The 115,343-nt window shown below is 59.2% G+C and carries 86 protein-coding genes and 22 pseudogenes (2 of these 108 running past the window's edge); 45 read left to right on the plus strand and 63 right to left on the minus strand.

Annotated features, from left to right (window positions below):
• Positions 1–630, minus strand: the 5' portion of a protein-coding gene (locus N2602_RS32850; RefSeq protein ID WP_260380709.1) for a formyltransferase family protein. Its footprint begins 168 nt before the window's first position; the window shows 630 of its 798 coding nt (coding positions 1–630); the start codon lies at positions 628–630; its stop codon lies off the left edge, out of view.
• A gap of 374 nt (positions 631–1,004) precedes the next feature.
• Between N2602_RS32850 and N2602_RS32855 the strand changes: the two genes are divergently transcribed.
• The 4 genes and pseudogenes from N2602_RS32855 to N2602_RS32870 form a co-directional block, all read left to right on the plus strand.
• Positions 1,005–2,135, plus strand: coding sequence for an ABC transporter ATP-binding protein (locus tag N2602_RS32855; RefSeq protein ID WP_260380710.1), 1,131 nt, complete (start codon positions 1,005–1,007; stop codon positions 2,133–2,135).
• Positions 2,136–2,137: 2 nt separating this feature from the next.
• The gene (locus N2602_RS32860) at positions 2,138–3,004 is read left to right on the plus strand and encodes an ABC transporter permease (protein ID WP_260380711.1); all 867 of its coding nucleotides are present in this window, start codon (positions 2,138–2,140) and stop codon (positions 3,002–3,004) included.
• 55 nt (positions 3,005–3,059) lie between these two features.
• A complete protein-coding gene (locus tag N2602_RS32865) occupies positions 3,060–3,863 on the plus strand; it encodes an ABC transporter permease (RefSeq protein WP_260380712.1) in 804 nt (267 codons plus the stop codon).
• Between the two features lie 163 nt (positions 3,864–4,026).
• A pseudogene (locus N2602_RS32870) lies at positions 4,027–4,581 on the plus strand (transposase); the annotation flags it as partial.
• An 812-nt stretch (positions 4,582–5,393) separates the two neighbouring features.
• Here N2602_RS32870 and N2602_RS32875 read toward each other — a convergent pair.
• From N2602_RS32875 to N2602_RS32890, 4 genes are all read right to left on the minus strand, one after another.
• A complete protein-coding gene (locus tag N2602_RS32875) occupies positions 5,394–6,149 on the minus strand; it encodes an SDR family NAD(P)-dependent oxidoreductase (RefSeq protein WP_247355695.1) in 756 nt (251 codons plus the stop codon).
• On the minus strand, positions 6,146–7,201 hold the full coding sequence (locus tag N2602_RS32880) for an ABC transporter substrate-binding protein (protein WP_260380713.1): 1,056 nt from the start codon (positions 7,199–7,201) through the stop codon (positions 6,146–6,148). Before N2602_RS32880 ends, N2602_RS32875 begins: the two co-directional genes overlap by 4 nt.
• Positions 7,191–8,714: an MmgE/PrpD family protein gene (locus N2602_RS32885; protein WP_260380714.1), complete on the minus strand. Its 1,524-nt coding sequence runs from the start codon at positions 8,712–8,714 to the stop codon at positions 7,191–7,193. Before N2602_RS32885 ends, N2602_RS32880 begins: the two co-directional genes overlap by 11 nt.
• 98 nt (positions 8,715–8,812) lie before the next feature.
• Entirely contained in the window at positions 8,813–9,538 is a 726-nt protein-coding gene (locus N2602_RS32890; protein ID WP_260380715.1) for a hypothetical protein, read from the minus strand.
• A gap of 872 nt (positions 9,539–10,410) precedes the next feature.
• On the opposite strand from N2602_RS32890, the gene N2602_RS32895 reads away from it, so the two are divergent.
• The 3 genes from N2602_RS32895 to N2602_RS32905 are packed head-to-tail and all read left to right on the plus strand — an operon-like array spanning position 10,411 to position 13,874.
• Complete coding sequence (locus tag N2602_RS32895; protein WP_260380716.1) at positions 10,411–11,763, plus strand: aspartate aminotransferase family protein; 1,353 nt, start codon at positions 10,411–10,413, stop codon at positions 11,761–11,763.
• A 39-nt stretch (positions 11,764–11,802) separates the two neighbouring features.
• The gene (locus N2602_RS32900; protein ID WP_260380717.1) at positions 11,803–12,819 is read left to right on the plus strand and encodes a tripartite tricarboxylate transporter substrate binding protein; all 1,017 of its coding nucleotides are present in this window, start codon (positions 11,803–11,805) and stop codon (positions 12,817–12,819) included.
• An 8-nt stretch (positions 12,820–12,827) separates the two neighbouring features.
• Complete coding sequence (locus N2602_RS32905) at positions 12,828–13,874, plus strand: phosphotriesterase (RefSeq protein WP_260380718.1); 1,047 nt, start codon at positions 12,828–12,830, stop codon at positions 13,872–13,874.
• Positions 13,875–14,452: 578 nt separating this feature from the next.
• Here the strand turns inward: N2602_RS32905 and N2602_RS32910 are convergent.
• The 4 genes from N2602_RS32910 to N2602_RS32925 form a co-directional block, all read right to left on the minus strand.
• Positions 14,453–16,549 carry a 3-hydroxyacyl-CoA dehydrogenase NAD-binding domain-containing protein gene (locus N2602_RS32910; protein WP_260380719.1) on the minus strand — a complete coding sequence of 699 codons (2,097 nt, stop codon included), beginning with the start codon at positions 16,547–16,549 and terminating at the stop codon, positions 14,453–14,455.
• Between the two features lie 446 nt (positions 16,550–16,995).
• On the minus strand, positions 16,996–17,289 hold the full coding sequence (locus N2602_RS32915) for a hypothetical protein (protein ID WP_260380720.1): 294 nt from the start codon (positions 17,287–17,289) through the stop codon (positions 16,996–16,998).
• Positions 17,290–17,903: 614 nt separating this feature from the next.
• Complete coding sequence (locus N2602_RS32920; RefSeq protein ID WP_260380721.1) at positions 17,904–19,133, minus strand: CaiB/BaiF CoA-transferase family protein; 1,230 nt, start codon at positions 19,131–19,133, stop codon at positions 17,904–17,906.
• An 11-nt stretch (positions 19,134–19,144) separates the two neighbouring features.
• Entirely contained in the window at positions 19,145–19,453 is a 309-nt protein-coding gene (locus N2602_RS32925; RefSeq protein ID WP_260380722.1) for a hypothetical protein, read from the minus strand.
• Between the two features lie 1,075 nt (positions 19,454–20,528).
• Here N2602_RS32925 and N2602_RS32930 point away from each other — a divergent pair.
• The gene (locus tag N2602_RS32930; protein WP_260380723.1) at positions 20,529–21,701 is read left to right on the plus strand and encodes a thiolase family protein; all 1,173 of its coding nucleotides are present in this window, start codon (positions 20,529–20,531) and stop codon (positions 21,699–21,701) included.
• A 283-nt stretch (positions 21,702–21,984) separates the two neighbouring features.
• Here the strand turns inward: N2602_RS32930 and N2602_RS32935 are convergent.
• Positions 21,985–24,018: pseudogene (locus N2602_RS32935) on the minus strand (3-hydroxyacyl-CoA dehydrogenase NAD-binding domain-containing protein).
• A gap of 1,193 nt (positions 24,019–25,211) precedes the next feature.
• Here N2602_RS32935 and istA point away from each other — a divergent pair.
• From istA to N2602_RS32955, 4 genes are all read left to right on the plus strand, one after another.
• Entirely contained in the window at positions 25,212–26,114 is a 903-nt protein-coding gene (istA, locus tag N2602_RS32940) for an IS21 family transposase (RefSeq protein ID WP_260380724.1), read from the plus strand.
• Positions 26,041–26,712 (plus strand): Mu transposase domain-containing protein, encoded by a 672-nt coding sequence (locus tag N2602_RS32945; protein ID WP_260380725.1) that lies wholly within the window; start codon positions 26,041–26,043, stop codon positions 26,710–26,712. Before istA ends, N2602_RS32945 begins: the two co-directional genes overlap by 74 nt.
• Entirely contained in the window at positions 26,702–27,199 is a 498-nt protein-coding gene (locus tag N2602_RS32950) for an ATP-binding protein (RefSeq protein WP_260380726.1), read from the plus strand. The genes N2602_RS32945 and N2602_RS32950 overlap by 11 nt, the downstream gene beginning before the upstream one ends.
• A 329-nt stretch (positions 27,200–27,528) precedes the next feature.
• The gene (locus tag N2602_RS32955; protein ID WP_260380727.1) at positions 27,529–27,936 is read left to right on the plus strand and encodes a nuclear transport factor 2 family protein; all 408 of its coding nucleotides are present in this window, start codon (positions 27,529–27,531) and stop codon (positions 27,934–27,936) included.
• Between the two features lie 112 nt (positions 27,937–28,048).
• Here N2602_RS32955 and tnpB (N2602_RS39055) read toward each other — a convergent pair whose 3' ends face one another.
• The 3 genes from tnpB (N2602_RS39055) to N2602_RS32965 all read right to left on the minus strand — a co-directional run bounded on the left by tnpB (N2602_RS39055) (position 28,049) and on the right by N2602_RS32965 (position 31,053).
• Complete coding sequence (tnpB, locus tag N2602_RS39055; protein ID WP_409241857.1) at positions 28,049–28,372, minus strand: IS66 family insertion sequence element accessory protein TnpB; 324 nt, start codon at positions 28,370–28,372, stop codon at positions 28,049–28,051.
• Positions 28,373–28,753: 381 nt separating this feature from the next.
• Positions 28,754–30,013, minus strand: a complete 1,260-nt coding sequence (locus tag N2602_RS32960; RefSeq protein ID WP_260380728.1) for a Glu/Leu/Phe/Val dehydrogenase — start codon at positions 30,011–30,013, stop codon at positions 28,754–28,756.
• Between the two features lie 236 nt (positions 30,014–30,249).
• Positions 30,250–31,053: an enoyl-CoA hydratase gene (locus tag N2602_RS32965; RefSeq protein ID WP_260380729.1), complete on the minus strand. Its 804-nt coding sequence runs from the start codon at positions 31,051–31,053 to the stop codon at positions 30,250–30,252.
• A 612-nt stretch (positions 31,054–31,665) separates the two neighbouring features.
• Here N2602_RS32965 and N2602_RS32970 point away from each other — a divergent pair.
• The gene (locus N2602_RS32970; RefSeq protein WP_260380730.1) at positions 31,666–31,836 is read left to right on the plus strand and encodes a hypothetical protein; all 171 of its coding nucleotides are present in this window, start codon (positions 31,666–31,668) and stop codon (positions 31,834–31,836) included.
• Between the two features lie 219 nt (positions 31,837–32,055).
• Here N2602_RS32970 and N2602_RS32975 read toward each other — a convergent pair whose 3' ends face one another.
• The 3 genes and pseudogenes from N2602_RS32975 to N2602_RS32985 all read right to left on the minus strand — a co-directional run bounded on the left by N2602_RS32975 (position 32,056) and on the right by N2602_RS32985 (position 35,022).
• Complete coding sequence (locus tag N2602_RS32975) at positions 32,056–33,123, minus strand: IS3 family transposase (protein WP_260380731.1); 1,068 nt, start codon at positions 33,121–33,123, stop codon at positions 32,056–32,058.
• Positions 33,090–33,242: pseudogene (locus N2602_RS32980) on the minus strand (transposase); the annotation flags it as partial. The pseudogene N2602_RS32980 and the gene N2602_RS32975, both read right to left, overlap by 34 nt.
• Before the next feature lie 247 nt (positions 33,243–33,489).
• Positions 33,490–35,022 carry a porin gene (locus N2602_RS32985; RefSeq protein ID WP_247293569.1) on the minus strand — a complete coding sequence of 511 codons (1,533 nt, stop codon included), beginning with the start codon at positions 35,020–35,022 and terminating at the stop codon, positions 33,490–33,492.
• A 478-nt stretch (positions 35,023–35,500) separates the two neighbouring features.
• Here N2602_RS32985 and N2602_RS32990 point away from each other — a divergent pair, with 478 nt between their 5' ends.
• Positions 35,501–35,983 carry a MarR family transcriptional regulator gene (locus N2602_RS32990; RefSeq protein WP_311739364.1) on the plus strand — a complete coding sequence of 161 codons (483 nt, stop codon included), beginning with the start codon at positions 35,501–35,503 and terminating at the stop codon, positions 35,981–35,983.
• 295 nt (positions 35,984–36,278) lie between these two features.
• On the opposite strand, the gene N2602_RS32995 is transcribed toward N2602_RS32990, so the two are convergent.
• The 5 genes from N2602_RS32995 to N2602_RS33015 form a co-directional block, all read right to left on the minus strand.
• Entirely contained in the window at positions 36,279–37,349 is a 1,071-nt protein-coding gene (locus tag N2602_RS32995) for a S9 family peptidase (protein WP_260380733.1), read from the minus strand.
• Positions 37,350–37,678: 329 nt separating this feature from the next.
• Entirely contained in the window at positions 37,679–39,457 is a 1,779-nt protein-coding gene (locus N2602_RS33000; RefSeq protein WP_260380734.1) for an ABC transporter permease subunit, read from the minus strand.
• A gap of 22 nt (positions 39,458–39,479) precedes the next feature.
• Positions 39,480–40,625, minus strand: a complete 1,146-nt coding sequence (locus N2602_RS33005) for an ABC transporter ATP-binding protein (protein ID WP_260380735.1) — start codon at positions 40,623–40,625, stop codon at positions 39,480–39,482.
• A gap of 79 nt (positions 40,626–40,704) precedes the next feature.
• Positions 40,705–41,811 carry an ABC transporter substrate-binding protein gene (locus N2602_RS33010; RefSeq protein ID WP_247293560.1) on the minus strand — a complete coding sequence of 369 codons (1,107 nt, stop codon included), beginning with the start codon at positions 41,809–41,811 and terminating at the stop codon, positions 40,705–40,707.
• 160 nt (positions 41,812–41,971) lie between these two features.
• Entirely contained in the window at positions 41,972–42,196 is a 225-nt protein-coding gene (locus tag N2602_RS33015; protein ID WP_260380736.1) for a hypothetical protein, read from the minus strand.
• Positions 42,197–43,323: 1,127 nt separating this feature from the next.
• Here N2602_RS33015 and N2602_RS38830 point away from each other — a divergent pair.
• A complete protein-coding gene (locus N2602_RS38830; RefSeq protein WP_311738707.1) occupies positions 43,324–43,737 on the plus strand; it encodes a hypothetical protein in 414 nt (137 codons plus the stop codon).
• A 443-nt stretch (positions 43,738–44,180) separates the two neighbouring features.
• On the opposite strand, the gene N2602_RS33025 is transcribed toward N2602_RS38830, so the two are convergent.
• The 7 genes and pseudogenes from N2602_RS33025 to N2602_RS33055 form a co-directional block, all read right to left on the minus strand.
• Positions 44,181–45,311, minus strand: a complete 1,131-nt coding sequence (locus N2602_RS33025) for a M20/M25/M40 family metallo-hydrolase (RefSeq protein ID WP_260383766.1) — start codon at positions 45,309–45,311, stop codon at positions 44,181–44,183.
• Between the two features lie 298 nt (positions 45,312–45,609).
• Positions 45,610–45,992, minus strand: a pseudogene (locus N2602_RS33030) (hypothetical protein); the annotation flags it as partial.
• Between the two features lie 38 nt (positions 45,993–46,030).
• On the minus strand, positions 46,031–46,630 hold the full coding sequence (locus tag N2602_RS33035) for a UPF0149 family protein (RefSeq protein WP_260380738.1): 600 nt from the start codon (positions 46,628–46,630) through the stop codon (positions 46,031–46,033).
• Positions 46,631–46,677: 47 nt separating this feature from the next.
• The gene (gene tnpC / locus N2602_RS33040; RefSeq protein ID WP_260380739.1) at positions 46,678–48,228 is read right to left on the minus strand and encodes an IS66 family transposase; all 1,551 of its coding nucleotides are present in this window, start codon (positions 48,226–48,228) and stop codon (positions 46,678–46,680) included.
• Positions 48,229–48,278: 50 nt separating this feature from the next.
• Positions 48,279–48,635 carry an IS66 family insertion sequence element accessory protein TnpB gene (gene tnpB, locus N2602_RS33045; protein ID WP_260380740.1) on the minus strand — a complete coding sequence of 119 codons (357 nt, stop codon included), beginning with the start codon at positions 48,633–48,635 and terminating at the stop codon, positions 48,279–48,281.
• On the minus strand, positions 48,632–49,102 hold the full coding sequence (gene tnpA / locus N2602_RS39060) for an IS66-like element accessory protein TnpA (protein WP_409241858.1): 471 nt from the start codon (positions 49,100–49,102) through the stop codon (positions 48,632–48,634). Before tnpA (N2602_RS39060) ends, tnpB (N2602_RS33045) begins: the two co-directional genes overlap by 4 nt.
• Before the next feature lie 83 nt (positions 49,103–49,185).
• Positions 49,186–50,299, minus strand: a pseudogene (locus N2602_RS33055) (ISNCY family transposase); the annotation flags it as partial.
• A gap of 130 nt (positions 50,300–50,429) precedes the next feature.
• Here N2602_RS33055 and N2602_RS33060 point away from each other — a divergent pair.
• Positions 50,430–50,610: pseudogene (locus tag N2602_RS33060) on the plus strand (IS701 family transposase); the annotation flags it as partial.
• 558 nt (positions 50,611–51,168) lie between these two features.
• Here N2602_RS33060 and N2602_RS33065 read toward each other — a convergent pair.
• The 3 genes and pseudogenes from N2602_RS33065 to N2602_RS33075 all read right to left on the minus strand — a co-directional run.
• The gene (locus N2602_RS33065) at positions 51,169–52,737 is read right to left on the minus strand and encodes an amidase (RefSeq protein ID WP_260380741.1); all 1,569 of its coding nucleotides are present in this window, start codon (positions 52,735–52,737) and stop codon (positions 51,169–51,171) included.
• A gap of 65 nt (positions 52,738–52,802) precedes the next feature.
• The gene (locus N2602_RS33070) at positions 52,803–53,060 is read right to left on the minus strand and encodes a hypothetical protein (protein WP_260380742.1); all 258 of its coding nucleotides are present in this window, start codon (positions 53,058–53,060) and stop codon (positions 52,803–52,805) included.
• A 123-nt stretch (positions 53,061–53,183) separates the two neighbouring features.
• Positions 53,184–53,447 (minus strand): annotated as a pseudogene (locus N2602_RS33075) (hypothetical protein); the annotation flags it as partial.
• 248 nt (positions 53,448–53,695) lie between these two features.
• Here N2602_RS33075 and N2602_RS33080 point away from each other — a divergent pair.
• The 3 genes and pseudogenes from N2602_RS33080 to N2602_RS33090 all read left to right on the plus strand — a co-directional run.
• Positions 53,696–54,037 carry a transposase gene (locus tag N2602_RS33080; RefSeq protein ID WP_260380743.1) on the plus strand — a complete coding sequence of 114 codons (342 nt, stop codon included), beginning with the start codon at positions 53,696–53,698 and terminating at the stop codon, positions 54,035–54,037.
• 128 nt (positions 54,038–54,165) lie between these two features.
• Positions 54,166–54,937, plus strand: a pseudogene (locus tag N2602_RS33085) (IS256 family transposase); the annotation flags it as partial.
• Between the two features lie 463 nt (positions 54,938–55,400).
• Positions 55,401–56,284: pseudogene (locus N2602_RS33090) on the plus strand (IS3 family transposase); the annotation flags it as partial.
• 8 nt (positions 56,285–56,292) lie between these two features.
• Here the strand turns inward: N2602_RS33090 and N2602_RS33095 are convergent.
• Positions 56,293–58,362 carry a recombinase family protein gene (locus tag N2602_RS33095; protein ID WP_260380744.1) on the minus strand — a complete coding sequence of 690 codons (2,070 nt, stop codon included), beginning with the start codon at positions 58,360–58,362 and terminating at the stop codon, positions 56,293–56,295.
• Positions 58,352–58,588: a hypothetical protein gene (locus N2602_RS33100; protein WP_128266810.1), complete on the minus strand. Its 237-nt coding sequence runs from the start codon at positions 58,586–58,588 to the stop codon at positions 58,352–58,354. Before N2602_RS33100 ends, N2602_RS33095 begins: the two co-directional genes overlap by 11 nt.
• A gap of 360 nt (positions 58,589–58,948) precedes the next feature.
• Here N2602_RS33100 and N2602_RS33105 point away from each other — a divergent pair.
• Positions 58,949–59,124: pseudogene (locus tag N2602_RS33105) on the plus strand (IS3 family transposase); the annotation flags it as partial.
• A 124-nt stretch (positions 59,125–59,248) separates the two neighbouring features.
• Here the strand turns inward: N2602_RS33105 and N2602_RS33110 are convergent.
• Together N2602_RS33110 and N2602_RS33115 are read right to left on the minus strand one after the other, a co-directional pair.
• The gene (locus N2602_RS33110) at positions 59,249–60,022 is read right to left on the minus strand and encodes an enoyl-CoA hydratase/isomerase family protein (protein WP_260380745.1); all 774 of its coding nucleotides are present in this window, start codon (positions 60,020–60,022) and stop codon (positions 59,249–59,251) included.
• A gap of 14 nt (positions 60,023–60,036) precedes the next feature.
• Positions 60,037–60,783, minus strand: coding sequence for a FadR/GntR family transcriptional regulator (locus N2602_RS33115; protein WP_260380746.1), 747 nt, complete (start codon positions 60,781–60,783; stop codon positions 60,037–60,039).
• A 126-nt stretch (positions 60,784–60,909) separates the two neighbouring features.
• On the opposite strand from N2602_RS33115, the gene N2602_RS33120 reads away from it, so the two are divergent.
• From N2602_RS33120 to N2602_RS33165, 10 genes and pseudogenes are all read left to right on the plus strand, one after another.
• Positions 60,910–62,031, plus strand: a complete 1,122-nt coding sequence (locus tag N2602_RS33120) for an ABC transporter ATP-binding protein (protein ID WP_260380747.1) — start codon at positions 60,910–60,912, stop codon at positions 62,029–62,031.
• A complete protein-coding gene (locus tag N2602_RS33125; protein WP_260380748.1) occupies positions 62,028–63,083 on the plus strand; it encodes an ABC transporter substrate-binding protein in 1,056 nt (351 codons plus the stop codon). Before N2602_RS33120 ends, N2602_RS33125 begins: the two co-directional genes overlap by 4 nt.
• A 37-nt stretch (positions 63,084–63,120) precedes the next feature.
• Complete coding sequence (locus N2602_RS33130; protein WP_260380749.1) at positions 63,121–63,900, plus strand: enoyl-CoA hydratase/isomerase family protein; 780 nt, start codon at positions 63,121–63,123, stop codon at positions 63,898–63,900.
• A gap of 3 nt (positions 63,901–63,903) precedes the next feature.
• A complete protein-coding gene (locus N2602_RS33135) occupies positions 63,904–66,018 on the plus strand; it encodes an acetate--CoA ligase family protein (RefSeq protein WP_260380750.1) in 2,115 nt (704 codons plus the stop codon).
• Positions 66,015–66,857, plus strand: a complete 843-nt coding sequence (locus tag N2602_RS33140) for an ABC transporter permease (protein ID WP_260380751.1) — start codon at positions 66,015–66,017, stop codon at positions 66,855–66,857. The genes N2602_RS33135 and N2602_RS33140 overlap by 4 nt, the downstream gene beginning before the upstream one ends.
• Positions 66,858–66,912: 55 nt before the next feature.
• Positions 66,913–67,689, plus strand: coding sequence for an ABC transporter permease (locus N2602_RS33145; RefSeq protein WP_260380752.1), 777 nt, complete (start codon positions 66,913–66,915; stop codon positions 67,687–67,689).
• 141 nt (positions 67,690–67,830) lie between these two features.
• Entirely contained in the window at positions 67,831–68,682 is an 852-nt protein-coding gene (locus N2602_RS33150; protein WP_260380753.1) for a CoA ester lyase, read from the plus strand.
• 480 nt (positions 68,683–69,162) lie between these two features.
• Positions 69,163–70,347 carry a M20 family metallopeptidase gene (locus tag N2602_RS33155; RefSeq protein ID WP_260380754.1) on the plus strand — a complete coding sequence of 395 codons (1,185 nt, stop codon included), beginning with the start codon at positions 69,163–69,165 and terminating at the stop codon, positions 70,345–70,347.
• 262 nt (positions 70,348–70,609) lie between these two features.
• A pseudogene (locus N2602_RS33160) lies at positions 70,610–71,076 on the plus strand (transposase); the annotation flags it as partial.
• A gap of 358 nt (positions 71,077–71,434) precedes the next feature.
• Positions 71,435–71,685: pseudogene (locus tag N2602_RS33165) on the plus strand (nodulation protein NodU); the annotation flags it as partial.
• Positions 71,686–72,091: 406 nt separating this feature from the next.
• Here the strand turns inward: N2602_RS33165 and N2602_RS33170 are convergent.
• The 11 genes and pseudogenes from N2602_RS33170 to N2602_RS33215 form a co-directional block, all read right to left on the minus strand.
• On the minus strand, positions 72,092–73,606 hold the full coding sequence (locus N2602_RS33170; RefSeq protein WP_260380755.1) for an ISNCY family transposase: 1,515 nt from the start codon (positions 73,604–73,606) through the stop codon (positions 72,092–72,094).
• Between the two features lie 114 nt (positions 73,607–73,720).
• Positions 73,721–74,411, minus strand: a pseudogene (locus N2602_RS33175) (group II intron reverse transcriptase/maturase); the annotation flags it as partial.
• A 533-nt stretch (positions 74,412–74,944) separates the two neighbouring features.
• Positions 74,945–75,211, minus strand: a pseudogene (locus N2602_RS33180) (transposase); the annotation flags it as partial.
• Between the two features lie 156 nt (positions 75,212–75,367).
• On the minus strand, positions 75,368–75,622 hold the full coding sequence (locus N2602_RS39065) for an SDR family NAD(P)-dependent oxidoreductase (protein ID WP_409241859.1): 255 nt from the start codon (positions 75,620–75,622) through the stop codon (positions 75,368–75,370).
• A gap of 258 nt (positions 75,623–75,880) precedes the next feature.
• On the minus strand, positions 75,881–77,053 hold the full coding sequence (locus N2602_RS33185; protein ID WP_260380756.1) for a M20 aminoacylase family protein: 1,173 nt from the start codon (positions 77,051–77,053) through the stop codon (positions 75,881–75,883).
• 59 nt (positions 77,054–77,112) lie between these two features.
• Entirely contained in the window at positions 77,113–78,099 is a 987-nt protein-coding gene (locus N2602_RS33190; RefSeq protein WP_260380757.1) for an ABC transporter permease, read from the minus strand.
• Positions 78,092–79,099, minus strand: a complete 1,008-nt coding sequence (locus N2602_RS33195; protein ID WP_247355056.1) for an ABC transporter permease — start codon at positions 79,097–79,099, stop codon at positions 78,092–78,094. Before N2602_RS33195 ends, N2602_RS33190 begins: the two co-directional genes overlap by 8 nt.
• An 89-nt stretch (positions 79,100–79,188) precedes the next feature.
• Entirely contained in the window at positions 79,189–80,892 is a 1,704-nt protein-coding gene (locus tag N2602_RS33200; RefSeq protein ID WP_260380758.1) for a peptide ABC transporter substrate-binding protein, read from the minus strand.
• A gap of 138 nt (positions 80,893–81,030) precedes the next feature.
• The gene (locus N2602_RS33205; protein WP_260380759.1) at positions 81,031–82,047 is read right to left on the minus strand and encodes an ABC transporter ATP-binding protein; all 1,017 of its coding nucleotides are present in this window, start codon (positions 82,045–82,047) and stop codon (positions 81,031–81,033) included.
• The gene (locus N2602_RS33210) at positions 82,040–82,999 is read right to left on the minus strand and encodes an ABC transporter ATP-binding protein (RefSeq protein ID WP_260380760.1); all 960 of its coding nucleotides are present in this window, start codon (positions 82,997–82,999) and stop codon (positions 82,040–82,042) included. Before N2602_RS33210 ends, N2602_RS33205 begins: the two co-directional genes overlap by 8 nt.
• A 266-nt stretch (positions 83,000–83,265) precedes the next feature.
• Positions 83,266–83,388 (minus strand): annotated as a pseudogene (locus tag N2602_RS33215) (transposase); the annotation flags it as partial.
• 853 nt (positions 83,389–84,241) lie between these two features.
• Between N2602_RS33215 and N2602_RS33220 the strand changes: the two are divergent.
• Positions 84,242–85,542 (plus strand): annotated as a pseudogene (locus tag N2602_RS33220) (IS5 family transposase); the annotation flags it as partial.
• Positions 85,543–85,697: 155 nt separating this feature from the next.
• Here N2602_RS33220 and N2602_RS33225 read toward each other — a convergent pair.
• From N2602_RS33225 to N2602_RS33235, 4 genes are all read right to left on the minus strand, one after another.
• Positions 85,698–86,546, minus strand: a complete 849-nt coding sequence (locus tag N2602_RS33225; protein ID WP_260380761.1) for an NAD(P)-dependent oxidoreductase — start codon at positions 86,544–86,546, stop codon at positions 85,698–85,700.
• A 732-nt stretch (positions 86,547–87,278) separates the two neighbouring features.
• On the minus strand, positions 87,279–87,533 hold the full coding sequence (locus tag N2602_RS39070; protein ID WP_409241860.1) for an SDR family oxidoreductase: 255 nt from the start codon (positions 87,531–87,533) through the stop codon (positions 87,279–87,281).
• On the minus strand, positions 87,499–88,053 hold the full coding sequence (locus tag N2602_RS39075; protein ID WP_409241861.1) for an SDR family NAD(P)-dependent oxidoreductase: 555 nt from the start codon (positions 88,051–88,053) through the stop codon (positions 87,499–87,501). Before N2602_RS39075 ends, N2602_RS39070 begins: the two co-directional genes overlap by 35 nt.
• A gap of 210 nt (positions 88,054–88,263) precedes the next feature.
• On the minus strand, positions 88,264–89,448 hold the full coding sequence (locus tag N2602_RS33235; RefSeq protein ID WP_260380763.1) for a M20 family metallopeptidase: 1,185 nt from the start codon (positions 89,446–89,448) through the stop codon (positions 88,264–88,266).
• Between the two features lie 312 nt (positions 89,449–89,760).
• Here N2602_RS33235 and N2602_RS33240 point away from each other — a divergent pair, with 312 nt between their 5' ends.
• From N2602_RS33240 to N2602_RS33250, 3 genes are all read left to right on the plus strand, one after another.
• On the plus strand, positions 89,761–90,621 hold the full coding sequence (locus N2602_RS33240) for a site-specific integrase (RefSeq protein WP_260380764.1): 861 nt from the start codon (positions 89,761–89,763) through the stop codon (positions 90,619–90,621).
• Positions 90,622–90,627: 6 nt separating this feature from the next.
• Complete coding sequence (locus N2602_RS33245; protein WP_260383767.1) at positions 90,628–91,809, plus strand: IS91 family transposase; 1,182 nt, start codon at positions 90,628–90,630, stop codon at positions 91,807–91,809.
• 412 nt (positions 91,810–92,221) lie between these two features.
• Positions 92,222–93,161 (plus strand): IS630 family transposase gene (locus N2602_RS33250; protein ID WP_409241862.1). Its coding sequence is split into 2 segments (ribosomal slippage): positions 92,222–92,557 and positions 92,559–93,161, totalling 939 coding nucleotides; the frame shifts between segments, so codons are not numbered across the junction.
• A 482-nt stretch (positions 93,162–93,643) separates the two neighbouring features.
• On the opposite strand, the gene N2602_RS33255 is transcribed toward N2602_RS33250, so the two are convergent.
• Entirely contained in the window at positions 93,644–94,813 is a 1,170-nt protein-coding gene (locus tag N2602_RS33255; protein WP_260380766.1) for a Xaa-Pro peptidase family protein, read from the minus strand.
• 714 nt (positions 94,814–95,527) lie between these two features.
• On the opposite strand from N2602_RS33255, the gene N2602_RS39080 reads away from it, so the two are divergent.
• The 7 genes and pseudogenes from N2602_RS39080 (at position 95,528) to N2602_RS33285 (ending at position 99,407) form a co-directional block, all read left to right on the plus strand.
• A complete protein-coding gene (locus N2602_RS39080; RefSeq protein WP_409241863.1) occupies positions 95,528–95,659 on the plus strand; it encodes a twin-arginine translocation signal domain-containing protein in 132 nt (43 codons plus the stop codon).
• 47 nt (positions 95,660–95,706) lie between these two features.
• Positions 95,707–97,265: pseudogene (locus N2602_RS33260) on the plus strand (ISL3 family transposase).
• Positions 97,266–97,542: 277 nt separating this feature from the next.
• A pseudogene (locus N2602_RS33265) lies at positions 97,543–97,924 on the plus strand (transposase); the annotation flags it as partial.
• A gap of 74 nt (positions 97,925–97,998) precedes the next feature.
• A protein-coding gene (locus N2602_RS33270; protein WP_260380767.1) for an IS5 family transposase occupies positions 97,999–98,762 on the plus strand; the annotation gives its coding sequence in 2 pieces (ribosomal slippage) (positions 97,999–98,310 and positions 98,313–98,762; 762 coding nt in all).
• Positions 98,763–98,812: 50 nt separating this feature from the next.
• Positions 98,813–99,121: a hypothetical protein gene (locus N2602_RS33275; protein ID WP_260380768.1), complete on the plus strand. Its 309-nt coding sequence runs from the start codon at positions 98,813–98,815 to the stop codon at positions 99,119–99,121.
• The gene (locus N2602_RS33280; RefSeq protein WP_260380769.1) at positions 99,118–99,267 is read left to right on the plus strand and encodes a transposase; all 150 of its coding nucleotides are present in this window, start codon (positions 99,118–99,120) and stop codon (positions 99,265–99,267) included. The genes N2602_RS33275 and N2602_RS33280 overlap by 4 nt, the downstream gene beginning before the upstream one ends.
• On the plus strand, positions 99,225–99,407 hold the full coding sequence (locus N2602_RS33285; protein ID WP_260383836.1) for a hypothetical protein: 183 nt from the start codon (positions 99,225–99,227) through the stop codon (positions 99,405–99,407). Before N2602_RS33280 ends, N2602_RS33285 begins: the two co-directional genes overlap by 43 nt.
• Before the next feature lie 89 nt (positions 99,408–99,496).
• On the opposite strand, the pseudogene N2602_RS33290 reads toward N2602_RS33285, so the two are convergent.
• The 6 genes and pseudogenes from N2602_RS33290 to N2602_RS39085 form a co-directional block, all read right to left on the minus strand.
• Positions 99,497–100,682: pseudogene (locus N2602_RS33290) on the minus strand (IS3 family transposase).
• A 346-nt stretch (positions 100,683–101,028) separates the two neighbouring features.
• Positions 101,029–102,798 (minus strand): ABC transporter ATP-binding protein, encoded by a 1,770-nt coding sequence (locus N2602_RS33295; protein ID WP_247355064.1) that lies wholly within the window; start codon positions 102,796–102,798, stop codon positions 101,029–101,031.
• Positions 102,798–103,718 carry an ABC transporter permease gene (locus N2602_RS33300; protein ID WP_260380770.1) on the minus strand — a complete coding sequence of 307 codons (921 nt, stop codon included), beginning with the start codon at positions 103,716–103,718 and terminating at the stop codon, positions 102,798–102,800. Before N2602_RS33300 ends, N2602_RS33295 begins: the two co-directional genes overlap by 1 nt.
• On the minus strand, positions 103,715–104,695 hold the full coding sequence (locus N2602_RS33305) for an ABC transporter permease (RefSeq protein WP_260380771.1): 981 nt from the start codon (positions 104,693–104,695) through the stop codon (positions 103,715–103,717). Before N2602_RS33305 ends, N2602_RS33300 begins: the two co-directional genes overlap by 4 nt.
• Entirely contained in the window at positions 104,692–106,308 is a 1,617-nt protein-coding gene (locus tag N2602_RS33310; RefSeq protein ID WP_260380772.1) for an ABC transporter substrate-binding protein, read from the minus strand. Before N2602_RS33310 ends, N2602_RS33305 begins: the two co-directional genes overlap by 4 nt.
• Before the next feature lie 244 nt (positions 106,309–106,552).
• Entirely contained in the window at positions 106,553–107,002 is a 450-nt protein-coding gene (locus N2602_RS39085; RefSeq protein WP_409241864.1) for a hypothetical protein, read from the minus strand.
• On the opposite strand from N2602_RS39085, the pseudogene N2602_RS33320 reads away from it, so the two are divergent.
• Positions 106,904–107,283: pseudogene (locus N2602_RS33320) on the plus strand (ISNCY family transposase); the annotation flags it as partial. The gene N2602_RS39085 and the pseudogene N2602_RS33320 sit on opposite strands and share 99 nt — an antisense overlap.
• Before the next feature lie 27 nt (positions 107,284–107,310).
• On the opposite strand, the gene N2602_RS33325 reads toward N2602_RS33320, so the two are convergent.
• The 4 genes from N2602_RS33325 to tnpA (N2602_RS33340) form a co-directional block, all read right to left on the minus strand.
• Positions 107,311–107,550, minus strand: coding sequence for a hypothetical protein (locus N2602_RS33325; RefSeq protein WP_260380773.1), 240 nt, complete (start codon positions 107,548–107,550; stop codon positions 107,311–107,313).
• Positions 107,547–109,196, minus strand: a complete 1,650-nt coding sequence (gene tnpC / locus N2602_RS33330) for an IS66 family transposase (protein WP_260380774.1) — start codon at positions 109,194–109,196, stop codon at positions 107,547–107,549. Before tnpC (N2602_RS33330) ends, N2602_RS33325 begins: the two co-directional genes overlap by 4 nt.
• Positions 109,197–109,259: 63 nt before the next feature.
• A complete protein-coding gene (gene tnpB, locus N2602_RS33335; protein ID WP_260380775.1) occupies positions 109,260–109,613 on the minus strand; it encodes an IS66 family insertion sequence element accessory protein TnpB in 354 nt (117 codons plus the stop codon).
• Positions 109,610–110,032, minus strand: coding sequence for an IS66-like element accessory protein TnpA (gene tnpA / locus N2602_RS33340; RefSeq protein ID WP_260380776.1), 423 nt, complete (start codon positions 110,030–110,032; stop codon positions 109,610–109,612). The genes tnpB (N2602_RS33335) and tnpA (N2602_RS33340) overlap by 4 nt, the downstream gene beginning before the upstream one ends.
• Before the next feature lie 70 nt (positions 110,033–110,102).
• On the opposite strand from tnpA (N2602_RS33340), the pseudogene N2602_RS33345 reads away from it, so the two are divergent.
• The 3 genes and pseudogenes from N2602_RS33345 to N2602_RS33355 form a co-directional block, all read left to right on the plus strand.
• Positions 110,103–110,512: pseudogene (locus N2602_RS33345) on the plus strand (ISNCY family transposase); the annotation flags it as partial.
• A gap of 213 nt (positions 110,513–110,725) precedes the next feature.
• Positions 110,726–110,878: pseudogene (locus N2602_RS33350) on the plus strand (transposase); the annotation flags it as partial.
• On the plus strand, positions 110,845–111,912 hold the full coding sequence (locus N2602_RS33355) for an IS3 family transposase (protein WP_260380731.1): 1,068 nt from the start codon (positions 110,845–110,847) through the stop codon (positions 111,910–111,912). The pseudogene N2602_RS33350 and the gene N2602_RS33355, both read left to right, overlap by 34 nt.
• A gap of 563 nt (positions 111,913–112,475) precedes the next feature.
• Here N2602_RS33355 and N2602_RS33360 read toward each other — a convergent pair.
• A complete protein-coding gene (locus N2602_RS33360) occupies positions 112,476–113,852 on the minus strand; it encodes an amidohydrolase family protein (RefSeq protein WP_247355071.1) in 1,377 nt (458 codons plus the stop codon).
• A 333-nt stretch (positions 113,853–114,185) separates the two neighbouring features.
• On the minus strand, positions 114,186–115,343 hold the 3' portion of the coding sequence (locus tag N2602_RS33365; protein WP_260380777.1) for a CapA family protein. The gene runs 132 nt beyond the window's last position; the window shows 1,158 of its 1,290 coding nt (coding positions 133–1,290); its start codon lies off the right edge, out of view; it ends in the stop codon at positions 114,186–114,188.

A 115,343-nucleotide genomic window follows, 5' to 3' on the forward strand; every position in this document is an offset into this window, starting at 1 on the left:
CATCATGCGCTTGGAATAGAAGCGCGGCTCGCGCTTACCCTCAGCTATTAACGCGGCCTGAGATTGACTTGTAACGGATCCATCTAGTAGGCGCAGCCAGACCTCACAGAAAAGCGCGTATGCATAATGTTGGGCTCTGGTTTCTAGAGAGAGAGCAGTCTCTGACGGCATCACGGGGAACTGTAACTCACCGATAATATCGCCCCTATCAGCCAGCTCGGAAAGGTAATGAACGGTCACTCCGAAGCTCTTGTCGTTATTGAGTATGGCATGCGTCCGCGTAAAACTGCCGCGATACTGGGGTAATGGAGCCGGATGGAGATTAATTCCTCCTTGAACAAAACGCGCAAGAGTATGAGCGGAGAAGATCTTGGGCCAAATCACGCTAACAAGAAAGCTTCCGTGGCAGGAAATGTCGTCGATTGACTCGAAATAGGGTATTCCATATCGGTCTGCGACTTCCCAAAGCTCTTCGGCGGTTTCGGCGCTCCACCACGTTTTCTCGTTTCGGTTTGCACCGAGAATTGCCGAGACTGCACCTTTTCCGCAGGTTTCAATGATAAACAAAATGCAACGGGTTGCGAGTCCCCTGGTGCCAACAAATACCACCCCCTTTTCTATAATGGACATTCCGGACCTCATCTCCTGCTGAACAGCGATGATTGGGCAATCCCGTAGTCAGCACGCCGGCCGACGTCGCAAGATGCATCACAAACTTCCTCCTCTTCGGGAAGCTTGCAACCGTATGATCAACTTAGTTCGCATCATCCGACGAGACCATAAACTACCATCTCTAGCAGCTTGAAAAGCCTCGATGGCAGGGGCACACTCGTTCTCTCAACACATTGTCCCAGCGAGCGCGGTTGCGATCCGTGCGGTTGCCGGCGAGCGTGAAACCCCATTTTGAATGATACACCAAACGACAAAAACGCAGACCTAGCCTGCTGGACTCAGTCTGTCACGGTTCCAAGTGCTGTCCGGCATCACTCAAGATCGTCAGGTAGATGTTGAGCAGCGTGTACTCCCGGGTCTCCAGCCAAGTGCCCATCGATAGCGGGACGATTACGTTTCGCGGCATCACCAAGCGATTCGGCTCGGTCGTTGCCGTTGATGGGATCAACTTGGAGATTCGGGCTGGCGAGTTCCTCTCGCTTCTAGGCCCATCCGGTTCGGGTAAGACCACATTGTTGATGATGATGGCCGGATTCGAGACGCCAACGTCTGGTTCTATCACCGTGGGCGGGCGAGACATCACGCACGTCGCGCCTAATCAGCGCGCAATCGGTATGGTGTTCCAGCACTACGCCCTTTTTCCGCACATGACCGTCGCCCAGAACGTTGCCTTTCCACTCAGAATGCGCGGCGTGCTCAAAAAGGAAATTGGCCCCCGCGTCGAGCGCGCGCTCGCGCTCGTACGCCTGCAACACTATGATGCCCGGATGCCAAGCCAGCTCTCCGGCGGTCAGCAGCAGCGCGTCGCGGTGGCGCGCGCGCTGGTAGTTGAGCCACCGGTGTTGCTGATGGACGAACCGCTCAGCGCGCTCGACAAGAAGCTGCGCGAGGAAGTGCAGATCGAGATCAAGAAGCTACATGAGAGGCTCGGGATCACGATCATCTACGTGACCCATGACCAGGAAGAGGCGCTGGCGATGTCCGATCGCATTGCCGTGATGGACAAAGGTAAAATCCAACAGGTCGGTAGCCCAACAGCGCTCTACCATGCCCCCAACAGCGGCTTCGTCGCCGACTTCATAGGCAAGATGAACTTCCTCAACGGTTACGTGCAGGCGATCGAGGGAGCTCGACTGTATGTCCTTGTCGCTGGCCACATCCTCGGAATCCCGCGATCGCAGCTCGCGCCCGGAACAGCGCTTGTTACGGGGCAGCCAATTCGGATCGCCGCGCGTCCCGAAAGCATCGCTGTTACCGAGATCTCTGCCGGCTCGATTTGCGGCGAAATCGAGACGTCCGTCTTCCTAGGCTCGCAGCGCAAGCTGATTGTGCGAACCGATGACGGAACGCAGCTTCAAATTCTGACACCGTCTGACTCTCGCGCCTACAATGAGCCGAGGCACGGCCTGGTTCATTTCACAATCGATGCGGCAGCCGTCCGCCTGTTTCCGCGCGAGGTCTGAGCATGGAGTTCTCAGCCAATACCTCGTCGGACAAATCGCACGCCTGGCAGCTTTCGCGTGGCCTGTCGCTCGGTTTCGCTTTGCCGCTTGTTTTGCTGCTCGGTTTCGCTTTCCTCCTGCCCATCGGCAAACTGCTTCTGGGCAGCGTCTTCGCGCCGAGGGCCACGGCCGAGCACTATCTTAGGATCGCGCAGGAGCCGATCTTTTTGCGCATCCTTCTGCGAACGGTCCGGACTGCGGCGGTCGTGACGATCTCTGCCGTCATGCTCGGCTATCCGGTTGCAATCGTGATGGCGCGTCTGCAGGGACTCGCCGCCATGCTGGTCGGGGCCTGCGTTCTGGTGCCGCTCTGGACGAGCGTGCTGGTGCGTTCTTATGCCTGGATCGTGCTACTGCAGCGCCACGGGATCGTCAACAGTGCGCTCAAGAGTTGGGGGCTGATCGACCAGCCCCTCCGGCTGATCTACACTGAGGGCGCTGTCATCATAGCGATGACGCATGTGCTCCTACCCTACATGATCCTACCGACCTTCTCTTCAATTAAGTCCATCCCGCCGGAGCTCGATCGCGCTGCGCGCAATCTCGGTGCCAGTTCTTGGAGGAGCTTTGTTTCCGTCACACTCCCCCTCAGCTTGCCCGGACTCTATGCGGGCGCGATCATGGTATTCATTCTCTCGCTCGGCCTCTACATCACTCCGGCCTTGGTGGGCGGTCCGCAAAACCTGACCATCGCCACACTGATTGGCCAGCAGACGACCGATATGCTGAACTGGCCCTTCGCCGGAGCTCTTACCGGCCTGCTGCTGGCGGTCACGCTCGCGCTCGTCGGGGCGTTCAAGCGATTCCTGCGTTTCGGAAAGGGCTCCTGATATGCCGCTCACAGCCTCTACATTCTCCACGTATGGTGGGTCCGCCCGCACGAGGATGGGACGGATACGGTCCCTGCCGTTCGGACGGTGTCTTCTCAATCTTTTCGTTGCTCTCGTCTTGGCTTTCCTGCTGCTGCCCACTCTGCTCGTCGTACCGATGTCACTCGGCGAAGCTTCCTACATCCAATTCCCGCCAAAAGGCCTGACGCTAAAATGGTATCAGATCTATTTTGGCGACGGGGACTGGATGAACGCAACATGGTTCAGCCTGCGCATCGCACTGGCTACGACAGCGGCGGCAACCATTTTCGGGATGCTGGCGTCAATTGCCATCGTGCGTGGCAAGCTGCCGGGCGCACAGGCGATCCATGCGCTGACACTCGCACCGCTCATCGTCCCGCATATCGCGCTCGCGGTCGCACTGTATCTCGTGTTCGCGCCCCTCGGCCTCACCGGCAATTTCGTCGGGTTTGCCATTGCCCATACGATGTTGTCGGTGCCCTATATCCTGCTGACCGCGACGGCGGCGCTCCAGCGCATGGATCCCGCCCTCGAACTAGCGGCGCTCAACTGCGGCGCTTCGCGAGCCCAGAGCCTCGCCCATGTCGTAATGCCCAATATTGCTCCGGGCGTTGCGGCTGGCGCAGTCTTCGCCTTCCTCGCCTCTTTCGACGAAGCGACTGTCGCCTTCTTCATCTCGGGCATCGAAGGCAAGACGCTCACGCGGAAGCTTTTCGAGGACATCGACTACAACCTGACACCGGTCATTGCAGCCGCATCGACTGTCATGGTCGTCCTGTCGCTCGTTTTGATGGCCGGTGCCGAGTGGCTGCGCGCACGCAGTACGGCCTCGACGTAGAGTGCAACAAGCCCGACCCGCTCCACGGCGAATTGTACATCGCCAGAGGAGGTCCGCATGACCGGCAGAAAGCGATTTCAGGCGCGTTGACTGATCTGACATTACAATTTGCTTTTTGTTGAAAATTCTGAATCCATGGGTGACCATGATTCTGGATCTGATGATTGGTGCCGCGTCGGCTAAAGGGACGCTGACGCTGTGGGCTTCGTCGTCGCGAGAAACCAAGCAACGCATCCGTCTGGTGTTTACGCAGGACGCTCGCGGCGTCGGCGGGCACTTCTCGACGGACTGTTTGGCAACAAACAGCGCAAGACGGGTTGGATGCGGGCGGAAGTGGCCGACGATACAGGGCCGCGGCGCCAAGGGGTCGGGCGCTGTGGGATGCCGACGCGTTACGCGACATTGTGCGTGAGTTACGCGCTGGAAACGCTCGGCGATGAGAGCGCGATTCTGGTCATTGATGATCGGCTTCTTGAAACAGGGCAAGGCCTCGTGCGGGGTCGCACGCCAGTACACTGGCTCGGCGGGCAAGATCACCAACTGCCGAATCGGAGTATTCGCCGCCATGTGCGCGGCATGGCCATGCCTTCGCGCGCTGTGTGGATGGAGGAACCCGCTCGCCTCAAAAGCCGCGGATGTACCAAGCGATGTGGACTTTGCGACGAAGCCCAAGATCAGGCGTCGCATGATTGCTCGCGCGATTGCCGCCCTTTACCCGCCTCCGCAGCAGGGTTTCAATCTCGCCCGCCCATACAGGCTGTCCGTCGCGACGAAGGAGAACGGCATCTTGCGGAGGGACAGGCGGCGCGCCAGGCCTTCTTGGGAAGGCTCTGTGCGATCGCGGAGGCGCTGCCGGCGACAGGCTGCTGCTCGTCCAAGGAACGAAACATGTGTGTGATTGGAAGCAATGCCCAGAACATAGCCATCGAGATCGGCCAAGTGAAGATAGCCTCAGTCGTGTCAGCGTGGGCCCATTGCTGAACGACCTTTATCCCACCTGTGCGCAAAATCGTCGCGGCGTTTCGAACCATATGGCGGCCGATCGAGGGCCTGCGTTAACAACGGCACGAACGTGTGCCGCGAAGGAGCACGATGTTCGCGAGGGCTAAGAACCATCGAAAGCCTTTCGCGCTAACTTGAGAGATTTCTCGACCCCATGCTGCCAACCCTGCACGCCTCTTTCAGAGCTGGCACTGGTAATTTAAAGGCTTTGACATAGTGGCAGCGCCTGATGACGCGTTTGGCGGCGCGGTCTCCGGCTTCGTAATACCATGCGCCTATTGCTGCTGCCCCAGGGAGGACCGCGCGACGCCGCCTTTGCGCAGAAACCGACGATAAAATCGCTGGCTTATCGTGCGTTCGAACTCTCCCCTGCGAACTCCACTACATTGTAGAGTCAACGCCTTTATGGCCCGGGCCACAGAAGCGACGCCTGGCCGTTCCAAACAGGTGTGCCCTGTTCATCCGCTCTTCCTACTCCGATCGTCAAAGGGGCGCTCCTTCATTGGTACCCGAATGCCGACCGGCTCTTTAGCCCGGCTTGCCTCCGCCGACGCGCAGATAGGCGCCGGAGACGTAACTAGCCTGATCGGATAGAAGCCATGCGATCGCCTCTCCGATCTCCTCGGGCTCAGCGACGCGGCCGATTGGAATCTCGGCTGCGGCAGCTTCGAGCACGGCGGCACCGGGCATCTCAGTGCGGGTCGCGCCGGGACTCACCGTGTTGACGCGGATGCCTTCGCCCGCGAGCTCCTGGGATAGACCGAGGGTGAGGCAGTTCAGCGCGGCCTTCGAGACCGCATAGTGGATCTCGACATTGGGAGCGCCGCTTGTGGACAGCCCAGACGAGACGTTGACGATGGCGCCGCCCTGTCCGCCGCTCTGCAACGACATGCGCGGGATTGCTTCGCGGATGCAGGCCATCGCGCCGAAGAGGTTGACGTCGAAGACCCGCCGGACGACGGCATCGGGAACGTCGACGTAACGTCCGCGCATGCCTACGAGGCCCGCGCAGTTCACTAGTCCGCGCAGCCTCCCCAGCTCGGCGTCGCAGCGAGCGAACAGTTCTACGACGGCGCCTACATCGGTGACGTCTGCTTTGATAGCGGTCGCCCGTCCGCCTGACGCAACGATCCCTGCAACGAGGGCATGAGCCGCGTCGTCGGCAGCGACATAGTTCACCGCGACCGCCCAGCCGCGCTGCGCAAGCAAACGAGAGGCGGCCGCGCCGATCCCCCTGCTGCCTCCGGTCACGATAGCAACCGCGCGGCCTGCGTCCCCTGTCATTTGCTGAGCAGATCCATCACGCGGCGGGAGATCATCTCCTGATTATCGGCGATCCACTTCGCGTCCAATTCGATGGTTTTGCTCCAATTCTCCGGGTTGGTCGGCATCGAGCCCCACTCCGCCTCGCTAAGATATTCACGGACTGCGGCGCTGGGAGTTGCAACTCCGACGTCCTCAGTGAATGCCGCATGTTCCTTGGGGTTGTGCAGAAAGAAATTGAGAAAGCGATAGGCGGCATCGCGGTTGGGCGTATCGCGCACGATGCCCCAATACGTAATATTCTGAATCGACTGCTCATAGGAAAGCCGCAGCGGCACGCCTTGCGCGATAGATGGCACGACGCGGCTGACCCAAAGCAAGCCCATCACTGCGTCACCATCGCGCAACGCAGCCTGGCTCTGCTCGCCCGTGCTCCACCAAACAGAGACATGTGGTTTAATCTCCTCCAGCTTGCGGAGGGCACGCTCGACGTCCAGTGGGAACAACTGTTTCTGTGGAACACCGTCGGCGAGGAGGGCGACGATCAGCAACCACGGATGGGCTGAGGGCGTGCTCGGCAGGGTTCGCGGACCTGGAAAGGTCTTCAGATCCCAGAAATCGAACCAATTCGTTGGCTCCTTCCCCTTGAACTGCGTCGTGTTCCAGGTCAGCACCCCCGCTCCGATGCTTCGCAACACGCCATGTGGAGTGCAGGTGTTGGGCAGTTGGGTCTCCTTGGCGATGGGTATCCGGGCGCAATCGATCGGCTCGAGCAGTTCCTGATAGCGACTAATCAAATCCTCTGGAAAGGCGGTCACCACATCCCATTCGATGCTTCGGGCCTGCCGCATGGCCGCGAGGCGGGCCCACTGCGACCCCAGGCTTGCGCCGACTGGCGCGATGCGGATTGCGGTTCGGATCGTGAAAGGCTGATAGAAGTGTCGCTCCAGAGCTCGCTCAAAGGTCCCGCCGCTGGTGACAACGACCAAAGGCCGCTGCTGCTCTTGGCAGCCGACGCCAAACACCATCAACGGCGCCGAGAAGATTGCCGCAAGCCTCAGCCTACCGTTCATCGGACCGCCCCTGTTTAGCGCGGTTGCTCTCGCGCCGGCTAGGCTGTGCCAGCGCGGCAATCTCACGCGCGCTTGTTGTCTCGATATCTAACACAGCATCGAGAAGCCGTTGCGACTGAGGGCCGCCAAGACTTGGCTCCACCAACACATGGAACTTGCGCGCGATCTCATCAGGCCCGAAAGGCGGCCCCCCCGGCGCTCCCCCCGGAATCTCTGCATAGCCTTCGCGAACGGATCCATCGGTCAGCATAACCTTCAACCTGAACGGCAGCAGCGACCGCCCGAAGAAAGCGTCGTCCGCACCCGACAGGAGCGAAAGAGAAACCTTCGCCGCCAGACCCCGCGCTTGCGGCTCTTCAAGCGCGCTTTCGACCAGACCCCCGGCAGAGGACCGCCCCAGCAGCTCGAGCGCGATCAGCAGGGGAAGATGAAACTGCGCTTCGATGATTGTATCCGGCCACTTCCCGGCGAAGTCGCGCACGATTTCCCCAAAGGTTGCGACCTCGATGCGAGCAACTTTTGCCGGTTCAATCGGCTGTTCGGCGGCCAGTGTGCGAAGGACATCCAGCGCCGGATGCACCCAGCGACAGCAGCCGTAGGGCTTGCAGCCGACCTGCATCAGTCGGAACTCGGAGCCCAGCGCTCGAGTCATTTCAACGTTATCATACTGGTCCGATCCCGCCATACGCCAGAAGCCGGTCTCGCCATCGAAGATGTCGCGGCTTCCGGCAAAGCCGCGCGCGGCGAGCGACCCGGCCGTGACCGCACCTATCGTTGCCCAACTGTAATTGTTCTTCAGCCACGGCATCGGGCGGCCGTGAAACTTCCGCAGGAAGGGCACCGGCGCGTGCTGGGCCGTGAGGCCGAAGACATCGCGTGTTGCTGCGGGCGACAGACGATGAAGGCGCGCGACCGCGCTGGCTGCACCATAGATCTGCCAAGTGGCAAGGCCGAGAACAGCGGCGGCGCGCTCCGGCGAAGGCCGGATTGCAGTCCCCAATCGCAAGGACATCTCGTAACCTGCGATGATTGCCACCAGCAGTTCGCTGCCAGGCCGATCGAGCTCTTCGGCCACCGCGATCGCACCAGGGATCACCGACGTTCCCGGATGGCCCAATCTGACTAGGGAATCGTCGAAGCTCAGCAGTGTCGCCGCGTAGGCGTTGACGGCGGCCGCCTGCGGAGCAGGCAGACGCGTCGATCGGCCGAGCACCGCTGCCGTAGGCCTGCCCCCATTGCTTTCTTGATACTCGAGGAAGCTGGCCGCTATGCCCGTCTGGCTGCCAGCGATGGCGCAGGCGACATTGTCCGCAACAAGCCATTTCGCCCGCGCTATGACGTCTGGGGGCAGGTCCTCGTATCTGATCCTTGATACATAGTCTGCGACCTGTGCCGTCACACAGCTTCCCGTTACAGGCTTCGCACCGGGATCGGACGCGTCATCCAGGAGACCAATCGCCCTCACCCGTCCAGAAGTCGGGATTTCGGTCGATAGATGATGCTGCTGTATCAAGGGCAGTCTCCATGCTGATCCAAGGTTGCTTCCTTGGCGGGGATAGCATCGGCACGCTCGCAGCCCCTAGAACGCTGCTCCTCTGGGGCTGGACAAGGTTAGTTAACATGCTGGGCGCGAAGCGGCGGCGATACGCCTGATGCCCATTTGTCGTGACCATCGATTAAGCTTCTCATCTCCTCACCGGTGCTCCAGAAAAGCCAATCGTCGTCCACAATATCCTCCGCTACAAGCCGCAGGACTGACCCACTAGGTTCAGCGTGCGGTACATCGTAGACGCGTTTGTCTATCGACCAGCGCCCGGCAAGTCCGCACCGAAAGTCAGGAGCCCACATCGCGAGGGTCACACCCACCATTATTCTCGTCATAATCTTCGTTATGCCTTGCCCCCTGAAATCGGATCGCACCCAAAGGTCTCCGTGAAGAGCCACCTTTCCGGTGATCCGCCATGCGCTTGGTGCCTTGCAGATGCAGCGATCCTGCGGATGTGCATGTTTGGCTGGGTCTGCATAAAAGAACTTGAGGGATTGGAGATGTTCGGCAAGGTTGCTCTGCGACAGGTCATATAGGCGCGCTGCCGCAACAAGAACCACTTCATTATTCTTATCTACCCCCACCAGCCAGTATCCCTCGCCTGCTTTGATCGGCGAGCGGTCCGGCCGAAAAATTGGGTATGTCTTTCCTTTCGTTGGAGTAGCCTCTGTTATCGAGACATACTCATGAAAGTCGAATCCAACCGAAAGATTGATGCCCTTTTGAATGGCTGCCTCGTCGTAGGAGTGAATGAACCGTGAGACGTGCAAGGAGTTGACCAAGCCTTTCATCGCTATACGTGTCTCCTGTCCGCGTGTGCCGTGCGGTAGGTGACAATAGCTGATTGGGGGGCGTCGGGAGACTACCTACTCTGGGGGGACGAAGTTTGGATCGGCGTGCTAGCCTCTCGAACACAGGCCGCAGCATCTCTTCGAGCCGCCGCACAGTGCGTAAAAATGGGTTCGGCGGATGCAGCCCCCCACTCCCAACATCAGATCTGCCAGAACACACCCTGGCACCATCTCACACTCTGCCATCGGGCCGTTGACAGGGTCTTTCGCACTGCTCACTGCTAAGATGCATTAGACGATGCTCTAAGAGTGCATGCTGAAGAACAGCAGCGCCGTTCTCCACGAATGAACGAGCGAGCATCCTTCGGCCGGCAGGATCGATTTGCATAGTGTGGTTCACTACGCCCACGTGCTATTTTCAGAAAGAACTGACGAAGCGCAGCTGCTCCATTTGGAGGATCCACCTCGATTCGTTCCGCTAGTTCAGTCTCTGGAGTTGTTGACACTCGAGCGCCAAACCCGGCACTACTGCAACATCGGAGCCGCATCCCGTTCGATAAGGTAGTACCAAGATAGATGTGGCTCATTTCGAGAATTTCGGTGCTTCAGCAGACCCGCCCTTTGACACTCCAACCGTTCCCGGCATTCTCGAGAGGAAATTGGCAAGGAGAGGCAAGGACCGGGTTCCCTCTCCACAAGAGAGTTGGCGAGCCACAAAACAACAGATCCTTGTCCTTCCCTGAGTGCATGAAAGCATCGCACTGAAGCGATCAGCTGCATAATTTCGGCCCTGTAGAACCTACATTAGAAGAATTCGACTTAGTGGGCCGAATAGAATTACAAAGCTCCTGACGGCCCGAAGAGGAACAGCGATGAATGTTGTCGAGACCCAGAGCGCCAATTCGGCCTTCGATGAGGCGCTTCGCTGTGCCATCGGCGCCTATGTGGCGCGCAATCCCAACAGCGCGAAGCAGCATGCGTCCGCGTGCGAGGCCATGCCCGGCGGTAACACCCGCACTGTGTTGTTCCATGAGCCGTTCCCCTTGACGATCCGTTGCGGGAAGGGCTGCGAAGTGTCGGATGTCGACGGCCATCGCTATTTCGATTTTATGGGCGAGTACACGGCAGGCCTTGCCGGGCATTCCAATGCGATTATCGGCGAGGCAGTCAAGCAGGCGCTTGACAACGGACTGAGCCTATCGGGCCACACGCGCGTCGAAGCGGAGTTTGCTGCGATCATTGCAAAGCGCTTTCCGGCGATGGAGTTGCTGCGTTTCACCAATTCGGGCACTGAGGCAACGCTGCTAGCGTTGACGCTCGCGCGCGTCGCGACCGGTAAAAGGAAAGTGATGGCTTTTGATGGCGCTTATCATGGCTCGGTGTTTACTTTTAAAGCGGCGGTTAATCAGGTCAACGTACCCTTCGATTGGCTGCTTGCGCCCTACAACGATGCTGCCGCGGCGGCAAAGCTGATCGCGCAGCATGCCGACGACATTGCCGCTGTGATCGTTGAACCGATGCAGGGCTCTGGCGGCTGCATTCCTGCCGAGCGAGATTTCCTCTTGACGCTACGCAAGGAGACCGAGAAAGTCGGTGCGCTTCTTGTGTGCGATGAAGTGATGACCTCGCGTCTCGCGCCGGGCGGTCTGCAGACCCGCTACAGCATTCGTCCAGACCTGATGACGCTTGGCAAGTATGTGGCAGGCGGTCTGTCATTCGGCGCCTTCGGCGGCCGCGCCGATTTGATGCAGCGTTTCGATCCGCGTAAGGCGGGTGCGCTTGCCCATGCCGGCACCTTCAACAACAACGTACTTACCATGTCCGCCGGCCTTGCAATGATGACGAAAGTCGCCACGCAGCAGGCATTGGATCGCGTCAATGCGCGCGGCGAAGCGCTGCGTACCCGGCTCGAGTCGCTATGCCGGGAGCATCATGCCCCCCTGTGTGTCACCGGGGTCGGTTCGCTGTTCACCATCCATAGTGTCGCGGGACCGGTGAGATCGATTGCCGATACCATCGCGCAAGATCAGCGCATCAAGGAACTGATGTTCTTCGATCTTCTCGAGCAGGGAATCTATCTTGCCCGGCGCGGCATGGCGGCGCTTTCGTTCGAAATTGATGATACCGCCTGCGAAAGATTTACCGCCGCCTTCGACCAATTTCTCAGGCGGCGGAAACTGCTATTTGCGGCAGACAGGACCAGCCTACGTTCCGCACGCAGCTGATCCGCGTCTCGAGGGAGCGTAGCAATTTCTGGAAGAACAATGCGCTCGGAACGCACATTCAGGGGCATGTCCAATCCAAGCCGCCGCGCCGTACTCGCCGCTAGCGCTACAGCGCTGTCGTTGCCGTTCATTGGCCGGGCGTCCGGTCAAGCACAATGGCCAACGCGGGTAGTCAAGGTGGTCGTGCCGTTCGCAGCGGGCGGTACAACCGATATCCTCGGCCGTCTGATGGCGCAAAGGTTATCTGAGGAATACGGCCAGCAGTTCATCGTCGAGAACAAGGCAGGAGCCGGGGGCAATCTCGGCGCCGATTACGTCACGAAGGCTGATCCGGATGGCTACACTCTCGTGATCGGTACGCCCGGTCCGCACGTCATCAACCAGTATATGTATAAGAACCAGCCGTTCGACGGTGCAAAGGACCTTGCGCCCGTCGTGGTGATTGCGCGCGTGCCTAACCTGATCTCGGTCAATCTCGATGTAAAGGCGAATACGCTGCAGGAGCTTATCGCGCTCGCGAAGGCGGACCCGGGCAAGCTTTCTTACGCGTCGCCGGGCACCGGCGGCACTGGCCACGTGGCGACCGAGCTTTTGAAGTCGATGGCCGGCATCGATTTACTACACGTGCCGTATCGCGGCAGCGCACCGGCGCTGACTGACGTGATCGGAGGCCGGGTCGAGATCTCGCTCGACAATCTTCCTGCGGCTCTGCCGTATGTGGAGGCTGGTAAGCTCCGCGCACTTGCCGTCACCACCGCAAAGCGCTGGCCGGAATTGCCAAACGTGCCGACTGTCGCCGAAGCCGGGGTTCCGGGTTATGAGGCCTCCTCCTGGTTCACGATCGCAGCTCCTGTTAAGACGCGTGCAGACATCGTCGCCAAGCTAAACAGGAGCGCGAATACCTATCTGGCCGACAAGGACATGGCACAGAAAATGCGAAAGCTCGGCGCCGATCCGGTCGGCGGCTCACCAGAAGAGATGGCGACGTTGATCGCCGATGAGAACGTTAAATGGAAGAAGGCGATCGAGTTCGCTGGACTCAAGCCGGAGCAGTGAGGCTACCAATGTCGAAGCTCGACAGACTTGCCCTAAAAGGACAGGCGCAAACGGTGCTAGGGATTGTCGACCCTGCCGCCCTTGGACCCACTTTGATGCACGAGCACGTCATCTGCGATATCACGCCGCCCAAATATGTCGCGGCAGGCGTCGAAGACGTCGAGATCGAGCTCTGCAATTGTTGGCAAATCAATTACGGGCAAAAGCGATCCGGCCTCAAAACCAAGCTCAATCAGCAAGATATTGCAGCAAACGAAATCCGCGAGATGGTTGCGGCAGGCGGACGTACAATTGTCGAGCTCACCTCAGGCGGTTTGAAACCGGATCCGCGCGGACTGGCGGATATCTCCCGGGCCAGCGGAGCTCACATTGTAATGGGCTGCGGTCATTATGTTCACGACTTCCAGGACCAGCGGAATCACGCGCGAGGGGTTGAGGATTTCGCGTCTGAGATGATCTCGCAGGTTCTGGAAGGTGCGTGGGGAACTGACGTGCGCGCCGGAATCATCGGCGAGATCGGTTGTCAATTGCCGTGGACGAACCTTGAGCGGCGCGTGATGCAGGGCGCGATCCTTGCGCAGCGGGAAACCGGTGCTACGATCAATGTGCACCCTGGTCGTCATGAAGACCAGCCACAAGAGGTGGCGGAATTCTTCTTGAAGCAGGACGCTCCCATGGATCGCATGGTGATGAGCCACATTGACCGGACGATCTTCGACGAGGATCGATTGCTGCGCCTTGCCGATACGGGCTGCGTCATCGAGTTCGACCTTTTTGGCATGGAGCAGTCCTACTACAGTCACGCGGATATCGACATGCCGAACGATGCTGTACGCCTGCGCCTGATGCGGGCATTGATCAAGCGCGGGCATCTCGAGCAGATCGTTATCAGTCACGACATCTGCCACCGCACGCGTCTAATGCGTTTCGGCGGGCACGGCTATCAACACATTTTCGCCAATGTGATCCCGATGATGCGTCGCCGCGGCTATAGCGAGACGGAGATCGACACGATCATCGTCCGGACACCGAAGCGGCTTTTGACCTTCGTCTGACCAATTCTCGGACCTCGTCACCGCAGTTCCGGAATGAATGGTAGCATCTAAGTGCCTTCGCTGGTCGCCGATGTGGACTAGTGGCCTGCGGGACCTGTAGGGGCTTCCCTTCCGGGCAAATTGTGCCGTGGGCCGGTGATGGAGACCGACCTCGATGGCTAACTCCCTTCCCTGGACCGTTGCCCTTTCATTCTTGGGCCCGTGAAAGATGCGAGTATGGGTTGTCGCAGCGGTTCGTCGTGGCGCCTCAACAGCGGTCGAAATGATCAATGAGTGGCGGAGCCCGCCAGGCGCCTGCGAACCGGGAGCGTAGAACGACAGCCTACGCAGGGCGACTGGCATGACTTGCCCCGATAGCTCCCGAGTTTACGTCGTACTCCATATTCCGACTGACTAGTGACTAGGGCCCGAAGGTGACCGAAAATGATGAAATCGGTCTCGATGGGACTGGTGTGCTGTCGGTGATCGCGCGATCAGCAATCGCGGTCGGTTTTTGCCTTGGGGATGTTATTAGAGCCTCCATATTCTCGCTTCGCCTCCCTGACGTGTCCCGATAGACATTGATGGAAAATGCATCATCACGCCGCTTTCGACGCTGCCGCCAGCGAGGCGAACGTCTTGCCCTCTGCCGCGAGCTTCTCAAGCAGCGGTGCTGGCTCAAGGTTTGGGTCGTTGGTCTCCTTGGCGTAGACGGCGAGGCGCTTAGCGATGTGCTTGAGGCCGACGGTATCGGCCCAGTACATCGGCCCGCCGCGGTAGATCGGCCAGCCATAGCCGTAGAGCCAGACCACGTCGATGTCGGACGGGCGGGCCGCGATGCCCTCTTCGAGGATCTTCGCGCCCTCGTTGATCATCGGGTACATCATGCGCTCGAGGATCTCGTCATCCCTGACGATTCGCTTCTCGCGGCCGAGACGCATCAACGTCTCCTCGATCAGCTTCTCGACTTCAGGATCAGGCAGCGGCGCGCGCGAGCCGGCTTCATATTTGTAGTAGCCCTTGCCGGTCTTCTGGCCGAAGCGGCCTGCTTCGCACAACGCGTCCGCGATCTCCGACCTAACGCCTCGATCCTTACGCGAGCGCCAGCTGACGTCGAGGCCGGCGAGATCGCTCATCGCGAAAGGCCCCATGGGCATGCCAAATTTTGTGACAACGGCGTCGATCTGCTGCGGCAGCGCGCCTTCGAACAGGAGCTTCTCAGCCTGCTTGCTGCGCTGGGCCAGCATGCGGTTGCCCACAAAACCGTGGCAGACGCCGACCACAGCCGGCACCTTCGAGATCTTGCGAGCGATGGACACGGCCGTGACGAGTGCGTCCGGCGCGGTCTTGTTCGCGCGCACGATCTCGCACAGCTTCATGACGTTGGCCGGCGAGAAGAAGTGCATGCCGAGCACGTCCTGCGGACGCTTGGTCGACTTCGCGATCTCATCGATGTTCAGGAGGGAAGTGTTGGAAGCGAGCACCGCGCCAAGCTTGGCATATTGATCGAGCTTGCCGAACACTTCCTTCTTCACCGCCATGGTCTCGAACACGGCCTCGATGACGAGGTCGGCATCGCCGACATTCTCGATGCCAACGACACCATTGATCAGCGCCATGCGCTTGGCGGGCGCATCCATCGGGATGCCGCCGCGAGCGGCAGTCGCCTCCCAGTTCTTCTGCATGACGCCGAGGCCGCGCTTGAGCTGCTCCTCGCCAGTCTCGATCAGGGTGACGGGAATGCCGGCATTGGCAAAAGACATCGCTATGCCGCCGCCCATGGTGCCGGCGCCCAGAATGGCGACGCGGTTCACGGGCCGCGGCTTGGTGCCTTCAGGTACGCCCGCGATCTTGTTGGCCTCGCGCTCGGCGAAAAAGGCGTAGCGCTGCGCCTTGGACTGGTCGCTAGCGACGAGCTTGAGAAAGCCCTCGCGCTCCTTCTTCAGACCTTCGTCGAACGGCAGGTCGATGGCGTAGCCGACGGCATCAGCCGCCGCGAACGGCGCCTCCAGGCCGCGCGCCTTCTTGGTCATCGCAGCGACCGCATTGGTGAAGATCGAGCGGTCAGCCTTGGCCGCCGCGATCTTGGAATCGTCGTCGCGCAGGCGGCGCAGCGGACGCTTCTCGGCCAGCAGCTTGCGCACGAAGGCCTCGCCGCCGGAGGCCGGGCCTTCCACGATCTCCTCGATCAGACCGCTCTTAAGCGCTTCCGCAGCACCAATGGGATCGCCGCCGACGATCATCTTGACCGCGAGCTCGGGACCGACCGCGCGCGGCAGGCGCTGGGTGCCGCCGGCACCCGGTAGCAGGCCGAGCTTCACCTCGGGCAGGCCAAGCCTGGCTTCCTTCACGGCCACGCGGAAATGACAGGCGAGCGCGACCTCGAGGCCGCCTCCGAGCGCGGTGCCGTGGATCGCGGCGACGACGGGCTTAGGTGAATTCTCGATCTCGGCGAGCACGTCGTTGACTGCGGGCGGCTTCCGCGGCTTGCCGAATTCGGTGATGTCGGCGCCAGCAATGAAGGTGCGCCCGGCGCAGGTCAGCACGATGCCCTTGATCGCCAGATCGGCAATCGCGGCCTTGACACACTCTAGGATACCACCGCGGACCGCGGCACTCAGCGCATTGACCGGAGGGCTATTGACAGTGACGATCCCGACTTCGTCATGACGCTCAAGCTTGACCACTTCACTCACGCTGCACTCCTGGGTTAAGCATCAAACATTTACTGGGTAGCGAACCAGTCGGTTAGCCAATCTGCTGAGTCGCCCTTCACAGCATCGATCGAAGCAACTTCATCTCGCAGATCCAGCAGAATAGCGGGGTATCGATATCGATTAATGCAATGGCTCACAGAAGCACGCGTAAATACTGCGCAATCCGCTCTACGAAGCCGAGTTTGATCATCAGACCATCCGTGCTGGTCGCCCCGCTCAATGCGGCCTGCGTCCTTTCTAACAAGAGCCCCTCCTCTCTCAAGGCGGACGCGGCAGCCTATCCAATTCTGGAATACTCGCCCATTATCTAACCCTCGTTGCAGGCTAGTCATACTGGCACGTAGACATTCACCAGCGCTGAGCGTCAGCGATAAGGATTGCTCTGGCGAATCCGTGATTACGGATCACGCTGTTGATCACTGGAGCTAAAGGATATCCAATGGCGATAGCAGATTTTGAGCTCTTGCAAGATCGAGATACTTTTGCTTCGTTAGCGTGGTAAAGGCGCAGCGCAGAACAAGGATTGGTCCGCACTGCGCGGCTGCGCCCGCGTCCAATTGCATTGCCTGCTTCCACTGGGCGAGTAGGATTGGCCAGCTCGCGCTGCTGTCGACATGGGCGAGAGTCGGCATGTATCGTCGTGGTGCGGCGAATGCTGCCGAAGACAACGCCGCCAACGGCGCGAAGCCGATAGAGGCAGTCGTCACTTTCCCGAGCACGGTGTGTCTCCATTATTCCTACGGTGACTGCTGCTTGACCTTCTTTGCTCCTTCCACAATCGCAGTGGCCAGATCGCTTATATCGCTCTCGCGCATGGGAGTTGAGAGTGCCCCTGAAACGGTTTGGCGTCAGTAGATAGCCGCACTCTAAGGCTGCAAACTCAATTCGCTCGATGGCTTGCTCCTGCGAAGACCACCGAAAAGAGCTTCGGCCGTCGCTGATCGGTGTCGTCTTCGTGCACTGGCGACATCGGGCGACTGCAGTGCGCCCCCTACTAGAGCCTAGCCAGGCAGTCAGCTATCCCAGCGCACGACGAGCATGCCACTTACATACGCAAGTTTCTTCGCACTTTCTGTCCGCAGAATACGCGGCTTCGCACGCCAAGATTCGTCAAGGTGTAGAAGCCGTTTCGACGAAAACCTGCGGGAGGCGGAAAGAGGACAAGCCTTCTGAGCGACTGTTGGCGTTCAAAGAACTCAGGCACTTTTTGGCCGATTCAGCTCGAGTCATGCACCGATTTGCACGAATGCGATACTTTCAAGCTGCAATTGGCAGAGTATGAACTATGGCCGTCCCATAAACTGCGGTTGCAAGATACGACAATCATTTCAGGCTAAATTGCCCCGATCTGCTTCAGCTGTGCGATTTTTGTCTCATCATAGGCAAGCTTGTTGGCCAATACCTCTTGCGTATGCTCGCCGAGCAGTGGCGGGGCACGGTATTCGGTGATCGGTGTTTCCGAGAAGGTCAATGCGTTGCGGATCAAGGACAGCTCAGGTGCGAACTTGTGCTTGACGGTCACCCGCATGCCCCGCTCGACTACGTGCGGATCGGCGAACATCTGGTCAAAATCATTGACCGGCCCGCAGGGCACGCCGGCCTTCTCAAACTTGTCCAACCAATGCGCGAGGGTGTTTTTCAGCAGAAGATCGGCAAAGATCGCCATGATTTCCTTGCCGTTTGCGACTCGATCGTTGTTCTTGACGAATTTCGGGTTGGTAGCGAGTTCGGGTGCCTCAAGAGCAGCGCAGGCGCGGGCGAACTGACCGTCGTTGCCGACCACCAGCATCAGCTCACCGTCTGCACAGCGAAACACGCCCAGAGGCAGGCTACCATTTCCCCAGGTGCCGCGCCGGGGCGGGCTCTTCCCGTTAACGAGGTAGATCTGAAGATAGTGGCTGAGTGAGGCGATCACGGTGTCGAGCAGGCAGACGTCGATGTGCTGCCCAGCTCCGTTATTGACCTTGCGGTGATAGAGGGCCGAAAGGATACCGATCGAGGTATTCATGCCGGTCATATAGTCGACGATGGACGGACCGACCTTCATTGGCCCCGCGCCTGGTTCGCCATCCATATGGCCGGTGACGCTCATCAAGCCACCCATAGCCTGGAAGATCGCATCATACCCCGCCCGCGGCGCGTAGGGACCGGTCTGGCCGAAGCCGGTCACCGAGCAGTAGATGATGCCTGGATTGATCTTCTTGATCGACTCGTAATCGAGGCCGTAACGCTTGAGGTCTCCAACCTTGTAGTTTTCCATGAAGACGTCGACGTCCTTGGCAAGCTGACGGATGATCTCCTGCCCTTCGGGCTTTGCGATGTTGACCGTAACCGATTTTTTGTTGCGGTTCGCGCAGAGGTAGAAGGAATTGTTGCTGTTCTCCCTTCCCTCAGGGTCAGTCAAATAAGGCGGCCCGAAGGCGCGCGCCTCGTCGCCGGCACCGGGCCGCTCAATCTTGATCACCTCGGCACCGAGATCGCCCAGCATCTGGCCCGACAAAGGCCCGGCCAGCACACGCGTGAGATCAAGGATCTTGATGCCAGAAAGCGGCATGATCGACATTGAAGTTTCTCCTATTGACTATTCTCAAGGGTGAACACGCCCGCGTATCTTGGCACTCGCGACAGCAAACGATTTCGAGTTCGATAGCCGCATCGCTTTGACTGCGCGGTTCGCGGACGGGGTTCTTCCGTGAAGGTTGGCGATACATGAGTATGTTGCAGTAGGTAGGCGCTCTTGCTCGCACGATTGCGCAATACCACAGGTGCATCCACTGCGACACCATGTTCGGCAGTGAGTAGAAATGGATTGACGTCGGTCGAGCCGATACGGCCACCAGCATCGGCGATCACATTGGAGAGTCCAACCGGCACCTTGATCACCGATCTTTCGGTCGGGCACCCGGACTGCCTGTAGGGTTGAGCCTGCGTGGACACCGGATTCACGTGAAGCATTATTCAGTCCTAGCACTGACTAAAGAACAGAAGACACACCAAGCTCAGCAGCAAGAAGCTGGCAATCATTCTCACGAGAAACAGATCTTGCCTGTCACCAGCCGCCATTAGAGCTAGAGCTGCATCGACAACACAACCTCAACAACTCGAGCGGCCGCCAGAGTGATGTACGGCGATCTGGGCTACTCGACCTGCTGCCTCTAAGTGGCACGAGAGTCCAGCTGGATTGCGCTCTTGCCTCCTCGTATACTTAGCCACCTCGTTGAGCCGAAGTTCTTCAATGTAGAGGATTAAATAGCCGGAATTCTTCACGCGGTCGAACGACCGTGAAGTTTTTTTTGCGTGAGTGGAGACTACCAGGCAGCGCTGCCTGAAACGTCGATGGCGCGCTTACCACGGGTTCTCGCCGCCAGTGAATGGGCCGCAGCATCGGACCATCTCGCGCGCTGGCCAAACAGCTTTCGTTGCGGGTTTCAACGAAGCCAGAAGAGCAGTGGATTCGCAGTCTGACTCTCGTTCGAGCGGCATTGGCCCGCAACGACCGCATGGATGGAACGCGGCCCGCAGTGGACAACCGCGCAGCGCTCGCCGTCGTGAATTCTGCGAAGCATCTTCGCAAACTACTTTATATTCCTTCGATCAGCGCATTATTTCTCAAATGGACACCGTTTTTTTGGAGGAATTCCGCCCGAACCGGCGCTAAGCTGCTTCTATGAAATCGCAAGCTGAACCATCTCTCGACATCCTGCTCCTCAAACGAGGGGTGCAGCCTTTACGTCCCAATCCGACGCCGCTCGCCGACTCCCTGACGAATCCGGCTACGTTCAAATTGCCCGTCATCTCCGAGATGGCCTGGGTTGAATGTCGTACGGGGCTACGCGTCTCTTGAGAGGCGTGTGTGTGGCATCGAAGACGGCAAGTTCTGACATGACGAGCTAAAGCATTCTGCGCCGGCGGTTGACATTGCCGCGATCGAGAGCGTCCGAAAGAAAGAAGAAGACAAATGCGTGAAGCCGTAATCGTATCCTACGCGCGCACCGGGTTGGCGAAGTCAGGTCGTGGCGGGTTCAATATCACCGCGCCGGTGAGCCTTGCGGCCCACGCGATCAAGCATGCCGTCGAGCGCGCCGGTGTCGAGAAGGATTATGTCGAGGACTGTTATCTCGGCAATTCCGCCCACGGTGCGCGGAACATCGGCCGCCAGGCCGTCCTGCTCGCGGGCCTGCCAAAGACGACCGGCGGGGTATCCGTGAACCGCTTCTGCTCCTCCGGCTTGCAGGCCATCGCGATGGCCGCCACCTCGATCCGTTCGGACGGTGCCGATTGCATCGTTGCCGGGGGGGTCGAGAGCATTTCTATTCCCGGCGGTCCTCTGCCCCAGGAAGTAGTCGATCCAGAGCTCCTGAAGGTCGCCCCCGACATATTCATGGCGATGATCGACACCGCTGATATCGTCGCCGAGCGCTACAAGCTCAGCCGCGAATATCAGGACGAATACTCGCTGGAATCGCAGCGCCGCATGGCCGCTGCGCAGCAGGCCGGCAAGTTCAAGGACGAGATCGTCCCGATGAAGAGCAAGATGAAGGTCGTCGACAAGCAGACCAAGGTCGAGACCATCGTCGACTACATCGTCGATCGCGATGAATGCAATCGCCCCGACACCACTATGGAAGGCCTTGCGAAGCTCGAACCGGTGAAGGGCCCGGGCAAGTTCGTCACCGCCGGCAATGCCAGCCAGCTCTCGGATGGCGCCGCCGCGGTGGTGCTGATGGAGGCCAAGGACGCCGAGAAGCGCGGTCTCAAGCCGCTCGGCCGATTCGTCGCCTGGGCCACCGCGGGTTGCGAGCCGGACGAGATGGGCATCGGCCCGGTGTTTGCGATCCCGAAGCTCTTGAAGCGTACAGGCGTCAAGATCGACGATATCGATCTGTGGGAGCTCAACGAGGCCTTCGCCAGCCAGTGCCTGTATTGTCGCGACAAGCTCGGCATCGACCCCGCCAAGTACAACGTCAACGGCGGCTCGATCGCGATCGGCCATCCCTTCGGCATGACCGGCGCCCGTCTCACCGGCCACCTGCTGCAGGAAGGCGCCCGCCGCAAGGCCAAGTGGGGCGTCGTGACCATGTGCATCGGCGGCGGTCAGGGCGGCGCCGGACTGTTCGAGATCTATAGCTGAGGGGAACCTCCACCATTGTGTGGTTATGGGCGAACGGCCTTCAGCGAGCTCCAGCCTGTTTACGTCGTACTCCACACTCCCCTGAGTAGTGGCTATGGTTCGCAGGTGACCGAAAAGGATGAAATCGGTCTCAGTTGCGATCGGTGTGCTCTCGGGGCTCGTGCAACAAGGCAATTTGGGGCGCGCGAGTTTTGCCTTGGGGATGTAGCCAAAGCATCAACATTCTCGCTTGGCCGCCTTGGTGTGTCCGGCTAAGTCATTGATGACAAATGCTTGATCACGCTTACGACGCTGCCACGAGCGAGGCGAACGTCTTGCCTTCGTCGGCGAGCTTCTTCAGCAGCTGTGCCGGCTGGAGGTTCGGCTCGTCGGTCTCCTTCGCGTAGAAGGCCAAGCGATCGGCGATACGCTTGAGGCCGACGGTATCGGCCCAGTACATCGGCCCGCCGCGGTAGATCGGCCAGCCATAGCCGTAGAGCCAGACCACGTCGATGTCGGACGGGCGGGCCGCGATGCCCTCTTCGAGGATCTTCGCGCCCTCGTTGATCATCGGGTACATCATGCGCTCGAGGATCTCGTCATCCCTGACGATTCGCTTCTTGCGGCCGAGACGCATCAACGTCTCCTCGATCAGCTTCTCGACTTCAGGATCAGGCAGCGGCGCGCGCGAGCCGGCTTCATATTTGTAGTAGCCCTTGCCGGTCTTCTGGCCGAAGCGGCCTGCTTCGCACAACGCGTCCGCGATCTCCGACCTAACGCCTCGATCCTTACGCGAGCGCCAGCTGACGTCGAGGCCGGCGAGATCGCTCATCGCGAAAGGCCCCATGGGCATGCCAAATTTTGTGACAACGGCGTCGATCTGCTGCGGCAGCGCGCCTTCGAACAGGAGCTTCTCAGCCTGCTTGCTGCGCTGGGCCAGCATGCGGTTGCCCACAAAACCGTGGCAGACGCCGACCACAGCCGGCACCTTCGAGATCTTGCGAGCGATGGACACGGCCGTGACGAGTGCGTCCGGCGCGGTCTTGTTCGCGCGCACGATCTCGCACAGCTTCATGACGTTGGCCGGCGAGAAGAAGTGCATGCCGAGCACGTCCTGCGGACGCTTGGTCGACTTCGCGATCTCATCGATGTTCAGGAGGGAAGTGTTGGAAGCGAGCACCGCGCCAAGCTTGGCATATTGATCGAGCTTGCCGAACACCTCCTTCTTTATCGCCATGGTCTCGAACACGGCCTCGATCACGAGGTCGGCCTCGCCGACATTCTCGATCCCCACGACGCCGTTGATCAGCGCCATGCGCTTGGCCGGTGCATCCGCCGGGATGCCGCCGCGCGCGGCGGTTGCTTCCCAGTTCTTCTGCATGATGCCCATGCCGAGCTTGAGCTGCTCCTCGCCGGTCTCGATCAGGATGACGGGAACGCCCGCGTTTGCAAACGACATGCAATGCCGCCGCCCATGGTGCCGGCGCCGAGAATGGCAACACGGCTAACCGGGCGCGGCTTGGTGCCTTCGGGGACGCCCGCGATCTTGTTGGCCTCGCGCTCGGCGAAGAAGGCGTAGCGCTGGGCCTTGGACTGGTCGCCGGCGACGAGCTTGAGGAATCCCTCGCGCTCCTTCCGAATGGCAGGTCGATCGCCGCACCGACCGCATCGGCCGCCGCGAATGGCGCTTCCAGGTCGCGCGACTTCCTGGTCATGGCCGCGACCGCATTGGTGAAGATCGAGCGGTCGGCCTTGGCGGCCGCAGCGGGCGCTTCTCGGCGCCGAGCTTGCGGGCGAAGGCCTCGCCGCCGGCGGCCGGTCCCTCGACGATCTCCTCGATCAGCCCGGCCTTGAGCGCTTCTGAAGCTCCAATGGGATCGCCGCCGACGATCATCTTGAACCGCGAGCTCCGGCCCCACCGCGCGCGGCAGGCGCTGGGTGCCGCCGCTACCGGGCAGCAAACCAAGCTTAACTTTCGGCAGGCCAAGCTTGGCGTCCTTGGTCGCGACGCGGAAATGACAGGCCAACGCAACTTTGAGACCACCGCCGAGCGCGGTGCCGTGAATGGCGGCAACGATCGGCTTCGGCGAGTTCTCGATCTCGGAGAGCACGTCGCTGGCTCCGGGTGGCTTCGGCGGCTTGCCGAACTCGGTGATGTCGGCGCCAGCAATGAAGGTGCGGCGGGCGCAGGTCAGAACGATGGCCTTGATCGCGGGATCGGCGACCGCTTCCTTGATGCATTCCAGAATACCGCCGCGCTGAGCGCATTGACCGGAGGACTGTTGACCATGAGCACACCGATCTCGTCATGACGCTCGAGCTTAACCACCTCACTCACGCTGCACTCCTTTGTTGAACATCAAAATCAGCCGAGTAGCTGACCAGTCTTTCTGGCAAAGAAACCTCGGTTGCGACGCTCCGGATCCACCGCAATGGTGCTTTTGCTCGATCGTCTTTGACAGCAACATCAATTGAAGCAAATTCAGTTCGGAGATCCAGTAGAATAACAGAATATCAATATCGATTCATGCAATGGCTCCAAGGTTCACGCATAAAATCTACGGCACCCGGCTTTATTGAGCCGACCTAATCATCAGACCGTCAATTCTGTCCATACTGGTCAACCACTCAACTCGGGCTGCATCCGTCTGACAAAAGCTGCTCGTAGCTCTCTCGCGCACAGCGCACCGCGGGTGTCGTTGACTGTCGAAAACCGCGCAAAAATGACGACAAGGTATGACGGCAGTAGAGCGAAGGCGTCCGCACGCGCGCTTTCCAATTGCGCCGTAGCGGGCGGACGCCTTCGCGGCGACGACCAGCGTCTAAGTTGAGGAATAAAGACGCGGGGCACGTCTTCGGGCGCCCTCAGGCTCCTTTCGACGTACCCCGCTTTGCGCCTGCCTTATGGTAGAGCTGCGGGTAATCAGCGCCGCAGAAACAAAGCCGGCGTAAGACCGATCTCAACTGGCAAGTGGGGCTCGATGTCACGCCCCACGGACGGTGCGCAGCCTGCACTATCGCACTGTCAGCGCATTCCGTCGACCTTTTCCACCAACCTCCGGCGGCGCTCCGAAAGGACCGCCGCGGATGCTCACGGGCCGCTTCTTTCTGTGCGGCCGCTGCCGTTCGCAGGTAACGATCTACCGCAACTGCGACAGGGACAACGCTATTGCGGCCATGACTGCGCCCGTGCTGCCCGCCGCGAGAGCCTGCGCGAGGCGGGACGGCGTTATCAGCGCAGCCGCCGCGGACGCCTGGCGCATGCGACCCGGGCCCGACGATACCGGGCGCGGCACAACAACGTGACGCATCACTCTCCACCCGCATGCCATGTCGGTTCACTACTGCGCCGGCCTGCGGACGATGTCGTTGTTGCACCTACTGACGTCGGCGAGCGAGCGACGACATCGATCATGCCCATGCCGAGCTGTCGGTTCTGCCGCTGTCGGTTGTCGCTGTTCCTTCGTACCGGCTTCGTGCGTCGCCGGGGCCCTCGTCATGCTCACCCCTATGGAGGCCGAGACCCGACCGATGACCGTTACCCCTGAATTGGAAGGGCAGATTCTGCGTCTGTATCACGTCGAGAAATGGCGCTGCGGCACCATTGCGAAGCAGTTGCACGTTCATCACACGACCGTGCATCGCGTCCTGACCCAGGCCGGACTGCCCAGGAATAGGCCGATATTGCGCCCCACGAAGATCGAGCCCTATCTGCCGATCGTCCTGAAGACGCTGGAGCAGTTCCCCGCACTCACGGCCAGCCGCCTGTATGCGATGATGCGTGAGCGCGGCTACCGCGGGTCGCCCAGCTACTTCCGGCACCTGATCGCTCTGCACCGTCCACGCAAGCCAGCCGAGGCGTTCCTGCGGCTCCGCACGTTGCCGTCTGAACAAGGGCAGATGGATTGGGGGCACTTCGGTCACATCGAGATCGGTCGCGCCCGCCGTCCGCTGATGGCGTTCGTCATGGTGCTGTCGTACTCGCGCGACATCTACTTGCGCTTCTTCCTCGATGCGCGCGTGGAAAACTTCCTGCGCGGCCACATCGGCGCGTTCAACACATGGTGTGGGCTGCCCAGGGTCCTGCTCTACGACAATCTTAAGAGCGCGGTGCTCGAGCGCCAGGGCGATGCGATCCGATTCCATCCCACGCTGCTTGCCTTCGCCGGCCATTATCGGTTCGAGCCGCGTCCTGTCGCGGTTGCCCGGGGCAACGAAAAAGGCCGTGTCGAGCGCGCTACATATCCGGGAGGCATTCTTCATCGCCCGCAAGTTCACCGATCTCGACGACCTGAATGCCCAGGCCGAACAATGGTGCCGATCCGAAGCGGCGGACCGACCATGTCCGGAGGATCGCGAGATGACAGTACGCCAGGCGTTCGCAAAGGAGCAACCACTGCTTCTGCCGCTGCCCGCCAACCCGTATCCCGTTGAGGAGCAGGTCGCCGTGAAGGTCGGCAAAACGCCCTATGTGCGGTTCGACCTGAACGACTACACGGTTCCCCATCCCCATGTTCGGCGCATGCTGAGCGTGCGGGCCGATCTCAGCCAGGTCCGGATCTTCGACGGCGCGCAGATGATCGCCAGTCACCGTCGCAGCTATGATCGTGGCCAAGAGATCGAAGACCGACGACACCTGAAGGATCTCGTTGAGATCGAGCGTGAGGCGCACCAGCATCGCGGCCTCAACAGCCTCACCCGAGCCGTGCCGATCTGTCAGACCCTGATGATCAGGGCCGCCGAACGTGGCACCAACATCGGTGCGCTCACGACCGCGCTGCTGCGGCTGCTTGATCGCTACGGCGCAACGGAATTGCAGGCTGCGGTCGAGGACGCTTTGCGTGCGGGCTCCGTCCATGCGGCGACGGTCCGCGCCGCACTCGAACGTCGGCGCCTGGAGCGTGGTGAACCGCCCCCTGTCGAAACCAGCCTGCCCAAACATGTGCGGCGCAAGGATACAACGGTCCGGCCGCACCGCCTCGACAGCTACGACCAACTGGCTCCTTCTGGAGATAACGACGATGAGCACTGATGATGCCCTGCTGAACCGTGCCAAGGCGCTGCGCCTCAACGGCCTGGTCGAACATTGGGACGAAATCGCCGGCGCCCCATGGCTGGCCCCCATGCTGCAATGGGAGGAGGAGGAACGTGCCCGGCGCTCGCTGCAGCGACGCCTGCGCGACGCCAGGATCGGCCACTTCAAACCGATGGCCGATTACGACTGGCTCTGGCCCAGGCGCCTCGACCGCGCCGCAGTGGAGCAATTGATGTCGCTGGCCTTCATGAACGACGCAACCAACATCGTCTTCGTCGGACCAAACGGCGTCGGAAAGTCGACCTTCGCGCAGAATATCGCCTACCAGGCGCTCATCGCCGGTCACTCGGTTTTGTTCCGATCGGCCAGCGAAATGCTCGGCGAGCTTGCCGCCCTCGACAGCGATACTGCTTTGCGCCCGTCCGGCGTCATTCGACGATCGGATACCTCAGCCCTGTTGAGTTCGAGCGCAAGGTCGGATTAGCTTAACCTAGTGTCCATCAAACCGGCGGCAGCTCAGCGCCCAAAGGCGCTGGTGAAGGAGGTCCGCGAACGATCGACCACTTACGCGTGCCAACCGGGTAAGGACGTCTGTGTTTGGGGTCTTGTGAGACGAGTATTCTTCTGATTGACGCTCCGCGAACGCGAAATTAAATGTGTGTTCGCGACAAGAGTATCGAATAGAATGAAAGCGAGGCTTTCTTCATACAAGCGCTCTTCGTTTAGCGAAGGTTTTTAGTTTAAGTCCAAAGAGCTCGCGAAAAGCCGAGATTCTTGGAAGAAACGTTATCGTGAAAGTGAAGGGACGATAGGATGATAGAACGTAGCCATTCTGATGAAAGCGCCGCCACGATAAGAGAGCTTCGTAGCCTATCAAATGTGGCGATCGCATCGCGTGAAATACAAGATATTCTCGCAATTATGCATGAAGACATTAAGGTCATCACGAGTTATGGAAAAGTTCATGATGGGGTAGGAGATGCAGGTCAAGCTTTCGCGAAGGCTTTCGCTGATCCAGATTTTGTGACTTACCTGAGGCAGCCTCTTTCTATAGACGTGCAAGGCTTGGAAGCTGCTGAAGTAGGCAATTGGAGCGGGGAGTGGAAGAAAGAAAAGATTGGGGGCACTTATCTGGCGCGTTGGAGTCGCGGAGCTAAAGGATGGCTTGTTGTCGCGGAACTTTTTATACCATCGGCTCGCACAAGCTTAGGTTTATCCTGACTAAGAACAACTAGTTGTCCTGAGTCACAAGTTCGCAATCATAGATTCGCATTAGAGTCGCGTCGCCGTGCCAAGAATGGAGGCAAACAGCGACGGGGTCTGCAGTGGCGGTCTATCGCAACCTGCTACCTTGATTCTGAGCGGTGAGAGCGTGCCGAACTGACCCGGCTGACGATGCGGCGGAAGACGGCGCAGGCGCTGGCTCTGAGAGCCCAGATCCTGCTGGCCTGCGGAAAAGGCGGTCAGAACAAAGAAGTGATGCCCTCCAGCATGTAGCCAAGCTGAGCAGCTGAGCTGGGGTGATTGTCACCACGCGATCAGCGGACGAGGGCCACAGGAATCGGCCGCGCTTCCAGCCGCTCGCATAAAGCGACCTACCCAGTCCATCATGCAAAAGGATCTTGATCAGCAAACTCGATCTCGATTGACCCGCCACTGCTGGCGCTGGACAGGGCGACCGGCCCAGATTCCGTGACCACCATCAATGAGGGTGAAACGCCATACCGCCACGCTGTAGCCGCGACTTGGGCGCGGCGCCTGTAAGCTTTCCAGGGCGATCTTGAGCTTCTCATCCTCGGACCAGCGCCGCCGCCGGCCCACGTCCACCACTTCACGCCGTTCGACTCGGGCACTGCGCCTATAACCTTTCCATAGTCAAATAGTCAACCATGTATTGCGAAATGGGCCTGCGGCGTCAGCTGCTCGATAGGCCGGCCATTCTTATCCACTCTCTTTATGACTTTGACAGCCTTCAGGTCGGACTATTAGTTGAAGCTAAGCCATCTAAGGAGATGCTTTGGACTGGCAAGGGATGATGCTACGGAAACAGCCCTCGTGTCTCCTTTGCACCACGTACGCGCTCCACACCTATCGCCATGGCCGCGGTGCGGTTGAACACCTTGTCTTGCTTGCTTCTCGCCAGGACGCGCTCGAAGGCACGATCCAGGACTTGATACTCCCGCCGCATGACTTCGTCCTCTTCCCAGAACAATCGCTGGAGATCCTGCACCCATTCGAAGTAGCTCACCACCACTCCTCCCGAGTTGCACAAGATGTCGGGAATGAGGAAGAGCTCGCCTTGACGTTGTTCCAAGACCAGATCGGCTTCGGGAGTGGTGGGGCCATTGGCTCCCTCGGCGAGTATCCGGCACCGCAGATCAGCGGCAAGTTTCGCATCGATGACTCGTTCTACTGCAGCTGGAACGAGTACATCACAAGGGATGGTCAGCATCTCTGCAGGGTCAAATCCGAGTTCGTTGGAATACCCCGCTAAGCTTCCTCGTAGGGAGCCGTGTCTGACCAGCTGTAGAATGTCGAGCCCTGAAGATCGATAGAGTGCGCCTGTGTGGTCGCTGACTGCAATCACTTTGACACCCATATTGTGCAACTCGAGTGCAGCAATCGAACCGACGTTGCCAAACCCTTGCACGACAGCCGTCGCGCCACCCAGATGTACCTTGATCTCGTCTGCGGCTTTGCGGACCAAATGGGCGACGCCCCTTCCGGTGGCCTCCCGACGCCCTAACGTTCCGCCGGCGCTGACGGGTTTTCCGGTCACGATCTCGGTGACCGTCTGCCCCTGATACATCGAGTATGTGTCCATGAACCACGCCATGATCTGCTCGTTTGTACCCATGTCCGGCGCCATGACGTCAGTGTGAGGGCCGACAAAGGGGATCATTTCCTGCATGTAACGACGCGACAGCGCTTCAAGTTCGCGCCTCGACAAGGTCGAGGGATCGACACTAATGCCGCCTTTGGCGCCGCCGTAAGGAAGTCCCACCAAGGCACATTTCCAGCTCATCCACACGGCGAGCGCCGCCACCTCGCCGAGGTCAACGCTCGGCGCGAACCTGGTCCCGCCTTTTGTCGGGCCGAGTGTGAGATGGTGCTGCACACGATAGCCCTCGAAAACGGCGGTGGTGCCATCATCACGATGGATCGGACAGGAGACAGTGACCGCGCGTTTCGGCATTAGCAGCCGCGCCCTAGCGTCTTCGGGTATGGACAGATATTCCGCGATCACCTCGAATTGCTTGGCGGCCATTTCGAAGACAGGTCCACTGTAGGCGGTCACGATAGCTCCTTACTTGGTTGTGAATCAGCAGGTGTTTGGCGCCACACCTTGATTGAGTGCGGGCTCGACGGGGTTTCCAGACGGTCCTTCATGAAGCAGGATTAAGGATGCGTTCCGTTGCTTGTCGCAAACCACAATGCCGAGAAGCGTGCTGTCGCACCGAGGGATCTTCCGAATACCCGGTTCACTGTCGCTGCAGACGCCAGCGCTTTGTGCCTCAAGCTCCGGCATGGTCACTATTTGCGTGATGCATCCTTGCCGCGGGAGATTCCAGAGGCGATGCCTTGATCTCGCATCCGGCTGTACTCATCCGTAACATGAGACAGTTGATGAGTGTCGAAATGGCTCTGAAGTGAGGTTCGGAAGCCTTGAATGTCCGCAACTCGCTTCAACGAACGCTTAAGTAGCCTGGCCGCGAAAGGGTATGCGGCGACAGCTTTCTCGGCGAGCTCGGTTGTCTCCGCCTCTAGCCGCTCTCGATCGACGAGACGGTTGATCATGCCAATGCGATAAGCCTCTTCGGCAGACAGGCGCCGCCCCGTTAACAAGAACTCATGCGCCATGCGCAACCCCATGACCCAGGGGTGGACCAGGACTTCGACCGCCGCCGTGGCGAGACTCTGACACACCGGATCGGCGAAAAAGGCGTCGTTAGAAGCCACAACCATGTCGCACATGTTGGCGACCATGAAGCCGCCAGCAACACAAGCCCCTTGAACCGAGGCGATTGTTGGTTTGGGACAATCCCAAATCCGAAGCGCATAGTCGAAGTAACGCCTTTCCTCATAGGCGTAGCGTTGCTCAACCGTGAAAGCTGCGCGCGTTGCCTGCGCCTCCTTCAGATCATGACCGGCGGAAAAGTGATCACCTTTGCCCGCGAAGACGATCGCCCTGATCGCATCGTCCCGGACCGCGTCCGTCAGCGCCGAATCCATCTCATCGAGGAGCTGGCAGCTCTCCGCATTCCGAACCTGCGGCCGGTTGTGAAAAATCCAAGAAATATTGCCACGCCGTTCAACTGCAACGGTCTCGAAGTTCATACTAGTTCACCCGTGTCGGTTCACGAAAACGATTCACTTAAGCTCGGACGGACGAGCGCGCCTCCACCGCCCCCTGCGAGGCGCACGCATCGAGCGTAGGGTCAGCTTGGTTGCGTCAAGATCTGAGATTCTCGATGAGTTCACCGACAGAACTCAAGAAATGCTCAAAGACTGATGAGATGAAATCAATGTCCGCTCGATGGTGACGCGTGTAGTGCCGTCGGGGAAGACGCGCAGGGCGCGGGCGAAAGCCTCCCGTGAACGGAGACCGATGGAGTTGTGGCCTTCAGAAGCTGCGCGTTGCGGCATGATTTCTCCAGCGTTCAAGTCGGTTGTGTATCGCTCGGCATGCCTTGGTGTACCGCAGTCGGCGTATCCGCCGATATCTGATGGCTTCCGAGAAGCGCATGTCGTCAATCGACGAACATTCCTTTGGGTCGGATTAGCTCGGCCAGACAAATGCTGGCGTAAGGTCGATGGTCTCAGAGTCCATGCAAGCGCTCCTTGCTCAACAGGTCATGCCCGAGTCGTCGCTGAGTGAACCAGTGGTCGGGAAGTGTTATTGCCGAGTGTAACCGCAATCCGATCTAGAATAATGCAACCAGACGGGGCTTGGCGCTTGAAGTCTGCGAGAAAACCGCATTTCTTAAAGATTTCAGCTATGAGGATCGCTCGCCGTCCGATGTCCTTCCCAATTGGACTCTAGGTGAAGAGGCAAACCCGCAAACCGGCTGCTCAATTGAGCGCTTCGCATTGGAGAGCGCTGGCTTCCTGCTGTGGTGATACTGGGCTGTCATGATCATCGCTCCTTCTCGAGCGACTAGCGGACCGCTTTCCCCTTCGACTTTGCATCGGGGGATCCAGGCGGTAGCAGGGCGATGCAGAGCAAATCCTTTGGGGGCATCGGCCCTTATCGGATGTAGTCGGAGTTTCTATCTAAAAACCAGCACGGGTCATGTCCCGCTGCGGGCCTCCGAGGCACGCTGACCTGCCCCTGAATTTTCATCCAGCGGCAGTTAGAGTCTCGGGGTTTTGTACGCCAAGTGGCGCGGGTGGAGCAACGGACGATCGGCGGAGCTGGTCGGGGTTGCGCAGCCGATCGTCCGTTGCGGTGAGGTGGGCGGCGTAGGCTGCCGGGGTGAGGTAGTTCAGCGACGAGTGAGGACGCTGGAGATTGTAGTCGGCGACCCAATTGGCGATCTTGGCGCGGGCGTCATCGAGATCAAAGAACAGGGTCTCGTTGAGCAACTCGTCGCGCATCCGGCCATTGAAACTCTCGGCGAAGCCGTTCTGCATCGGCTTTCCCGGTGCGATGAAGTGCCAATCGATGGCTGCGTCCTTGCACCAAGAGAGCATGGCGTTGCAGGTGAACTCGGTGCCATGGTCGGACACGATCATTCCTGGCTTGCCGCGTCGCTCGACGATTGCCGTCAGTTCGCGGGCCACGCGCCGACCCGAGATCGACGTCTCCGGAATCGCGCCCAGGCATTCCTTGGTGACGTCGTCGACGATGTTGAGGATGCGAAAGCGTCGGCCATTGGCGAACTGGTCGTGGACGAAGTCCAGCGACCAGCGCGCGTTCGGCCTCGCCTCGACCAGGATCGGGGCACGGGTCCCCACGGCCTTGCGGCGAGCCCGCCGCTTGCGGACGGTGAGCCCTTCCTCGCGATAAAGCCGGTAGATCCGGTTGATCCCCGATGGCTCGCCCTCCCGCCGCAGCAGGACGAACAGCCGGCGGTAGCCAAAACGTCGCCGCTCGCTGGCGAGATCGCGCAATCGGCCACGCAGAACTGCGTCCGGCGGGCGGCTGGAGCGATAGCGGATCATCTTCCGATCCGCCCCGATGATCGAGCAGGCCCGCCGTTCCGACAGGCTCATGACGGCCTGCAGATGCGCGACCGCAGCGCGCTTGGCGGCGGGCCCTACCATTTTTTTGAAAGCAGCTCGCGAAGGGCGGCCGCGTCGAGCATCTGCTCGGCCAGAAGCTTCTTCAGCTTCGCGTTCTCCTCCTCCAGGGCCCTCAGCCGCTTCGCCTCGGAAACGTCCATGCCGCCGAATCTGGCCTTCCAATTGTAGATCGTCGCCTCGGAAACACCGTGCTTGCGAGCCAGGTCGGCTGTCTTCGCCCCGGCCTCATGCTCCTTCAACAGCGCGATAATCTGCTCTTCCGTGAACCTTGCTCGCTTCATCTGTCCGTCCTTCTTCGGGCCGGACTCTAACTCTTTCTGGAGGAAATACGCAGTGGCAGGTCAACGCCAGTCGGAGTGCTTTGCTCGCCTACGCAAGTTCGCGCAGGACGCCCGGGGGATTGATTTTCACGTTCCGCAATTACAATTCGCACCAAATCAAAGGCCTCCGGCGGGCATGCCGGAGGCCTTCTTGGAGGTTAACCTAAATTGATAGAGCCACTTCTCCTTTGCTGGTGCGTTAGAAGACTTAGAAATTGCGCTGCGCGCGGAACATCACCTGCAGGCTGCTCTGATCCTTCAGCTCGTAGGTAGCCGCAGGCTTGGCGATGCCAGCCTGCACCGGCAAAGCGACCGTGCTTCCGCCGGCATACTTCTGGTCAAGCATCGTGTAAGCGAGTTCGGTCGTGAAGGTCAGGTTTTTGACGGGATTCCAGCGCGTCGCCACGCCAACAACCGAGTAGTTGAAGTCGGGATTGCAACCAGCAAGGCCGCTCGACAACGCAAGCGTCGCAACGAACGCGCCGCAGATGTAGCCCTTGGCTGTACCGTTGTAGCGCACGGCACCAAAGCCACCGAAGATGGCGCTGTTCCAATACGGGTTCCAGTTGTGGGTGTACGCGCCATTGAAGCCGTATGTCGTCGTCAATTGCTGGCCAGCGCCGGCAACGAACACAGAGTCAACGACGCCAGCGAGACCGAGGCTCTGGTAAGCCCCCCCCAATCCCGTGCCGCCGTAGATCGCATAAGTGAACGGCGTATATGACTGGAAGTTGTAAATGCTCGCGCCGTTCGTGTAGACACCCTGGAGGTTGATGGTGTCGCCAGCGCCGGTCGGAATATTCTTGATTGACAGCGCAAGCTGACCAGCCCAGCCCCACTTGTCGCCCGGATGCCCGGTCGTTTCATCGACCCCATAATAACCAGCGTGATTGTCATGCGCGGCGACCGACGCCTGGAAAAGGCCCCAAGCCTGGTCGACCCGCAGCATGGCTACGAGATCGGGAGCGCGCGAGCCGCCGGTGTCGTACGCCCCGTAAGTGCCCGTTGCAAGGCCTGCAGCAGTCGCACCGCTCACGTTCCAGATGCCAGTTGTACGTTGAACCTGATCCTCGGCCGAGAATGAAGCCGTGATGCCCTGGCCGAAGTCAGCGGTATAGGCGAATTGGTTGACGGCCTCCCAGCCTCCGCCGCCAGGCATGCCATCGAAAGAGTTACCAGGATAGTTGGTCCAAGGCGAGGAGAACTGCGACTGCGCTCTGCCGAAGGTGAAGCCGGCAAACTGCATGAAGGCGTAGTACACGGAGAGTGAACCACCAGAAATCATGCCGCTGCCACTGCCGGCGGGATTGCTTCCGGAGTAGGCAGTCGCGCCATTGATCGCGGTGCTCCCGGCTCCGCTATAACCGCCCGCCGTCCAGGTGAAGGCCAATTCTGCGTAGGTGCGAAGGACACCATACTCCGTGGCTGTGCGCGTATCGGTGCTAAAGTCGAAACGAGATTGCGCCGTGTAGTAGTTGCTCAGGCGGTTGTGTGCGCCTGCGACACCACTAGCCGCCGCACCCCAGACGCTGTTCGTGCCCAGTTGGGTCGAAGCGCGCACGTAACCACCGAACTTGATGCACGTGTCGGTGCCAGGGATGTAATAGAATCCGGCGCCATACAGCGAGCAGATTTTCACGTACTCAACCGCCTTGGCCTTCACGGGAAGATCGGCGGCCTGTGCCCCGGCGCCAGCAAACATTGCGGCCGAACCGAGGATAAAGCTCTTCATCAATTTCATGTTGAACCTCCAAGTTGGAAACGTCGTTTCCGTCCTTCAAAGATCCGCCCCTGCTCGCCTCACCTACTGGCGGGTGCTTGACGGACGACGTCGAGGCGCCCCCTCTCCGTCAGCCCATGGTCTAATTGGTCGCATCAATTTCTGCAATTAATTAATTAATGAAAGCATTGTTTGGCTGTCAACTGTGGCATTTCAGCGACACAGCTCATTCTGCAGTGCGACATTAGGGAGTTTCGCGAAACAAAGAACCTCCGGGGGGCATCCCGGAGGTTCCTCCTTGGAGATTTTACATGATCGCTGAAGAGCCCCTCAAACGATCTAAGCAGAGCACTAGCAAAATTAGTTACATATATCAATTGATTTTTTACATGGCATCCATACCCAATGGAGCCTTTCAGGGGCGCCTGAACCCAGATACGAAGGGGAAATGTCACGCAGCGACTTACAGGGAGTCGCTGGGTTTGGCGGGGCAATCAACATGGCTGAAAAACAAACAATCGACAGGGCCGTCAGGGACTTCATCTGGAACGTTGTCGAGATCCATTCCCAAATCGAGGAAATACATAAGAGTTGGGCGGAGCTACTGGGCTTGACCGAGCCACAGTGGCTGATCCTCATGGCTATCGACGAACTCGACCAAGGTCGCGGTGTCTCGGGGATAGCAGTTGCAAGCAAACTCCGAATTCATCCCGCGTTCGTTACCAACCAAACGAAAAAGCTAGAGGTGATGGAGTTTCTGGCGCGCGAGCCGTCGCCAGATGATGCAAGGTTCGTTCAAATGTCCCTGACTGAGAAGGCGCGAGCAGAAATCTCAAAGCTGTCGAGCAAGAGGGAAGCCCTGAACTCCGCGCTGTTGGAGGGGCTGGACCAGGCGTCGCTAGACTACCTCAACAAGCGGCTGACCTCGATCGCGAAGAATAGCCGAATGGCATCTCAAAAACTGAGTATTGGCGCATTGTAGGCCTGAAAGGGTGACAGCCTCATCCAGCCTGGCCGTATCCATCACTTGCTCCCGACCAAGGTGGACAGATTCACTTGCCAACGCTGGCGGCGGGCGTCGAGCGCGCACTTGAGTCCATTTTGGCAGGACCCATCGATTGAACTTCTCCAGGCCGCATCGCCCCCCCCTCGGCACCACTGCACAGGCCCCATCTAAACCCGCAAGACAATCGATTTCGCCTACGATCCGTCGATCAGAGACAACTAGGACTTAATGAGAGCTCCTGCGAAAAGATCGGGAGAGAACCGAATCGCCGCTAGCCTATGATTCGCCCTGAAGTTGATTTTCGTGCGAGCTTCTGCTCCAGCCACCTGAAGATGCAGTCATCTGAGCTAACGAAGTTGTCAACCTCCTCGCCCAGGCCTCCTCGCATGAGTTGCGGCATGACCAAGTCCACGTCGATGCGCGCCGCCATGCAAACAGTTTGCAGTTTGATCGCCTCGGACACGCTGACGACGCCGCGCCCACCGGCTACCACGAGTATTGGACAATTCGGCAGTCGAGCCAAGCGTGAGCGATGCCCCGACACCATATCCCTGTCTGCGCCGTCATCGGTCGACGTCATCCAATCGATGGAGCTCAGGGAGCGCGTCCAATTCCAAATGCCACCATCACAAACCGCCGCGACAATGCGGCGATCGTGGGCGGCAAAATCAGTAACTAAAGAGGCCGATAACCCGTCTCCATAAATGCCGATCCGACCACTATCAACGTCAGGCCGAACCGACAAAAGGTCCAAACAATGGGACAATACGATTTCGGATCCACCGCGTGCGTGATTTGCGATGTTCTCGTGGGAGACAACCAAGACGGATATCCCCCGGCCAACCACCACAGGCAAGAGCCTGCCTAGCAATGTCACTCCCTCCTCTTCTTCATTGCTGACGCAAATGGCCGCCGGCGCGCGCGAGTTGGGAGTTCCAGCAGGCAGATAGTAGGCGATAAACTCCCCCAGATCACCACACGCGATCTGTACGCTTTCCACCTCATGACCAAAGGATAGTCCGATCCTCTGAAGGCCAGCTTCGACTTTGGCTGAAACGTCCGCCCGTCGCGGATCATCGTCCGCGACTAGCCTCCTGGCGACCTCGAAGGCAGTGAGCGCGCAAAGCCAAGCCTGCGTGGCTTCATCGTATTTCTTTTTGGTTATGTTGAGGTCAGCAAGACGGCAGTAGGCATCGCCGGTCCCAGCCCAGGTTGCGCCCCAGTTCTGCCGAGCCAATTGGGCGCGATCATCCTCTGGCAGTAGACCATCCAGGAACGCCGAAGCGTTTTGTCGTACGGACTCAAGATCGCCCCTGACGTGAGACCAAGCACCAAACTCCATCGATTTGCCCCTCGGTGAAGATCTTTACCCCTGCACAGCCCGCACCCGTCATTCAGCTGATCCTATGGAGATCGACTTTTTGTTTAGAGAATTGCTTCTCAGAGGCGTGTTGTCTTCATCTCCTTGTAATAAATTTACCAAGAACTGGGCGCCGAAATCTCCCCATGGAGAGGCGTTCAACTTAGAAATTCCGTGTCCGAACGGGGCTGTACGAGCTTTTTCTGCGCGTCGGCCCATTCGGCTTGGAGAAGCACGAAATGCGATAGGAGGAACTGGCGCAACCCAAGGGACCAGCAGGTGTTTAAAGAGCGATCTGGGAGGTTAGCCGTTTAAGCAGCGGTTTCTAGAACGACGCCAGCAACTTTCGGCCTTGACCTCCACCAAGTAACGTACAAAACGATTAGCCAAACCACAGGCAGAAGCACGAGCATCGATGCTATCGCGGCAATCGTCGGGTCGATCTCATGCCGCATGTTTTCCCACATTTTCAAAGGCAGCGTGCGGATCGAGAATCCGCTAACCAGTGACGTTTTGACGACTTCGTCGAAAGAGTGAAGAAAAGCAAACAGGGCACCGCCGATAATGCCGGGCCGCACCAACGGCAGCGTCACTCTCGTAAACGTTCGAAATGGATTGGCCCGCATACTCTTTGCCGCCAGCTCCAAACGTCGGTCGAAATTTGCTAGAGTCGCCGAGACGATCACGACTACATAGGCGGTAGCACCGATGCTGTGCGTCAGGATGATTCCGGTCTTCGTACCTATGAGTCCAAACTTGAGCAGTCCTAGATAGGCTCCAATACCAACAACGATGCTTGGAATGGTGATCGGGGTGAGGATCGCCATTGTGATAATACTGCGTAGTCGAGGAAAGGTACGGCTGAGGCCATAGGCCGCGAGCGTGCCGACGATTGTTGACAGGAAGGCGACCGCCACAGCGATCTGAATGCTGGTCCAGGCAGCTTCAGTCCAGGAGGACGTGTTGAAGAAAGAGCGGTACCACTGGAGTGAAAGAGCTGATGGCGGAAATTGCAGCGAGGGTCCGGCGCTAAACGACATGACAATGACCACAACGCTCGGAAACAGCAGGTAAAACATGACAAGCGCAACAAAGGCCGCGCCGACCGTTCTCCACGAGCCACTGTTATCGGCTGCTTGGTACAGCGTCGCGGCCCACCGCTTCGCCCGATAACGACCGGCAAACTCATTGAGATGCTGCCCAGGAGAGCCGAGTGAGCGCCACCAGTTCTGTGGAGACTTCCATACTGGTTTCGGCGCCCGACCTTGAGCGCCGGCCAGATCCAGTCCGAAAATCGCGAGCATAACTCCGGCCAGTCCCAGCAGAATGAACGCTGAGGCAGCAATACGCGCGAGATCAAAAGAGTTATCGACTTGAGCCGCAATGAAAGTTGACAACATGGCGTCGCCTAACCCGCCTAGCGCGGCTGGCGTTACGTAGAAGCCAAGGCAGAGGACGAAGACCAGCAACGAGCCACTGCGAACGCCGGGCAAGCTAAGCGGGAAAAAGACCCGCCAGAAGGCGGCGAAGGGGCGTGCACCCATGCTACGGGCTGCTGCTGCGAGTGACTTGTCGATTCCCAGCATGACACTCACTAAGGGGAGCACCATGACCGGGAGCATGATGTGGACCATGCCGATGTAGACGGCCAGGCGATTGTAAATGAGAGGTATGGGGCTAGAGATGAGCCCGAGATCGAGCAGCAGATTATTGATCAGGCCTCGATCGCCAAGGATTACGATCCAGGCGTAAGTGCGCACCAGAAAACTGGTGAGGTAGGGAATTACGACGAGTACCAGAAGCACCATGCGCACGCGCTTCGAGGCAGCCGCGACCAGATATGCCGTGGGATATCCTATAAGGACGCAGATCGCTGTAGCAACGACGCTCACCTCAATCGTCTGCAAGAGCACACGAACATTCGCTGCGCGGCTGAAGAAGGCCTCGTAATTAATGAGCGAGATGGTCGGCGCATTGAGGCTGGTCAGAAATAGCAGAACGGCCGGCAGACCAAAAACAGCAAGCAGAATGGCCAAAGCGGGAACGGTAAGCGCAATGGACATCCGGCCAAGCTTATGAAGAACGTTCATGAACCGTCTCCTTTGTGGCGTCCTACGCAGCAACGAATCGCACATCGGAACGCAGCCATTCAAGTCGCACCTCCTCGCCTGGTTGCAAGGCCGGTCGTCCCGACACGACGTGCTCACGCGCGACAAGCATGGTGCTGCCGACACGCACGTGATATTTTCGCAGTGGACCCGCATAGATCATGTTTTCCACGATCCCGATGACGGCCTGGCGCAGATCCGCGTCGACCCGCTTAGGCGCATCGAGTGCGGCGACGCAGATTCGCTCCGGCCGAATCATGGCAATAGTGTCGGACGGTTGCGTGGCCTCGGATTCGATCATGAAACCAGGGTTCTCAAGAATGTTCGCCTCGCCCAAAAACTTCGCTACGAACTGCGTTGCCGGCCGGTCGTAGATTGCCTCGGGTGTATCAGTCTGTTCGATCGCGCCGGCGCGCATCACAACGATACGATCCGATAGCGTGAGCGCTTCGTCCTGGTCGTGCGTCACGCAGACAGTGGTGATACCAAATTCCTTGTGGAGGCTCTTGATCTCGCTCTGCATCTGTTCGCGCAGGTTGCGATCCAGTGCGCCGAGCGGCTCATCGAGCAGAAGGATCGGCGGGTCAGCTATCAGGGCGCGAGCCAACGCCACACGCTGTTGCTGGCCTCCGCTCAGTTGCGACGGCATGCGGTCCTCGAGACCGCTGAGATGCACGCGCGAGAGAATTCGATCCACACGCGCCGTCCTCTCGGCAGCTTTCATGCCACGCATTTCGAGCGGAAATTCAAGATTGCGGCGTACGTTGAGGTGCGGAAACAGGGCATAGCTTTGAAAGACAATGCCCTGATCGCGGCGGTACGAGGGAACGGCGGCGACGGATTTTCCAGCGATGAAGATGTCGCCTTGACTTGGCGCCTGGAAGCCGGCCAGCAGCATCAGAGTGGTCGTCTTACCCGAACCACTTGGACCAAGAATGGTCAAGAACTCGCCGCGGGAAACGCTCAACGAGAGGTCCTTGACTGCAGCAACCGATCCGTAATTCTTGGTGACGTTCCGAAACTCGATTTGTGCGAGAGCCACGTCCTTCTCCTTCGCTTCATTGTCGGCAATGGAGGCGGAACTGTTGACAGCCACGCTCGCAAAACCATTAGCAGGTTGCTGATTGATGAAAGCCAAGGCGTTCGACATGGCGGCTCCTTCAACACATGGAACTGCCCGGCGACCGATGCATCCGGTCGCCGTGGCAGTGGTTTCAAGACTTTCAGGCTCAGCTAAGAATCCAATCGTTCCAGCGTTCGCGGAGCCGATCGGAATTGGTCTTTCCATCCGCCCCTTTCTGGCTATACCATTGCCCATTCATGACAATGCCGGTCTTCAAGTAGTCGGGATGGCTCGGGAGTTTACGCGCTAGCTCTTCCGGCAGCAGCTTGAACGCGTTTCGATTGGTCGGGCCTTCCGGCCACAAGCGAGCCAATGCAGCTTGGCGTTCCCCCCGGGTGGCGAATTCAATGAATTTTTGCGCCTTCTCAGCATTCGGGCTACCCTTGGGGATAGCCCAACTATCCCACTGCAGCTTGGACTGCGTCCGGTTCATTTCCATCGGCGCGCCTCTCGAAATCACCACCCCCGTTCGCCCGCTATAGGACTGCATAAGGTCGGCCGCCTTATCGGTCATGATCTGCTGGATCTCGGAGCCGACGGTCCACCATTTACGAATATGCGGTTTGATCTTGTCTAAACTTGCGAAGATCCGATCGATGTCCATTGGATAGATCTTGTCTGGAGCCACGCCATCCGCCAACAGTGCCTCCTCCCAAGGGCCCTCGCCACCGCCCCGGCCAGAGACCATTGACCGGACGCCCGGGAATTTTTTGACGTCCCAGAACTCAGCCCACGTGGTCGGGCGCGGCTTGTCCGCGGGGAATTTTTCGGTATTGTAGACCATGACATAAGAAAAGATCAGCTGCCCCACTCCAAAAGGGTGCTTGACGAATTCGAAGAGACCGTCCAGCTCGTCCTTCTTGAACTTTGAATAGTCAATCGGCTCAAGGAGGCCTCTTTCGCTCCCGATGATAACAGAGCCTTGAGTGATCGGAGCGACGTCAACAGTAACGGTTTTTGAGTTCACCATGAGCTCAAGCTGCGCGAAGGTGATCTGGTCGGTGATCGGGGTGACCTTGATTCCCGTCTCTGCTTCGAACGGCTTTACGAAGGTCTCGATGTATGCCTTCGCGATGTCGCCACCGTAGACGACGACCCGCAGCTCATCCGTATTTGCCGCCAGCGCGCCGCCGGCTGTGGAATTCATGGCACCTGCCAACAGGGCGGAGGAGCCGGCCTGGAGGACTCGCCGGCGGTTCATCAAAAGGCTCATGGTTCACTCCCTTCTGGTTGCGATTGTGTAACATTTCGGCGGCTATTATCGTTGTGAGAACTTTAACGGCGCTTCAACGCCGATTTTCTCCGATTTGAGGGGCGATTCGGCTCGAATCTTGCGGCCATCTGGAGGAATGCGAATCTTTCGAGCTTGCAACTCAAGCCGAACCGGCGCGGCTCCAGTCGCTCGAAACCGCTAGGCTAAATCGCCCGGACAGCCTCAGCTGCGCAATTTTGTTTTCATCATAGCCAAGCTTGCCGGCCAGCACACCTTGCGTGTTCTCGCCGCGCAGCGGCAGGCTGCGGTATTCAGTGATCGGTGTCTCCGAGAAGGTCAGCGCGTTGCTGATCGAGGCCAGCTCGGATTCAAAGTTGTGCTTCACAACACCCGCATGCCGCGCTCGACGACGTGCGGATCCACGAACACCTGGTGAAAGTCGTTTCCCGGACCACAAGGGACACCGGCCTTCTCCAGCTCGTGGAGCCAATGCGCGCCGTATTTTTTGATAGAAGATCAGCAAAGCTCGCCATGATTTCCTCCACGTTGGCGACGCGATCGTTGTTCTTCAGGAAATTTTGGGTCGGTAGCGAGTTCAGATGCCTCGAGAGCGGCGCATGCCCGGCAGACTGATTGTCATTGCCGACCAGCAGGCATCATCTCGCCGGCCGCCCAGCGAAACGTGCCGACTGGCAACGCACCATTGCTCTATACCCTGAATAAGGCGATGTTCGGCAAGATTGCCGTTTGTCGCGGTCCAATTTCGAGTGAATGCTGGCGTCCCTGCGACCCGTCTCTCGCGGGAATGATTGTCGGTGTCCCTTGGCTCTGAGGCTGCGTCGCGCGCGCATTCAAACTCTCTAGGGAGTTGCCCTGCCAACGCGCAAGACGGTGCGATCTTGCCAAGCGACGTGGCGCGAAGTAACTGGTGGTAAGCACGCCGTCAGATTTCCCACTAACCGGCCTCCCATCGCGCGAGATCGTCGTAGCCTTCCGTTCGCGTGAAGAATTTCGGCCGCCAGTCCCCGACATTGAAGACTTCGGTTCACCGGCGGTGAACCTCGCCAGTACTCTTTCGCGCGAACGGATTGAGCACAGCTGGGATTGCGCAGCATCTCTGCGTACTTGCTTCGGATTGGCTCGATTTGCGCAGAATTTCTCAAGCCGGCGACGCGTATCTGGCGGAATTCTTCCCCAAAATTGCGCTAACCTGCCCCTATGATATCGCAAGATCAACCCTCGCTGGGCGTACTGCTGCTCGAACGCGGGGTGCAGCCCGTGCGCCCCAATCCGACGCCACTAGCCGGCTCACTGACAAATCCGGCCACGTTCAACTTTCCCGTCATCTCCGAAACGGTCGAGGGTGCGTGGGTGGAGAATGTCGTCCGGGGCGATCCGTCCCTTGAGGGACCCTACATCGCAGCCGCTCGTCGCCTAGTACACCGGGGCGCTGTCGCGATCAGCTCAAACTGCGGCTTCTCAATACGGCATCAAGCGGCTGCAGCTGCTTCAGTGACAGTGCCCGTGGTGATGTCGAGCCTCCTCTTATTACCGGCGTTGTTGCGCCAGCTGCCTGCGCCAGCGAAAATCGCGGTTCTGACGTATGACTCGACGCATTGCAGTGAGGATTTGCTCGGCATCAATGATCCAGTCACTCGCGCGAGAATCGTGATCGGCGGCATCGAAGGTGGTAAGTTCTGGCATGACGAGCTACAGCGTCCGGCACCGCCGGTGGACGTCGCCGCGATTGAAAAAGACGTCGCTGCTTGCGTAGCGCGCCTCCGTGAGGCGCATCCAGAGATCGCGGTCATCTTGTTTGAATGTGCCGGATTTCCGTTGGTCGCAGCTGCAATTCGCCGAATTTCGAGATTGCCCGTCTACGACATCACGAGCCTCTGCCGATTGACGATCGCCTCCGTCGCTTGATGGATTTGAGTGAGGTCGAGATCGGCCGTTACGAGCTTTGCTGATCGAAAGCGTATCCTCAGCGGCTTCCATCGAAGAAGGCCACCTCCCCGCAGCCTAATGCGCCAAGCTCGTAGAGCTTGTGGGCCGCACAAGCTTGGATCTGCAGCAGGTGATTTGGACTCATGTCTGCCCCACCTCACATTGGGGCTCGACCTTTCAGCGTCTGAATAGTCGAGGGAATGTTCCAGCCCTTGCCTTGGCTCTTAGAAACCGAGGCCCCATCAAGCTGCAGCATCGGAGCATCCTCAATCTCAAGCGTTTGGCACGGCCGCGGCCGAACACAAGGCCGACGCGCGTGAGCGAGACTGTGACAGAACTTGTTCAGCTTGTGTCTCGCGCCGACGCGGAAAACTGGTGTCTTAGAGTTGTTCTCTGCGCTCTATCAAACCACGGCGTAGCCGTCACTCCAGCGTCGCCAGTAGCCCCGCCATTAGCCGCCCGCGCTCCGCGAGACTGTCGACCTCGATGTGCTCTTCCAAAGTGTGGGCCTTGGCGCCACGCACGCCTAGGCCATCTAGAGTGGGAATGCCCAGTGCTCCCGTGAAGTTGCCGTCGGAACCGCCGCCGGCGCTGGCATGAGGCAACTCGGCGCCGAGTGCGTTGGCAATGCCGCGTGCATTCTCGTAGAGTGCCATGGTGCCGGCGTCGGGCTCCCAGACAGGACGGGTGACCCCGCGCGTCACCTTGAAGTCTACATCATTGGTTGTGCCCGACAGCGCCAGCATCTTCTCGACGCCGCTGTCGAGATCGGCCTGGCGCTTGGCCATCGACAGCGCCTCGCCGGTGCAGGTGGTTGCAACGCAATTGACCCATTTTCCACCATGCACGATGCCGACCGAGAAGGTGCAATCCTCTGTGGTCATTGCGTCGATCGCAAGAACCTGCCGCGCCATCTCGCGGATCGCAGAGCGGCCCGCCGATAGCGTTGCGCCGGCGTGGCTCGGCCGGCCCGTCGCTTCGAGGTTGAAGCGCGCGATTGCGTAACGCCCTGTGACGACACCATTGTCGGCCCGGCCGGGTTCGGGCACCAGCACGTATTTGTTACGCTTAGCCTCGGCCTCGATGATGTCGCGAGTTGACGGCGTGCCAACTTCTTCGTCAGGTGTGAACAGCACCGTGATCGGCAGCGGCGTCATGAACGAGGCGCGGGCCAACTGTCTGATCGCCTCGAGCGAAAGATAATTCCCGCCCTTCATGTCGAAGATGCCCGGGCCGTAGCATTTGTTGCCCTCGCGGCGCCATTTCAGCTTCTCGATGGTGCCGACGGGATGCACGGTGTCCATGTGCCCCGCGATCAGGATGCCCGGCCCGCCTTGCTTGGGGTGCGGAAAGCGTGCGCGCACAACGGCGCCGAAGCCCTGCCGGCCCGCGATGCGCTCGACCTTCGCGCCTATGACCGCCATGTCGCGAGCTGCGATGTCTAGCATGCGGTTCACCGCGCACGCGTCCCAGGTCGGGCTTTCACACTCGACCCACTCGCGCAGCCCCTGTAGCATCTTTTCGGAGTTAAAGGGGAGATTGGCTGGATTCATAGCGAGCATTGTGCATTCCATATTGTGCAGCGCACCGCAATTGGCGTTTCGAAGAGCCCACATCATCTTCAAATCCGACCTCGGTCTCGCGCTCGGGTTTCAATACGGAACAGGCGAACCACGGCCGACGACGAGTAACAAGCCCTTTTCTTCGCGCAGGTAAGTTACTGATTTTGCTGGACCGGCAAGCACCGGTTTTCGCAATGTGCAACATCCAGAACAGCAGCAAGTTTGGCGACGAAGAGTTTCGTGCCGATCAACTAGCAAGCGGATTCGTCATCTGCCCTAGTTGAAGACGCTAATGTGAATGGATTTTACTCGGGTCGACGGTCAAATTCGGTCCCGGCCCTTTGTCACGCGCATTTTCGCTGCGGAGCTCTACTCGCTCAACGAACAATAACCCGTTCGCTTGCTCGCTGCGCCAGGATTTAAGCCGACGTTGAAGCGTTCGAAGAAGCTTGTTCGGATAGGCTCCAGGATATTCCACCTGCAACCGGGAGAGCAGTTCGCTACCAGTCCGCCAGGGCTCGGCTTCAAACCATTTTCGCAAATCTAGCGTTGCCCGGATGAGGGGGCGGGACGGCGCCCGCCTCTTTTCGGTTTCACGATTGGCCGATCCGTCTGTCGCATAGCTCCATCCTTCCAGGCGGTTCGTAGGCTTGCCAGGAAGAGATCGATCGTAAGCGGTACGAGAGGGCCACGGACTTGGCCCGGACGGCCTACGCGCCACGCTTGAAGCGCATAGGCATCCAGAACTGCCGCAAGGCTTCGACGGTTGCTGGAATGTCGCGCCAGGCGTTTTGGACGATGGGTTGTGTTCGCAGTGTGCGCCGGGCCGGGGGCAGCAAGGGCCGACCGGCGTCATCGATGCAATGGACCAGGATCGGCCGCAGCATAAGGTGTTCGGTTCCGTTCGGGGAGAGAAGCCGCGACCAGACGAGAAGCCGAAGCTTCATGACGGCGTAGAAGCCCATGCACCAAGGCTGCGGGTCGACGTCGCCGTCCGGCGATCGCACGAACAGCGGCTCGAAGCGCTCCGGTCTCGTCGACAGCGTCTCGCTGATCGCGTTGTGGCGCATCAGCGTGGCAGCGATCGCCGAGAACTCCTCGGTGTCGTGATTGAAGGCGTCGGGATCGACGCCGAGGAGCGGGCACACCCATTCCTCGGAGGCCATCGAGACCGGCCCGGCGACGACAGCGGCCACTGCGCCGTCGAGCATAGAGAGCGACGTCGCCCGCGGATGCCGAAGCGTCGGCGACCTGGCGCGCTCGCTCATCCATTGCCCGAGCCGCTCGAATGACATGGCATAGTCCGCCATCGTCGTCTTGACCGGCTTACGCGTTACTCGCCGTTGCTTCCGCTTCGTCATGCCACGGCACGCTTTTCGGCTTCGCGCGCGGCCTTCCAGTTCCAGGCCAGAAGTTCGTGAAGCTGGTGGGTCTTCGTGGCGCCGTTCACCATGCGTTCGAGAACGTCGACGAGATAGGCCTCGGGGTCGAGGCCATTCAATTTGGCCGTGTTAAGAAGCGAAGCGAGTACCGCCCATGTCTCGCCCCCGCCTTCGTCGCCGCTGAACAACGAGTTCTTTTTTCCGATCGCAATCGGCCTGATCGATCGCTCGACCGTGTTGCTGTCCGGCTCGAGCCGCCCGTCATCCAGGAACGCCATCAGACCCTGCCAACGTTCGAGCATGTAATCGATCGCCTTGATGAGCGTCGAGCGGCGGGAGATCCCGTCCTTAACCGCGATCAGACGAGCCTTCAACGCCTCCATGAGCGGCTTCGTCTCGGCCCGTCGCACAGCGCGGCGTTCCCCGGCGCCGTGACCGCGGATCCTCTCCTCGATCGCGTAGACGGCTGCGATGCGCTCGATGACCTCCGCGGCGAGGGGTGAGTTCGTCGTCTTGTGCACCCTCACGAAGTTGCGGCGCGCGTGAACGAGACAATACGCCAGCTGGATCTTGCCCGACACCTTCGCGTCGCCCACCAGCGAGGCGTAGGCGGCATAGCCGTCGACTTGCAGCACGCCTTCGAAGCCGGCCAACTGCGCCACGATCTCCTTCTTGCCGCGACCGCCTGCGAACACATAGGCGACCGCCGGCGGCGCCGGCCCCTTCCACGCCCGATCGTCCGTCGCGTGCGCCCAGAACTGGCAGATCCTCGTGCGGCCGCGTCCCGGATCGAGAACTGGCATCGGCGTCTCGTCGCAGAACAGCCGCTCGAAGCCATGCATGGTCTTCAGTTGCAGATCGTAGAGGCCCCTGACCAGCCACGCCGCGCTCCCCATCCAGCGCGCCAGCGTCTGACGGTCGACGACGACACCCTGGCCCGCCAGGAGCTGCGTCTGGCGGTAGAGCGTCGATTGCCAGGCATATTTGGCCGCGGCGATATGCGCGATCAGCGCCGTCGTCGCCATGCCGCCCTCGACGAGCCGCGCCGGTGCCGGGGCCTGGACAATCGGGCCCTCACAGGAGCGGCAGGCGTATTTTGGACGGATCGTGCGGAGCACACGCAGCCACGCGGGAACCCGATCGAGCGCTTCGCTGCTCTCCTCGCCGATCCGATGCATCTGACCCGTGCAGCACGGGCACAGCGTGGACGCCGGCTCGATCACCCGCTCGACACGGGGCAGATGCGCCGGCAGCGCGCCGATGTTGCGCCTCGCTTTGCGCCGCTTCGGTCTCGGCGCGTCCGGTTTGTCGTCATTGGCCGGAGGCTGCGCGCCCGCGGTCCGTTCCAGATCGAGCGCGATCTGTTCAGCGCAGACGATTGCCGAGCGCTCCGATCGCGCGCCGAAGATCAGGCTCTTCAACGTGGCGATCTCTGCGCGCAGATCGTCGTTCTCGCCTTCGAAAGCCAGCACCATCTCGGCGAGAGCCGCAGGGTCAGAGGGGAGATCTTCAGGGCGAAGCGCCATATCGCAGAGCTACACGAACACACTCGCAATCGCCAGCAAAACAAGACGATTCAGGCAACTTTCGTCGGCCGCTTCGTCACCTTCGGGACCACACGCGACCACTCCGCAAGACCTTCAATCAGCATCGCCAGTTGCGCCCCCGTCACCGGCATCGTACCCTCGCGAACAGGTGGCCAGGCGAAGCCCCCATCCTCGAGCCACTTCGTCGCTAGAACCATTCCCGAGCCGTCAAAAACCAGTAGCTTCAAACGATCCGATCGCTTCGATCGGAAGACATAAACGTCGCCGCTGTAGGGCTTGCCGCCTAATCCCTCCGCTACCATCGCGACCAGGCCATGAACGCCTTTGCGAAAGTCAATCGGCTGCGTCGCGACAAACACACGGACCATTGGACCAAACGAGATCATTGCGTCGACCTCACCGCCGCCAGCACGCGCTCCAGCGTCGCGGCGTCGACGCCGACGGGCACGCGCACCGTCGCGCCCGCGATCATCACCTCGATCCGCTCGGCCGGACTCACCAGAACATGCGCCTTATCGATCGCGTTCGGCTGCGCCTCGACGGCGGCGTCGAGCCTGACTTGCACGAACTGCGGCGCTTCGCTCGACGCGAGCCGCGCTTGGCGCCGCCACACACTGAGCAGTCCCCGGTTGACCCCGTTGCGTCGCGCCACCTCGGAAATGCTCGTCTCCGGATCAGCGCTCTCGGCCACGATCCGCGCCTTCTCCGCATCGCTCCAACTGCGCCGTCGCCTCTCCCCCGTAATCACTTCGATCCGCTGATAGGAGGCGGCATCATGCCTGTCTTGATGTCTGTCTTGATGCATGGAATGAGCGTCCCTCACGTTGTCTATCCACGCACGAGTCTCGCTCATCTCGCCCACCTAAACGAGGTGGGGTCGTCGTACCGCTATCGATCGATCGATTGCAATGCCGCAGCAGGATGGGCGATTGGCTAGGTATCCGCGAGCGCCGCGAGGCGTTCCTGCGCGCCGAGGATGTCGCGCAACAACGCGACCGGGTCGAGAGCGGCATGGATTTCTTGGAGGTGGTGGCGAACCGCGTCGGGCGTGCGGGCGTCGGCGACAAGGCGCTGGTGTGGCGTCGCCGGCGCGCTGTATGTCTTGCGCACACGAGCGCCGTCGCGCTGCTTGGCTATCAATTTGAACGAGGGTTGAAAGAAGTTCACGAACAGCCGCGCCGATCGATAGAGTTCAGCCAGCAGCTTGGCCGCTTCCAGGCCCTCGAACCGACGATAGCCGACATCCTGCGCACGACGGCGCGGTTCTTCTGCTCGACGAACGCCTGGTCGTTCTTCCGGTAGGGCCGGCAACGCCTGAAGACGATGTTGGCCCCATCGCAGTAAGCTTTCAGCGTCTCATTCATGAACACGGTGTCATTGTCCGTATCGAGGCCGAGCAGCGCAAAGGGCAATTGTTTGCGCAATTCCGTCAACACCGTGCTCAACAGCGTTTGTTCGCGCACGATCAGAGGACCGCATTCCGTCCAGCCGGTAGCAATGTCGGTGAGCACGAGGGTCTGGATGAAGCTGCCGCGCGCCGATGGACCGCTATGCGCTGCAAGGTCAGCCTCGACAAACCCCGGCGCCGGATCGTTCCAATCTGCCGACGTCCGAATTGGAATACTGCGACGCAACGAGTGCGTCGCGTGCTGTCGGCGCTTGCGACCTAATCCTTCCCGGACCCGCGCCAATGCGCGGTCGATCGTCGCAGCGCTCATTGCCAAACGTTTGTCGCGGATCTCGGCCAAGGTGCCCGTGCCGTTCCATCGCCGCAATCAGCGCAGGCATCAACGCCTTCAGCCGCTTCCCGCAGATCCGGTCTGACGCCTCTCAAAGGAGCACGGGTGCGTTGTGTTATGCCTCATTATGGACCCGGCGTCACCCGCCGGCCTGGGCGCACGTCTTCCCGACCTCGAAGAAGCCGCATCGCATGCTTGCAATGGAATCCGGTGATGTCGACGAACTCGTCCAATATCCGCGCCTTCTTCGCGCGATCCGACGTCCGATAGCGCGCGTCTGCAGCCGCCGTCAGTTCCTTCCGCGTCGCCATGCTGAGCCACCCCGTCGTCGCCCCCGCTCGTTTCCGATCCAAGGGAGCAATTTACGTGAGGCAACGGCTTAGCATCCGGTAACAATTGAGGTGAGGCAATGCGCAGTCTCACTTTGATCGCCGCGCCGCACCAAAGCTTGCGACGAGAATGATCGCACGCGCGATAGCCGCGTCTGTACCATTCAAGTGGGTTGCCGGTGATACCGTCTACGGTGTCGGTAACGTCGAACAGCAACTACGTCGGGAAAGCAAAGGCTACGTGCTTGGGGTCAGCGGCGCTCATGTTTTTCGATCCTGGGGGAAGCGACCGCCGGTCGCCGGTGCGGCTGCAGACCTCGCCCGGACGCGGCGCTCATCCGACTGGAAGCGCACATGGTCCGACGCACGGATCGTCCTCTGTTGCGCGTGCGCGCTTGCATCCAGCGGGGCGTCCACAGATGGGCATGTGGGCAACGCCCTTCTGCGTTGACCACATGCCCACAGCAACAGCAGACAACGTTCTTGGCGGCGTGATAGAAAGGAAGTAGGAGCGGTCGGATTTCCCAACTGACAAACCGGCTCAAACGGTCCCGCTCCGCGGGTCCACTTCAATGCTGCGCAGCCGCAGCTGGATAGGCCTACGCCTCACTTGGGACGCCTTCAACCAGATCAAAGAACGGACAACGTTGCTGAAGCCTGAGCTGCGGCTCCCTTATCGGGAGCTGCAAGCGATTGCGGTGCTGTGAACCAACTGTCGAAAGCGTCGGTGCGGGAACTCCGCACGCCCCCGTTCTGTGGAACCGGGGGCGGGCAACCGCCTCCGGTGACCCGGTAAAAGCAAAATCGCCGCCCCACCCGACCACAATCATCGTCCGCCCTGGCTGGGCCTCCTATTTGTCGAGAGTGGGGCTTTTGCGATGTCGCGTTGCGCACTCATATGCGTATGCGTACGCCAATAGTTCGGCCTCACTCCACATTCTGCCCACAAAGATCAAGCCGAACGGTGAGCCCGACGCGTAGTAGCCCGCGGGAACAGTAACCCCCGGAAGACCAGCAATGTTAATTTCGTCGACCGTTGTCTCACAAATTCGCTTCTTGCCGTGCAGCGGCGGCAGCTCCTGAAGCATCTGCGGAAAGACGCAGGCGTCGAGGTGATAGCTCACAAGCACCTCATCGAATATCGTGAGATACTCCTCCTTGGCAGCGATGAACTCACTGATGTTTGGCGGTTGTGACGGGTTCTCCAGGATCCTCGCGAACTGCGGTAGATTATGCAGGGAGCGCAGCAGGCCCGTCGGCCCGAATGGGTTTTCCTTTTCGATTGCCTTAGCGAACTCCGCAAACGTCTTTAGGGCGGCGTTTGGGCCCAACCGCTCGAGGTATTTGTGAAGGTCGTAAGGAATGGACTCGAGGCCGCGCGCATCGTAATTCGCAGGCGGAGAAGACAGCTTGCGGAGGTCCGCAAAACCCGAACCGGCAAAGGGATCTTCGATCAGAACTGCGCCGAGTCCTTCTAGCTCTTCTTTTGCTCTGTCGTAGAGTTGTTCCGCCTCGGTTGAGAGGGGCTGATTGCGCCATCCGGTGCCGTAAAGAGCAAGCCGCTTGCCCTTGAGCCCATCCACGCCAAACTTAGAGGTGTAACCTCCCTTTGGCTTCTTGCCGATACCCGCGAGGGTCTTTGGATCCTCTGACGTGTAGCCGGCAAGCACATCTAGGCAAATGGCCGCGTCACGCACACATCGAGCAATGGGACCGACGACGTCCCGATTTCCCGATAGAGGCATAACGCCCGCGTTGGACACCAACCCGACAGTTGGTTTGACGCAGACAAGGTCCTGCGCCGAAGCGGGATTTTGGATCGAACCACCGGTCTCTTCAGCCAGGCCGAGCACAACCATAGCCGAGGCAACCGCAGACGCGGTGCCTGAACTGCTGCCGCCGGGTACGCGGTCGGGCATCGCGACATTTAGTGTCGGCCCGGCCCAACTGTCATTGGCGTGAGCACCACTCCAACTGAGGGGCGGAACGTTTGTCTTCCCGATGATCACGGCTCCGGCTTCCCGCAAGCGGGACACGACCGGAGCGTCACGCTCCGGCATAAGATCAACCCCGCCCATTTTCCCGCAAAGCAGCGACCATCCCGCCGTCGTGGGAAAGCCGGCTATATCGATAGTGTCCTTCACGACGACCGGAACGCCCGCCAATGGACCAAGGCACTCGCAAGCTGCACGGCGCCTATCGATTTCCTTCGCGTCGTCGACGGCCGACGGATTCAGAAAGATGATGGCGTTGTATTTCGCGTTGTACCGCTCGACCCTGTCGAGGCTCGCCTCGACCAACGATTGGGCCGTCCATTCTCCGCTTGCGAAAGCAGCTTGGACATCTCCGACAGTGAGGCTTGTAAGATCCGACGATTTAATGCTCGACGGTTTATTGCGGACAGTGGCGGGCTGACTCATCGATTGCTCCATTGTTGCTGCCGTCAGTGATCTCGGGCTTGTCGGCGAGCCTTGAGCATGGCTACTTAATTCTTCAGTGCTCGATGGACTGGCGCATACCGGTCCCACCATCGACCGTGCTCCAGGAGCCAATGACCGCCCGTCGAAGTGCGCAGGGGTAGGGGATCGCTTTCGATCTCCCCAAGAGCGACCAGATCGTCGTGCACGAGCCACAGCGCTTCGGGGCGAGATCGCGTCCGCCTGTCGACCACCGTCAGCAACCTGTCGGCCGGCAGCAGGATCTGCGACAGCCATCGATAGGCTCGCCGCGCGTTGGTCAGCATCTTGAAGCGCACCGATGATAAGTTTCAGCTCGAATAATTAGTACCGGCACGGGGACACTCTATTTGAGCAATATCGTCGGCCGCAGCGCAGTAATTCTGCGCCTGTGCATCGAGACATGCAGGCTATCGAGCTATGCGGGGTTTTGGGTGATGAGGTGATCTGGTGGCGTGGTTCGCCGGCATTTGGATGACCTCGATGCCGTCGTTGAACCTGACACCTGCGATCAGCTTCGGCAACTGATTTGTGCCTTTGAGCCGCCGTCAGGTCTTTGCTGCGGCCATGACCAGCTTAAACACCATTAGCCTGGCCGTGGTCGGCGACAACGAGCCCTTGGTGCGCACTGTCCTGTGCCGCACGGTCGCGAACACGCTCTCGATGGGGTTGGTAACCGGTATGAGATTTCTCGGTGCCAACGTTCCGCCGCGGTGTTCTACATCGTGGCGTATAGTGCGACCATCGGGACAGAGGCACCGGGAGCACGAAGGTGCGGGCAGGCCGATGCACACGATGAGCCGAGAGCTCGTGTTAGTAGCTGGCCGCCTCTGCGACTCGCCCGGTTGCGCCGTGAGCGCGAATCCGTAGTTGTCGTGTCGCCCGCCGCTCCCGCCATAACCAACGGAAGGGAGGAGCGCAGATGCGACGCGTGATTGGTATTGATGTTCACCGAACCTTCGGCGAGGTGGTAATCTGGGAAGACGGCATCCTTCGACATGCCGGCCGGGTCGACATGACCCGGACCGCCCTTGAAGGGATGGGCAAGAGTCTGCGGTCGACCGATGAAGTGGTGATCGAGGCGACCGGAAATAGCATGGCGGTGTCGCGGGTCCTAGCGCCATTCGTGGCGCGAGTGATTATCGCCAATCCGTTGGAGGTGAAGGCGGTCGCTCAGGCGCACGTCAAGACTGACAAGATCGATGCCGGTACACTCGCCAGCCCTGCAGGCGGCGGGTTACCTGCCGCAGATCTGGACGCCTGATGCGGAAACCGAACGCAAGCGCAGACTGGTGGCGCGGCGCCACCAGGTCGTGCGGCATCGCACGCGGCTCAAGAACGAAGTGCATTCGATCCTGCATACGCACCTGATCCCAAAGTGTCCGCATGCCGACGAAGTCGATCGAGACGCTGTTGCCGATCCTTTACCTGAAGGGGATCTCGACCGGCGACTTTTCGGAGGCGCTGGCTGCGCTGCTCCGCAAGGATGCTGCCGGGTTGTCGGCATCCGCCATCGGTCGCTTGAAGGATGGCTGGCTCGACGAGCACACCGCGTGGCAGAAGCGCGATCTGTCGGCGACAGCGCTACGTCTACATCTGGGCTGATGGCACCCATCTTGAAGCGCGACTCGAAGACGAAAAGCAGTGCATCCTCGTGCTGATCGGCGCGACGCCGGAAGGCCGCAAGGAACTGGTCGGCTTCACCGACGGCGCTCGCGAGAGCGCGCAGGACTGGCGCGATCTGCTGCCCGATCTGAAGCGGCGCGGGCTCGACGTGCGGCCGCAGTTCGTCATTGCCGATGGCGCACTCGGGTTCTGGAGGGGCGCCGGCGAGGTCTAGCCAAAAACGCGCGAGCAGCGCTGCTGGGTGCATAAGACCGCCAACGTGCTCGCCAAGCTGCCGAAGAGCCAGCAGCCGAAGACCAAACGCGCGTTGCAGGAGATCTGGATGGCCGAAACGAAGGCTGCCGCCGAGCTCGCGTTCGACGCCTTCATCGAGAGCTACACGCCCAAATACGAGAAGGCGGCTGACTGCCTCAGCAAGTATCGACACACGCTGCTGACCTTCGACGACTTCCCGGCCGAGCATTGGGATCATTCGCGCCCGACGGATGAGATGGACAAGCGATTTTTTTATGACCGAGATGACGATTGCAGAAATCGCTGTAAGTCCATTCTTTTGTCGGTCGCACCGCGGGTCATTCGTCCGTCCCGGCCACCGATCTCGCAGCCGCTGGAAGTTGCCGTCAGCAGCGACTATGCTTGTTGGGCGCGGGCGACCTCGTGGCGAAGCGTGACGCGTCGGCTGCAAGCGTCACCGGATTGCCTATTTTGTCCTGCCGAACTGAGGCGCCCGCGCGCCGGGTTTTGGCGCCGCGCTTTCCACTGCGACATGAACCGTTCGTAGCTTCGCTCCGCCTGGGCGGCAATCGACATCTCGCGGTCGCGCAGCGCCTTGATGTTGTAGGCATAGGCTGGTCCACGCCGGTTGCCCTTCTGTTGCGGAAGTCCGGCTTGAAGTTGCATCGCGCGGGTCTTGTTGGCGACCTGTGCTGGGCGGGCCCACAGGTAATCTTCGCCCCTCGTCAATAAATGCCAGCAGAGCACAGTGAGCTTCCGAGCCACGGCTTACCGCGGCGAAGTGGCTGAGGGCGCTGGAGGAGGAGAACGCGAAGCTGAAGAAGCTTCTGGCCGAGCAGATGCTGGATGCGGCCGCCCTTCGCGAGCTCCTTTCAAAAAAATGGTAGGGCCCGCCGCCAAGCGCGCAGCGGTCGCGCATCTGCAGGCCGTGATGAGCCTGTCGGAACGGCGGGCCTGCTCGATTGTGGACGCGGATCGGAAGATGATCCGCTATCGCTCCAGCCGTCCTCCGGACGCGGTTCTCCGCGGGCGGCTGCGTGACCTCGCCAACGAGCGGCGACGTTTTGGCTACCGCCGGCTGTTCGTCCTGCTGCGGCGGGAGGGCGAGCCGTCGGGTATCAATCGGATCTACCGGCTTTATCGCGAGGAAGGGCTCCCCGTCCGCAAGCGGCGGGCTCGTCGCAAGGCCGTGGGGACCCGTGCCCCGATCCTGGTGGACACCAAGCCCAATGCACGCTGGTCTCTGGACTTTGTTCACGACCAGTTCGCCAATGGCCGACGCTTCCGCATCCTTAACATCGTCGACGACGTCACCAAGGAATGCCTGGGCGCCATTCCAGAGACGTCGATCTCGGGGCGGCGCGTGGCCCGCGAACTGACGGCAATCATCGAGCGACGCGGCAAGCCAGGAATGATCGTGTCCGACCATGGCACCGAGTTCACCTGCAACGCCATGCTCGCCTGGTGCAAGGACTCAGCCATCGATTGGCACTTCATCGCACCGGGAAAGCCGATGCAGAACGGCTTCGTCGAGAGTTTCAACGGCCGGATGCGCGATGAGCTGCTCAACGAAACCCTATTCTTCGATCTCGACGACGCCCGCGCCAAGATCGCTGCCTGGGTCGACGACTACAATCGCGCATCAGAACACCCATTTGTCTATGTTGTTGAAGAGAAGAGACTTTGTTGATCGGGATGCGATCCTGCGGGGTATCTTGGGTTCTGCCGCGCTCGTTCGGTGATGGATGTGGCGGCATCCGTGGTCAAGGCCGCGCGCGCGAAGATCCATGGCCCATCCGGCAGAGGGTGGACGGCTTCGATCTGACCAGCTTCTGCGGCCAAGCGCAGCGTCTTGGATGTGACCTTGAGAAGCCTGGCGGCGTCGGAGAGATTGAGCCATGGCTCGACGCTATTCTCGGCCCGCCGGAAGACGGGTATCCGATGATAAGATCGCGTGGTTGTGACGCGCTCACGGGTCCAACGGTTGCCGTTGCCCGTCTTGAGGCCGTTGCGGTTGAGCAGGCCCGCAATCAGGTCATCGCTGGCGATCAGCACCAGTTGCCGGATGGCTGCGATGATGTCATCGGGGGTGCTGTTACGCTGCCCCCGTCGACGCTTCGGCAGCCGCATCTCGCTGTGAGCGCCGCCCGCCCAATGCACGACAAGAACGATCTCGGACGCTTCGTCATCGATATCGGCAACGACCTCGTGGATCAGCGTACGGACGATGCGCTTCTTCAGCCGCGCATCGATGGTCGGCCCTGACCAGATTGACTTGAGGTCTGAGGCCAGCACGCTGAGCATCGTTGGATCGATCGCTGTCGGTGCGGTCGTCGCATCATGCGCGGCAATCTTGCTCTCTACCTCGGCGACGCGGGCAAGCGAGCGATTCCAGCGCGTCTCAAGCTCCGCGGCAACCAGGCGGTTTGCCGGATCCGCCGTGTCATATTGCCGGAAGGCGCGATCGGCGGCGTAACGGGCCGCTTCGAGATCACGGCCGAGCGTTTCGCGAACCTGATCCCTCTGATGTGTGGCTTGGGCTGCGGCGGCCGTAGCCGCCGCAATGGCGCCGGGCCCGACAACGCCGAGCAGTGCCCCTTCGATCGCATCATCGACGCGCAAGCCACCGAACGCGATGCAGCGCGGTTCTCCGTTGTCCATCCAGCCGCGCGAGCAGCTGTAACGGGGGATGTGATGCTTCATGCCGCTGTAGCGCAGCGTCAGCTTGCGGCCACAACGCCGGCAGCGGATGAGCCCAGCGAGCAGTGCCTCGCCATGCTTAGGCGCGCCATGATGCCGGCTCGTGGGCACGTTACTGGAGACCATTGTACGGATCGCTTCGAACCTCTCCCAGTTCACATAGCCTTCGTGGGCGTCCGGCTTGAGGACAAGCCACTCGGCGCGCGCCTTCCGGCGGATCTTCGCGCCTGCGCCATGGACGCCGTACCCCGTCGCTACGGCTGTTCTACCATAGGCGTAGGCTCCGCCGTAGACCGGGTTCTCGACCATCCTGTGGAGAGTCGCGTAGCTGGGCCGCCGCCAGGCTGTGTTACCGTTCGGCTGCTTCACCGGTAGGTCGAGGCCGTGCTCATGGAACCACAGCAGCGCCTGCCGCGCGGTCCCGAGCTCCTCGATCTTGTCGAAGACGAGCGTAATGGCGTCCTGCACACGCCGGTCCGGATCCTTCTCGTAGCGATCACCGACCTTCACAAAACCGACTGGCGTGGCCGCAATCAGTTCGCCACGGCTGGCCTTCTCGAAGCGTGCCGAGAGCGAGCGTTGTCGCAAAAGGTCCAGCTCATACTCGTTGAGGCTTCCCTTCAGCCCCAGAAGCAGTCGGTCGTTGCCATGCCGCGGAGCATAGACAGCTTCCTGGTCAACCAGCACCGTGTCGACGACGCGACACATCTCGATCAGCTGTTGCCAATCCCGGCTATTGCGGGCAAAGCGCGAGACCTCCCGCGCACAGACTGCGCCGACCTTGCCGAGGCAGACCTCGGCCACCATCCGCTCGAAGCCCGCGCGCTGGACGCCGCCGGCAGCGGAACGCCCAAGATCATCGTCGATCACCTCGATCTTGGACCACCCCAGCGCCGTCAATCGGTCGCGCATCGCGTATTGCAACGCGCTGCTCTCACGATTGTGCAGAACCTGATGGGCGGAGGACTGGCGCACATAGAGGATCGCCTTGCGCTCGAGATGATGAGGGCGGACCTTGTCACTGATCATGACCGTCTTCCCTCTTCGCGAGCGTTGCGCTTACCCGTGCATGGTCCAGCACCAGCTGCGTCATCAAGTTCACCAGCGCATCCTGCGCCTCCTTCGGCAGGTCCCGCCATTCCGGTACCCCGACGACGCCGTGCGCTATGCCCCCCGTGAACAGGTCCATCTGATGCACGCTGAACCGCCGGTTGCGCCGAACCGGGTTCGCCGATATCGCCGTCCTGCTTGCCATGAGCCTCTCCCCGATTCCGATCGTGAGAAGCTCCGCATGCACCGGAAAGCGGTTCATTCAATGATGATGTCGCGCTCTTGACCGCTGAATCGACAAGCGACGACAACGCGTTGAGCGCTTCCAGGCTGACAAAGGGCTCTGCCGTTAGGCTGCCACCGCGAGCACATGCCGCGCGGTCGAACATCCAGGATCGGATCTCCAGAAAACGCTGCGTCTCCGATCCATCCAGCGTGCAGCGGAAAACAACGCCGTCCGCCTTCTCGATCACACCATGGACGAAAACCTCGCGGCCTGCCCAAGGGTGATGCCGGTACAGAACCTCACGGCATACGGTCCCGTGGGCGTTCTCAAGCCTTGTTGTACAATCTCCAGCGCCCCCACTCGTCGCTGAAATACCTGACCCCCGCGGCTATGCCGCCCACCTCACCGCAACGGACGATCGGTTGCGCAACCCCGACCAGCTCCGCCGATCGCCCGTTGCTCCACCCGCGCCACTTGGCGTACAAACCCCCGAGACTCCAACTGCCGCTGGATGAAACTTCAGTGGCAGGTCACTATCCATAACGCGCGGATTTTTGTGAGTAGAATCAACACATGATTCCCGCTCCTCGCCGAGGCGCTCCATCCTAGGTAAACTTTACAACGCAGGTGCATCACCGTTCAATTTCCGATAAATTTGGGCGGCCGACTTGCGGTGAACGCCCGGGCGCCTTCAGACGCATCTTGCGTGCTCATAAGAAACCGATTGAACATCTGCTCTATTCGGAGCCCCGTTGCCAAATCGACATCCCTGCTGCGAAGGGCAAGTTCCTTTGACGCCTGCAGAGCGAGCGGCGCGTTGCGAGCAATCCGATGTGCGTACTCCAGCGCTGCAGGCATCAACTCGTCGGGTGCAACTACCTTGTTGATGATTCCCCAACGGCTCGCTGTCTCCGCATCAACATCATCGCCGGTCAGGAGTAGTTCCATCGCGAGTGGATACGGCAAGTTCATCAGCGTCCGTTGCGTGCCGCCATTGCCTGCGATGATTCCTCTTTTAATCTCCGGCAATCCGAAGCGAGCGTGGGAGGCGGCAATGCGAATATCGGTAGCAAACAGGAGTGTCATTCCACCTCCCAAGCACCACCCGTTCACGGCCGCGATGATGGGCTTCCAAACCTCCAACCCTCGATTGAGAAGCTGATCCGTTTGTGTCAGCCACATTTCGCCTGCGCCCGGCGGGTTTGGTATGAACTCCTTCAGGTCGGCGCCTGCGCAGAATGATTTCGAGCCTGCACCGGTGACGATGGCTGCGCGAATATTTGCGTTGTCCCGAACTTCTATCCACGCTGCAGAAAGCGAGTGATAATGCTCTTGATTTAGCGCGTTGAGGCGATCAGGACGATTGATAGTTACCGTCGCTATTCCGTCTTCGATGGTGAGATCAATGCTCATATTCAGTCTGCTGTCTAGTCTTCGAGGGAGATGTTGGCTGGTGCATGGGGCGCGATTTGCTTTGAATAAGCGACCACATGTCGTTCCATGCGCCTGCGCGCGGCTGCGGCGTCTTGGCGCAAGATGGCATCCATGACGCGCCGATGGGCTTTGGCTACCGCAAGCCGCGATTCAGGCGTATTGAATTCGTCGATGTTGGTTGCTGCATGCATGACGTCTGAAATCGCGAGCATAAATCCGATCAACAAGTCGTTGTGGCTCGCCTGCATCACCGCTAAGTGCCACTTCGTATTGGCCTTCAGATAGCGGCTTACGTCCTCCAAGGATGATTCCAGTTCCAGGCAAGCGCGCTCCATGCGCTCAAGGTCGTCGTTGGTGCGGTGGATCGCCGCTAAACTCGCGCCACTCGGCTCCAGCGCCTCTCGAGTTTCAATGACCGCTTGAAAAGGCAGCCGGCGGCCACGGATCAGGAGTTGAATCGGGCGAGTCATGATCGCCGGTCCAGGCTTCTGCACAACGGCCCCGCCGTTTCGCCCTGGCCGTGTTGTGATGAGGTCGTCTGCTTCCAGGAGGCTAAGCGCCTCGCGAACGGAGGTCCGGCTTATCCCTGTCCGTTCTACAAGTTCTCGCTCGGAGGGAAGGGGATCACCCTCTTGCAACTCGTCACTCAAGATTTTCTCGCGCAGCATGGCTGCGAGCACTCCAGACTTCTTGGGCGTCTGAATGACGTCGATCTCCAGGGGCGGCTTCTCAGGCTTCATAACGGTCACCAACTTGGCCATTTGGTCCAACAATTTGCTTGACGGACAAATATCATAGGTCCTACATTTATGCCAAGAATTCATTTAGCATATCAGCAGCCTCCTAAATCACTGAGTTCGATGAGCATGGGTGAGGAACGATCAGGGGCGCGCGCCCGCGGCGGGCTCGAGATCCGCGGCGTAAGCAAGCGTTTCGGAACACTCGAAGTTGTGCGTCCGACGACGCTCTCGATTGAGTCGGGGCAATTCGTGACTTTGCTGGGCCCGAGTGGCTCTGGGAAAACCACCCTGCTCAAAATGATTGCTGGGTTCGAGCGGCCTTCTACGGGGGCAATACTGATAGGTGACCGTGACGTCACGAGCTTGGCCCCGCAAAAGCGAAATGTCGGGTTTGTATTTCAGCAATATGCCCTGTTCCCACATCTCACAGTCGCCGGCAACCTAGCCTACCCACTTCAAATGCGCGGGATGCGAAGGCGCGAGATTGAGAGCGCGGTGCAAGAAGCACTTGAGATGGTGCGGCTCTCGCACTTGGCCAATCGACGGCCTTCGGACCTGTCCGGTGGTCAACAGCAGCGCGTCGCGCTGGCTCGGGCCGTGATATTCCGGCCGCCGGTGCTGCTGATGGACGAGTCTCTGGCAGCGCTTGACAAGCGCCTGCGCGAGGAGCTGCAGCTTGAGATCCGCAATCTTCAACGCGAGCTGAAGATCACCACCATCGCGGTCACTCATGATCAAACCGAAGCACTCGTGATGTCGGACGTCATCGTCGTTATTAATGATGGCGCGGTCCAACAGGTGGGTGCGCCCGCGGACCTCTACTATCGGCCCCGGAATGAGTTTGTTGCTGGATTCCTAGGTGAATCTAACGTCCTCAAAGGGTGCATCGAAGCGGGCTCAGGCCGAACTGAGTTGGTATTAGGCTCAGGGCTGCGAGTCCAAATCGACGCCCCCTCCTCAACTGGCTCGGGTGCATCTGTAACCTGTATCGTTCGCCCCGAGGCAATCGACCTGTTCCCGCCCACCGCAGATGCTTCTCGTGAACTGCGAGGCCGGGTCCTTCAGCGCATCTTCTGCGGCGACACTTTTCGGGTGACGCTGCAGTTGTCCGACGGCACCTTGCTTTTATCGAAGCCGATCGGCGGGAATTCTCGATGGCTGCCCGAGACGGGCGAAGAAGCTCGAGTTTCCTGGCACCCTTCCGAGTTGGTGCTCATCTCCCCAATGCCGAAAGGAAACCTCACATGACGTTCGAAAGCCGCACGACCACGCGGCGGCGCTTCGTTGCCGCGATAGCGTCCGCTTCCGCAGCGCTTGCGCTTCCCGCTATTCCCGCCCGCTCGCAAAACGGCACGGAACTTGTTTTTGCTGGCTTCGGCGGCGCTTATCAAGAGGGGCAAGTCAAGGCACTGTTCGATCCCTTCGAGAAGGAGACCGGTATTCGCGTCGTTGCGACGACAGGCGTCGAGCTGGCGCGCCTGAAGGCGCAGGTGGGCTCCCGCAACGTTGAGTGGGATCTGATCTCGCTCCCAGATCGCCTTCGCTACACGGCTCTGCTCGATGGCCTTCTTGAGAAGCTGGACTACAGCCGATTTTCGGTGGCGGACCTGCTTCCCCAAACGGTGACCGATTATTGCTGCGGCTGCGTCACGTTCGCTGCGCAACTGACCTACAACAACGAGGTGTTTAGCGGTCCGTCGGTACCGACCACGTGGCGTGACGTGTGGGATACGGAGAAATTCAAGGGGCGCCGGGGAATGCTCTCTTCGGTCACTTACCTCTTGGAGTTCGCCCTCCTGGCGGACGGCGTTCCGAAAGACAAGCTCTACCCTCTAGACGTTGAAAGGGCTCTCAAGAGCTTGGAAAAGTTCAAGCGAAGTGCCGTCTGGTGGACCCAGTTCCCGCAAGTCGAGCAGATGCTTCTATCGCGCGAGATTGTAATGACCCCGTGGACTCGGGGCGTGACATCCCAACTCGCTGGCAAGCCTATTCGCGTTTCCTACGATGGCGCCGCGATCTCATATGAAGGCTGGGTGATTCCAAAAGGATCGAAGAACTACGATCAGGCGATGCGATTTATCGAGTTCGCGATTCGTCCGGACCGCCAGGCCGAACTCACGAAATACATCGCATATGGGCCAACCAATCGTAAGGCGATTCCGCTCGTCGCCCCTTCGGTGCTGGATTTGCTGCCGTCCGCGCCGAAAAACTTCGATGCGGGATTCCTCTTCAATGGTGAGTGGTGGGGGCCAAATCTTGCTCATATCACAGAACAGTTCAACGAATGGCGACTGAGCTAATCAGCTCTCGCGAGCATAAGTTTTAAGGAGTGGCATTGTGGAAAAGGTAATCTTCGAACGCCGTGGCCAGGTCGCTATCCTGACCATCAACCGCCCGGATGCGATGAATGCCTATGATGCGGACGCCGTGGCCGCAATGGGCAAATACTTCGGCGAGTTTGACCGGGACGCGGAACTGAAGGTCTGTATCCTCACAGGCGCGGGCGAAAAGTCCTTCTGTGCCGGCGCAGACCTGAAAAGCCTCCACGGGGCGAATTTTGGCGGTGGCGTCGCAGAACTTTGGGATGACGATCGATCGTATCGGCTCGGACAGGCGATCCAAGTCCGCAAGCCTGTCATCGCTGCAATCAACGGCTATTGTTTGGCTGGCGGGTTGGAGCTCGCCTTGGCGTGCGATCTACGCATCGCCTCGACACAGGCTTCATTTGGGTGTCCCGAGGTGAAGCGGGCTGTTCTACATGGTTATGGCGCAATGAGGCTTGTGCAGGCGATTCCGTTCGCCGTCGCCATGGAAATGTTGCTTACAGGAGAGCGCATCTCTGCCCAGCGCGCCTATGAAACGGGACTTGTCAGCCATGTCGTTGCGCCTGCCGAACTACTCCCGACGGCTTTGAAGCTCGCCGCGGCCATTGCAGAAAATGCTCCGATGGCTGTCAAGATCACCAAGGAACTTGGATGGCGAGGTTTGCATGAGCATCCGCATGAATTCATGCGCTTTGTCGCCGCCGGATTAGCGTTAATGCATGCGAGTGAAGATGCGAAGGAAGGCCCTCTCGCATTTGCCGAAAAGCGCCAGCCCGTTTGGATAGGGCGCTGAGACATGAGCACCCCAGTTAACTCGTTGGCCGCGGCCTTTCTGCGGCCGCGCTCGATCGCCATGATTGGCGCAACTTCGGCCGTCCACAAAGCTGGCGGACGACGCTGGCGGAGTGCCCTGGCTGCATGCGGCGGTCAAGCCATTTACCCGATCCATCCCTCCGCCGACCAACTCGATGGAATCCGTGCCTACCGAAGCCTGAAAGATCTGCCGGACGGCGTCGATCTGGCGGTTGTGATGGTGCCGTCTGACTTCGTGGGCAGCGCCGTTAGCGAATGCGCGGCCGCGAATGCGAAAGCGGTCGTCGTTGTCTCGGCTGGTTTCGGCGAGACCGGTGAAGAAGGTCGGGCCGCAGAGCGCCAAATGGTCGCCACCCTGCGCGATCGCGGCATCCGCATGCTGGGACCCAACAGTGCGGGCGTTTTCAGTGCTGCCGGTGGGGTGAATACGCTCGGTTGGGAAATTCCGAGTGGCAATATCGGCCTGATTACCCAAAGCGGGAATATTGCGCTTAGCTTTACGCGTTATGCGCACGCGCGCCAAGTCGGATTCTCGAGTATTCTTGCCGTCGGAAATAGCGCGGACCTTACGACCTCCGAGCTAATCGAAGTTCTGTTGCTGGACGACCAGACGAAGGTCATCTTGATCTACTGTGAGGGCTTCGCGCCCAATGACGGGCGCAGGTTGATTGACGTTCTGTCGCGTTCGGACATCCGAAAGCCAGTTGTTATTCTCAAGCCTGGCGGATCAGAAGAGGGGCGCCGGGCCGTCCAATCTCACACCGGATCACTGGCTGGTGATGACATCATTGCGGACTCTGCCCTCCGCGCTGCCGGGGTGTATAGAGCCCAGGAAATCGACGAGGCGTTCGACGTCGCTTTGGCTCTATCGATCGGGAAGACGCTACGAAGCAACGCGGTCGCGATCTTGTCTGATGGCGGTGGGCACGCGACCATGGTGGCTGATACAGCCGGCCGTCTAGGGCTTACGCTCGCCAGTTTTTCACCGAGCACGCATGAAAAGCTAAAAGCTCTGTTGCCGGTGCGTAGCGGCATTGGAAACCCAGTTGACTTCGCCGGTGTGGCCGAATCAAACCCGGAAAGTATCCCGGGGGTGCTGCAAGCATGCCTTGAAGATCCCTCTGTAAGTGGCGTGATCTTTGCCGGCCACTTCGGTGGCTACCACTTGATGGCGGCTGGCAGCGAATTGTTAAGTGGAGTGAAATCCTCTGAATCGAAGGCGGCCGAGGGCATTGGTCAGCTTGCGAGTGCCTCGAGCAAACCAGTTTTGATCCACAGCGATCATGCCGACAGCCATCCCAACACTTTGCGGCCGCTCCATGGTGCAGGCGTGCCCGTCTATGGAAAGCTTGAGTCGACGGCGAGAGGCATGGCGGCATTGGTTCAGCGCTCAACTCCGTCAGATCTTATCGAGGTGCAAGCGCGAGCTGAAATTCACGAGGACGTCGTACACGCAGTACTGCTTGAGGATGAATGCCGCCGGGTGCTGAGCGCGGCAGGCATAGCCGTGCCTCCGTCGTGGGTTGTGCGCAATTGCGAAGAAGCACGCCAGGTGATGGTAAAGGCAGGTGTGCCGACGGCCATGAAATTGTTGTCGTCGCGCGCAATTCACAAGTCTGACGTTGGTGGAGTGATGCTCGGTATAGCCACTGATGACGAAGCGGCGGAGGCATTCACCAAGCTCGAAAGCATAGCGACCCAATTGGGCGAGCCGGATCCCAAAGCGTTGGTCACTCCCATGACAGGGAAAGGGGTCGAATGCTTTATCGGCGCGAAGATCGACCCGCAGTTCGGACCCGCAATCTTCTTCGGCGCCGGCGGCGTGTTGATCGAAATCATGAAGGATGTGAATTGCAGACTGGCACCTATGACCGCCGAGGAATCGGCCGAAATCGTAGACGCCTCTCGTATTTCTCCCTTGCTGTCCGGCTTCAGAGGCGGCGAAAAGGTGGCGCGACAGGCGCTGGTGGAGCTGATCCAGAGGGTCTCGCAATTCTGCTGGGATCGAAGAGATGACTTGATTGAGTTCGACCTGAACCCTGTCATCGTGAATGCGCACGGAGCACACATCGTGGACGCGCGCATGGTGATCGCATGAACCGCTATCTGGGCAGTCACGGTGCCACGGTCGCGCTGATGGCTTGTCCTGCAGCCTTCCTTGTCGTGTTCTTCCTGCTCCCGATTGCCGGAAGTGTCGCCCAGAGTGTCGGATCGACTGCTCTCGATCTTTCGAACTATCGTCGTCTGATCGAGGTCCCTCTATATCGCTCGGTGTTCTTGAGGACATTTGAAGTGGCCCTCATCGCTTGCGTGATTTGTCTGATCATCGGATATCTCTGTGCGTACTTCATAGCCTCACTGGATTCGAAGAGGCGCACGATTGCGATCGCCCTCATCTCGTTTCCGTTCATGTTGTCTGTCTTGGTGAGGAACTATGTGTGGATGCTCCTCTTGCAAGATACGGGATTGATCAACCGATTGCTGGTCGACAGCGGCTGGATATGGCAGCCGCTTGAGCTCATGTACAACCGATTTGCGGTCGTCGTCGCGATGGTGAATATGCTTTTGCCATATGCCATACTGCCCATCCTGAGCTCGCTTTTGGCAATACCGCAGGAATTGAAGGCAGCGTCTTCTAGTCTCGGTGCGAGCGAAATGCGCACCCTCATTCGGGTGACGCTCCCGCTCACAGTTCCGGGCGCCGCCGTGGCTGCGCTCCTGACCTTCATCATGGGTCTCGGGTTCTACATCACGCCTGCGATGTTAGGTGGAACACGGGAGATGATGGTTGCGAACCTTATTGCATTCAATGTCAAGGATGTATTGAACTGGTCGCTTGCGTTCGCTTTGTCGACGAGCCTGCTTGCCTCGACGCTTATTTTGTACATGATCTACCGCGCGCTCTTGCCCGAAGCCACGGTCCTGAAAGCCGTCTGAGCCCCACTCCCCTCTGGACCAAGGTATGTCTCACTATCGCCCCCAAAGCCCAGCAATGCGGATCCTCCTCGCGCTCGTCGGGATTGGCACGATTCTGTTCCTGCTCCTTCCGGTACTGGCCGTGATTCCGATGTCGTTCAACGACTCGACCCGATTTGAGATTATTCCGTCGAATCCATCGCTCAGGCAGTATCGTGAATTCGTTTCCGACCAGAGATGGATGGAGTCCTTCTGGCTCTCGGTTAAGGTTGCCTCGATAGTCATGCTAAGCGCTACCGTGCTTGGAACGTTGGCGGCAATGGGTATTACGCGTTTGCCCGCACGCCTGCGCGGGATCACTGAGGCGGTGTTCATGTCGCCTCAGATTGTTCCTTCCGTAGTGATCGCGGCATCCGCGTATTTCATATTTGTTGAACTCCGCATGGTCGGTACAGTTGCGGGCATAGCAGTGATGCACACTGTGGTCGCGTTACCGTTTGTCGTTGTCATGATGGGAAGCCGTTTGCAATCGCTAAGCCCGGACCTGGCGCAAGCATCCGCCAATCTGGGGGCTCAGCCTTGGCAGACCTTCTGGCGTGTAACTCTGCCGCAAATCAGCACTGCGCTGGTTGGTGGCGCGCTACTGGCCTTCCACGTATCATTTGATGAAGTGATCTTGGCGCTCTTCCTAAGTGGTGCGCGCAACAAGACGCTGCCGGTGCGACTCTGGGACGGCATTTTGTTCGAAGTCACCCCCATACTCCCGGCAATCTCGACTGTGGTAATGATCGTTCCAGTCATGGGACTGGTGGTACTATTCATGTTCCAGCGTTGGCGGGCAACTGGCGGCTAAGACGTGGGCAAATATTCCGCCCAGCAGAAAGTGACCGTGGGAGAACGTGACAGGACTTGTAGCCGCGGCGCCCAGAAGGAAAGTTATTGCTAGATTCTGTCTTCGTAGCGATAAAGGATGATGTCATAAGAGTCTGGTCCGATGCGCTCGATGCTGTTTGTGCCTGGGGATTCTCTGCGAAAGTTCGAGAAGGCGAGCGAAGGCAAGGCCGACGCGCTGATCATCGATCTCGAGGATTCCGTCGTCACTGAGAAGAAGGAAGAGGCGCGCAAGCTGACGTTGGCGATGGTCACGCATAGGCGCCGCCCGCAGCAACTCTATGTCCGCGTCAACGCGCTCGACACCCACATGACGCTCGCCGATCTCGCCGCGGTCATGCCGGGCAAGCCCGACGGGATCTTGCTGCCGAAATCGCAGGGCGGCGACGACGTTCGGCAGTTGGCCCGGTGGCTCGAAGCGTTGGAAGCTGCGGCCGGCATCACGGTGGGCGCAACCCGCATCGTATGCGTGGCTACCGAGACCGCCGGTTCGATCTTCGGGCTCAGCAGCTACAAGGGTTGCTCTCCTCGGCTCGCGGGCCTGATGTGGGGTGCGGAAGATCTCTCAGCTTCGCTCGGCGCTACTGAAAGGGCCTCCGGCGGTACGTTCCACAGCCCCTATCGTCTGGCGCGGGATCTCTGCCTGATCGCGGCGGCTGCAGCCGAGGTCGCGCCGATCGACACCGTCTATACCGACATCGACAATTTGGCGGGGCTCGAGCAGGAAACGCGCGCCGCGCGGCGCGACGGTTTTTCGGCAAATGCGCTGATCCACCCCAAGCATGTCGACGTCGTTAATGCGGCGTTCGAGCCGACGGAGGCTGAGCGAATCTGGGCCGAGAGGGTGATCGTGGCGTTCACAAGCAATCCGAACTCCGGCACGCTGCGTCTCGACGGCATGATGATCGACAAACCGCATCTTCGTGCTGCGAAGAAGATCCTCGGTCAACCCTAGATGGGGATGCAGCGCGGCCACGATCGTGCGCCAATAGAGAAATGATCTGCTAGCCCGGATGCATGCTGATCAAACCCGCCGGCTACCGACGCGACCATCTCCGCTCGATGGTCCAGCGCATCAAAGCATCAAAGTAGACGCGAAAGAGGTCCGCATTGCGGGCTCGAGAAACTCGTACTCCGGTGCACGCTGGTTGCGCCCTGCTGCCCAAAGCCATACGAGCCAATGGTGGAAGGCCGGGAGGACGGCCAATTTGTGGACGCCTGGGGTGTGTCATCGCAGGCGGGCTAATTTGGGAATAACATCGGATCAGCGATCCAAGCTCACGGGGATGGTGGATGGTGCTTCCGCGAAGGCGCGCGTCAGTCCCTCAATGTTGCAGGATTGCTGCGCTATGGTCTGGTTGGTCGATGCTTTCCGTTGCTCAGACTCTGCTAGCCTAGAAACAAGGGGTGGACTTGCTAAAAGGGCGACGTGACAATGAAAATAATTGCGAACAGTTTGATTTCCGATGCAGAGCGAATCGCAATTATCGAGATGCGCCATGCTATGCATCGTGAGCCCGAGCTTTCCAATAACGAATGGAAGACTCAGGAACGAATCCGCCAAACTCTGGAACAGTTCGGACTGACGGGCGCGAAAACGTTTCACAAAACCGGCCTGTACGTCGACATTGAAGGCTTAGCGCCGGGACCGCAGCGCTCCATCGCTCTACGGGGGGACATTGATGCTTTGCCGATTCAGGAAACGCGAAACGACCTGCCTTATCGTTCGCGAGTCCCCGGGGTGATGCACGCCTGTGGGCACGATACGCACGCATCGATAGCCATGGGGACTGCGCTAGCATTGAGTAGGATACGTGAGAGCTTTTCCGGCAGGCTTCGCGTGTTCTTCCAGCCTGCTGAGGAGGCTGAACCGCTAGGTGGTCGTTCGATAGCCGAAAATGGTCTGCTCGACGGGTTCGACGCTGCCGTTGGCTTCCATGTCAAACCTGATTTGCCCGCCGGCACGTACGGGGCACGCGCAGGGGCAGTAACTACGTCGGCCGATCAATTCGCGCTCGATCTCATCGGGACCATGGCTCACGGCTCCAGTCCGCATGCCGGGGTGGACGCCATTGCGATAGCGGGGGCTTTTATCAACGAAGTTCAGAAGGTCGTGTCTCGAGAAATGCCATTCGAGGATGGCGCCCATATTACGATTGGCACTATCGCTGGTGGTGAGGCGACGAACATCATTTGCCCTTCCGTTACTATGAGTGGAACAATAAGAACGAGCAGTGTAGTCAGGAGGACAATCCTGATTCGGCGCGTTCACGAAATAGCTGAAGGTGTCGCCACCATGCATCGGGGAAAAGCTGAATTTTCCTGTACAGCGGGTGAGCCGCCTGTCGTCAACGATTCGGCCATGGTTGAGCGCTTTCGGCGACTGGTGAGTGTGACGATGGGCGAGAGCCACTTTTCTGACAAGAAACTGCCGATTACCGGTGCCGACGATTTCGGGTTCTATTCCTCGTGCGTGCCTTCGATCTATTTCTGGTTTGGCAGCAAGGAGCCGGGCAACGAGTCCGGAGTGCACACGCCTACTTTTGGAGTCTCTGATGACCTCCTTCTTCCGACAACTGAACTGACGGTTCGCTACTGCTTGGAACTGCTGAAGTCATAATGGAAACCATGTTCAGGCTCAGCCAGGCCCGGTGGCGACAGCAGCCAGAAGAGGACGAGCCCCCATGCTGTCGAGGGTAGCGATCGCCGAAAGAATGTCGTCCTACCACTGCGGGTGAATGTTCCCTCTGGCGATGTTCTTGAATTTCTCCACGACTAAGTCGGTCCCGTAGCGGTGTTGGTTGGAATTGAAGGTGGCGTAATCTCAGAGGTGATCAACCTCGAATTATCCGGCGTTGGAGCGCCGGATCGGAGACCACACCATCACCAGCAATATCACGAAGACGCATTCCCGGCAGTGTGAAGGAGAAGCGGCTGCCCAGCTTTTCGACGATTGGTTCGATCCGATCGAAACCGCGGTACGGGAATGAGCGCGGGAGTTCATCGAAGAATTGATCCGCGGCGAGCTCGATGCGGCCCTTGCGCGGCCGCGCTACGAACGCAGCATGAAGGCCGGCCATGGGGGACCGCCCGACATTACGGGGCATCGGCACGGCAGCCGGCCGCGGTCACTGACCGGCAGCTTCGGGCCGATTAAGATCGTGGTCCCCGCGCGCGCGGCTCGGCGCGGCCGACGGCAAGACCACGGAGTGGAAGAGCCAATCGCTGCGGCCTACCAGCGCCACACGCTGGCCGCCGACGCGCTGATCGCCAGCTGTGCTACCTTTCCGGCACCAACACGCGGCGGGCGCGCCGCGCGCTCGGCACGCTGTTTGCTAGCGCGGTCGGCGCGGCGATTCCCATATCAGCGAAGCAAATCTTGTGCCCTGGGTCGTCAAAGATGCTTGTCGTAAATGCAACAAATCTGATGACTGTTGTGCAGGAGAGAGAACGACTTCGAATGAAGTCTGAATGCAGCCGACCTCGCAAGCCGAGCGATGCTCTACCCCTTTATCCATCACTCGGAGAGGACTGAGACAACCGCGCCATGAGGGAAGGTGTCATCTCGTTCGGCTCGGTCCTTATGTCCGCGCGAAACAAGTTTCTCCGATAGAAAGCGTCATCACGGATGGTCAAGCATCGCTCTTCAGCGTGGTTTGGTTCGAAGTGGCAAAGACGATGTGGATGGGTCTTGCCTGACTAGCCGCCCGATGTGCTTAGAGGATCGTGCTGCGGATATTTTTAACTCTGGAACGCCGGATCCTGCTGTTCGATCATTAGACGAGGACGAATGGCGGGAAAACGTCCCCGCCGTTGTACATCTCTTCCTAGAACCTCTAACCACAAAGTCGCAGAGCCTCTTGTCGAATGTGAAAGACTTGCGGGCATTCCGCTACTTTGCAACACGAGTGCCAACCTCCATGGACATGGGTTCTTCACGGATGCCGCAACCGTGTGCGGCAATGGCAGTATGGCGCGACAATCAGGATGAGAGCGCGTATTGCCGCACGTAAAAGTGCTCCCTCTGGCTCGTCCGCTGCCTCATCTTTTTTGCTCCCGGCTTGAAGCGGAGGCGGCCAGGCGTCTCAATGATTGCCGAAGTGGGCCTAAGATGTGCTGGAGTAACCCCATTGTGGTGGCAGTTCGCCATGAGCTTTGCTGACAGAGGCCGGCCTCAAAGCCGGGCGTGCCAGCAAAGCTCATGGTCGTCCGCGGCCTGATCCGCGCGCAGGGGTCAAGGCTCGCGAAGCGACCCGCGTAGCGGGCTTGGCCTTGACGCCGAGCACGGATCAGGCACTCGGCCGCACCGGATGCGATGATGGTCGCGGTTCGCAACGCCCGGCCTTTGCTGCGCGAGCCCGCCGTTATCGAGGCGCTACGACGTCAAGGGCGAGCGGCGGCACTTGGGAGGGGCCGAACAGCAGGGCGTTGGCCTGTTCGCTGCGCCAGGTCTTTAGGCGACGCTGTAGCGTGCGCAGAAGTTTTTGGGGATAGACTCCGGGGTATTCTGCCTGCAATCGCGCCAGGAGTTCGCTGCTGGTCCGCCACGGCTCGGCTTCAAACCATTTGCGCAAATCCGGCGTCACTCGAATGAGCGGGTCGGGACGGCGACGGCCTCGTTTTGCTTTGACGATCGGCCGATCTGTCGGCCGGGCGCCGCCCTCCTTCCAGGCGGTTCTCAAGCTCGCCAGGAAAAGATCGATCGGCTGCGCGATCGCGCCGGGGTTCGCGACAGGCTCGGCGTCGGTAAGCGCCGCCAACCGCTCCTGCGTCACTCGGATATCGCGCAACAAGGCGACGGGGTCGAGGCTGACGAAAGTCTGTTGTAAACGGGCGCGAACTTCATCGGACGTGCGCGCGTCGGCGGCTAGCCGTTGATGCGGCGTCGCAGGCGCGCTGTAGGTCTTGTGCACACGCGCGCCGTCGCGCTGCTTGGCGATCAGCTTGAACGACGGTTGGAAGAAGTTCACGAACAGGCGCGCTGAGCGGTAGAGCTGCGCCAGCAGCGTCGCCGCCTCCAAACCCTCGAACCGCCGGTAGCCCACCATCCTGCGCACGACAGCGCCGTTCTTTTGCTCGACGAACGCCTGATCGTTTTTGCGGTACGGCCGGCAGCGCGTGAAAACGATATTGGCCGTGTCGCAGTACGTCTTCAGCGTCTCGTTCATGAAAATGGTGTCATTGTCCGTGTCCAAGCCAAGAAGCGCGAAGGGCAATTGCTTACGCAATTCCGTCAGCACGGTGCTCAGCAGCGTCTGCTCGCGCACGATCAGCGGCGCGCATTCCGTCCAGCCCGTCGCGACGTCAGTGAGGACCAGGGTCTGCACGAAACTGCCGCGCGCCGATGGGCCGCTGTGGGCGACAAGGTCCGCCTCGACGAATCCCGGTGCCGGATCATTCCAATCCGCTGAAGTCCGGATCGGAATGCTGCGTCGCAGGGCGTGCGCGGCCGGTCGCCGGCGCTGGCGACCAAGCCCTTCCCGAATCCGGCCCAACGCCCGGTCGATCGTCGCCGCGCTCATCGAAAGCAGCTTGCCGCGGATCTCGGGAGCGAGGTCAAGATGGCTGTGCCGCTCCATCGCCTCGATCAGCATCGGCATCAGGGCTTTCAACCGCTTGCCGCAAACCCGGTCCGACGCTTCCCAGAGGAGTGCGAGCACATTGCGTTCGGCTTCACCGTAAATCCGGCGCCGGGCCCGACGACCTGTTCGCGACCCATCATGGCCCCGCAGCAGCCGCATCGCATGCTTGCGATGATATCCAGTGATATTGACGAACTCATCCAATATCCGCGCCTTCTCCACGCGATCGCCCGATCGGTAGCGTTCGCCCACAGCTGCCGTCAGTTCCTTCCTAGTCGCCATGCTCAGCCGCCTCATCGTCGCCCCCGCCCGCCCGTTGGTCGGGGAGCAACTTACATGAGGCAACGGCCTATCATTCGGGAGCTTCTACGCTGACGCAATGCGAGGTCTCACCTTGATCGCCGCCGTCCAATGGCAGATTGCATCATCGGCATAGCGTTCGAACGGAATGCACGGAAACGTCCGACGCATCCACGCATCGAAGCTATAGTGCAGAAAAGATTCGCCAGCAGCGGGCTTACCACTCCACCTTGCGGTGTTCCGGCTTCCCGTTTCTGGATAGTCCAATTGGGCATTTCCACCGGAGCCTTCAGCCATCTCTCGACGTACAGCAAAACCCAGGGCTCCTGACAGTGCTTCCGAAGCGCTCTCGCCAGAAGGGATCGATTGTGTCGAAAAAGCCTTTGATGTCGAGATCCAAAGCCCAATCATAGTCCCAGCATCGCTTGCGCGTTTGCTCGATCGCCTGATCCGCTGATTTTCCCGGCCGATAGCCGTAGGAGTTGGGATCAAACACTCGATCCAACCCCGGTTCCAGATACTGCTTGACCACCATCTGTGCGACGCGGTTCGCGACCGTCGGGATGCCCAGAGGACGGATGCCGCCATTACCTTTGGGAATCTCCACGCGCCTGACCGCAGGCGGGAGATAGCTTCCCGACACCATGCGATTCCAGAGCTTGTAGAGGTTATTCCCAAGGTCCTGCGCGAATTCGTCCAGGCTCTGGCCATCGACGCCCGCCGCCTTTCCATTCCCTGCCACCAGCTGGTAGGCCTCCCAGACCATACGCTTGGTGATCGGCAACGGTTTGTCCGGCGTCATGACGCTCCTCCCGACAAAGCCGGTTGGCGTCCGATGTCGGACAAGATAACGCAGCCCCTTCGCTCCATAGCCATTACAGCCCCTTCGGCGCTACTACAGGCTGCTCCGCCCCTGTCTCGGGTTTGGGTGTTCTCCCTCGTGGTGTGCACCACTTGCGGATTTCCCTTAACACCCCAAGCCAGGTTCCCTCGTTCCGGATTGAAGCCTGTGATGAGATCATGCCGCCTATACACCGGCTGCCGCGTGGACCGTAAGCAGGTGTCGCCCACACTCTTCCGAGCATCACTATCCCAATGCTCGTTTTGACAGCGCCTGGACCCATTTCGATGCGTCATCGGCGGTTCGCTTGCGCTCATCTTCTCATCACTCACTTGACGGCGTAGCCCCCGCCTTTTCTCCAGCGCTCACCACCACGTCTCTTAAACGCAGCAGCCTGGAGTGGTTTGAAGCCTGCCCCTGCAGGCCGGCTCCGAGAGGCCAGCTCCCATCTTCAACACAGTTGTGCCGGCAGATACGCACCGGCTACGAGGCACACGGAAATACGGATCGTAGACCCAGCGCTCGCACACACCCTCATCGGACAGCCCGTAAATGTGCTTGAGCAACAGCAGCCCGATCTGAAGCGAGTCTCGATCCCCGGCCTGCCGTTCTCGCTGTAGAGCGGGGCGATCTCGCCGTCGATCCAGTCCCAGTCGATCTTGCCGGAGCAGAACCAGCTCGTGCTTCATGTTGATGATCTGGTCCAGCCGTGCCCGGAACAGATCGTTCGATCCCGTCGTCTTGTGCTTCTTCGGCCGCATCGCCCCTCCGATGCACCACAGGAGAACGGGTCACAACGAAAAGGAATCCACAAAACGAATTTGCAAGGTTTGCGGCGCCTAATCCTCAAATCCCTGCAATCTTAAACACCATTAAATCCCAAAAACAGACTCCCGCTCAATCGCTTACAGGCTTGTTCACAGCCGACGACTTACCGCCCGCTCGAACAACGCGTCTATTTCCGAGCGACGCCCGAGGTCAGCGGCGGGCCCATGGACGCGTTCGCATTGCGGAATGCTTTGCAAATCAGCGACAGCGCTTTCCAATGCCGATTGATCACGACCACAGATCACAACATGCGCACCGTCTTGCGCCAAACGCTTCGCGATTGCAAAACTCAGGCCCTTGCTGCCAGCCGTGACTAGAACCTTTCGGCGGCTATCGCAATTCATCTGCCCCCTCTAGTTGAAAGACGAATCGCGCTGGCTTGCACCACTCGTTCGGCAACGCGCCAGCCAGCTGTTAGGCTGACTGACTTGTATAGCAGCATCCCGATGCATGTCCGTCAATCTGTCGGGCGCTGAGCGTTCCACGTTGCGCTGCGAGGAAGAACTGACAGTTTTGGCGGTGCATTCAGTTGTTGTTCAACGCTGTACCGGCGAATCTGACGAGCAAACCGCAATTCCCCTTCCGAGTTCTTCGAGAAACTCTCAAGCAACTAGCGAGCGTTCCACGAGCTTGATCCAGAACGATGTTCCATACAAAATGGCGTCGTCGTTGAAATCATACGCGGGGTGATGGAGGCCTGCGCTATCGCCGTTGCCACAACAGATGTATGCACCTGGACGTTCCTGCAGCATGTAGCCAAAATCTTCCCCGCCTAGTGAGGGCCGGCATTCGAGCACGTTGTCCTCGCCGACCACCTCTTTTGCAACCATCATCGCAAGATCTGTCTGTGCGGCATGATTGAACATGGCTGGATAGCCGGGGCGGTAAGTCACGTCGATCGTCGCACCGGTCACTTGAGCGATTCCGGCTGCGATGTCATGCACCCGCTTCTTGACGAGCTGATTAGCCTGCGGCGTCAGCGTGCGGATCGTGCCGCGGAGTTCCGCAGTCTGAGGAACAACACTACCCGAGCTTCCGGACAGGAAAACGCATACCGAAACCCCGGCTGGCTCCAAGGGATCAATGTTGCTGGCCACGATCTGCTGCAGAGCAGTGGTGAGCTGTGCGCCGACCAAAACCGAGTTGATGCATTTATGCGGCGTCGATGCATGGCCTCCATGGCCCTCGATTTTGATTACCATCCCTTCTGTCGACGCTGACATCGGGCCTTGGCGGATAGCGAAGCGACCTACCGGAAGTCCAGGCGAGTTATGCATGGCAAAAACCTGCTCGATACCGAAGCGATCCATCAGACCGTCGCTGATCATTGCGGCCGCACCTGCGCCCGCCTCTTCCGCGGGTTGAAAGATCATAACGGCGGTTCCGGCAAAGTTCCGCGTTTCGGCAAGATAGCGCGCTGCGCCTAACAGCATCGCGGTGTGCCCGTCATGGCCACAGGCATGCATCACGCCTTTTGTTGTGGAAGTGTAAGGCCTATCGACCGCTTCGTCGATCGGAAGCGCATCCATGTCGGCACGCAAACCGATTACTCTGATGTCGGCATCGCTTGGAGCTTTTCTGCCTTTGATAACGCCAACAACGCCGGTCTTGCCCAGACCAGTCGCGACCTCATCGCAGCCAAATTCGCGCAATCGCTCGGCCACGAATGCCGAAGTACGGTGCTCATCGTAACCAAGTTCGGGATTGGCGTGGAGGTCGCGCCGCCAGGTTACGATGTCAGAGTGCAGAGCGGCGACACTATTAAGAATAGCCATTGGAATTCCTTTCGTACGATCGGCAGGGGCCCGCACTTCTTGTGCGGTCTTGGGGTGAATCATTTTCGTAGCCGCGGGTCCATCGCGTCCCTCAGGCCGTCACCGACATAGTTGACGCTGAGGACGGTCAGAGAGATCACAATGCCTGGCCAAAGAACGAGCCATGGAAAGTCTTGCATGTATTCGATTCCGTCGTAGAGTACTCGCCCCCAGGTCGGAAGATCCGGTGGAAAGCCGAGACCCAGGAACGATAACGTACTTTCCGTCAGGATGGCCGTGGCGATTCCAAGGGTGGCCGAGACGACAATCGGCGACAAGATGTTGGGCAGAACATGGCGCAATATAATCCGTCGAGGCGGTGTGCCGATGCTGCGCGACGCGAGCACGAATTCGCGGTCTTTGATGGCCAGCACTTCGCCGCGCACGATGCGAGCTGTATTCATCCAGCTGGTCACACCGATAGCCGAAACGATCAGGATGAAGATACCCATGTCGAGACCAAAGACGCTGGCCAGCGGATCGCGGAACAGCATCACCATGACCAGTAGTAGTGGCAGCACCGGCAATGCCAGAAACAGATCGGTGAGGCGCATCAGCGGACCGTCGAGCCTTCTGAAGAAGCCGGCAAGGACGCCGACAAATGTGCCGAGAAAGATTGAGATAACCTTCGATGTCAGCGCTACGGCGATCGAAATTCGCCCGCCAATCATCATCCGAGCGAGAAGATCCCGGCCGAGCTGGTCGGTGCCGAGCGGATGAGCCCAGCTTGGTCCCTGATTGATCATCGTAAAGTCGATGTACTCGGGGCTGATATGCCAAACGAAGGGACCAAGGACGACAGAGACAATAATCACAATGAAGACGGCAGCTCCGGTCACCGCGCCCCTATGGCTCTTGAACTGGTCCCAAAGATCCCACCAACCATGACGTGACGGGACGTCGGCAATTCCAAGATCGGAACCGCTCGCGTGATCGACTGTCTGTGTTTCCGCGACAATCGCATTGGTAACTGCACCCGTTTGGGCGTGGCTTCGCAATTCAGTCATAGCGAATCCTCGGATCGAGCGCTCCATAGAGCAGATCGGCGATCAAGTTGAACGTGACGATCAGCACAGCAAAGATAAAAAACAACGTCTGCACCATGGGCAGGTCGTTGGCGTAGATGGCGCTGATCAGGAGCTGGCCAATTCCGTTGACCTTGAAGATCTGCTCGGTAACGATAGCCCCCGCAAAGATTCCCGGTATCCCTAGCGCGATGAGAGTGACAACCGGAATCATCGAGTTGCGCAAGACGTGGACGAACAGCACGACCGCTTCGCTCATCCCCTTGGCGCGCGCTGTACGAACGTAGTCTTGGCCGAGGTTGTCGAGCATGGACGAGCGCACGTAGCGGCTGGTATAGGCAGTGGTCTGCACCGCCAGCACCATAGCCGGCATAGCCATCTGGCGGAGCTGCTCGAGAAAGCTGCTCCAGCTGTTGACGACCAGGTTTGTGTTGTAGATCGATGGGAACCAGTTAAGGTTGACGGCGAAGATCAGGATCACCAGAACGCCAGTGAAAAAGGACGGCATGGCGAGGCCTAACATCGATAGGAAAGTGCCAACTTGGTCGAACACGGAATGGCGCTTGTAGGCGGATACGATCCCGAACAGCAGCGCCACCAGCACGCCAACGACATAGGCAAGGCCGACCACCGACAGAGTCTGGGGAAGTCGCTGGGCGATGATGTCGAAGGCGGGGCTGCGCGTCTGCCACGAGATAACCCGCTGCATGCCGTCTGCGAAATGCGTTCCAAACAGGAGGTCCAAGCCATGCAGTGGCTCGACCAATAGAAACTGCTTCAACCACAAGAGATACTGCACGATCAGCGGCTGATCAGCACCAAGCGCCGCTAAAATCTTCGCGCGATCTTCGGGCGGAATCGTTATTGGTATGTCTGCCAACGGATCACCGGGCGCCGCTTTAAGCAGCGCGAAGACGATGAGGCTGATTAGAAGTACGGTTGGTACGGCGGTAAGCAGCCGCCGAAGGGCATAGTTGAGCATGTCTCGCGCCTAATGACTCCCGGCCGTGTTACCCGCGGCCGGGATGTTGGGTCGTCAGAAGCCGCGTGCATTTGAGCACGCGAGTAGTCTCACTTCTTGCGATACCAGTCCTGGATGTTTGCAAACGGGGAATCCCAGGGAAAGATAACTCCACCCAAAGTATTGGAGACTGCCATTGGGGCGGCACGCCAGACCAGTGGCAGGTACGTGTTGCTGTCCACGGTCAGCATGTTGTTCAGCTTTTTGAAGATCTGGGCGCGTCTTTCAAGGTCGGTCGTCTTGCCAAGTTCGACGACCAAGGAGTCGTAGTCTTTGTCGCAATAGCGAGCGTAATTCGTGTTCCGCCACTGGTTGTCTGCGCGCGGCGCCTTATCGCAGGTGTTGCCTGCCACAAACGTGCCGGGTTCGATACCCGAGATGAAGGTGAACATCTCGACGTCCGCGTAAAACTTCTGATACGTATCCGGATTACCGGGATCGCTGCTGAAGAACACCGAGGCGTTGATGTTCCTCAATTCTACATCGACGCCAATCTCACGCCACCATTGCTTGATGATCGCCTGTAGCTGCTGACGAACGGCATTGGTAGAGGTCTGAAAGGTTAGCTTCAGTCTCTTGCCCTTCCTCTCTCGGATCCCATCGGAACCCGAATTCCAGCCCGCTTCGTCAAGAAGCTTCTGGGCACCCTTGATGTCCTGCTTCAGGCAGTTCGTGTTGCCAGCGGCGAAGAGCTCCGGGGCCGATATAATGTCGCAGGTCGGCTTGCCCATGAAGTCGTAGCCGATCTTGGTGAGGGTGGCGCGGTCCAGCGCCATCGACAGCGCCTTGCGCACACGAACGTCGCTCAGAAAGGGATTCGGATGCTTGGCGCTCGATCGCTCCTCCGGCGGGAGGCTTGACGAAGGATCCGTTAGGTTTAGCACCAGAGTTTCGACCGTCGTGCCGAAGAACAGAGACAGTTTACCCTTGCCCGCTTCCTCCATTTTCTTCAGGACGTCCGGAGCGACGACCGGGTTCCAGGCAATGTCGTATTCGCCGGTCTGCAGGACTGCACGGGCCGCTCCCAGCGCGTCGCCACCCCCTTTGTAATTGACCTCGGCGAAGGCCGGCTTGTTCGGATCGCGGTAGTTCGGATTGGCCTTCAGCTGGATAGCGTCGTTCGGCTTGAAGGAGGTAACGACGAACGGTCCAGTACCGATCGGGTTGAAGTTCGCGTCCGTGCAGGTCGACGCCTTCTCACCCAGGCAATCGGAGAACTGCTTGGCCTGTATGACCGGAGACCTCTCGCCGACGAACGGACCGTAGGGATCCGGCATCATCTCGCTAAAGGTGACCTTTATGGTGAGTTCATCTGCTGCCTCGACGCTATCTACCGCCCGGAAACGGTTTAGCGATTGGCAGCCGGCCTTCGGGTTCATGCAGTAGTTGGCAGTGAAGACCACGTCCTTGGCGGTAACCGGCGAGCCGTCGGACCATTTCAAGCCGGGCCTCAGCTTCCAGGTGATCGATTTGGAGCCGTTCGACACGCCGCCGTTTTCGACGGTCGGAATATCCACTGCAAGCCGCGGGGAAAGTTTGGCGTTCTCGTCGAACAAGGCTAACGGTTCGAGCACCAGCGAAGCGGCGTCTGCGTCCTTGTCCCCGCTCGCCAGATAAGGATTGAGCATCGAGGGCGCTTGCCAATAGATAATATTAACGGTGCCTTGTGTGCTGCGTCCGGGCGCCGCCACTGCGACCGTCGCTACTAATGTTGCCGCGGCTCCCAGAGCCAATAATGAGTTCAATTTCGACATTTGTATCCCCCTTTGTTCAACGACTGATCAGCCGGGCTACACGTCCAGGCGCTATAATCGTCCGCTTAACCCATCCCTCTTGGAAGAACGGGCCCATGGCGCAACCATCCTCTTTCGAGGTTAGCGGTGCCAATCTCTTCATTCGGCGCGATGGCAGGCAACCCATCGGTCGCCCGCCAGCTTTCGCCAGGTTGGTTCTTCTGCGGCACACCGATCGAAGGCGGCCGGGCAGCGAGTGCGAAAGCGGCAGCCGGAAGGCGGATTTGCTGGATTCGGCACGTCTCCTTTCAGGATGATCCGCTGGCGCGCACGTTCGATTTTCGGTTCAGGCACTGGGATCGCGGAGAGCAACGCCTTCGTGTAAGGATGTAACGGGTCTCGAAAGATGAGACTGCACGAAGCGAGTTCAACGACCTTTCCGAGATACATCACCGCGACCTCGTCACATAGATGGCGAACCATCGAAAGGTCGTGACTGATAAAGAGGTAGGTCAGCGAGAATCGATTCTGCAGATCATGCAGCAAATTGACGACCTGCGCCTGAATGGAGACATCGAGGGCGGCGATCGGCTCATCGCAGACGATGAAGTGAGGATTTAGCGCGAGCGCTCGGGCAATGCCGACACGCTGGCGCTGGCCACCTGAGAATTCGTGTGGGTAACGGTTGGCGAACCTCGGATTGAGCCCGACAGATTCCAGCAGCTCGCCGATCCGCCTCTCCTTGTCATTACCTTGTTGCGCGCCGTGCTCGTTCAGTGGTTCCGCGATGATCGATCCGACGGTCATGCGGGGATTGAGGCAGGCCTGCGGATCCTGAAAGATCATCTGCATCCGCGGACGGATGCGACGCAGCTTGTTGCCTTGCAGGTGCGTGATGTCGTGGCCGTCGAAGATGATGCGACCACGCGTCGGATCGCAAAGGCGCAGGATGGTGCGTCCGGCCGTCGACTTGCCGCAGCCGCTCTCGCCAACCAGGCCGAGCGTCCGGCCTCGCCTGACTTTTAGATTTATCCCGTCCAGCGCTCTGATGGCGCCAACTTGGCGGCCGAAGACGCCCGCATAGATCGGGAAGTGCAGTGCAAGGTCAGTGACACTCAGCAGGATGTCATCCTGGCCGGCCTGTTCTTCGCTGACGAGGACGCGTGGCTCAGACATCATCGCGCGGCCGCTGCCTGGTTACGTCCCACCAGCATGCCGCTTCGTGGCCTTCCCTCACAGGGATGAGCGGCGGTCTTTCGCTGCGACATCGATCAAAAACGTGCGGGCATCGGGGCGCGAAGGGGCAACTCGTGGGAAAGGCGGTAAGATGAGGCGGCTGCCCACCGACGCTCTTCAGTCGGTCACGTGCAGTGTCGGCGCGGGGCAAGGTTTCCAGAAGTGCGCGTGTATAAGGATGACGGGGAGTTGCATAGAGATCGTCAACAGCGGCGGATTCGACAATGAGCCCGGCATACATGACGATCACTCGATCGGCGATACCGGCCACCACACCAAGATCATGCGTGATCCAGATGATGCTCATCCCAAGTTCTTGGCGCAGCTTTTTGACCAGCTCAAGGATCTGTGCCTGGATCGTCACGTCGAGCGCAGTCGTCGGCTCGTCCGCGATGAGGACCTTTGGCTCGCAGGCGAGTGCAATAGCAATCATTACCCGTTGACGCATGCCGCCGGAAAATTGGTGAGGGTAGTCGTTTATTCTGTCCTGTGGAGATGGGATACCAACAAGGGTTAGAAGCTCAATCGCGCGCTTGTGCGCCTCGCCCCGGCGGAGCCCAAGATGCTTGCACAATGGCTCCATCAGCTGGTAGCCGACCGAGAAGACCGGATTGAGAGACGTCATAGGATCCTGAAAGACAAAGCCGACCTCCCTGCCGCGCACCTTTTGCATTTCGCGTGGGTCAAGCTCCAGCAGATCCCACCCCGCGAGGCGGACCAGCCCTGAGACTATTATGGCAGGCGGCATCGGCACGAGCTTCATCAGCGACATCATCGTGACGCTTTTGCCGGAGCCGCTCTCGCCAACCACGCCCAGAAGCTCGCCGCGGTTGACATGGAAGCTCACGCCGTTGACTGCGTACACGCAGGCTTTGCGAGACCCAAAGGTCATTTGAAGGTCAGAGACCTCCAACACAGGCCTCGAGGCCTCACCTTGAATCGACTCGCGCCCACCCCGATCCAAGGTGGTTGCGCAGCTTACCGGTGCAGCCGGCCGCTTCCGTTGGTGCAGGGCGGATACTCCTTCCATTACAGGTCCGTTTATGTGCGGCGTTCGCGCGGGTTACCGAGTAGAACCGCGATCACTTGTGATCCGCGGCAATGTTCAACAAAATTCCGCTGAGGCGGCAGAACCATCGAAACTTCGAAGAGGACCCGCGAACGAAGAACATTCTCATGGACGTCCAGGTCGCGGCCGGCTTGCGCCACCGATACCCCGCGTTCCATGACCAGCTTGATCGCCTCGACCTTGAACTCGCGACTGAACTTCCGTCTTTTCATTGCCCACCTCCGGCTTCATGAAACACCTAATCTCGGTGTCCATCAAACCGGCAGCAGCTCAGTTCTCAGCCTCGCCAAAAGGCGCATTATTCATCTCCTTAGCGCTCCCCAGCCGTTTTCTTTCGCAAGGCTGATGATTTTACATTTTAACCTGCAGAGAATGGTATCGCGTTCCAGCAGCCGAATTACTCTAATGCGCGGCTTGAACCCGTCGAAATTCTGCGTCCAAGGCAAAAATTCGAGAATTTTGGGATGGTACCGCTCGCGGGCTGCATGGCCATAATTGAGAGAGATACCGCACCATGCACGCAGCACATTGCCCCTAGTCTATGCCTTGCGGGTTTGTTGTAGAGAGCGTGTGCTGCGAGAAGGATAGGCCCCGAGGCTAAGCTCCGACCGATCGTCCATCCGCCGTAACGCCGCCTGGGGGTGGACATTATATCTTTGCGAGCGTGTCGCCCCGAGACATCGCTGATCGGTCGGACGCTGGCTTGTTCGGCATCGCCTTGCCGGTGAACTAGGCGTGCCAACGCCACCCAGGCCCATCGCCGCTCTGATCGCAATCAATGGGCGTGCGCAGGCGACTTATGGAGCCGATGATATCATCAAACGGGTCGAGCGCATGCTCAACGAAATCTTTGAGCGCGAAATCGCCGGTCGTCGCGGCGGACGGCGAAGTCGTCGTGTGTGAAGAATTCGGAAGCGATTGATTTGGCACTGTGATTTGAGTTGAGCAAGTATTCGATTTTGCAAGAAAGCTGGGGGCGGATCTTGGTTTTCTTGCGATTTGGAATTCCGGATTTCGGAGCTTCGTGATTCCTTTGGCGGCAGATTCGCTGTCGGAGGAAGACCCGTGAGCCAGCCGCGCGACGGTCGTCAGAACGACCTGTTTGGTCCATCACTGGAGAAGATCATCAATCTTCGCCATCCGCTGGTGCGGTTGGCAGCGGAGATGAATTGGGACTTTCTGGCGGGACGCTTTGGTTCGGTCTGTTGCGTCGGGCCAGGGCAGCCGCCGCTGCCGACGCGATTGCTGGCCGGCCTGCTCATCCTCAAGCACATGCAGAACCTCTCCGATGAGGCGCTGTGCGAACGGTGGGTGGAGAACCCGTATTTTCAGTATTTCTGCGGGGAAGTGGTGGTTCAGCACAAACTGCCATTCGATCGCTCCGCTCACGCGCTGGCGCCAGCGGCTGGGGGAGGAGCAGATTACAGCGCTTTTGCAGGAGAGAGCCTTTCGGTGGGACACCGGAGCGGGGCCATCGAGAGCAAGAATCTCGAGCGCGTGGTGGTGGATACCACCGTCCAGGAGAAGGCGATTGCGCATCCGACCGATGCGCGGCTTACCCACCGGGCGATAGAGAAGCTGGTTGCGCTGGCCAAGCGCGAGGGCATCGAATTGCGCCAGAGCTATCTGCGCGTAGCCAAGCGTGCCGCCATCATGGTGGGGCGCTATACGCATGCCCATCAGTTCAAGCGAGCCCGGCGGGAGCTCAAATTCCTGCGCACCCGGCTCGCCGCATCATGCGGGACATTCGTCGCAAGATCGGGGGTGATCCCGCGCTCGAGGATCGCTTTGGCCCGCTGCTCGATCTCGCAGTGCGGGTTCGGCATCAAGAGCAGCGTCAGCGCGGACCGAAGGTCTATTCGCTGCACGCCCCCGAGGTGGAATGTATCGGTAAAGGTAAGGCGCGGGCCCCCTACGAATTTGGCTGCAAGGTGTCGATTACCACGCCGGCCACCGCGCCCAAGGAGGGCCAGTTCGTGCTGCATGCCAAAGCCCTTCACGGCAATCCGCATGACGGCCACACGCTCGGTCCCGTCATCGCCGATCTCGAAAAGCTCACAGGTGTCGCAGCACGCCGCATCCATGGTGACAAGGGTTATCGCGGCCACAACTATCCAGATCGGTTCAAGGTCTGGATCAGCGGCCAGGTCCGCCGGGTCACCAAAGCCATCCGTCGTGAGATGCGCCGTCGCGCCGCCGTCGAGCCCTTGATCGGCCATCTCAAGGACGATCACCGGATGCGGCGCAACTATCTCAAAGGCCGAAATGGTGACCGGATCAATGCCATCCTCGCAGCCGCCGGCTTCAACTTCAGCCTACTTTTGCATTGGTTCAAGACGCTTTTGCGCGCATTGTTATTGATCCTCAGTCGCGACTTTCCCATCGCCGGCCCTACATAGTCCGGCCCGCAAAACAAAACTTCACGAACGACTGTTTCAGGGACTGCATGATGAGTCCGCAGTCCCTGAACTCGGTTTGCTTTTGGAGCCCCTCAGGTCCCCGCGACTTTCCATCGGTTGGTCTAGTAACCCAAATCCACTTCCCGCGTGAGCGGCTTTTCCGTCGCAAACTCTAGCAGGTTCTGAGTACCCCACTTAATATTTCGCTGCAGAACGTCATCGGCGTTCGCAGCTTGATCATCGGAGCCAATCACATTTGGAAGCTTATGAACAGCCAAGCGTGAGCCCGAACCGGCTGGAAAGGCCCGCCCAAATCCATAGGTCCACCAGACATCCGCTGCGTAGCCGCGCAACCGACCGGACGTAAGCGCCTCATAAAGCGGCTTCTCTTGGATCACACTTCCACGCGAAATGTTGACCAGAAAGGCAGATGGCTTCATCGCTGCAATCTCGGCTTTGCCAATCAACTGATTGGTTTCAACCGTATTGGGGGTCGCGACGACGACATAGTCACATTTCGCAAGCACGGACTGCAACTCGTCGACTCCGTGAACTGAATCTACGCAGTCCACCGGCTTTCCCTTGTCGCGGCGGACACCGACAACATGCATGTCGAAGCCCTTTGCATGCTTAGCGATGCGGGCGCCGATTTGTCCAAGGCCGATGATCCCGATGGTTCGACCATGCAACATAGCCGATCGAGTCTCGTCCTCATATACGGGGTGCGGTTTCTGTCGGTGTTGCAATGCCTGGTGCTTGACTATCGTCTGCTTCGCCAGCGAAAGCACGAACATCATCGCTTGCTCTGCTAGCGCGACGGCGTTGGCACCACGGATATTCGCAAGTTTTACGCCGCGTTCTTTGAAGAGAGAGAGAACCCCCATTTGGCGGAGGTCATCAACCCCCGAATGCATCCAGGAAAACACCTTGAGTTTTTTGGCGATCTCCAAAGCGCCTTCCGGGACGCTCAAGGCGATAATCGCGTCAGCGTCGGGGGCAAGGTTGCTTTACATCTGAGTATGCACAATCAAAGCGAGAGAGATAGTCGCCTTTCGGAGCCACAACTTCCGTACCAGCCGGCATCGCTCCTTTGATGTAACTGATTTCGTCATCGGTCGCGTACCACAAACAGAGCACCTTCATCGTGCCAATTCCCCCTATCAGGTTTCCTAAGGCCTTGAAGCCCCTTCATTGATCGTACGGTACGGGGCCGAAGGAGAATATTTGCGGCACATTCCGAGGCAGCTGAGGCGAGTTTCTGCAACAGAGGTTATTTGCCCGCGGAAAACCGTTCTCCCACTGGAATTCTCGGCACTGCGCACCTTGAAGCAGCAACTGTCCGCATCGGTCGAGTATTTGGGCCCGCAAATGCCGCGCTCCATACTTTTCATTCATGGCTCGCTGCGCCGGGGTCTGTAGCGCGACGATCTGGGAGAGGATTGCACCCGGGAGCATCAATACATAAGGCAATACGCACTCTCACTTTGATCGCCGCGCCGCAGGGGTCCAATATTCGGGGCGCGGGAAGATGGGTTGGGTACCGTTCATGGCTTAGCGGGTCTTACCGCTTGCCATCGGCAACAAAGCCGACACCGCACAATGCGAGCGGAGCGAGGTGCACCGCGATGTGGCTTCACGATAGCCGCGCGGACTCTCGTGCGAAAGATCGCGTGCTCGTGAAATTCATGACCTTATTGACGATCCTAGGTAACGATTCGTCCGCTACCTCCATCGACAACAATCGTTGTACCATTGAGATATCTCACTCGATGGCTCACAATGAAGTCCACCGCGTCCGCGAGCTCTTCGGCGGCTCCGATCCGGACCAGTGGAGTTGCATTGGCGATCCGTTCGATAGCCGAATCTCTGTCGAGGCCTTCACCGATCGTCAGAGCTTCAATTCTCTGGCGTATCCTGCCGGTATCAAAATAGCCTGGCGCGACAAAATTCAAGCGCACCGAAAGCGCGGCGGGCAGGATGTTCGACCACTACCGCTGTGCCGGCACGCATGACATTTGACAGAAGCAGGTGCCCTGCTGTCTCATGCACCCCGGGTAACGAATACGATATCCCTTGCACGATCTGATGTTTTAATAAGTCTGGCCGCGGCTCGTGAAAGCTGCACTGCGCACATAAGCGCATTTCGTGTGATGCATGCCAGTCTTCGTCAGTCAAAGCCTCGATAGTGCCATAAGGCATGTGACCAGAGTTCAGCAGACAATCGACGGTCCACATGAGCCTCACCGCCCGCTCGAACAACGCGTCTACCTCCGAGCGACGCCCGAGGTCAGCGACGATTCGATGGGCGCATTGCGGAATGGTTCGCAAATGAGCGGCAGCTCTTTCCAATGCCGATTGATCGCGACCACAGATCACGACATACGCACCGTCTTGCGCCAAACGTCGCGCGATTGCAAAACCCAGGTCTTTGCTGCTGGCCGTCACCAGGGCCCTTCGGCGGCTATCGCAATTCATCATCACCCCGCTAGTTGAACGATGAAGCGCGCTGGCTTACACCACTCATGCCCGCGACACGGCGCTCTGAGCCAATGTCCGAGCCGCGGGAGCGCGGTTGATTAAACCTGCTAACAAGCAGCGATCTGCTGAAGTCCCACTTCGGTAGTCGGCGGTTCCGCGTCCGAGAGATTAAACGCGGCATCGCGGGCGCCCGTGGCACGCCCGCCCCGATCAAGAATTAAGCAGGTCCAGAATATATCTGACGGTGAGCACAGTTGTCGGGATAATGAGTTCATCGGATGCACCGAACGTGGGAGTATGCACAAACGACTCATTGCCGGGCGCGCGGGTACCGAGCCAGAAATAGATCGAGGGCACGCAAGCCGCGTAGAAGCCGAAGTCGTCGCTCCCTGCTATCGGTCTCCTCTCGCTGAAGAAGGCGTCGCGTCCAGCAGTATCGTGGACAAGCTGGCGGAATTTCCTCACCATTTCGGGATCGTTGACGACAGCCGGTTCACCTTTGCGAATGATGCATTCGGCACGACCCCGGTGCAGTGCAGCGACGCCTTCCGCGACTTCACGCACGCGCTGTGACAGGAGCGCCCTGCGTTCCGAGCGCGCTGTCCTGATCGTCCCTTCCATGACGACGGATGGGCATATGATGTTAGTAGCCTCCCCGCCATGGATAGTGCCAATCGTTATTACTGCAGCGTCGTCGATCGGCATTTCGCGCGAAACTACCTTCTGCACCTCGTTGATGAAGGCTGCGGCGATAGCAATGGCGTCGATGCCATTATGAGGTGAAGCGCCGTGCGCCATTTTTCCGGTGACGGTAAGCTTGAATTGGTCGGCGGATTTCGTTACCGCGCCTTCCTGTGCGCCGAACATACCGGCGGGAATTCCAGGACTGACGTGAAAGCCGACGGCCCGGTCGAAGCCGTCCAGCAGTTTCTCGTCTTGAACCGTGCGGCCCCCTAGGGGCTCCGCTTCTTCGGCTGGCTGGAAGAACACGCGGACCTTACCTGCGAAGTTGTCCCGCATCCGATGCAATGCGAGCGCGGTTCCGAGCGCAATCGAGCCGTGCACGTCGTGACCGCAAGCATGCATGACACCATTGACCTGGGAGCGATAGGGCAGGTCGTCCCGCGTCTCCTGAATCGGTAACGCATCAATGTCGCCGCGCACGGCGACCGCACGCTTTGGACCGGAGGCGCGCCCTTCGATATCAATATAAAGACCGGTGTTGTGGAACGTCTTGAAACCGCTGAGGCCGAAACGTTGCAACACCGCCCGGATCCGCTCCTGCGTTTTCCATTCCGCGTTCGAAAGCTCAGGTTCGCGATGCATATCGTGGCGCAGCTCGATGACCGCATCGCGCTCCGCATCTGACAGAAAGCTGTTGCTGCGTGTGCTCATCAAATCGATCCTATGTTCCGCCGGAGCATTCACTATACCTAAGACTAACACTCGCAGGGGACCGACAATCTGCAAACTTCTCGCTCGGAAGGCATGCGTCCAGCTGAGTTTCTTGGTTTTGCGCAGGAGTTCTTCGCCAAAATGGGAGGACCGGCTAGCCTGCGTACTAAAGCGGGATGGGTTTAGGCTGAATCGATTTGGGATTGAACGAAGCCGCTGGCGCGGCATGTAGGGAGGCATAGCAAGGATTGCCTCCTGTCTGAGAGGATTGCGGGTTTTCGAAGCCCAACCCTTTAGACAGGAGGTTTTCCGATGGCTGAGATCAGTCCGCTTCGCCGCCGCATGATCGAGGACATCACGGTCCGCAATCTGTCACCGGCGACGCAGCAATCCTACCTCAACGCCGTAGCGAAGTTGAGCCGATATTTCGGTCGTTCTCCCGACCGCCTCGACCTGGAGGATATCCGCGCCTTCCAGGTTCATCTGGTTGCGACGGGGATGTCTTGGCCGGCGCTGAACCAGATCGTCTGCGCACTGCAGTTCTTCTACGGTGTGACGCTTGGTCATGACACCGTTCCTGAGCGCATCGCCTATGCGCGTAAACCGCGCAAACTGCCGGTGGTGCTGAGCGCCGACGAGGTCGTCCGCTTCCTGGAAGCAATCCCGAGCCTCAAGAGCCGTACCGCGTTGACCACTGTCTATGCCGCAGGCTTGCGCGTATCGGAAGTGGTCCTCTTGAAGGTTGTCGACATCGACAGCCAACGGATGTTGATCCGGGTCGAGCACGGCAAGGGCGGCAAGGACCGTTACGTAATGCTCTCGCCGCAGCTTTTGAGGATTCTGCGGACATATTGGCGGCTCACTCGGCCCAAACGATGGCTATTTCCCGGCCGCGACGACGAGCGTCCGCTCGTCCCAAATGTGCTGCACGCCGCCTGTCGCTCAGCCTGTGCTGCGGCTGGCTTGAGCAAGTCGGTGACAGTGCATACGCTTCGGCACACGTTCGCGACCCATCTGCTGGAGAACGGGGCCGACGTACGCATCATCCAGGTGCTGCTCGGCCATGCCAGCCTGGCCAGCACGGCGCGCTATACCCAAGTCGCCACAAAGACCATCAGCAATACGCCAAGTCCACTTGACCGGCTCCGCCTGGAGGTCGTGCCGCCCGGCTGAGCGAACCTGATGGCTCCGGTTCTGGAAGTGGCGGATATCTTCCGCCGCTACGGCGAAGCGTTTCGGCAAGCTCGTGCCGGACATCTGGGCCGCGTCGAGCGGCGCGTCATGGGCGCGATCACGGCATGCCGGACGGCTGTGCTTGGCGGCCACATCGAGCAATGCGACGACTGCGGTGCCACCCGGATCGCCTACAACTCCTGTCGCAATCGGCATTGCCCGAAGTGCCAGGGCTCGGCGCGCGCGCAATGGCTTGCCGAGCGACAAGCCGAACTCCTTCCCGTGCCATACTTCCACGTCGTCTTCACCTTGCCGGCGCCGGCCAGAGAGATTGCTTTCCAGAACAAGGCGGTGGTCTATGCCATTCTGTTCCGCTGCGCGGCCGAGACGCTCACCACCATAGCGGCCGACCCCAAGCATCTCGGCGCTCAGCTCGGTCTGACCGCCGTCCTCCATACTTGGGGTCAAACCCTGCAACACCATCCGCATATCCACTGCGTCGTGCCTGGTGGTGGACCTTCACTCGACGGCACACACTGGGTCGCTTGCCGGCCCGGCTTCTTCCTGCCGGTGCGCGTCCTCTCCAGGCTGTTCCGCCGCCTGTTTCTGCAAGAGCTGCAAGCTGCCTTCGCGGCTGGCCAGTTGGGCTTCTTTGGCGATCTCGTCCATCTCGCCGATCCCGCCGCATTCGCCGAGCGCCTCGCTCAGCTCCGACGGACCGACTGGGTCGTCTACGCCAAGCCGCCATTCGGCGGGCCTGAACAGGTGCTGGCTTATCTCGGCCGCTATACGCATCGCGTCGCCATCGCCAACAGTCGGCTGATCTCGCTTGCCGACGATAAGGTGAGCTTTGCCTGGAAGGACTATCGGCAGAATCGTAGAGCCAAAGTGATGGCGCTCGATGCCGGTGAGTTCATTCGTCGCTTTCTCCTGCACACCCTGCCGGACGGCTTCCATCGCATCCGCCACTATGGCTTCCTCGCCAATGGCGGGCGCAACGATAAAATCGTCCTCTGCCGTCAACTCCTTGCCGTCCGCAACGCTCCGACTGATCAAGAAGCCGGCGACGATCCCCTCACCAAATGCGAGATACCCGCCTGCCCACATTGCGGCGGCACCATGCGGCGCGTCGACGTCGTCCCGCGAGCCTGCGCCCGCGACCATCCATTTCGTTGTGACACGTCATGAGCCACGCCTGCACCATCCACTCCGTCCATGATCACCTTCGCGGTGGCAACGTCGGAAGCCGCCGTAGGTGCACTCGTCACCGAATACCCGGCCGATCGTTCGACCACGCATCCCAGCGCCGCAAATCTCTCACTGGGTCGCGCCTTTGGCCCGATCAATGCAACCCCTCACATCAGCTGAAGTTCGCGCCGACGCGCGGTGATCACAGGCGCGCCTTCGCCGCAGGCGAACCCGCCGCACTATCCCCATAGGGCCCACAACTCCGCGGCTTCGTTCAATCCGGCTTCTATGAGGTCGCACGCGCCATCGCGCGCGCGGTTGGCCTTTGCCCCCGCGACCTCATAGAACCCTCAAGATTCCCAAATCAGCCGGTTTCTGATTCACCATGCTGGCTGGACGGAGGCCAGCATGGATGGGCAAGCCGTACTCTCTTGATCTTCGCAAGCGTGTTGTGGCCGCGATCGAGGGCGGGATGTCCCGCAATCAGGCCGCCAAGCAATTTGGGGTGGCAATCAGCACGGCCATCGGCTGGATGAAGCGGGTTGATGAGACTGGCAGTGTCGAGCCTAGCCAGATCGGCGGCTACAAGCCGAAGGCAATCTCGGGTGAGCACGCGGTCTGGCTGTCGCAGCGGATCAAGGACGGCGATTTCACCATACGCGGACTCGTTGCTGAGCTCGCCGGGCGCGGCCTGAAAGTCGATTATCACTCGGTATGGGACTTCGTGCATGCCGAGAAGCTCAGCTTCAAAAAAAAGCGTGGCGGCTGGCGAACGCGATCGTCCCGAGGTCGCGCGGCGGCGAGCCCAGTGGGCAAAGTATCAAGATCGCGTCGAAGCTGAACGGCTGGTCTTCATCGACGAGACCTGGACCAGGACCGACATGGCCCCCTTGCGGGGATGGGCGCCGCGCGGGAGCAGACTTCACGCAAAAGTCCCCCACGGCCGCTGGAAGACCATGACCTTCCTGGCGGCCCTGCGCCATGACCGGATCGATGCGCCATGGTTCATCGAGGGGCCGATCGATGGCGTGAGCTTCCGCACCTATGTCGAGAAGGTTCTCCTGCCGACCCTTCAGCCCGGTGACATCGTCGTCTTGGATAATCTCGGTAGCCACAGGAGCAAAGTGGTTCGCCAGCTCATCCGTTCGGTCGGCGCCAAACTCTTCTTCCTGCCAAAATACTCGCCAGACCTGAACCCGATCGAACAAGTCTTTGCCAAGCTTAAGCACTTGGTCCGCAAAGCTGCCGCGCGAACCGTCGACGCTGTCTGCGCAGCAATCGGCCACGCACTCGATGCCTTTACCTCAGAGGAATGCGCCAACTACCTCAAAAATTCAGGCTATCGAACCTAATGTCATCACGCTTTAGCTGCATTGTAACGCGCAGCCGGTCGTAAACTCGCATTCGCGTACCGGGCTCGAAGGTAGGATGGCCCGGCACGAAGCCTTTCAAGGTATTCGTTTTGCTGGACGCTCGACGTGCTTGAGATTTACAGCTTTGCTGTCCTCCTGAAGCTTCGGCGATCGCCCCTTCTACCGCCCTCCAGCGTTCCGCAACTGCGTCGCGGCTGAGAGCCCCGACTGCAAGAGCCAAGCTAAAGGGCATCTATCGCAGATAAGCCGGTTCACGTAGAAATTGCCAAAAAGGTGTTATGAAGAACAAATCGACCTTCTAGCGCTTCGGGAATGGGCAATGATCCTCCTCACTAACAACCAATAATTCGACACAACCGCCTCTAGAATACCGGACTAACATTGGCAGCCCACTATACTGCGAAAACGAACCTGCAAAGCCCCTGCAGGTCCGCATCGCGTGAGGGCCTCGTCCTCCAAACTCAGATCTCGAAAATGACCCGCGGCAGCTTTGAGAACGCCTCGGCGCCAGTGTCGGTGACCCGGAACGTCTCGCTAATGACGTAACCGAAGTCTTCGTCGATCCAATTCCCGAGCATCAGATGAAAAGTCATATTCGGCTTTAAGACTGTGCGGTCGCCTTCCTTGAGGCTGGCCGTCGGTTCTGTCCAGTCGATACCGATAGCGTAACCGCACCGTGATTCCTTTTGCACGCCGTGCTTTTTCATGGCCGTGTTGAATGCGGTGGCGACATCGCCGCAGATGGCCCCCGGTTTGACAGCAGCGAGTGCGGCCTCTAGACCTGCCACCTCAGCTTCATGGACGCGGCGCAAGCGGTCTGAAGGCTTACCAATTGACATGGTTCGCATCAGCGCCGACGTGTAGCCATGACGCACTCCGGCAAATTCCAGATTGATTTGCGATCCTTGTCGGAAAGCATCCTCGGTCCAACGAATATGGGCCGTGGCCGAACGCGGCGAGGCGCACAGGAAGAAGCCCGCAAGGTCCGTGCTTGGCTTGCCATCAACGCCGCGCACCAGTGCGCCGATGATCTCAGCGGCCGCGTCTGCCTCTCTGACGCCCGGACGGATAACTTCTGTCGCTCTCGCCATGCCAGCATCGGCGTTCGCCGCGGCCTCCCGCATGACGCCGATTTCGAGATCGGATTTAATTCCCCGGATCCAGTGGACTCCATTAGCGAAATCGACAATCTTCCCTTTCGGGATTCTGACCTTGAATTTTTCGGCTGTTTGAGCCGAGAGGGCCTTTGTCTCAAGACCGACCCCCCCGCTAGCAAGGCCCTTGTCATGCAAGAAGTCGATGATCGCATCAAAACCGTCCAGGTCGGGATTGGCGATGAGATCTTCGGCATAACCGATGACGCGGCTGCTATCGAAGAACATCTGATGCATCGCCGCCGGTGCATCCATGCGCCGCGTGAAAAAGGTCGGCTCTTCTTCCTTTAGTGAAAGGATCAGGCCTTGCGGCACGTATCCGGATTTGCTCGTGTAGCCGGAGAGATACGTGATGCTGGCCGGACTTGTGACCATCAGCACGTCGATCTCGCGTTTTTCCATTTCCGCTTTAACGGCGGCGATTCTTCGTAGATATTCGGTTCGCGGGAACGCCTGCGGCGCTTTTGGCATTGCCATGAGTTTGACTCCTTTTGTTGGACATTGCGGTCTGCAGTTGTGACGGCAGATCACTGAATTTCGGTTTTGCGCAATATCCTCCGTGCTTGCTTCAGTTCGGCCGAGCGCGTCTATTGCGCAAATTGTGAGTAGAAGCGCACTTAGCGCGGGCCAGCTTCCCGAGCCAACATAAAGGCTGTTCGTTGTGCAACTAAAAGCAGCCCTTGCTTCCGCCTCCCTTCCTCGAAGACGAGTTAGGATACTTGCGTGGCATACATGTTTAAGGCGCATTTCCGCGTCGTGGGTACGAATTTCTGCATGAGATGGTCATTTCACAAAGATTCTCCACGCCCAAATCAAAGCGCAAATACTGGCCCGACCTCTCATGAGTTGGCTGGGGTCCGCTTCCTGAGTATCGCCCGAGGTTCAGCTTGAATCGTCAAACTGCTCAGGGCTTCACGATCTCGACTTTACGGATTTACCGGCCGCCGTGGCAACCAGGACGTTGGCTTTTAGCAGGCGGCCTCAGACTCGCGCTCTAGGCGTCGCCGGAGCCTTCGCGCCTCGCGTATCTCGCCCTCCCAATGGGCACCTACTCATGACGTGAAACTTCGCATTTTGCGGAGTTAGAGCTGAACTTCGGCTATGCTGGGGCTCACTCCAGAGAAATTCCCTGCATGGGGGGGTGCATGCTCTCGAACAATCAGACATGAACCTTCACGAGGGAGAACGAAGATGTCCACATCACGCCGCGAATTCTTGAAAGGCGCTGCCTCGACTGCCGCTCTTGGTGCTGGCTTCTCCTTAGCGGGTGTTACGGGGGCTCGTGTCATTCGGCCTGCAATATTGGCTCTGACTCACTTTTGATGCAGTTTGAGGGATGTCTGGCGCTTTGATTGGGGAGAATCAGCGCCATGCAGCAAGCACTCCACCGCTCCAGTCTGGTGCCGCGTGGGTTTGTTGTAGAGAGTGCGTTACTACGAGGGTGATAAGGCCATTGTTGTGGTCCGGGCGTCCGGAAGCGTTGGTCGATGTCCATCGTGCGGAGCAGTATCCCGGCGTGTCCATAGCCGCTATCGAAGACGCGTGACCGATTTGCCGCTCTCGGGCGGATCGTCCAGCTCCTGGTAGTCGCCCGCCGCTTCCGCTGCGACGCCGTTCTGTGCGGGCGCCAAATCTTCACAGAGCGCTTCGCTGAAGGGGTACTGGCACCATCGGCGCGGCGCGCGGCGAGACTGGACTCTATCGTTCATCACCTCGGCTTGGCGCTTGGCGGCCGACCGGCAGCAGACTTCGCAAGGCGGCTGATGCTGCCGGTGAGTAAGGATACTCTGCTGCGCGTGGTCCGACGCCGTCACCGTCCCCCGGCTGACCCGCTCAAGGTTATCGGCATTGATGATTGGGCCTGGCGGCGCAATCACCGATACGCCAGCATCATCTGCAACCTGGAAAGGCGCCGGATCGTCACCCTGCTGCCAGATCGTGAGCCCGCGACAGCCCAAGCCTGGCTCGCCGCTCATCCCACGATCGCTATCGTCGCTCGCGATCGCGGCGGGGGATATGGCCAAGCTGCGGCAAGCAAGGGCCCTCCCGCATGCGGTACAGGTCGCAGATCGTTGGCATTTGATGGAGAACGCCAGTCGGGCCTTCCTCGACGCCGTCCGCAAATCGATGCGCCAGATCCGCAGCGCAATCGGGGCGACAACCATCGATCCCAAACTGCTCAGCGCGGCCGAGCGCGTGCAGTATGAAGGATATCTTCGCCGAAGAGACCAATGCGACGATCTTGGCCCTGTCGAAAAGCGGAACGCCGATCAAGCAGATCGTGCGCCAGACCGGTCATAGCAGGAAGCTGGTTCGTCAGGTGATCCGTGGCGAACGCCACGATGTCTTCCGGACCCGGCAGAGTTCGCTCGATCAGCACCTGCCATGGCTCGACGATCAATGGGCCGCCGGCTGCCGAAACGGCGCTGAACTTTGGCGGGGTCTAAAGGCGCGCGGCTTCCGAGGCTCTCTTCGTGTCGTCGCAGAATGGGCAACACGCAGGCGGCCGGCCGAAAAGGCCGACGCACAAAACCTTCACCGGATCCCGTCGGCCAGAACGATCGCTCGTCTCATGACGATTGGACGTGATACGCTCTCGAAGGCAGAGACGGTCACTGTCGCGGCGATCGAAGCTGGCGTACCAACCCTTGTCGAGGCACGCGAGATCATCGCCGAATTCCATTTGATGATCCGGCGCAGAGCCGCCGCCGAGCTGTCACCGTGGATCGAGCGCGCTCGCGCCAGTCTCGTTGCCTCATTCGCCCGCGGCGTTACGAACGACGAAGCGGCGGTTCGGTCGGCGATCACCTTACCTTGGTCCAACGGACAGAAGGAGGGGCAGATCACCCGCCTGAAACTCGTCAGGCGGCAAATGTACGGCCGCGGCAAAATCGATCTGCTCCAGGCCAGGCTAATCGGCGCAGAATAGAGTGGAGCTGCACCAAGATTGCGTCAGAGCCAAATTTGAACGCCGATTGACATCCGAGTTCGCCTTCACCTATCACCCCGCGCCGGGATCTGGCGCTGCGCTATGCCGACGGCTCCGCGCCAGCTCCCGTCGCCCCCACCGCCCAACCGGGCAAATCCAATGGCCCGAGCGAACTCAGGACTGGATAAAACTTGATGTGGTGGAACGGCCCGCTCCAACAGCATCAAAGTGCTAGAACGTGGTCGTTGTTCGAACGCCACAAAGGAGGGACCGTTCCGTGAAACAGGTTAGCACCATCGGGTTAGATTTGGCCAAGCACGTTTTCCAGGTTCACGGCGCGGATGCGGAGGGCTCGCCCGTGTTCAACAGGAAATTGCGGCGCAGCGAGGTTCTGCGCTTCTTCGAGAAACTGCCTCCATGCCTGGTGGGGATGGAAGCCTGCGGTAGCGCCCACTATTGGGCGCGCGAGATCGCAGCTCTCGGTCATGAGGTGCGGCTCATTCCGCCGGCTTATGTCAAACCCTTCGTAAAGCGAGGCAAAACGGATGCGGCGGACGCAGAGGCCATCAGCGAGGACCCGCAAGACCATGCGCTTCGTCCCGATCAAGACGGCCGAGCAACAGGCTGCTGCGATGGTGCTGAAGACCCGCGCCCTTCTAGGTTGTGTACTCAAATTCGAGTAGCGGATCAGAGCGGACCATGATTCAAGCTACCGAACATCGGGGCTGGGATCATGCGATACGACCTGACGGATTTCGAGTGGAGTGTTATCGAACCCCTTCTCCCGAAGGACCGTCGAGGTCGCAAGCCAGGCAACAACCGCCGCGTTCTCAACGGCATCTTTTGGGTGCTGCGCGCAGGAGCGCCGTGGCGCGATCTGCCGGCGCGATACGGGCCTTATACGACCGCTTACAATCGCTTCAACCGCTGGCGCAAAGCCGGCATCCGGGACCGGCTGATGGATGCGGTCGTCAAGGCACATGATGGCAAGGTGCAGATGATCGACAGTTCGATCGTGCGGGTCCATCAGCATGCATCCGGGGTGAAAAAAAGAGTGGAGATCGTTGTGTGGGCCGAAGCCGAGGCGGCCTCACCACCAAAATCCACGCGCGCGTCGACGCGAAAGGCCGCCCGGTCCGCCTCATGATCACCCCCGGCGAGGCCCACGACGTGACGTGCGCCGAAGCCCTGCTCGACGGACTCGATGCGCGCGCCATTGTCATCGCCGACAAAGGTTACGATGTCGATCGTGTTCGTGCCCACATCCGTGATCAAGGCGCGACCCCCAACATTCCGAACAAATCCAACCGGAAGAAGAGGTTCCGGTGGAAGAAGGCCATCTACCGCGAGCGCAACCACGTTGAGCGCTTCTTCAATAAGCTAAAGCAGTTTCGACGCATCGCCACCCGTTACGACAAGCTCGGCGCGACGTTCTTCGCTTTCGTTCAACTCGCTTCGGTGCGAATTTGGCTTCAATCAATTGAGTCCACACCCTAGTGCGGCAGCGAACGCAGGCGGTCAACGCGTTGCGCGCGCATCTGGCCGAATTGGGCATCATCGCCACCGCTGGCCTGGCAAAGGTTGAGGTGCTGGTCGCAATCGTACGGGATGAGACAGATGCTCGCCTTCCCGCAGCAGCGCGCTTCGCGCTGAGTGCTATTGCCGACGAGATTGAAGCTTCAGCCGACCAGATCGAGAGGCTCGAGCGCGCAATAGTCCTGGAGACCAAGCACGACGAGGACATGCGTCGGTTGACCACGATCCCCGGCGTCGGCGCCATCACGGCGGCGACCATCAAGGCGCGGATCCCGGCGGGTTCAAGTCGGCTCGCCACTTTGCCGCCTGGCTGGGATTGACGCCGCGGCCTCATTCCAGCGGAGGCAAAGAGCGACTGGGAGGAATATCGAAGATGGCAAATGCGGAACTCCGCTCTCTGCTCGTTGTCCGGCGACGGCCGTCTTGCGGGTTGTCCGAACCGACGCTCGGGCGCGGCCGTGGCTGAAGGCGCTTCTCGCCAGACGGCCCTTCAAGGTTGCAGCGGTCGCGCAGGCCAACAAGACGGCGCGGATCATCTGGGCGCTTCTGAACAAGGGCGGGACTTACCGACGTCCCGACCCGCTGACTGCCGCGGCCGCCGTCTGATGGACGCAGTGACCGCCAAAGCGATCTGACCGGTGCAGGCCGGCAGAGGGCAAGGTGCAACAACAGCCGATTGACCTGCCACTGAACTTTCATCCGGCAGCGGTTAGAGTCTCGGGGGTTTGTACGGCGAGTGGCGCAGGTGGAGCAACGGGCGATCGGCGGAGCTGGTCGGGGTTGCGCAGCCGATCGCCCGTTGCGGTGAATGTGGCAGCGTAGGCCGCCGGGGTGAGGTATTTCAGCGAAGAATGCGGGCGGTCGCTGTTGTAGTCAGCAACCCACGTCGCAATCTTTGTCCTGGCGTCGTCGAGATCGAAGAACAGGGTCTCGTTGAGAAGTTCATCGCGCATCCGCCCGTTGAAGCTCTCGACGAAAGCATTCTGGATGGGCTTGCCGGGCGCGATAAAGTGCCAGTCGATGCCGGTGTCCTTGCACCAGGCCAGCATGGCGTTGCAGGTGAACTCGGTGCCATTGTCGGAGATAATCGAGCCTGGCTTGCCGCGCCGCTCGACGATCATCGTCAGTTCCCGAGCCACCCGCCGTCCGGAGATCGACGTGTCCGGGATCGCACCCAGGCATTCCTTGGTGACGTCGTCGACGATGTTGAGGACGCGGAAGCGCCGTCCATTGGCGAACTGATCGTAGACGAAGTCTAGGGACCAGCGTGCGTTCGGCTTGGCTTCCACCAGGACGGCGCCCGGGTGCCTGTCGCTTTGCGGCGGGCCCGACGCTTGCGGACGGTGAGCCCTTCCTCCCGATAAAGCCGGTGGATCCGGTTTATGCCCGAAGGCTCGCCCTCCCGCCGCAGCAGAACGAACAGCCGGCGATAGCCGAACCGGCGGCGTCGGTTGGCCAGTTCGCGTAGCCGGGCGCGAAGCTCGGTGTCCGGCGGCCGGCAGGAGCGGTAGCGGATCATCTTCCGGTCCGCGCCCACAATCGAACAGGCCCGCCGCTCCGACAGGCCCATCTTGGCCTCCAGATGCGCCACTGCAGCGCGTTTGGCGGCGGGCCCTACCATTTTTTTGAAAGAAGCTCGCGTAGCGCAGCCGCATCCAGCATCTGCTCGGCCAGCAGCTTCTTCAGCTTCGCGTTGTCATCTTCCAGCGCCTTCAGCCGTCTGGCCTCGGAGACATCCATGCCGCCGAACCTGGCCTTCCAGTTGTAGATCGTCGCTTCCGATATCCCGTGCTTGCGAGCCAGGTCGGCGGTCTTCGCCCTGGCCTCATGCTCCTTCAACACGCCGATAATCTGCTCTTCCGTGAACCTTGCTCGCTTCATCCGTCCGTCCTTCTTCGGGGCGGACTCTAACTCCTTCTGGAGGAAATACTCAGTGGCAGGTCACGATGAACCCATGGGACGACATCCCGAAACGAGTGAAGCTACTGCCCCCAATGCGCTCAAACGCGTAAACTTGATTTAGCTCCTCGTTCCGCGGATCTCATCGAGGCCAGCGGCCATGTGCCGCGCGCAAAGGCCGGACATATGACCGCACCGTTCCAATGTGTGAAATCGACTGAAAAAGCTCTTGCCACGCGGGCCGTTCCACATATGGGGGCAAGATCACAGTCGATAGCGCTTCCTATTGCGGATCGATGAAACATGCCAAATCGGCATGCCCGACAGATCACTGAACACGTGATTCTTCGACACTACCCGACAGACTGAGATGAGGCCGCCCCCAGCTCGGCGATACACCCCGGGGGCGGTGCATGTTCGGTATCATGGACAAGAGCGAGGCGGTGTAAGGGTGCTTCGGCGCTTTAAACAGCTCTTCCGTCTCGCTACTCTCGCAAACTTGGCCATTTTGTAGAACTGTAACTCTGTCGCAAATCTGGCGGACCACAGGAAGATCGTGGCTGATGAATAGCATTGTCAGCGAGAGCTTCTCTTGAAGGTCCTTCAGAAGATTTAGGATCTGCGCCTGGATAGAAACGTCGAGTGCCGAGGTAGGTTCATCGCAGATCAAAAACCGCGGGCGGCTCGCCAACGTTCGTGCGATTGAAATACGTTGTCGCTGACCGCCCGAGAAGGCATGCGGATAGCGGCGGGCGGCACTTGGTTCCAGACCAACCGCGTTGAGCAGCTCTAACATTATCGGTTCGGCCTGTCGCCTATTCTTTGCGAGCCCAAAGTGAATCATGGGCTCGATGATAATCTCTCCAACGCGCATCTGTGAGTTCAAAGACGAATAAGGGTCCTGGAATACCATCTGGGTCTGACGGCGGATATGTTGGCGGGCTTCGAAGCTCGCCGCATAGACATCTTTCCCATCAAACATTAGCTGGCCGCTGCTTGGGGGCGCCAAGCCAGCGACGATCCTCGCGATCGTGCTTTTCCCGGAGCCGGATTCGCCAACGAGACCCATGACTTCGCCATAGCGGATGTCCAGATTCACATCGTGCAGCGCCTTAAAGACCTCCCGAGTGAAGCCGCCAAACATCCGCGTCGTTCCATAAACCCGCTCCACGCCGCGAAGCTCTACAAGTGCTTCTGGACGTGCAGAACTTCGCTGCGTGTCCTCTTCTAGCAGCCACTGCATCGCGGAATCGATATTTCGACCAGCACCAGCCACAGGGAAGCGATTTAGTTTAACGTCACCGGGCGGCACAACCGAAATCAAGGCCTGACTGTATTCATGGCGTGGATGTCCAAGAACAGCCGAAGTGTCATTGAGCTCGACGATTTCCCCGGACCTCATCACCGCGACTCGGTCAGTGACCTGGGAAATCACTCCCATGTTGTGGGTGATGAGCATCACAGCCACTTGACGTTCGCGAGCCAAGTCCTGGATCAGCTTCAAGATCTGTGCTTGGACCGTCACGTCAAGCGCTGTCGTCGGCTCATCCGCAATAATGAGCTCGGGTTGTGAGCAGAGGGCAAGCGCAATGACCGCGCGCTGTCGCATGCCGCCGGAGAATTCGTGCGGCCAGTTCTTGACCCGTTGCGCAGGCTCAGGAATTCCCACCGCTTCCAATTGACGCACCGCTTCCGCTCGTGCCTCAGCCCGCGACAAAGCGCGATGGACTCGGATAGTATCGACCAGTTGTCTCTCAATGGTGAAGAGCGGATTTAAGCTGGTTAATGGATCTTGGAAAATGGTCGAGATGCGTTTTCCGCGTAACGCCCGCATAGCGTTAATATCGCGCGCATCGATGATGTCACCGGAAAGCCGCACTTCGCCCGCACTAATACGGCCGGGAGCTTGTAGTAAGCCCGTGATGGCGGCTCCGACGGTCGATTTACCCGCGCCTGACTCGCCGACAATGCCAAGTATTTCACCAGGCGCAATCTCGAGGCTGACATTACGGACAGCGTGGAACGTGCCATGGCGGCTTGCAAAGTCGACGGAAAGTCCGCGAATGGAAAGAACGGGAGGCCGGGCAGTTGCCGTCATCAGATGCCCCTCGAATTAATCACATCTCGCAACCAATCGCCCAGGACGTTAATGGCGAGCGCGAGTGCAAGGAGAGTGACGGCAGGAAACACCAGGACCCACCACTGGCCAGCAAACAGAAAATCTTGGCCGCTGCGGATCAACGTCCCTAGAGATGGTTGAGTAGCAGGCAGACCAGCGCCAAGATAGGAGAGTGTAGCTTCCGTAATAATGGAGAGGGCAAGTGAAATCGTTGCAATAACAAGGATTGGACGACGTACGTTTGGTAGAATGTGCCGTACCAGCACTGTCCGGGTCGGAAGCCCCATCATGAAAGCTGCCTGCACATATTCGCGCTGTTTCTCCACCATCACGGCGCCACGCACAGTGCGGGCATATGTCACCCACCCAGAAAATCCAATCGCCAATATTACCATGTAAACAGCAAGCGCGTCGCGTGCGCCCGGTGGCAGTAGTGACCGCGTTAAGCCCGAAATAAGTAGCGCAATGAAAATGGCAGGGATGGACAATTGAATGTCTGCTATGCGCATGATTACTGCGTCAATGTTCCCCCCGAAATAACCGGAGATCAGTCCTAAGCAGACGCCGATCGACATCGAGACCAAAACCGAGGCAAGCCCGACTAGGAGGGAAACCCGCGTTCCATAGAGCGTTGCTGAAAGCACGTCGCGGCCCTGGTCGTCTGAGCCGAAAGCGTAGAAATGGTTCGTGAACTCGTTGACACTCCACGCCGGTGTATTTGACGAGAGCAGGTCGAAGCTGCTGGCATCGAGAGTGTTTTGCGGCGCCCATAAAGGAGCGCCTACCGCCGCGGCAGTGAGGACTAGCAGGACTAGCGTAGAGAAAACCGCTCCCGGGGAGCGAATGTAGGAGTGGCCGACATCAGAATCAAACAACGCCGCAAACCTGTCGATTGTCATCTGATTGCTCCTCCCGTGCTGCGGAGACGAGGATCCAGAAGGTAGTAGATGCAATCCACGACCGTGTTGATGGTGACGAAAATGACCGACACGATAAGAAGGTATGTGGCCATGATTGGGACGTCGGAAAATCTGATCGAATTAATGAAGAGTAGCCCAACGCCTGGCCATTGGAATACGGTCTCAGTAACAACGGCGAATGCGATAATGGATCCCAACTGCAAACCTGCGACTGTGACGACGGGCACCATCGTGTTCTTCAGTGCATAAGAGAAATAGATCAGCCGATCTGGCAGTCCCCGCGCTCTTGCGAACCGGATGTAATCGGAATGCATGACCTCAAGCATTTCCGTGCGAACTAAACGCAGGATTAGCGTGAGTTGATAGGTCGCCAGCGAAATCGCAGGAAGAATGATGGCCTGCCAGCCAGTCTTAGTCAGCAAACCGGTCGTCCACCAGCCGATCTTCACCGTCTCGCCACGCCCAAAGGATGGCAGCCATCCCAGTTTGACCGCGAACACGTAGATGAGGCCGATGCCGATCAAGAAGTTGGGCATCGATACTGCGATCAGCGAACCCGTCATACTAAAACTCGATAGTATAGAACGCGGTCGCAATGCTGTCATGACGCCAAGCGCGACGCCCACGACCATTGCAAAGATGAACGATAACATTGCTAGTTCCAGAGTCGCAGGCAGCCGCTCGAGGATCAAATCCAGCACGGGCCTTCCAACGCGAGTGGAAGTGCCGAGGTCTCCATGGAGGGCCGAACGAATAAACAGCACGAACTGGATGTAAAAGGGGCGGTCGAACCCAAGTTCGGCCGCCAGCCGAGCACGGTCCTGCGTAGTGGCCTCCGGTCCCAACATATTCTGAAGCGGATCGCCGATAAAGTGAAAGGCGGCGAATGATAGAAACGCCGTGATCAGCATCACCGGGAGCACGGACACTAGTCTGCGCAGAAAAAAGCCTGTCACTTGTTTACCTTGATGGTTTTCACGGCGATCTGATTACCAACGTTGGGCGTGATGTGAATCGTCTTCAGCGACGCACGGGCCAACATTTGCGCGTGAATCGGAACATAGCGACATTCGTCCTGAACGACCTTCCAAATTTCGGCGATTGTGGCCTTGCGCTTCTGAGGATCGGCTTCTGATCGGAGTGATTCAATTTTGGCATCAATCTCCGGGTTCTTGTAATTCGTTGCCGCCCAAGCGCCGCGAGAGTGGACGAGATTATCGAAGATCAATTGAGAATTGAATGAGCCCCACGTCATTAGGTAGAAGTCCGTCTTCCGATTGAGAACTAGGGGCCAGACAACGGCACTGGGTTGGACATCGAGATGCACCGTGATGCCGATCTTGGCTAGCATTGCCACTACGGCTTGACAGATGCGCTCATCGTTCACCGCGCCGTCATTTGGGCAGTTCAGAGTAACCGAAAATCCACCGGGGTACCCCGCCTCGGCTATAAGCTGCTTGGCTCGGTCGATATCGAGTTTTGGAAACTTACCCAATTCTTCCGTATAGCCGTCGGCGATCGGAGAAATGATTGTGCCGAGCGGAACCGACTCACCTCGCATGATTGCCGACTTGATCGCTTTGCGATCAATGGACATGTTCATTGCTTGGCGGACCCGCTTGTCGGCAAAGGGATTCCCCTTTGCTTCGCCGCTGGTAAGCTTATCCGCACCCACGTTGACGCCCAAGAAAACCGTGCGGATCTCTGGACCTCGCACCACCCGAAGGTTTTCGTTCTGCTCCAACCGCGTAATGTCTTGGGGAGGCACGTCTTGGAGGAAGTTAACTTCTCCGCTTATCAATGCGGACACCCGTGTCGCGGCCGACTGGACGGGAGTATAGATGATCCGATCAATATCCAATGGGAACTGGCCGATACCCCAATATTTATCGTAAGCTTGCAGTTCCGTACGCCGATCCGACTCGCGACTCACGAGGCGATAGGCGCCCGTGCCGTTCTCATGGCGCGCCGCATAGTTTTCTTTGCCGCCCTTAAAGTCCTGCGGGACAGCGGATTCATTCTTCTCGGCCCACGCCCTGTTCATGATAAAGATGCTTGTTAAGTTTTCGGGCAGAAGCGGGCTGGGACCCTTGGTCTTGACCTGCACGGTGTAATCGTCCTTTGCAATGGCTTCCTCAACCACTGCTGCATTCAGATAGGTGCGCACGTTCGAAGTGGGCGCCATAGCTCGCTGGATCGTAAATACAACGTCGTCCGCCTTGAAGGGCGCGCCATCGTGGAAAGTGACGTTCCGGCGAAGCTTGAACTCCCAAATGTCGGAATGATCAGGAAGCATCCGCCATTCGGTCGCTAGCACTCCGATCAGCTTTCCATCGTCGGTACGCTCCACAAGGCCCTCATACATCTGCCGATTGAACGCAAATGTAACGTTCTCGTTATAGGCGTGAGGGTCGAGGGTTTGAACGTCCAAGCTCCGGGCCCATTTCAGCGTTTCCGCGCCAACGGGAGAGGCGATCGCGAGTAGTGCCGCCACGCTTGCGATGATAGCAGGACGCACGTTTAGATGACTTGTCATGTTACGGTAAGAGCGCGCAATAGAATTTGGCATTTGAACTATTCCTCTCCCTTGTTAGAATTGTTGATTCCGCCAAGACCCTCTAGGCTGTTGTCCGACGGGCGTTAGTAACTTTGCTGCAGTTTGCTGACCCAGGGCCGCCTTTGCCGGCAAATCCGGGGCGTCCCTTGCAGAAATTGCGCAGTTTTACGGCAATTGCGCCGGATGACGACGATTCATTTCGAAGAAGTCTTTGGAGACGTTTGCCGCCTGCCCACTTTCGTCTCTCAACAAGAACTCACCGCTCCAAGAGACGGCGCAACAAATCAACAACCGCGCGTGAAATTTGAACGGACGGTTCTCGCCTCCGGCCTGATGCCAGGCTGGGGACCGCGCTATGCCGGCCGGGAAGCCGGTGATTGTCGAGGCAGATGGACAGCTCCTCGGACAATTCGCTCTCGCAGCCGCGCTCGTGGGCGAGGCCAAGAAGCTCGACCATGATGCGGCAGGCCTGGCGCTCGGGCAGACGCTCGACGAGGAGATCGAAAGTCCGCCGGTAGGCCTCCCGCAGGAAGAGCCGATCGCGATAGACCAGATTGATCAACGCATCGGCTTCCTTCTGATGACGTGCCTCTCGGCATAACTGCGATTCCATCGCAAGAATGCGATGCGGCTTCTTCGAGGTCAGGGAGACGCACGCCCCGGCCGGCGGGCGCGGCACCGGGTCTATAATGAGGCAGAACACCACGCGCTCGTGCTCCTTTGGGAGGCGTCAGACCGGATCTGCAGGAAGCGGCTGAAGGCGTTAATGCCCGCGCTAAGCCCGCGCTAATTGGGGCAATGGAATGGCAAGGCCACCTCGACCTTGTCACCGAGATCCGCGACAAACTGTTGGCAATGAGCGCTGCGACGATCGACTGCGCATTGGGGCGGGACCGAGAAGAATTAGGTCGCAAGCTCTGACGGCACGCGACGCACTCGTTGCGTCGCAGTATTTCAATACGGACGTCGACAGATTGGAACGATCCGGGTATCCGTTCGGCGTAGGCCGCAGCGTCACCGCCTGAGCAGTTCAGGGTGTTCTTTGTAGAACTTGATGAGCTCGATCAGATTATCGATGCCGAAGTCGGTGAACGCCTGGACGCCGTCTTCTCCGACGCCATAGACCCAGATGAGGCCATCCTCGATCTCCATCTCGTTGGCGATGTCGCACAGCCAATCCTCATCTTCGCCGAGGTCTTTGGCGATTTTTGCGAGGGTGGTGACGTGATGGACCTTGTTGACGTGCGTGCTCATGCTGCTTGAGCGGAGAGCGTTGATGCCAGCGTCCAATTCCAGGGCAGAAGCTCGTCCAGGCGATGAGCCGGGTGGGTTGCGATGCGGGCAAGGACATCGGCCAGCCACACCTGCGGATCGATGCCGTTCATTTTTGCCGTGACGATCAGGCTGTACATGGCCGCCGCACGCCGTCCGCCGCGATCGGAGCCGCAGAACAGCCAGGACTTTCGGCCAAGAGCAATGCCCCTCAGCCCTCGCTCGGCGGCATTGTTGGAGAGACATACGCGCCCGTCCTCGAGGAACAAGGTGAAGCTCGTCCAGCGCTTCAGGATATAGTTGAACGCCTTGGCCAGATCGTGTCCCCGAGACAGCTTGGCAAGCTGCTCCCGCATATAGACCTGGAGGTCCTCGACTAGGGGCTGGCTCAGCGTCTGCCGCACCTGAAGGCGCTCCTCGGCACTCTTGCCGTTGATGGATCGCTCGATCTCGAACAGTGCATCAATCCTCCGCACGACCTCGATCGCGATCGGAGAGAGCGGGATTTCCTTCTTGCCGGTGGCTTTGCGCCGGGCATTCTCTTCGATGTCGGCCATGGCAAAGAACGGGCGCCGTCCATGCGACCAGCAGGCAGCCTCCCGGACTGGGCCTGGCTGGCGTCCCGCCAGATAGAGCTGGTTGTACCCGTCATAGGCGTCGGCCTGCAGGATGCCGGCATACCCCGCCAGATGCCCCTGAGGATGCTCGCCCTTTCGGTCGCGTGAGTAATAGAACATCGCCGCCGGCGGGTCCGTGCCTCCAAACGGCCGGTCGTCCCGGACGTAGATCCAGCATCGTCCCGTATCGGTTTTGCCCTTGGCCAGCACCGGCACGGTCGTATCGTCGGCATGAAGGCGCTCGGCCCTCATAACATGGGCTTCCAGCAGGCGCAGCAGGGGATCCAGCGAGGCACAGACTGCGCCTACGGCATCTGCCATGGTCGACAGTGCGATCGGCACGCCTTCCAGCACGTAGCGCTCGGCCTGGCGGTTCAAGGGCTGATGCTGACCGAACTTCTCGAACATGATCATGGCCAGGAGGCTCGGGCCAGCCCATCCCCGGGGGACGGCATAGAACGGTGCCGGCGCCTGGCTGATCTTCTCGCAGTCGCGACAGGAGAACTTCTCCCGGACCGTCTCGATCACCTTCCACTGGCGCGGTACCACTTCCAGCGTCAGCGTCACGTCCTCGCCGAGCTTGCGCAGGCGGCTACTGCCGCAACATTCACAAGCCGTAGGTCCATCGATTACCACCCGTTCCCGGGGAAGGTGCTCGGGGAAGGTCTGGCGCTCGGCACGCTTGCGGGTAAATCCCCGCACCGTCGTCGTCCTGGCCACCGCCCGTTCCGCCGCAAGCTCGTCCTCGGTGGCGTCGGCTTCCAGCTCCTCGAACGTCAGCGCCAACTGCTCGATCAGGCGCGACGAACGCTCCGACCGCTGGCCGTAGATTTGATGCCTTAGCTTGGCAATCTGCAGCTTCTGTTGCGCGATCAGCGCTTCATCTTCTGACGCTTTCGCGCGGGCGACCGCGAGTTCGGCGGCGATCTCGACGCCCTTCGCGCGCTCGACTGCCAGCGCCTTCTTCAGGGCGGCAAGCTCATCCGGAGCAGCGTCGCGGTCGGCATCCATGAGACGCAGTGAATCACAGATTGGACGCGATGGGACTCCCCAAAATGCAAAAAGCTGCGGATTCTACGCATAGCCCGCGCTTTGCGGCCGCCAGCTCAATTGCGGATTCCGCCAGTCGATCCCTTCCAGCATGTAGGCCATCTGCGCCGCCGAGATTGATACCGCGCCGTCGGACGCCGACGGCCAGATGAACTTGCCCCGATCCAGGCGCTTGGCGTAGAGCGACATGCCAAGCCCGTCATGCCAGAGGATCTTGACCAAATCGCCGCGGCGACCCCGGAAGATGTAGAGATCGCCAGCATGAGGATCGCGCTTCAGGCTCTCCTGAACCGCAAGCGCCAGGCTTTGCATTCCGCGGCGCATGTCGGTGTGGCGGGTGGCGATCCAGACCCTGACGTTGCTCGGGATCGGGATCATCGCCGTCTCAGAATCTCAAGAACCCGCTGCAGCGCCTCAACATCGACGTCGCGGTCAACGCGAACACGACAGCCGCCAAGCTCGATCTCGATAATACCGGCCCTTGCACGGTGCGCAGGCGGTGAAGACACCGGTTGTGGCGCGCCACTCGAGATCGGAGCCGCCGCAGACGTGATCTCAACCGGAATAAGCACCGGCGCAGCATCGCCGCTCAACTTGCCTTCGCGCGCCAACCGGCGCCACGTGAACAATTGGCTTGTCGACAGCCCGTTACGACGCGCAGTCACCGACACCAGACGCGACCCGCCATAGCTCTCGGTGACGATCCGCTGCTTTTCTTCCAATGTCCAACGGCGCCGTGCGCCCGTCGAAACGACTTCAAGTCGGGAAACCTTCGGCATAGGCATATGGTCAGTCATACGCCTATGTCTTCATCCTCCATCAAACCGCGCAAGGCGGTCTTCGCCGGAGCGATACCGATCCGGCGCCGGGTTCCTCGAAGCTGACTTTGTACCGCATAGCGGTCCATCGACGCGCGGCAGCTTCATCCAGACCCTTGCGATAACCGACGTTGCTACCGGCTGGACGGGTGCGCTCCTCTGATCGTGCGCGCGAGCAAGTGCTGTTGAGCACGGTGTTGACGGATTTGCGTAGACAATTGCCCTTTGCGCTGGTCGGCCTCGACACGGACAATGATACGGTGTTCATGAATGAGAGCTGAAAGCCTACTGCGATAACGCCAACATCGCCTTCACGCTTTGCCGGCTCTACCGGAAAAGCGACCAGGCGCTTGTCGAGCAGAAGAACGGCGCCATCGTACGTAGGATGGTCGGCTGTCGTCGGTTTGAAGCCTGGAAGCGGGCAAGCTGCTGGCGGGGCAAGGTCACGATCTACGGCTCAGTCGGCCACGCACTCGATGCCTTCACCACCGCGGAATGCGCCAACTACCTGAAAAGTTCAGGCTGTCGAACCTAATGCCATCTCGCTTTAGGTTAGCTCGGATGGATGTGATGCTGCACGCGATGCTGCGCGCCGAGCGAGGGGCTCGTTGACCTGCCACTGCGTATTTCCTCCAGAAGGAGTTAGAGTCCGGCCCGAAGAGGGACGGACAGATGAAGCGAGCAAGGTTCACGGAAGAGCAGATTATCGCGCTGTTGAAGGAGCATGAGGCCGGGGCGAAGACAGCCGACCTGGCTCGCAAGCACGGTGTTTCCGAGGCGACGATCTACAATTGGAAGGCCAGATTCGGCGGCATGGACGTTTCCGAGGCGAAGCGGCTGAGGGCCCTGGAGGAGGAGAACGCGAAGCTGAAGAAGCTTCTGGCCGAGCAGATGCTCGACGCGGCCGCCCTTCGCGAGCTGCTTTCAAAAAAATGGTAGGGCCCGCCGCCAAGCGCGCTGCGGTCGCGCATCTGCAGGCCGTCATGAGCCTGTCGGAACGGCGGGCCTGCTCGATCATCGGGGCGGATCGGAAGATGATCCGCTATCGCTCCAGCCGCCCGCCGGACGCAGTTCTGCGTGGCCGATTGCGCGATCTCGCCAGCGAGCGGCGACGTTTTGGCTACCGCCGGCTGTTCGTCCTGCTGCGGCGGGAGGGCGAGCCATCGGGGATCAACCGGATCTACCGGCTTTATCGCGAGGAAGGGCTCACCGTCCGCAAGCGGCGGGCTCGCCGCAAGGCCGTGGGGACCCGTGCCCCGATCCTGGTCGAGGCGAGGCCGAACGCGCGCTGGTCGCTGGACTTCGTCCACGACCAGTTCGCCAATGGCCGACGCTTTCGTATCCTCAACATCGTCGACGACGTCACCAAGGAATGCCTGGGCGCGATTCCGGAGACGTCGATCTCGGGTCGGCGCGTGGCCCGCGAACTGACGGCAATCGTCGAGCGACGCGGCAAGCCAGGAATGATCGTGTCCGACCATGGCACCGAGTTCACCTGCAACGCCATGCTCTCTTGGTGCAAGGACGCAGCCATCGATTGGCACTTCATCGCACCGGGAAAGCCGATGCAGAACGGCTTCGCCGAGAGTTTCAATGGCCGGATGCGCGACGAGTTGCTCAACGAGACCCTGTTTTTTGATCTCGATGACGCCCGCGCCAAGATCGCCAATTGGGTCGCCGACTACAATCTCCAGCGTCCTCACTCGTCGCTGAACTACCTCACCCCGGCAGCCTACGCCGCCCACCTCACCGCAACGGACGATCGGCTGCGCAACCCCGACCAGCTCCGCCGATCGTCCGTTGCTCCACCCGCGCCACTTGGCGTACAAAACCCCGAGACTCTAACTGCCGCTGGATGAAAATTCAGGGGCAGGTCAATTCCAGCAACCGTCGAAGCCTTGCGGCAGTTCTGGATGCCTATGCGCTTCAAGCGTGGCGCGTAGGCCGTCCGGGCCAAGTCCGTGGCCCTCTCGTACCGCTTACGTTCCATCACGCGTTGGGCGGCAAAGCCGATCATCTCGCGCAAGAGATCGGCATCACGGGTCTTCTCCACGAGCGTGCGCAGGTTCATCATGTCGTCGGTCATGGGTGGTTCCTCGGTTGCGTTGGCGTGTCGCAACCCGATCCTACCGGAGAACTTCCGGTGACCACCGCAAAGCCGCCCGCCCGCTACGGCGCTAGTTGAGGCGCGCGTCCGGGCGGCTTTGCTCTACCGAGCTACACCACCACCGGGGACACGCCCCCCCCCCAAGTCGGGCCGGCAACTCGCTTCGTTGGTACGTACACCCCAGCAGCCGGCAGACGGCGACTTCGGGGTGGTGCGATTGGATATCGCCCCGCGCATATCGCTGTGCTCCGCACGCAGCGGTCACATTGGGATACGTAGGTTGCGGTCCCTAAAGGATGAGGACAGCGTCGTTCGTCAATCGAGCTTATAAAGCGACCTGTTATTTTGATAAAGTATCTTCTTGGCGGCCTCGATTGCCTCATCACGGCTAAGACTTCCGCCGACGACATGTTCAGTGAGCGCTTGTGCCAAATATCGCTTACCCCACCGTCCAGAGAGCCAATAAAGCTCAGGAATATGATAAGCGTCGCTTGCGAACATTATTTTGGAAACAGGAACGACTTCTAGTACCTGCATGTATCGCTGGAACAAACTCTGGTGCACAAACGGCGTCATAATCGACAATTCAAAATAGCAGTTTGGATATAGATGACTGAGCCAAGCAGCCTTTCCTACTGATGGATACCCCGCATGTAGAGGAATTATTTTCGGCATGCGCATTACATCGTCGCGGTCGAAGCGGCAAACTTCCTCAAGAAAGAAGGGATCTTGATTTCGAAGTATGACTGATGGCGCCTCACCATCGCCGGTATGGATCTGCATCGGAATGTCCCGCTTCAGGCATTCCTCCAAAGCCAACGTGAAATTGTAACGGCGGAGGTCTTTCGATATATTGTAATGAGCCTCTCGATCTCTGGGCGGGATTTTATGAAACGATTCTCTAAGGCTCTTCCATGAATTCCGAGCCACTTCGCGATCGTAAAGCGGCCTGATAAGGCCGATAAATGGAAGAAGATAGGACTTCATTCCATAGGATTTCTTCCCATAGTTTCCTTCCCTCTCTCCGTCGAGCATTTCCATCATCCGAGTTACAAAGCGCTGTTCGTACTCTTCGAACGTAATGTCGAGAGGAAAGAGCTCTCTTTGGATCATCTCGATTCGGGCGAGCCGGTTGGTACGGCAAGGCAATATGGCGTCTTCAAACCGCGATATCTCTGCCGCTCCACAACCTTCAGCATATCCTGTGTCCAGCATAATATTTTCGTAATTTACGTCTCGGAAGAGGCTGTTGACGTAAGCCCAGTAATTCTTTCCGCGTTCATTCCTGGCCTCAATGACCGCTTCAAGTCTTGGTTCGCAGCTCAAAAATTGCGAAAGCTCCTTAACAAGGAACTTCATAAATACGCTTTCCGCGATATCGCGAGTGATACCAGTGACCTTGCTCTGAATATCAAATGTCTTGTTGAGGTCGTGCCTCGTTGCCTCGTCGCCATTTAGCCAGCGGTCATATACGCCCTGTGGAAAGTAATTTGCGATTGGATAACCAGCCAAGGATATGCGCTCTATGTAGCGCTGCGGAGTTGTTTGGGCATCCCGGTCGGTGATCAGGTGACAATGCGTGTCGTCTATCGGCAGGGCATTTACTGCCTCGAATACCTTTATGAACTGAGGATGCTGTCCAGCTAAAAACAGCGAGAGGTGATCGACGTGGGAATTGTTGCGGACGATCATGGCTTTCGTATCTCCGGTCCGTGGCTCTCTTTGGCCGCAGGGTCATTACTAGAAAACAGCTCAGAACCGCGGGCTTATCTACCGTCCCAGCAGTCTTGTAGGTTCCTTGCCATTGACGGCAAAGTCGTTGGCGGCTGACGGCAGATTGACATCATAGCGACTTCCACGAACGCGGTCGCTGCACCTCAACGCTCACCCCTGCCTAGCAGCGACCGGCGCAAACCAACAATTTTGGCCAGATCGAGGCCTGCCGCAGCGGCAATCGGCATTGCTGCGAGTTGTTTGGCCGATTAACAGCCCCAGCGTGCTGCGGCATTCTTGACGAGAAAGAGGTCAGGCAGATCGGCACGCATGGCCGGAAACCAAATCGACGTACTGCTCCATTTGCTTAATGTGAGACATCCCGTTATTGTCGCTGACTAGGTGCTCTCGCAGCTTTTCGATGCGCATCAACGTCTTTTCTCTCCGAAAGAAGATGTTTCGGAACACAGGTGTAGGCGTTACATTCTCGATGTAAGTACGGCTTGCGCCATCAATATCGCCTTTCGCCAAATCTAGATTCAGGACCATGCTTAGAATCAGATGAGGCGCCGTATACCAATCCCACGTCAAGCTCCCCAAGGAGTAAGCGATAACTGCAACTCGGTTTGAGTCTCTTTTCGTTCTATAATACTCGATTGGCTGAATCACGTGAGGATGATGCCCCAGAACTAAATCGACGCCGTCCTCCACCAACGCATGTGCCGCCTCAATCTGTCGATGCCGCGGGAAAAATTCAAATTCAAAACCCCAGTGGACCGATGCGATGATGAAATCGCAGCCGTTGTTCTTGCAATCCCTGATCTGTGACTTGAGCAGCTCCAAGTCGGTCGCCACATGCTTAGACATAAGCTTTGAAGTATGGACTCCATAACTGTTTCCATTCGGCAGCTGCCGTCCATTAAGACCAAAAGTGGACGAAACGAACCCAACTTTGACTCCATTCTTGGTAAGTAACCGACCTTTGCCGTACTCCTCGGCAGATCGAGGAACGCCGATGTCGAGGATCCCGTTGCGGGAGCAGAGAGTTTGGGTGGTCTCGAGAGCATCAACGCCCAAGTCGAGCGAATGATTGTTCGCTAGGTTAAGCACCGTAAATTGCTTGCCCTCATGCTGAGTCAGTGCCGAATATTGGTCGAATGAGCAACACATCATCGAAGAGCGGCCGTCCCCTATGGCCTCCTTAACCACGCTTTCTTCTGCCACGACAGATTCATAATTGGCGAAGGATATGTCTGCCTCAAAGACGATGTCCGCGATTCCGTCGAACAGTAGGTCCTTAGAGTGCTCCAGGCCGTTGGCCTGAATTAGGTCGCCGACCGCGCTGATGGTAACGGATTCACGTTTTTTAAATTGAGCCGGCAATTTCACGATGGACTTGTCATTGAGGAACAGCTCGTCGGAGACACTCTCCGAAGTCCGCGCAATTGGGTTCCCGCTCTTGTAGAACCA

Source organism: Bradyrhizobium sp. NC92, from assembly GCF_025200865.1.
Classification (GTDB): Bacteria; Pseudomonadota; Alphaproteobacteria; order Rhizobiales; family Xanthobacteraceae; genus Bradyrhizobium.

Bases quoted from the DNA above. Each gene is read 5' to 3' on its own strand.
- N2602_RS33360 (WP_247355071.1), bottom strand. From the start codon at position 113,852: ATGATCGTCCGCAACAATTCCCACGTCGATCACCTCTCGCTGTTTTTA.
- tnpC (WP_260380774.1), bottom strand. From the start codon at position 109,196: ATGGATGCCGACCGCGACGCTGCTCCGGATGAGCTTGCCGCCCTGAAG.
- N2602_RS33200 (WP_260380758.1), bottom strand. From the start codon at position 80,892: ATGTCGAAATTGAACTCATTATTGGCTCTGGGAGCCGCGGCAACATTA.
- N2602_RS33255 (WP_260380766.1), bottom strand. From the start codon at position 94,813: ATGGCAATGCCAAAAGCGCCGCAGGCGTTCCCGCGAACCGAATATCTA.
- N2602_RS33135 (WP_260380750.1), top strand. From the start codon at position 63,904: ATGAGCACCCCAGTTAACTCGTTGGCCGCGGCCTTTCTGCGGCCGCGC.
- N2602_RS33310 (WP_260380772.1), bottom strand. From the start codon at position 106,308: ATGCCAAATTCTATTGCGCGCTCTTACCGTAACATGACAAGTCATCTA.
- N2602_RS33235 (WP_260380763.1), bottom strand. From the start codon at position 89,448: ATGAGCACACGCAGCAACAGCTTTCTGTCAGATGCGGAGCGCGATGCG.
- N2602_RS33150 (WP_260380753.1), top strand. From the start codon at position 67,831: ATGCGCTCGATGCTGTTTGTGCCTGGGGATTCTCTGCGAAAGTTCGAG.
- N2602_RS33025 (WP_260383766.1), bottom strand. From the start codon at position 45,311: ATGAATCCAGCCAATCTCCCCTTTAACTCCGAAAAGATGCTACAGGGG.
- N2602_RS33080 (WP_260380743.1), top strand. From the start codon at position 53,696: ATGCGACGCGTGATTGGTATTGATGTTCACCGAACCTTCGGCGAGGTG.
- N2602_RS32865 (WP_260380712.1), top strand. From the start codon at position 3,060: ATGGGACGGATACGGTCCCTGCCGTTCGGACGGTGTCTTCTCAATCTT.
- N2602_RS33035 (WP_260380738.1), bottom strand. From the start codon at position 46,630: ATGGCGGACTATGCCATGTCATTCGAGCGGCTCGGGCAATGGATGAGC.
- N2602_RS33210 (WP_260380760.1), bottom strand. From the start codon at position 82,999: ATGACCTTTGGGTCTCGCAAAGCCTGCGTGTACGCAGTCAACGGCGTG.
- N2602_RS33005 (WP_260380735.1), bottom strand. From the start codon at position 40,625: ATGTCGAACGCCTTGGCTTTCATCAATCAGCAACCTGCTAATGGTTTT.
- N2602_RS39080 (WP_409241863.1), top strand. From the start codon at position 95,528: ATGTCCACATCACGCCGCGAATTCTTGAAAGGCGCTGCCTCGACTGCC.
- tnpA (WP_409241858.1), bottom strand. From the start codon at position 49,102: ATGAGCGAGACTCGTGCGTGGATAGACAACGTGAGGGACGCTCATTCC.
- N2602_RS33185 (WP_260380756.1), bottom strand. From the start codon at position 77,053: ATGGCTATTCTTAATAGTGTCGCCGCTCTGCACTCTGACATCGTAACC.
- N2602_RS32990 (WP_311739364.1), top strand. From the start codon at position 35,501: ATGGCTGAAAAACAAACAATCGACAGGGCCGTCAGGGACTTCATCTGG.
- N2602_RS33240 (WP_260380764.1), top strand. From the start codon at position 89,761: ATGGCTGAGATCAGTCCGCTTCGCCGCCGCATGATCGAGGACATCACG.
- N2602_RS39075 (WP_409241861.1), bottom strand. From the start codon at position 88,053: ATGATGAATTGCGATAGCCGCCGAAGGGCCCTGGTGACGGCCAGCAGC.
- N2602_RS33065 (WP_260380741.1), bottom strand. From the start codon at position 52,737: ATGAGTCAGCCCGCCACTGTCCGCAATAAACCGTCGAGCATTAAATCG.
- N2602_RS32950 (WP_260380726.1), top strand. From the start codon at position 26,702: ATGAGCACTGATGATGCCCTGCTGAACCGTGCCAAGGCGCTGCGCCTC.
- tnpA (WP_260380776.1), bottom strand. From the start codon at position 110,032: ATGACTGACCATATGCCTATGCCGAAGGTTTCCCGACTTGAAGTCGTT.
- N2602_RS32995 (WP_260380733.1), bottom strand. From the start codon at position 37,349: ATGGAGTTTGGTGCTTGGTCTCACGTCAGGGGCGATCTTGAGTCCGTA.
- N2602_RS32965 (WP_260380729.1), bottom strand. From the start codon at position 31,053: ATGAACTTCGAGACCGTTGCAGTTGAACGGCGTGGCAATATTTCTTGG.
- N2602_RS33070 (WP_260380742.1), bottom strand. From the start codon at position 53,060: ATGCTGACCAACGCGCGGCGAGCCTATCGATGGCTGTCGCAGATCCTG.
- N2602_RS32920 (WP_260380721.1), bottom strand. From the start codon at position 19,133: ATGTCGATCATGCCGCTTTCTGGCATCAAGATCCTTGATCTCACGCGT.
- N2602_RS32890 (WP_260380715.1), bottom strand. From the start codon at position 9,538: ATGAAAGGCTTGGTCAACTCCTTGCACGTCTCACGGTTCATTCACTCC.
- N2602_RS33140 (WP_260380751.1), top strand. From the start codon at position 66,015: ATGAACCGCTATCTGGGCAGTCACGGTGCCACGGTCGCGCTGATGGCT.
- N2602_RS33195 (WP_247355056.1), bottom strand. From the start codon at position 79,099: ATGCTCAACTATGCCCTTCGGCGGCTGCTTACCGCCGTACCAACCGTA.
- N2602_RS33120 (WP_260380747.1), top strand. From the start codon at position 60,910: ATGGGTGAGGAACGATCAGGGGCGCGCGCCCGCGGCGGGCTCGAGATC.
- N2602_RS32875 (WP_247355695.1), bottom strand. From the start codon at position 6,149: ATGACAGGGGACGCAGGCCGCGCGGTTGCTATCGTGACCGGAGGCAGC.
- N2602_RS33110 (WP_260380745.1), bottom strand. From the start codon at position 60,022: ATGAGCATTGATCTCACCATCGAAGACGGAATAGCGACGGTAACTATC.
- N2602_RS32955 (WP_260380727.1), top strand. From the start codon at position 27,529: ATGATAGAACGTAGCCATTCTGATGAAAGCGCCGCCACGATAAGAGAG.
- N2602_RS33115 (WP_260380746.1), bottom strand. From the start codon at position 60,783: ATGAAGCCTGAGAAGCCGCCCCTGGAGATCGACGTCATTCAGACGCCC.
- N2602_RS33125 (WP_260380748.1), top strand. From the start codon at position 62,028: ATGACGTTCGAAAGCCGCACGACCACGCGGCGGCGCTTCGTTGCCGCG.
- N2602_RS39065 (WP_409241859.1), bottom strand. From the start codon at position 75,622: ATGAATTGCGATAGCCGCCGAAAGGTTCTAGTCACGGCTGGCAGCAAG.
- N2602_RS33190 (WP_260380757.1), bottom strand. From the start codon at position 78,099: ATGACTGAATTGCGAAGCCACGCCCAAACGGGTGCAGTTACCAATGCG.
- N2602_RS33325 (WP_260380773.1), bottom strand. From the start codon at position 107,550: ATGAGCACGCACGTCAACAAGGTCCATCACGTCACCACCCTCGCAAAA.
- N2602_RS33155 (WP_260380754.1), top strand. From the start codon at position 69,163: ATGAAAATAATTGCGAACAGTTTGATTTCCGATGCAGAGCGAATCGCA.
- N2602_RS32900 (WP_260380717.1), top strand. From the start codon at position 11,803: ATGCGCTCGGAACGCACATTCAGGGGCATGTCCAATCCAAGCCGCCGC.
- tnpC (WP_260380739.1), bottom strand. From the start codon at position 48,228: ATGGCGCTTCGCCCTGAAGATCTCCCCTCTGACCCTGCGGCTCTCGCC.
- N2602_RS32895 (WP_260380716.1), top strand. From the start codon at position 10,411: ATGAATGTTGTCGAGACCCAGAGCGCCAATTCGGCCTTCGATGAGGCG.
- N2602_RS32930 (WP_260380723.1), top strand. From the start codon at position 20,529: ATGCGTGAAGCCGTAATCGTATCCTACGCGCGCACCGGGTTGGCGAAG.
- N2602_RS33100 (WP_128266810.1), bottom strand. From the start codon at position 58,588: ATGGCAAGCAGGACGGCGATATCGGCGAACCCGGTTCGGCGCAACCGG.
- N2602_RS33010 (WP_247293560.1), bottom strand. From the start codon at position 41,811: ATGAGCCTTTTGATGAACCGCCGGCGAGTCCTCCAGGCCGGCTCCTCC.
- tnpB (WP_260380775.1), bottom strand. From the start codon at position 109,613: ATGATCCCGATCCCGAGCAACGTCAGGGTCTGGATCGCCACCCGCCAC.
- N2602_RS32855 (WP_260380710.1), top strand. From the start codon at position 1,005: ATGTTGAGCAGCGTGTACTCCCGGGTCTCCAGCCAAGTGCCCATCGAT.
- N2602_RS33205 (WP_260380759.1), bottom strand. From the start codon at position 82,047: ATGTCTGAGCCACGCGTCCTCGTCAGCGAAGAACAGGCCGGCCAGGAT.
- N2602_RS33000 (WP_260380734.1), bottom strand. From the start codon at position 39,457: ATGAACGTTCTTCATAAGCTTGGCCGGATGTCCATTGCGCTTACCGTT.
- N2602_RS32945 (WP_260380725.1), top strand. From the start codon at position 26,041: ATGACAGTACGCCAGGCGTTCGCAAAGGAGCAACCACTGCTTCTGCCG.
- N2602_RS33170 (WP_260380755.1), bottom strand. From the start codon at position 73,606: ATGAGGCGGCTGAGCATGGCGACTAGGAAGGAACTGACGGCAGCTGTG.
- N2602_RS33095 (WP_260380744.1), bottom strand. From the start codon at position 58,362: ATGATCAGTGACAAGGTCCGCCCTCATCATCTCGAGCGCAAGGCGATC.
- N2602_RS32860 (WP_260380711.1), top strand. From the start codon at position 2,138: ATGGAGTTCTCAGCCAATACCTCGTCGGACAAATCGCACGCCTGGCAG.
- N2602_RS32905 (WP_260380718.1), top strand. From the start codon at position 12,828: ATGTCGAAGCTCGACAGACTTGCCCTAAAAGGACAGGCGCAAACGGTG.
- N2602_RS32985 (WP_247293569.1), bottom strand. From the start codon at position 35,022: ATGAAATTGATGAAGAGCTTTATCCTCGGTTCGGCCGCAATGTTTGCT.
- N2602_RS33300 (WP_260380770.1), bottom strand. From the start codon at position 103,718: ATGACAATCGACAGGTTTGCGGCGTTGTTTGATTCTGATGTCGGCCAC.
- istA (WP_260380724.1), top strand. From the start codon at position 25,212: ATGACCGTTACCCCTGAATTGGAAGGGCAGATTCTGCGTCTGTATCAC.
- N2602_RS32880 (WP_260380713.1), bottom strand. From the start codon at position 7,201: ATGAACGGTAGGCTGAGGCTTGCGGCAATCTTCTCGGCGCCGTTGATG.
- N2602_RS33295 (WP_247355064.1), bottom strand. From the start codon at position 102,798: ATGACGGCAACTGCCCGGCCTCCCGTTCTTTCCATTCGCGGACTTTCC.
- tnpB (WP_260380740.1), bottom strand. From the start codon at position 48,635: ATGATCTCGTTTGGTCCAATGGTCCGTGTGTTTGTCGCGACGCAGCCG.
- N2602_RS33145 (WP_260380752.1), top strand. From the start codon at position 66,913: ATGCGGATCCTCCTCGCGCTCGTCGGGATTGGCACGATTCTGTTCCTG.